The organism is Streptomyces sp. V1I1, from assembly GCF_030817355.1.
Lineage (GTDB): Bacteria > Actinomycetota > Actinomycetes > Streptomycetales > Streptomycetaceae > Streptomyces.
This window is the reverse complement of record NZ_JAUSZH010000001.1, coordinates 2906489-3020890: the sequence shown is the minus strand read 5'-3', so window position 1 is coordinate 3020890 and position 114402 is coordinate 2906489. Positions and strand designations below refer to the sequence as shown.

Sequence of the window (114402 nt, the reverse complement as noted above, 5' to 3'; positions counted from 1 at the left end):
CCAGGCTTATGTGAAGGACATGTAGGAACTGGGGTGGGGTTGTGAGTATTGAGGAAGCCGCCGACACCATTCGGCGTGAGCCGACGTCAGCGGGCTTATGGGGAAGGAACTACCGAGTCGGATACTGGATCGCCTGGCTGGCGGTCCTCGGCTTTCTCATCACGGCGGCCGTAGCGTTCTTCGGTCACTCGGCCGCGTCGGCCGCAGGCACCTGTGGCGGCGGAGGCGAGTCGGACTACAACGGCGACGGCCTGCGGGACACGGCGATCGCCGATCCGGACGCGACGATGGGCGGCAAGGCCGGATCCGGAGCGGTCACGGTGGTCTACGGCGGAACAACGGCCACAAGCGTGCAGATCCAGCAGGACCTGGCGTGGGTGCCGGGTGATGCGGAGGGCAAGGCGCAGTTCGGCCGGTCGCTGGCCCACGGCGACTTCAACGCGGACGGCTGCAGCGACCTGGTGGTCGGCGCACCGTACAAGGACGTCGGCACGGCCCGCGACTCGGGCTCCGTGTATGTGCTGTTCGGTGCTGCGGGCGGCCTGGGCACGGGTCCGGCCTCGGTGACGTACGACCAGACCGGTGTGACGGCATCTCAGGGCCCCGAGGCGGGAGACCTGTTCGGCTTCGCGCTGACCGGCGGTACCACGTCGACCGCCCTGCCGTTCCTGGTGATCGGCTCTCCGGGAGAGGACACCACGGCGGGCGCGGACGCGGGAGTGATCCACTACCTCAGCGGCAAGCCGCTGGCGAACGTTGTCGTCTCCCAGGACAGCACCGGCGTGTGGGAGGCCTCCGAGGCGAACGACCGTTTCGGTGCCTCGCTCGCATCGACGGACCGTTACTTCACGGTGGGATCGCCGGGAGAGTCGATTCCCACCGCCGCCTTCGCGGGCGCCATCCATGTCTTCCGTCCGTCGCTGAACACCAGTGGCATACCCGACCCGGTATTCGGCCTTGGCCAGACCTCTGACGCGCCGGCCGGAACCGACAAGGACCTGTCGGCCGAGCCGTACGACCGCTTCGGCACCTCTCTGGCGATGGCCCCGCACCGGATCTCCTCGGAGGCCTCGGCGCTGGGCGCCGTACTCGCGGTGGGCGTGCCTGGCGAGGACATCGGCACCGTGACCGACGCCGGTCGCGTCGCGTTGTACCGCGTCAACCCGGACAAGACGGTGACCCGGATCCTGGAGAACCTGAACCAGGGCGTCACCGAGGTGGAGGGCGACCCCGCCGCGGGCGACTTCTTCGGGCAGCAGGTGGCCGTGGTCAACACCGCACCGACGCAGGTTGCCACGGCAGCCACGGTGAAGGTGGCCGTGGGCGTCCCCGGCAAGGAGGCCTCGGCCACGGCCGAGCACCTGGACAAGGGCGGAGTGCAGATCCTGCCCTTCGCCGCCGACCCCGGTCCCACCGACGCGTGGCTAGATCCGGGCTGGGGCATCCCGGGTGTTCCCGAGCACCAGATGTACGCCGGCGCCAGCCTGGCCGCGACGCCGCAGGCGCTGCTGGTCGGCGTCGTCAACCCGTCCGGTGACACACCGGGTTCGGTCTACGCCTTCGACTGGACGGTCGTCAGCGGCAGCGCTCCGACGCGTACCTTCGCACCCGGCCAGGACGGCCTGCCGGCCGGCGGCACGGCATTCGGCGCGGTGGTCCGGTGATGGAGAGGAGCAGAGGGAGACGCGAGGGAGTGCCCGTGACCAGGTCAGGCACGCGAGGACGAAGAGGCCGCGCGGCGCTGGTGACCGGCGCGCTGACGGCGATGCTCGCCGCCGGTACGTACGCGCTGCCGGGCACCGCCGAGGACGCGGCCGCCGAAGCGGCCGACGCGTACACGAAGGCCGTCACCGTGGCGGCCGAGACGGGTCACGCGCAGACCGAGCAGGTGGCGCTGGCGGCAGCCAAGCGCACAGGCAAGAGCGTTGAGGTCACGGGCCTGCGCCAGGAGCGGCGCGATGTGTTCGCCAACCCCAAGGGGACGTTCACCGCGCAGGAGTACACCCAGCCGGTCCGTACGCTCAAGCCCGGTGGCTGGGCACCGGTCGACGACACGCTGGTGAAGCGCGCGGACGGCCGCCTTTCACCGAAGGCGGCCACCGTCGGACTGGAGTTCTCGGGCGGCGGCGCAGGCCCGTTCGCCACGATGAGCCGAGCCGGCCGTGAGTACTCGCTGACCTGGCCGGGCGGCAAGCTGCCCGCCCCGAAGGTGGAGGGCAACACCGCCCGCTACGAGGAAGTGCTCCCGGGCGTGGACCTGGCCGTGCGTGCCGAGATCGAAGGATTCGGCCACTACTTCATCGTCAAGAACGCCGAGGCGGCGGCCAATCCGGAGCTGACCCGGATCGAACTCGGTCTGTCCGCCAAGGGCCTGAAGATCGAAAAGGACCCGGGCGGCGGTATGCGCGCCGTGGACGCGGCGGTCGGCGGCACCGTCTTCGAGGCGGCCAAGGCCGTGATGTGGGACTCGGCCCCCAGCCCCTCGGCGAAGACCACCCAGCCGGCCAAGGGCGCGGCCCGCTCGGCCGGTTCCGGCACCCGCGCGACGGGAAGCACGGCTGGACCCGCGGCTGGACCCGCGGCTGGACCCGCGGCTGGACCTGTGGCGCCCAAGGCCGCCCTGTAGGCCGTCGACGGCGGCCGGAAGGCATCCGTGGGCCTCGCCGTCTCCAAGAACCGCCTCACCCTGACCCCGGACACCAAGCTGCTGCGCGGCAAGGACACCGTCTACCCCGTCGTGGTCGACCCCATCCCGCGCACCATCCACCGCTCCGCGTGGACGGGCGTCATGTCCGGCATGCCCAACGAGCAGGACTGGGCGTACTCGGGCAGCGCCGGCATGGGCAAGTGCCCAATCAACTACAACCCGACCACCTGCGCCGGCATCGGCGTACGGCGTCTGCTGTTCACGTTCCCGTTGTCCGCCTATAAGGGCAAGCAGATCCTCAGCGCCCAGTTCTCGGCCCGCGTGGAGCACGTGTACTGGGCCGACGCCAAGGCCGAACCCGTCGATCTCTACCGCATCGGCGGCAAGAACTACACGGTCACCAAGACCAGCAGCTGGGGCAACACCAAGGACGACTGGTCGGACTACCTGGCCACGATGGACACGAAGATCTCGCCCACGACCTGCAGCGGCAGCGCCAACCTCAACATCAAGAACGGCGAGCTGCTCAACGAGGTCAAGGCGGCCACGGCCGACAGCTGGTCCAGCATGTCCCTGGGCCTGCGGGCCAAGGACGAGTCCGACTACCCGGGCTGGAAGCGGATCTGCGGCAACACCTTCCTGAAGATCGAGTACAACACCCCGCCCCGGCAGGTCGACTACAAGCTGATGTCGACCAACCCCGGCGGCCCGTGCAACTGGGACCCCGCGACCCGCAAGTACACCGATGTGCTGCCGCAGCTGCGCGCCGAGGCGCGCGACCCGGACCACGGCTCCGCCTACGCGGACCAGGTGAAGATGCAGTTCCAGGTGTTCTACAACGACGCCAACGGCGTCGAGCAGAACTACCTCGCGGAGACCGGCTACAAGTCGCCCAACGCGGGCACTGTGTTCACCCACACCGTGACCCAGCCCGCCGGCAAACCCACGATCCCCGCGAGCACCCTGATCACCTGGCAGGCCCGGGCCTTCGACGGTGACGCCTGGGGCCCGTGGAGTTCCGACGGCACCCCGCAGCGCTGCGCCGTCATGCGCGACGCGGCCCGGCCCAAGGCGCCCAAGGTCGCCTCGCCCGAGTACCCGGACGACGACATGTGGCACCACGGCATCGGTACGGTCGGCAAGTTCACCTTCGCCGCGTCCGACAAGGACGTGAAGGAGTACCGGTACGTCTTCGACGGCGAGGCCAGGAAGACGGTCACCGTCACTGGGGGCGCACCGGCCACCGTGACCTGGAATCCTCCCCGGGCCGGACGTCACTGGGTGACCGTCGAGGCCTATGACGGCGCCAACAACTCCAGCGTTCCCGCCCACTACGAGTTCCTGGTCACCGACGGCAAGCAGGCCGCGGGCCAGTGGAATCTGGACGATCCGCAGGGCAGCGAACTGGCCCAGGACAGCTCCGACAGCGGAAGCCACCCGGGCCGCCCGGGCACCGGAGTCAGCTTCGGAGCCGAAGGACCGGGCGGGGTGGCCGACGGCGCCGCGCACTTCGACGGCACCAAGAACGCCTACCTCGACTCGTGGGGCACGGTGATGGACACCGGCCGGAGCTTCTCCGTCAGCGCCTGGGTCAAGCCCACGGCCCTGAACAGGGACATGGCCGTCATCAGCCAGGACAGCACCGGTGAGCCGGGCTTCGTCCTCGGTTACGACGCCACGGACAAGGCATGGGCCTTCTCCACGCCCGACATGGACGTCGACGCCATGACCAGCTGGAAGGCAGTCGCGCCGGCAGCCACGTACCCGGTCAAGGCCAATGAGTGGGTGCTGCTCACCGGCGTCTTCGACGCCTACGCAGCAGCCGGTCCCGAACTGCGGCTCTACGTCAATGACAAGGAGGCGGCCAAGACCGCGCGCCACACGGCGTGGTCCTCGATCCGCAGCCTCCAGATCGGCCGTGTGCTGGCCAAGAGCGGCTACCGCGACAACTTCGAGGGCGACCTCGCGGAAGTACGCGCGTACGACCGGGTGCTGCCGCAGACCCAGATCGCTCAGCTGATCACGGTCAAGCCCCAGCGCAAGGGCTACTGGCCGCTGGAGGCCGTCGGCGCCGATGGCAACTCCGCCAATGTCCAGGCCGGCGGCCAGCCGCTGGCGCTGCACGGTGCGACGATCTACAAGCCCGCGAACGAGTTCGACGACGCGGCGCTGGTCGACGGCGGCAGCCTGGCCCTGGACGGCACCGACGACTGGGCCGGCACGGCCAACCCCGTGGTGACCGGCGCGGACAGCTACACCGTCGCCGTACGAGCCAAGCTCACCACCCCGGACGCGGAGAAGTCGCAGACGGTGCTCTCCCTGCCGGGCCGGAACGCGGACCGGATCACGGTGCGCTTCCAGGCCGCCACCAAGCAGTGGGAGCTCGCGCTGACCGATGCGGACAGTGGTACGGCGAAGGTCACCACGGTGACCGACGCCGATGCCCTCCCCGGGGTCTCGCTGTCGGGGACCCACCTTGCGGTGGTCTACGACGCGGTCACCCACCAGGTGGATCTGTACGTCGACGGCCAGCCGGTCGCCACGGCGTCGGAGGACGAAGAGCACTTCTTCGACCACACCACCTGGGCCTCCAGCGGTGGCCTCCAGGTCGGGCGCTCGGCGCTGGGCGGCGGCGGTGAGTACTTCGCAGGCTCGATCGACGAGGTGCGTGTGTACGCGGGTGCGGCGGACGCGACCGCGATCGGCCGGATGAACCAGCTGACCGGCGACCCGGACCTGTAGGGAACGCAGTTGGTGCCCGTAGGCGGCCGTCGATGACGACGGCCGCGTACGGGCAGCTGTCCGGCGGATCTCGTCCTTATCTCTTCCTTCTTCCTCGTGGAGTTGACTGATGTCCTTACGTGGCAGACTGCTGGCCTCGCGCATGCCCCGGCATGTGGTGGCCGCCACTGTCCTGGCCCTGGCCGTGTCATTGTCGGCCGCTACCGCCGAGGCGATACCGGTGAAACCCGAGGGCGCCAAGCGGCCCGGTGTGCCCGGCAGTTCCGACCCGGCCAAGGGCAAGAACGCCAAGACCAAGCCCCGTCCTGCCGACCCGGTCCGCAAGGCTTCGGCAAGGACCCTGGACCCGGCGCTCTGGCCGCAGGCCGGGAGCGCGGTAGTCAAGCTCTCGGCACCACCCGCCGATTCCCGGCGCGCCGCACCGGCAATGGGCGCCGAGGCCGATGCGGGCGGGCTCCCCATCACCGTGGCTCCGGCCGCGGTGTCTGGCAAGTCCCGCGCATCGAGCGCCGCTGCCCCGCCGCCTTCGAAGGTCAAGGTCACGTCGCTGGGCCAGAAGGCAGCGACGAAGTGGGGCAGCGCCGCGCTCCTCACCGTCAAGCGTGCGGACGGTGCCAAGGGAGCGGCTCCGGTCGAACTCTCCCTGGACTACTCGAAGTTCGCACAAGGCATGGGCGGCGGCTACGGCTCCCGGCTTCAGCTGATCGAGCTGCCCGCGTGTGCCGCTACCCAGCTGCCGGGCAGCAAGGGCTGTCCCGCCACTCCCAAGCACATCCCGTTCAAGAACGACCCCGCCACCCGGTCCATGACCGCGCAGGTCTCCGCGGCCCCGTCCGCGGGCGCCGCGAGTGTCTTCGCGGTGGCGGCGGGCGACTCCTCGTCCAAGGGTGACTACAAGGCCACCAGCCTTGCCCCGTCGGCGAGTTGGTCGGTGGCGAACTCCGCGGGCGGGTTCTCCTGGGACTATCCGATCCGCACCGTCCCCACACCGGGTGGTCTGAGCCCGGAAGTAGCTCTGGGCTACTCCTCACAGTCCGCGGACGGTCGTACGGCAGCCACCAACAACCAGGGCTCCTGGATAGGTGAGGGCTTCGGCTGGGAGCCTGGATTCATCGAGCGGCGCTACAAGTCCTGTTCCGAGGACGGCCAGAAGACCTCCGCCGAGCAGTGCTGGGCGTTCGACAATGCCACGATCATGCTCAACGGGATGTCCGGCGAGCTGATCCAGGACGACGTCACCAAGGAATGGCACCTCGCCTCGGAGAACGGTGCGAAGATCGCCAAACTCACGGGTGCCGACAACGGCGACAACAACGGTGAGCACTGGAAGCTCACGACGACGGACGGCACCGAGTACTGGTTCGGCCTGAACAAGCTGCCCGGCTGGACCACCGGCAAGGAGACCACCTCGTCCACCTGGACGGCTCCGGTCTTCGGCAACAACTCCGGTGAGCCCTGCTACAACGCCACGTTCACCAACGCCCACTGCAAGCAGGCCTGGCGCTGGAACCTCGACCACGTCAAGGACACCCACGGCAACGTGATGTCCTACTTCTACGGCGCAGAGACCAACCGTTACGCCCTCAACGGCAAGACGGACGTCAACGGCACCGAATACCACCGCGGTGGCTACCTCAAGCGCATCGACTACGGCCAGCGCGAAAACGCCGTCTACACCACCAAGGCTCCGGCCCGCGTGGTGTTCAGCACGGCCGAGCGCTGCCTGCCGGACGCCGGCTTCGACTGTGCGGAGTCCAAGTTCACTACCGCCAACGCAGCCCGCTGGCCAGACACCCCCGTCGACCGGTTCTGCAAGGCGAACACCAAGTGCACCGCGACGCAGGCCAGCCAGACCTTCTTCACCACCAAGCGGCTGACCGGCGTCACCACCCAGATGAACTCCGGTGCCGCGGCCGACGCCTACGCCGATGTCGACCTGTGGACGTTCACGCACACTTTCACCGACAACGGTGACGACACCAAGACCCTGTGGCTGAACAAGATCGACCACGAGGGCAAGGGCGGTGGCGGCAGCATCAAGATGCCTTCGGTCGAGCTGCAAGGTGTGCACCTCAAGAACCGTGTCGCCGGCGACACGGACAACATCGACGCCATTCACCGCTTCCGCCTGGCCACCGTGCTGAGCGAGACCGGTGCCCAGCTCGATGTCACCTATGCACCCACCGAGTGCACCGCCGCCGCACTGCCCAAGCCGGGGGAGTCGGTCAAGCGCTGCTACCCGGTCGTGTGGGCGCCGCCGGGCAGCATCGACCCGAAGACGGACTGGTTCCACAAGTACGTCGTCAAGGAGATCACCGAAACCGACCGCACCGGGGGCGCCGACGACCTCGTCACGCGGTACGACTACCAGGGCAACGCCGGCTGGCGGAAGGCCGAGCCCGACGGTATGACCGAGGACAAGTTCCTCACCTGGGGCCAGTGGCAGGGCTATGGCAAGGTCTCGGTGACCAGTGGCAACGGCCAGACCATGTCGACCCGCATCGACTACACCTACCTCCAGGGCCTGAACGGCGACAAGCTGCCGGACGGCGGTACGCGCACGGAGGAGGTCACCGACTCCACCGGCACCAAGTACACGGGCCACAAGGAGTACAACGGCTTCGAGGTCGAAGCACAGACCTACGACGGTGCCAAGGTCGCCTCCAAGGCGATCTCCGAGCCATGGAAGCACGACACCGCCACCCAGACCGAGTCCTGGGGCACGACCAAGGCCACCATCGTCAAGACACGGACCACCCGCGGTTACACCGCGCTGTCCGGCGGCGGTTGGCGGAGCACCAAGTCGGTCTCCACGTTCGACACCTCGAACCGCACCGGCCGATTGCTGCAGACCGACGACTCTGCGGACCTGTCCACGGCTGCCGACGACACCTGTACCCGTATGACCTATGCGGACCACCCGGCCGCGAACCTCTACACACTGCCGTCACGCACCGAGGTCGTCTCGGTCGGCTGCGGCGCCGCCACCGACCGCAAGACGCAGGTCATCGGTGACACGCGCACCTACTACGACGGTGGAGCCTTGGGTGCCGCACCCACCAAGGGCGACGAGACCAAGGCCGAGCGGCTGAAGTCCCACGACGGGACCACCGCCACCTATGAGGTGACGGGCACGATCGGTTACGACGCCTTCGGACGCCCGACGTCCGAGACGGACGCCGTCGGCACCTCGGTGAGCACGCAGTACACCGACGCCAACGGCCTGATCTCCAAGGTCAAGGTCACCAACGCGCTCGGTCACGCCATCACGACCGACTACGCACCGGCCTGGGGCCGTTCCATCGGCCAGACCGACGCCAACGGAAGACGTTCCGAGATCGCGCTCGACGCACTCGGCCGCGTCTCGTCGGTGTGGCTCGCGGACCGTGCCAGGACACAGACGCCGAGCATCAAGTACACCTACGACGTCCGCCGCGACAAGCCGGTCGCCATCAAGACCGAGAAGATCGAGAACGGTGGCGGCTACGGCGTCGAGTACCAGCTCTTCGACGCGCTGCTGCGTCCACGACAGCTGCAGAGCGAGGGCCCCAACGGGAGCCGGCTCGTCGGCGACTCGTTCTACGACGGCACCGGCAAGGTCAAACTGGGCAACCAGACCTACAACGCGGTCGGTGCGCCCTCGAACGAGCTGCTGATCGTCGCCAACGGCGAGGTCGGCACCCAGTTCCGCTACGCGTACGACGGAATGGGCCGCAAGACGGCCGACATCTTCCAGGTCGCCGGTGTCGAACAGTGGCGCACCAAGTTCACGTACGACGGCGACCGCACGCACATGGACCCGCCGAAGGGCGGTGTCCCGACCACGGTGATCCGCAACGTGGCGGGCGCGACCACCGAGCTGCGCCACTACAACGGCGACAGCCCGGACCCGGACGGTCCCGCGACCGGATACGACGTCACCAAGTACGCGTACACCCCCAGCGGCGAACTGGCGTCGGTCACCGACGCCAAGAGCAATCTCTGGCGGTACGAGTACGACCAGCAGGGCCGCAAGACCAAGAGCGTCGATCCGGACAGCGGTACCACCACGTTCGAGTACGACGCGGTCGACCGGGCGACTTCCAGCACCGACGGCCGTGGCAAGAAGGTCTCCACGGTCTACGACAAGCTGGGCCGCCCCGTCACCACCTGGGAGGGCGAGCCGACCACCGGCACCAAGCTCACCGAGATCAAGTACGACAAGGCGGGCTGGCTCGGCGAGGCCTGGGCAGCGATGCGCTACACCAGCGCTACCGAGTACTTCTCCACCGTCACGCAGGACATGGACGCGCTGTACCGGCCGCTGAAGACGGCGTATTCGGTGCCCGCGTCGCAGGACAAGCTGGCAGGCACGTACGTCTTCACCACCACGTACAACCCGGACGGCACCGTCAACGGCCAGGGGATGCCGGCCGCCGGTGGCCTTACCGGCGAGGCCATCACCTTCGGCTACGACGACCTGCAGCGTCCGAAGTCGATGACCGGCAAGACCTCATACGTCACCGACACCGTCTACTCGCCCACCAGCCAGATCCAGCAGCTCGAACTGTCCACGGGCAGTGGCAAGAAGAACTGGCAGACGTTCCACCACGAGAAGGGCACCGACCGCCTCAAGCGCTCGGTCGTCGACATCGAGGGCGTCACCGGACCGGCCAAGTCCGCCGACTACGCGTACGACCAGACCGGCAACGTGCTGTCCATCTCGGACAGGGCCGGCGCGTCGCCCGACGTGCAGTGCTTCGCCTACGACAACGGACAACGGCTCTCCGACGCGTGGACTCCCGCCGCGACCGCGACCACGGCGACCGGATCGGGAACCGTCGGCAGCAAGCTCGACGCTTCCTCACCGTCCGCCTGCGCCGCGGCTCCGGGAGCGTCCCCGCTGGGCGGCCCTGCCGCCTACTGGAAGTCCTACGAGACGGACGCGATCGGCAACCGCACCAAGGAGGTCCGTCACGACACCGGCCTGAACGCGGCCAAGGACGTCACCCGCACCTACACCCACGGTGAGGGCGCGGCCGGTCCGCACGCCGTGACCAAGGTCGTCGAGAAGACCCCGACGGGCGAGAGTCAGTCGACCTATGGGTACGACGCCTCCGGCAACACCGACCGGCGTGTCCTGGGCGGTGACACCCAGCGACTCGACTGGAACGCCGAAGGCAAGCTCGCCAAGGCCACGGAGGCCGACAGCAAGACGACGGAGTACCTCTACGACGTCGGCGGCAACAGGGTCCAGCGTCAGGACGCGGGCGGAACCACCATCTATCTGCCGGGCATGGAGCTCCGGCAGGCCAAGGGCAGCAGCACGATCGAAGCGACTCGCTACTACGGCTTCGCCGGCAAATCGCTCGCCATGCGGACGGACAACGGGGACCTCTCCTTCCTCGCATCCGACCATCACGGCACCAGCGAGCTGGCCGTGAACGCTACGACGGGTGCCGTCTCCCAGCGCCGTCTCGACCCCTTCGGCGTCGAGCGCACAGAGCCAACCGGCCCCTGGACCAGTGAGAAGGGCTTCGTCGGCGGCGACATCGACGCACAGACCGGCCTGACGAACATCGGAGCCCGCCAGTACGACCCGGTGCTGGGCAAGTTCATCTCGCCGGACCCGCTCATCGATTTCACCCAGCCGCAGCAGATCAACGGCTACGCGTACGCCAACAACAGCCCGGTCACGCTGTCCGACCCCAGCGGTCTCCGCGTCATCCTGATTCCTGGGATGGTCCTGGGCGGGCTGAACAAACCCGATGCGGCGGTGAACAAGGCCCAGGATGAACTGGACCAGGCCGAGTCGAACTACAGCAAGTCGAAGCAGCGGATGAAGGACGCTGCCCTCGCCCTGACGGCGATCGCCAGCGAGGAACTCGGGGTCGACGCGGCCCTGGACTGCTTCTCCTCCGGCAACCTGTCGGCCTGCGGTGAGACCGCCCTCAATGTGGCGACCTCATTCGTCGGTGGACTCGTCGGCAAGCTGATCACCAAGTACGCCTTCAGGTGGGGCAAGGCCGCCGACCTGGCCAAGAAGATCTGGGGTCATCTCGATGACCTGGTCGGTGCTTTCAAGGCGGCGTGGGACGGTTCGTCCAAGGTCAAGAAGGCCAAGGAGAAACTGGAGAAGGCCAAGGCGGCATTCAAGAAACAAGGCGGAAGCTGCCCCATTTCACACAGCTTCCTCCCAGCAACTCCTGTTCTCCTCGCGGACGGTTCCAGTAAACCGATCGAAGAGATCCAGCTCGGCGACAAGATCATGGCCACCGATCCCGAGACCGGTGAAACCGCGGCTCGCGAGGTCGTCGGCACGATCGTCACCGAGGACGACAAGCAGTTCGTCGACCTCACGATCAAGGGCGAAGCCGAGCAGCCGGCCGCGCTGATTTCCACGACGACCCACCCGTTCTGGGTGGAGTCCGAGGGCGCGTGGATCGAGGCGGGTGACTTGCAGCCCGGCATGGAGCTGCGCAAGCCCGACGGTGAGACGGCGACGGTGGCCGGTGTTCGCCACTTCGAGAAGAGGCAGCGGACCCACGACCTGACGGTCAGCGGCATTCACAGCTTCTATGTGCTGGCTGCCGACACTCCGCTCCTCGTCCACAACCAGAACGCGAATTGTCCGAAGCGACTCTCCGATCAGCTTCCCCAGGGGCTTTCGAACGCCTTCGTCAATGCCTATGAGGAAATCAGGTCGGGGGGAGGAACGAAGCATCTCAACGCTAATACCGGGCAGCATCAGCAATTCCGTGGGGAAGACGGCCACAACGCTTTCTGGGAAGATGCCTGGGAGTACGACGTTCCCGGTGCCTCGAATCCCGGAGAAGCCCGGATTCTGATCAAGACCCTCCGTGACGGCCGAAAGGTCATGGTGGACGATCGATCATTACACGACGATCCACAAGTTTACCGCGCCACACTTCCCTGACGACGGCTGGCCGAAGCCGCCCAAGGTGAAGAAGCGAAGGTAATCGAGCGGATTGAACAGGTCCCCGTCGGTCCGCGGTGCAAGGCAGGGACCGACGGGGACCTGTTATTCTCCGTGGCATGGGAAGTGAAACTGGCGTAAGCCCCCTGTATCGCTTTGTCGATGATGAATCGCAGCGGGTGTTTCTTGCCTCAAACGACATCGAGGGATTTTTCGTCGACTCGTCACAGGAGGAGTCGGGTGCCATCGGCCTGATCGGAACCTCGATGGCACCGGATCAGGTCCCCAGACTCCTTCAGAATGTGCGGCTGCAGGTGATGGACGTGCAGGGCAAAGTGATCGGTACGTACTACATCGGCAGGGTCGACTTGAGGGCGGCCCGCGCGAGTGAACGTGTCAGCGGCGCCACAGATGTGGAAGCATCTTTCTTCGGCTATTCCTTTCCTTATTCATGGGCGGGAAAGTTCTGGCAGCTTTGGGCTGCGGGGCACCCGACCGAGTTGGGTGAGTGGCGAAGATTCCCCTCGGAATCCCATGGCAGTTGGCTGCACGTTGTGCAGACCGTCTGGTTCGGATCCGGTCGGAACGCGAAACGCTACGGCGAGGATGCGACGTGCGTGATTGACGGCAGCGGCCTGGCCGACAAAGCGGGCTTCTATTGCGCTCTCGGGGAGGCTGTGAATGGTCCGGGAGGTTATTTCGGTTCGAATCTCGATGCGCTTGCCGACTGTCTGGCGTCGAGTCGGTCGAATGCCGCTCAGTTTCGACTCGTCTGGCAGAACTTTGCAGAGTCCCAGGAGAATGTCGGCGCGGGCGTTCTCGGATCCGCGATTTCCGTCCTGCGTGAATTTGGGGTCGAGGTCGACCTGAGTTGAGATACCAGAGGGGCCCACCGAAGAAGTCTTCGGTGGGCCCCTCTTGCGTACGGAATTGGTGGCACCCGGTCCGCGCGCCTCCGCGGCCCGCGAACCGGGGCCGTCAGGGGGCGCCGACCAGGCGCAGTTCGGCCAGGGCGGCGGTGTGCGCGTCCATCCGCTCGGCGGAGAGGATCGCGGCGGCGGTGTCGGCGCGGGATGCCGCGACGACGAGGGCGCGGCCCGCGAGGGCGAGTGCGCGTCGGTGCAGGGACGCGGGGTCCGCGCCGCTCAGGCCCGCGTGGCGGACGGGCGGGCTGCCGCGGAGGCGGGCGACCTGGGCCGCGATGCTTTCGGCGGCCACGTCGAGGCCGAGGTCGTCGGTGACGGCGAGCAGCGCGGAGAGATGACCGGCGAGCTGGATGTCCAGCTCCTCCTCGCGGGTGCGGTGCGGGTACTGGGCGTCGTCGGCCATCGCGTGGACGGACCCACGACGTTGCGTGCGGATCGGCTCGTACATGGGGATGGCCTCCTGCTCACTGTCAGGAGACCATCCTAGCTTAGATTCTGTCTAAAGTTGAGCCCGGTCGGGACCCTTCGCTCGGGCCCACGCTCGCGGCCGGCTCAGGGCTGGCTGTAGCCGTCCAGGAACGTCCCGATCCGCGTCACCGCGTCCGCCAGATCCTTCGCCGCCGGCAGCGTCACGATCCGGAAGTGATCCGGCTCCGGCCAGTTGAAGCCCGTACCGTGCACGACCATGATCTTCTCGGCGCGCAGCAGGTCGAGCACCATCTGCCGGTCGTCCTTGATCTTGTAGACCTTGGGGTCGAGCCGCGGGAACAGATACAGCGCGCCCTTCGGTTTGACGCAGGTCACGCCCGGGATCTGGGTGAGCAGGTCGTACGCGACGTCCCGCTGCTCCAGGATCCGCCCGCCCGGCAGGACGAGGTCCTCGATCGACTGCCGGCCGCCGAGCGCCGTGGCCACCGCGTGCTGCGAGGGCATGTTCGCGCACAGCCGCATATTGGCCAGGATGGTCAGGCCCTCGATGTACGAGGAGGCGTGCGCCTTCGGGCCGCAGACCGCCATCCAGCCGGAGCGGTAGCCCGCCACCCGGTAGTTCTTGGAGAGCCCGTTGAAGGTCAGGACCATCAGATCCGGGGCGATCGCGGCGGTCGGAGTGTGCGTGGCGCCGTCGTAGAGGATCTTGTCGTAGATCTCGTCGGAGCAGACGACCAGATTGTGCCGGCGGGCGATCTCCGTGAGAGAGCGGAGCATCTCCGCGGAGTAGACAGCGCCTGTCGGGTTGTTCGGGTTGATGATCACGATCGCCTTCGTGCGATCGGTGATCTTCCGCTCGATGTCGGCGAGGTCGGGCATCCAGTCGGCCTGCTCGTCGCACCGGTAGTGCACGGCCGTGCCGCCCGCGAGGGATACGGACGCGGTCCACAGCGGATAGTCCGGAGCCGGTACGAGCACCTCGTCGCCGTCGTCGAGCAGCGCCTGCATCGACATCTGGATCAGCTCGGAGACGCCGTTGCCGAGGTAGATGTCCTCGACGTCCAGGTCGATGCTCTTGGTCTGGTAGTGCTGCATCACCGCGCGGCGCGCGGACAGCAGCCCCTTCGCGTCGCCATAGCCGTGCGCGCCGCCGAGATTGCGGAGGATGTCCTCGAGGATCTCGGGCGGGCACTCGAAGCCGAAGGCCGCGGGGTTGCCTGTGTTGAGCTTGAGGATGCGATGCCCTGCTGCTTCCAGCCGCATTGCTTCCTCGAGGACCGGGCCCCGGATTTCGTAACAGACGTTTGCGAGCTTCGTCGACTGGATCACCTGCATGTCGCTGAGCTTACGGGCGCGTAAAGCTGATCGCTTCCTGTTTTGGACCTAGCAGCGGCCCGGGAACGGCCACGAGTGCGTGGCTCGAATGTCCGGTTTGGCGCTTCGGCCGGTGAGAGCGGCTCGTTCCCTTCGAAAGGGGCGGCGGGACGGTACGTACACCTGCGGTTTGCGCTGCGGGCGCAGGAAGGGGGCGGATCGGTGTTGCCCTCGTCACCCTGTTGTCAGTGGTGCGGCCTACGGTGGCGACATGACTCTGCTGACTTTTGACCGCTACTGCGCCGAAATCGTCACGCAGACCGACCGGTTGAGATCTCGCATCGACGGCGCGGACCTGACGGCCCCGGTGCCCTCCTGTCCGGGGTGGAATCTCGGCCAGCTGCTGCGGCATCTCGGCGGCGGGCACCGCTGGGTCGAGACGATCGTACGGACCAGGGCTACGACACCTCCCTCCGACGAGCGGCTGCGAGACCTTTCCGGCTACACGGACGAGGACCCGGCCGTGCTCGGCCCGTGGCTCGCCGAGGGCGCCGAGCAACTCGCTCAGACGCTGCGCGCCGCCGGGCCCGACGCGCAGATGTGGACCGCGGTGCCGGGCCGGACGCCGGTGTTCTGGGCCCGCCGCTTCGCGCACGAGACGCTCATCCACCGGGCCGACGCGACGCTGGCCGTCGGCGCGGAGTTCACGGCCGAGGAAGAGGTCGCCGTCGACGCCGTCGACGAGTGGATGGAGCTCGGCTCGCTGCCGCAGATCTTCGAGTACCACCCGGAGCAGCGCGAGCTGCTCGGCCCTGGCCGCACGCTCCATTTCCACGCCACGGACACCGCGCCTCAGTTGGCGGCGGAGTGGCTGATGGACCTCACGGGCGACAAGATCGCCTGGCGCCGCGCGCACGAGAAGGCGGCGGTCGCGGTGCGCGGCCCGCTGACGGAGCTGCTGCTGGTGGTGTACGGGCGGCGGGCCGCGCGGAGCGAGCGCATCGAGATCCTGGGCGATGCGGAGCTGCTCGAATTCTGGCTGGAGCGGGTCGGGTTCGGGTGACCGCCGGTTCTTCCGGTCAAGCGGCGAATCGGCGGACGTAGCGCTTCTGCCAGGGGGTCTCGACGGCGCGGGCGTCGTAGTTATGCCGCACGAACTCCACGGCCCGGTCGGCCGGCACCCCGTCGAGCACGGCGAGACAGGCAAGCGCGGTGCCGGTGCGCCCGCGGCCGCCGCCGCAGGCGATCTCGACGCGCCCGTCGGCGGCGCGGTGCCACGCCTCGCCGAGGACGGCCCGGGCGTCGGCGTCGCTGCTGGGCAGCCAGAAGTCCGGCCAGCGCAGCCAACGGGCTTCCCAGGGGACCTCGGGCGGCCGCTTGCCGAGCAGATGGACGGCGTACGTGGGCGTCGGACCGGGCGGAAGCGGCCGCCGCAGGCCGCGGCCGCGGACGAGGCGCCCGGAGGGGAGGCGCAGGACGCCGGGGACGGTGGGCTGCCAGGTCTCGGTCACGGTCACACCGTAGGGCCTCCCGGCCCCGGGACAGGGCGGCCGGAGCGTACGCGCACCGTGCCGCACACGCCCCGGCCACCGAGGAGGCGGCCGGGACGTCGCGTTCGCTCAGGACTCCTCGCATACCTTCCATGCGAGCCGGTAGATGGTGTTGATCTCACCGTCCGTCGAGTCCATCGTCATGAAGCTCGTCGTCTTCTTCGGATCCGAGGTTCCGGCATTGACCCGGATTTCGGTGTTGATGTTGAAGTTACGCTTCACCCCGCACGGCGCCCATACCAGCTGACCCCATTCCGTGGAGTCGGTCGCCTGCCAGTTGTCGTCGAGCGGGCCCTTGAAGGGGTGATTTCTCGCCGCCGTGTCCGGTGAGCCCTGGAAGTAGTACGACGCTTTCTGGGTGGCAGTGGCGCCGGACTGCAGACTCCCGAAGCCGCGGTAGTCGGCGCTGGCGATCGCGTACGTGAAGCCCTGCGGGACATGCACGACGAGGTTGAGCTGGCAGTTCTTCCGGTAGTCGGTCGGCCCTGCGCCCACGCCGACCTTCGCGAGGTACTCGCTGTACGTCACGGTGAAGGCGGTGTTGTCCTCGGACACGGCCACCGCGGCGGTGCCTGGGCGACACCCCGATCCGTTTACCGTCGCGATGTCGATCGTGATTTTGTCCGGGGGCGCGATGCTGACTGCGGAAGCGTTTTGTGCGGCAAGCAGTGAAGCGAGAAATGCCACTGCCGCGCCGCCCGCAATAAGTGTACGGGACATGATTCTCCCATCGGGAAATGTGAGGGGTTCACCCGGAGGCAAGCCCATAGAAGCGCATGGGCATGCCAACTCTTCAAACAGTTCTGAGTGCTTCTCGAAGAGCCGGATCGATGGGAATGGTAGGGACCAATGCGGGCGTTGAATAGGGCTGTTATCGGCCGCGGTCGAGGGGGCCTGAAGCGTGCGGTAGACCCCGGAGAGCGCTGCGGTGCTCTCCGGGGTCTTGTGCCACTGCGCCCTGTGCGGGCTGCTGGGCTGTCAGGCGTTGCTGCAGACGCCGCCGAAGGCAGGGTTGAGCAGGGCAACCACATTGAGGGTGTTGCCGCAGGCGTTGAGGGGAACGTGAACCGGAACCTGAATCACGTTGCCGGTGAGTACGCCCGGGGAGTCGGTGGCGACACCCTCGGCACCCGCATCGGCCATGGCGGGCGCGGCGCCGCCCAGGGCCATGATGATGCCCGCGGCGACGGTTGCGACCTTCTTGTGCTTCATTTCGATCCTTTCGGCAGCGGTGTCATACGCAAGCGCGACCTTCGCGCTGCGCAGCCAGTTTCCTGTAGTGAACACCTCTGCGCATTTGTAACGATTGGTTTCCCATAAAGAAACCTCAACAAGGCTGCCGGTCCGGAAAGTCACTCGTATGCAGCACGCATAATTTGCCGGACAGTCGAGAGGATTCTCCAGGATTGCGAATCAGTGGCCGCGGGTGCGTATTTTGCATTTGCTGAAACAACTGACGCACCGAACATGAGCACGTTACTGGTTCTGCGTTCCGTTACCCGACAGGACGGGGATGTCGCTGAGGATGTGCGACAGCGGCTCGTCACCCTTGACCTGGCTGGAGTTCTCGGCGCACTGCTGGTTCTGCGGGGCCGAGAGAACCGGGATGTCCTGGACCGCGACCGGAACGACGCCGACGAGGGAGCCGACGTCCGCCTTGGCGGGAAGACCGACACAGGGCTTGTTCAGCGAGCCCTGGACGAGGCCGATCTGCGGGCTCATTGCACCGCTGGTGCTGGAGTTGCCGAAGCTCTGAATGGCGTTGTTGCCGCTGGTCGACATGGTGCCCTCGTCGTCGCCGATGGCCATGGCCTGCGGCGCCATCGCCGCGCCGGCGCCAACCATCGAAGCGGTAACCATCGCGGCAGTCAGAATCTTCTTGATCACTGTTTGTCCCTCTTCGCTTTGAACGACCGATCGTGGATCGGGCTGATCAACCGCGTCCGGGCGAGTTTGGTTCCGTGCGTTCACTCGAATGCCGGTATCGCGCCGGCGCACCCCTGTGCGATATCGGCGGAGGGTCTTCTTGAGGCCCTCCGCCGATGGTGCAGATCGTCGTGCCCGGATGCGCCATGCCAATAGGAAGCATGGCTGCCCCGCGACGCAATGCGCCGCCGGCTGGAGGCGTACACCCGAAGTAGATATCATGCACGGTCTGCACGTTCATTTGACCATGGCTCGATGATCTACAGGGCCCGGTTTCATCCGTTTGCCGAATTGATTTTGGCGGGCATTCGCCATTCTTGATCGAGGCACAGTCGGGCCCCCAGTCCGCTATCAGAACGGTGAAACCATATGACAATTACAGCGACCGGACCGGTGCCCGTCGGTCATGGGAGAAGGCGACGGGATGTCGAGGGAGAAGTCGGCGGCAGTCGTGGCTTCGCGTGGCTTCTGGTGATCACGGGTGCGGCCGGGCTGCTGGCTTCGTGGGTCATCACGATCGACAAGTTCAAGCTGCTTGAGGACCCGTCCTTCACGCCGGGGTGCAGTCTGAATCCGGTGGTGTCCTGCGGGAACATCATGAAGAGCGAGCAGGCGTCGGCGTTCGGGTTCCCGAATCCGATGCTGGGGCTTGTCACGTACGCGATGGTGATCGCCATCGGTGTCGCGCTGTTGGCAGGTGCGCGTTACCGGCGCTGGTACTGGCTCGGTCTCAACGCCGGCACCCTCTTCGGCGTCGGCTTCTGCACCTGGCTCCAGTACCAGTCGCTGTACAGCATCAACGCCCTGTGCCTGTGGTGCTGTCTGGCCTGGGCCGCCACGATCGTGATGTTCTGCTACGTCACCGTGCACAACATCAAGCACCGCGTCATCAGGGTCCCGGAGGGACTGCGCAAGGGGCTGCTGGAGTTCCACTGGATGCCGCCGGTGATCTGGATCGGCATCATCGGGATGCTCGTCCTGACCCGCTGGTGGGACTTCTGGACCAGCTGACCCGGACAGAGGCCGCCGCAGACGCAGCGAAGTCCCCGGCAACTGGCGACGGGGACTTCGGTCTGCCGCTGGGACTCAGCCGTTGCCCTCGCCATTGCCCGACAGGACGGGGATGCTGCTGAGGACGTGCGACAGCGGCTCGTCACCCTTGACCTGGGTGGAGTTCTCGCTGCACTGCTGGGTCTGCGGGGCCGACAGGATCGGGATGTCCTGGGCCGAGACCGGTACGACGCCGACGAGGGAGCCGACGTCGGCCTTGGCGGGAAGACCGACGCAGGGCTTGTTGAGCGAGCCCTGGATGAGGCCGATCTGCGGGCTCATGTCCCCGAAGGTCTCGGAGTTGCCGAACGTCTGCTGGGCGTCGTTTCCGCTCTGCGACGTCGTACCGCCGTCGTCGCCGATGGCCATGGCCTGCGGCGCCCATTGTCGCTCCCGCGGCCGCCACGGAAAGGGTCAGTGCCGCAGTCGTCATAACCTTCTTGAGCATGTTCCGTCCTTCTGTTGCATGATCGCGTGGTCGCGTCGATGCCCGCTACTGGAGCGCCCTGGAGAACTACTCCCTCGGGAGGTTGGTTCCCCGGGTTCACCCAAATGGCCCGTACGACGCGACGCGCCGACAAGCGGATCACGTATTGCGCTGCTAATAGGGGCGTTGGGCCGAACAGGGGGTACCGACGTCTTGGGCCGTGTCATCTGCGGGGGGCAATCCGTTTCGATTCGTGTGAGCCCTACGTCGGGCAAAACATCGAACAGAAGGTGCTATCCATGAATTCTGTCAAGAAGGCCGCCCTGGTTCTCGCCACCGCTGGTCTCGCTGCCGGATCCGCTGCCGGATCCGCCTTCGCCGACGCCGGCACGACTGGCGTTGCCCAGAACTCACCGGGTGCGCTGACCGGCAACCTGGCGGAGGTCCCGCTGCACCTGCCGGTCAACCTGTCGGGCAACAGCGCCAACGTCATCGGCGCCCTCAACCCGGCCTTCGGCAACATCGCGGAAAACGGCTGACCGCGCTTCGCATCGGGGTGGTGTCGCCGGTACTGGCCGGTGGCACCACCCCGGCGTTGTGTCCCTGGCCTGGACGCACGGAACGGCAGGGGGTGCAGCCGCTGACGGCTGCACCCCCTGCTGAACGCGCGGTCATGGAAGGCCGGTTCAGCCACCCAGCTCGACGCCACCCAGCAGCGGGGTGACTTCGGCGGCAGTCTTGAGGGCCTGCCGCGGGGTGGAGCCCTTGACGCTGTTGAGGTCGGTCGCGGTGTCGGCGACCGAGTTCACCGCGGAACGCCCGTCGGTCAGATCCAGAGCCGACGCCGAGCCGAGGGTCTCAAGGCCACCGTTGAGGCTCATGGGAGGCATGGGCGCCGTACTGGCGGCGAAGGCGGGAGAGGCCCCCATCGCCACGACGGAACCGGCAACGATTGCGGCAACCCGCGAGTACTTCATCTTTTCGCATCCCTTTCTCCGGCCGCGTTCGTCGCCGCCGTCGACATGGGTAACGAGTTCTGGCTGCAGCGGAAACCCCTGCATTCCACGGCCTCGGCGGGATCAGACCGGGTGGCGGTCATGGAGCCAGCCCCTGCGCTGAGGCGGCGGACCGGGGCGGCCTTCCGGTTCGCCGCCCGACTGCGCCGGATAGTGGGCGAGCAGGCTCCACTCCATGTCGGGCAGGCCTGGCAGCGTGCGGTCGGCGGCAGCCCACTCCCGTACGAGCTGTTCGTAGATCGGGGTCCCGGTCGGCGAACTCACCGGGTTCGGCACTGTGGCCGTCTGGACGCGCTGCCATCGGGCAGATGCGGTAGTCCTTGCCATAAGTCGGCCAACGCGCGCCCGCGGGGCGAAGTCACTGCCGTGGTACGGAGGTGGAGTACGGCGGGAACGGATTTTCGCCCTCGGCGAGGCACGGTGGGGAATTGCGGAATTGGCGGCTGACGCCTTCGGCCATCCAGGTGAAGGGGTGAGGAGAAGGGCGTTGGCAGGGCACTAGGGTGCCGGACCATGACCACAGCCAGCTCTTCCAAGAACGCTGTTCGGCGCAGCCAGTTGGGCACCCTTTCGGTGCTCGCATGGATCGGTGACCCCGATGAGGGGCATGACATGCCTTATCTGCTCGCCTACTCCCTCGGCGACGGCGCCGACGGTGCGCAGGCGGGGGAGGCGGCCGTGCTGGCGGTGATCGAGGAGGTCGGGCTCTCGGCCGGCGGCGACATGGCCGACAGGACCCGCTCACCCAGTTCCCCGATCAGGTTGCTCGTTGAGGGCGGCCGGGCCGTCCTCAACATGCCCTATCTGAGCGCCCAGTGCCCCGCCCCGCCGGAGTGGCTCCGTGCCGCGGAAGAGCGCGGTCATGCGCACCTCCTGATCGCCAGCCGCCCCTGGCCGGACGCGGTTCCGGGCAGGCCTGTCACCGAGGAAGCGCTCCAGTCCTTCCTCGGCGACGAGCGGACGCTCACCACTGCGGCCCACGTTCTGCTGCCGGTGAGCCAACTACGCGGCTGACAGCCGCAGTTCTCCTTGTGCGACGCAGCGCCTGACCGGAATCCGTCCCTTGTCGACCGCGGCCGATCCCCCAACAATGCACATGACAAACCGAAGGAACCCTTCGGTCAGAAGTCGCAAGAGGGGACCCCCACATGAACAAGCCTCTCGCCGGCGCCCTGCTCGTCCTCGGACTCCTCGGGGCAAGCACGGCACCCGCGGTCGCGGCCGCCGGCCCGGACACGGCGTCGCGCGCCACGGCCACCGCTTCCCAAGTCGACGCCAGAGCAGTCGACTTCGCCGGGACGGTGGCGCTCAGCAACTGTTCCGGATCGGTGGTGCGCATGCCGGCCTCCGAGCCCGACGACCCCGCCCTCGTACTCTCCAACGGGCACTGCATAGAGAGCGGCTTCCCGGCCGCGGGCGAGGTCATCGTCGACCAGCCGTCCAGCCGTTCCTTCAGCCTGCTCAACTCCGCGGGCAGCAGAGTCGCAACACTTCGGGCGAGCAAGATCGCGTACGCGACGATGACGGACACCGACGTCTCGCTGTACCAACTCACCAGCACCTACCAGCAGATACAGAGCCGGTACGGCATCAAGGCGCTCGAACTGGGCGCCGTGCACCCGGTGCAGGGCACCGCCATCAAGGTTGTCTCCGGGTACTGGAAGCGCATCTACAGCTGCAACATCGACGGCTTCGCGTACCGCCTCAAGGAGGGTGAGTGGACCTGGAAGGACTCGGTCCGCTACACCTCCAGCTGCAACACCATCGGCGGCACCTCGGGCTCGCCCGTCGTCGACAGCGCCACCGGCAAGGTCGTCGCCGTCAACAACACGGGCAACGAGGACGGCCAGCGCTGCACCGACAACAACCCGTGCGAGGTCGACGAGAACGGCACGGTCACGGTCCGCCACGGGATCAATTACGGCCAGGAGACATACGGGATAGTCCCCTGCGCCGGCCTCGACAACAAGATCGACCTGGGCCGGCCGGGCTGCGTGCTGCCCAGGCCGTGAGCCGATTCGGCAACATGTTCGATTATCTGGGTACCCTGGAGGTATGGCAGCACATCTCCAGGGTTCGCTCTTCGATCAGACCGACGAGATCCGACTCGGTCCGCTGAGGGACGTACGGCGGACCGTGCTCGGGGACGGGGCGTGGATCGACGTGCTCCCCGGGTGGCTCGGCGGGGCGGACGCCCTCTTCGAGGAGCTCGCCGGCGGCGTGCCGTGGCGTGCCGAGCGGCGGCAGATGTACGAGCACGTGGTGGCAGTGCCGCGGCTGCTCGCCTTCTACGGGGTGCGGGATGCCCTCCCGCACCCCGTCCTGGACGAGGCCCGCGCTGCCCTTTGCGCTTATTACGCCTCCGAGCTCGGCGAGCCGTTCACCACGGCAGGGCTCTGCTACTACCGGGACGGCCGCGACAGCGTGGCCTGGCACGGCGACACCGTGGGGCGCGGCGCCCGGGAGGACACCATGGTCGCCATCCTGTCGGTCGGCGCACCGCGCGATCTGGTGCTGCGGCCCCGCAGGGGCGGCCGCGCCCCACTGCGTCGGCCGCTGGGGCACGGCGATCTGATCGTGATGGGCGGCTCCTGTCAGCGGACCTGGGAGCACGCCGTGCCGAAGACGGCGCGCGCCGTGGGGCCGCGCATCAGCATCCAGTTCCGGCCGCGGGGAGTGAGCTGACTAGGCGGGCGTGCGCTCCGTCCGGCGGACCGAGCGGCCGGCCAGTACGTCCGTACGCGATCCGTCCTCGATCACGAACTTGCCGTCGATCAGCACATGCGGGATGCCGACCGGAAGCGTACGAGGGGCCTCGAAGGTCGAGCCCGCCGCGACCGTGTCCGGGTCGAACAGCACCAGGTCCGCGCGGTAGCCCTCATGGACCAGACCGCGGTCCGGCAGCCGCAGCCGGGCGGCCGGGCGGGAGGTGAGGTGGGCGACCGTCTCCTCCAGGGTGAGGATGCCCAGCTCCCTCGCGTACCGGCCGAGATAGTGCGGGAAGGTGCCGTACGCCCGCGGGTGCGGCTTGTAACCCTGCAGGATGCCGTCGCTGCCGCCGGTGTGGACCCGGTGGCGCATGATCTGCCGGACGTTCTCCTCGTGGCCGACGTGCTGGAGGATCGTCGAGCCGAGACGGTCGTTGATCAGCAGTCGGCGGGCCGTGATCCACGGGGCCTCGCCGCGCTGGGCGGCCGACTGCGCGATCGTCTTGCCGACGCAGCCCGCGAGCCTCGGGTCGCTCACGCCCGAGATCTCGATCGTGTCCCACTCGATGGGCACGCCGTGGCAGCCGTCCGCGCCGATCTCCTCCATGTGGTGGCGGATCTTCTCGGCGGTCTCGTCGTCCTGGAGGCGGGCGAGCACCGCCTCCGGACCGCCTTCGCCCGCCCAGCTCGGCAGCATCGCGACGAGCGTGGTGCAGCCGGGGGTGTACGGGTACGTGTCGAGGCTGATGTCCGCGCCGGCGTCCAGCGCCTGGTCGAGAAGGGCGAGCAGATCCGGAGCCTTGCCCTTGTTCACGCCGAAGTTCATCGTGGCGTGCGCGAGATGGAGGGGGCAGCCGGCGTCGCGGGTGAGGGAGACCATCTCCTCGTACGCCCGCAGGGCACCGGCGCCGTACGAGCGGTGGTGCGGGCAGTAATAGCCGTCGTAGCGGGCCACCACCCGGCACAGCTCGGTCAGTTCGGAATCGCCCGCGTACATGCCGGGGGTGTAGGTCAGGCCGGACGACATGCCGACCGCGCCCTGTTCCAGGCCCTCGGCGACGAGCTGCTTCATGCGGGTGAGCTCTTCGGCGGTCGCGGGGCGGTCGTCCCAGCCCACCGCGTACATCCGGACGGTGCCCTGCGGGATGAGGTACGCGGCGTTGACCGCGATGCCGCGGTCGAGGCGGTCCAGGTACTCGCCGACCGTACGCCAGTCGAAGTCGATGGAGGTGTCCCCGGGCGCACCGCCGTTCCAGCCGGTGATGGCTTTGCGGACCGCGTCGAGGGTGCGGTCGTCGACCGGCGCGTAGGAGAGGCCGTCCTGGCCGAGGACTTCGAGGGTCACGCCCTGCGCGGCTTTCGCCTCGTGCGCGGGGTCGCGGAGCAGCGCGAGGTCGCTGTGCGCGTGCATGTCGATGAAGCCGGGGGACAGGGCGAGGCCGTGCGCGTCCAGCGTGCGGCGGGCGCTGAGGCGGGGGCCGCGGTCTCGCCGGATCTCGGCGATGCGGCCGGAGTCGAGGCCGACGTCTGCGCGGTAGGGGGCGCCGCCGGTGCCGTCGATGACGAGGGCGTCGCGGATGACCAGGTCCATGGGTGTCACCTTTCAGCGGCGGGGCTTCCGTAGCCGGGGATCCGCCCCGGACCCCGCTCCTCAATTGCCGGAGGGGCTTCGTTGCCCGAAGGGCGTACGGGGGTCCGGGGCGGAGCCCCGGTTGAGGGAAGGGGCGGGGTGGGGGAGCAGCCCCGCAGGGGTCAGAAGAACGTGCGGATGTAGTCCGTGACCGTGCCGTCCGCCTCCACCAACGGGATCAACTGCCACTTGTCAAAGCTCGTGCACGGGTGGGACAGACCCATGCCGACCCAGTCGCCCACCTCCAGCTCCGCCTCCTCCGTCGTACGCACCCAGCCGTGCTGGTCGGACAGGCCGCTCACCGTGATGCCGTGCGCCGGCCGGATCTCGCCGGTGCGGGCGTCGCGTACGACCTGGGCCTCGGGGAGATCGAGGTCGTACGCCGCGTCCCGCTTGCCCGCGTTGACGAAGGCCTGCTCCGGCGTGGGGCGGGAGACGACCTGGGCCCAGAGGCGGAAGGCGGGCTGGAGGGCGCCCTCGTCCGGGACGCGGTTGAAGGGCGTGAGGTGGCGGTAGTGGCCGTCGTCGTGCGAGACGTACGCGCCGGAGCGGAGCAATTTCAGTACGGGTAGGGAGAGTTCGGGGATCTCGGCGAAGACGTCCGCGACCGCGTCGAACCAGGCGCTGCCGCCCGCGCTGACGACGATCTCTTCCGTCTGCGACAGAGCAGCGAAGCGGCCGGCCTTGTCGAAGTCCGCGGCGAGGGAGACCAGGCGGTGCAGCCAGGCGCGGACGCGGTCGCCGTCGGCCTGGGGGACCTCGCCCTCGTAACCGGCGACGCCGACGAGGCGGAGGGTACGGGTGGCGGCCACGGCGTCGGCGACGGCCGCGCAGTCGGACTCCGTACGGGCTCCGGTGCGGGCGGCCTCGCCGGCGCCGAGTTCGACGACGACGTCGAGGGGGCGGGTGGTGCCCGCGGACCGGAGAGCCTCGTCCATCAGCTCGACGCCGCGTACGGAGTCGACGTAACAGATGAAGCGGAAGTCGGGGTCGGCCTCCAGCTCGTGCGCGAGCCAGCGGAGGGCGGCGGAGTCGACGACCTCGTTGGCGAGGAAGATCCGCTGGATGCCGTAGGCGCGGTAGACGCGGGCCTGGTGGGGGACGGCGGCGGTGATGCCCCAGGCGCCGTAGGCCAGTTGGCGGGCGAAGAGCTGGGGGGACATGGAGGTCTTGCCGTGTGGGGCGAAGGCGAGGCCGTGGCGCTCGGAGTACGTCTCGAGGAGGGCGAGGTTGTGCTCGACGGACTCGGCGGAGAGGGCGAGGACGGGGGTGGTGAAGCCGCCGGTGAAGAGGTTGCGGCGCTCGGCGGCGAGGGCGCCGACGGTGAGGCCGGCGGTTGCGGCGTCCGGGGGGAGTGCCTTGAAGCGGTGGTCGACCGGTTCGTCGGCGAGTCGTCCGACTGCGTTGTCGGCTGCCATGGGGCCTCCTTGAGGTCGCCTGCCTTGACTGCGTTGCATTATGTGCAACGGTCATTGCGTACTTCGCTTAGCGCTGTCTAACATCCCAGCCAACGCCGGGTCAATGATGTCCGGCGGCCGACCAATGAGGAGCTTGAGCGATCGTGACCGCGACCGTGACCGCGACGGCGACCGGAGCCGTGGACATCGTCTGTCTTGGCGAGTCCATGGTCACGTTTGTGCCCATGGCTCCGGGCCGCCTCGCCGATGTGCCGTCGTTCGTACGCGGCATCGGCGGAGCCGAGTCCAATGTGGCGTGCGGTCTGGCGGCGTCCGGGCACCGCGCGAAGTGGGTGGGCCGGGTGGGTGCGGACGGGTTCGGCGAGCATCTGGTGGCCGCGATCGCGTCGTACGGCGTCGACACGTCGGCGGTCCAGCGCGATCCGGACCGGCCGACGGGGATCTACTTCCGTACGGCGGGCGAGCGGGCGACAGGCACGGCGGGCGAGGAGCCGGACCGCGCGGAAGTCGTCTACTACCGCGCCGGTTCGGCGGCGTCGGCGATGTCACCGTCGACGATGCGGTACGAGGACCTGTGGTCCGGGCGGATCCTGCACCTGTCCGGCATCACGGCGGCGCTCTCGGCGGACTGCCTGTCCCTTATGCGCGCCCTCACGACGCGGAGCCCGAGCCGTCCGCTCGTCTCGTTCGACGTGAACTACCGCGTCAACCTGTGGCAGGACGCGGCGGACCCGCGGGTGCTCCTGGACCTGGCGCGGGGTGCGGACATCGTCTTCGTCGGCGAGGACGAGGCGGAGGCGGCGTGGGGTGTACGGGGCGCGGCGGCGATCCGCGAGGCGCTGCCGGAACCGGAGGTCCTGGTGGTGAAGAGGGGTGCGCGGGGGGCGATGGCGTACGCCCGCTGCGCGGCGCCTGTCCCCTACCCGCCCCATCCCGAACCGGGGGCTCCGCCCCCGGACCCGCCCCCTACGCCCTGCGGGCGTGGGGGGACCCCCAGCGCCTCAGACGCCGGCGGGGCTGGATTTCCCCCCGACACCGTCACGGACGAGCCCGCACCCCGCGTCGACGTCGTCGCACCCGTCGGTGCCGGGGACGCCTTTGCCGCCGGGTTTCTCTCCGCCACCCTCCGAGGCCTCTCCGCCCACCAACGGCTGCGGTACGGGCATCTCATGGCCGCCGCCACCCTCACCGTCGCCGGGGATCTCGCCGTGCCGCCCGCTCGGGCGTATGCCGACCGGCTGGTCGCAGTCGACGCGCGTGACTGGGGGAGACTGCGACTCGGCCCCGGCTGGACCGCGACCGCGGAGCAGCACCCGCAGGGCACGCAGGACCCGCAGGAGGTACGTATCCCATGAGCCAGACCGTCGACCGCGCGCTGAGCATCCTTCCGTTGCTCGCCCAGGGGCCCGCCGACCTCGGGCAGGTCGCCGAGCGCCTCGGTGTGCACAAGTCCACCGCGTTGCGGCTGCTGCGTACGCTCCACGAACACGGACTCGTCTACCGCCAGCAGGACCAGCGCTACCGCCTCGGCGCCCGGCTCTTCGCCCTCGCCCAGGAGGCCGTCGAGAATCTCGACGTGCGCGAGATCGCCCACCCCCACCTCGTCGCGCTCAACGAGCAGATCGGGCACACCATCCACCTCGCCGTGTACGAGGAGAGCGAAGTGCTCTACATCGACAAGGTCGAGAGCCGCTATCCCGTCCGGATGTACTCGCGGATCGGCAAGCCCGTGGCCATTACCGTCGCCGCGGTGGCGAAGCTGCTGCTCGCCGACCTTCCCGAGGCCGAGCGGCGCACCCTCGCAGAGAAGCTCGACTACCCCATGTACACATCCCGTTCGATCCCGAACTCCGCCGCGTTCCTCAAGGAGCTCGCCGTCGTCCGCGAACAGGGATGGGCCACCGACCTCGGCGGCCACGAGGAGTCCATCAACTGCATCGGCGCCCCCGTCCGCGGTGCGGACGGCCGCGTCGTCGCCGCCATGTCGGTCTCCGCGCCGAATGTCGTCGTCACGGCCGAGGAACTCCTCACCCTCCTTCCGGTGGTGCGCCGCACGGCCGATGCCATCAGCCGGGAGTACTCAGGCGCTGTATCCCCTCAGCAAAAGACCGGCCCGCAGAAGGAAGTCTCATGACCGAGAAGACCGCGATCACCCCCGCCACGCACACCGCCCCGCCCGCCCAGTTCTCGCACGGCGTCCGCAAGGGGAACATCCTCCAGGTCGCCGGTCAGGTCGGTTTCCTGCCCGCCGTCGAGGGACAGCCGCCGACGCCCGCCGGGCCGACCCTGCGCGAGCAGACCCTCCAGACCCTCGCCAACGTCAAGGCGGTCCTCGAAGAGGGCGGCGCGGGCTGGGACGACGTGATGATGATGCGCGTCTACCTCACGGACGTGGACCACTTCGCCGAGATGAACGCGATCTACAACGCGTACTTCGAAGAGCAGGGCCTCAAGGCGCCCGCCTCCGCCCGTACGACGGTGTACGTCGGCCTCCCCCAGGGCCTCCTCATCGAGATCGACGCCCTGGCAGTCCTCGGCTGACCTCCGGCTGATCTTGCTCTACCCCGCACTTCACGACGCGGCGCGTTTCCCCGTAGCGCCGCGCCGTGATCCCCCACACCCAAAATCCCCCGAACAACGAGGTCCCCCGCCATGCTCATAGCCGCTGACTCCCCACCACCAGCCCCGCCACACACCGGCGGACTGCTCCTGCTCATCGACGGCACCGCCGGTCTGCTGACCGTCGCCGCCCTCGGCATCGCGCTCCTCCTCTTCCTGATCATCAAGGTCAGGCTGCAGCCGTTCGTCGCGCTGCTCGCCGTCTCCATAGCCGTCGGCCTCGCCGCCGGTCTCTCCGTCACCGAACTCTTCGGCACCGTCCAGAGGTCCGCCGCCGTCTCGGTCATCGAGCAGGGCATGGGCGGCATCCTCGGGCACGTAGCGATCATCATCGGGCTCGGCACCATGCTCGGCGCGATACTCGAAGTGTCCGGCGGCGCCGAGGTGTTGAGCGGCCGTCTGCTCCACCTCTTCGGCGAGAAGCGCGCCCCGCTCGCCATGGGCCTCACCGGACTGATCTTCGGCATCCCGGTCTTCTTCGACGTCGGCATCTTCGTCCTCGCGCCGATCGTGTACGCCGCCGCCAAGCGCTCCGGCAAGTCGATCATCCTCTACGCGATGCCGCTGCTCGCCGGTCTGTCGATGACACACGCCTTCCTGCCGCCGCACCCCGGACCGGTCGCCGCCGCCGGACTGCTCCATGTCTCGCTGGGCTGGGTCATCCTGATGGGCATCGTCGTCGGCCTCCCGGCGGTCCTGGCCGCCTGGGTCTACGCCGCCTGGATCGGCAAGCGCCTGTTCGTCGAGGTCCCGCAGGACATGGTGGAGGCCGCGGAGGACGCGAAGGCCGCCGTCGCCGCCGAGCAGACCGCCGCCGGACGCACCGCGCAGGAGCGTCCGGTCTCCCTCGGCACGGTCCTCACCATCATCGGCACGCCGCTCGTCCTGATCCTCGCCGCGACGTTCTCCTCCATCGCGCTGGACCCCTCGACGCTGCGCTCGGTCATCGAGTTCTTCGGCAGCCCCTTCGTCGCCCTGACGATCGCGCTGCTGATGGCGTACTACCTGCTCGGCTTCCGGCGCGGCTGGTCCCGCAAGTCCCTGGAGACCGTGTCGACCTCATCGCTGAAGCCGGTCGGCAACATCCTGCTCGTGGTCGGCGCGGGCGGCGTCTTCGGCGCCGTACTGAAGGCCAGCGGCGTCGCCCAGGCGCTGTCCGACACCTTCAACGACATCGGTCTGCCGATCATCGTGCTCGCCTATCTGATCTCGCTGGTGCTGCGCGTGGCCCAGGGCTCGGCGACGGTCGCGATCGTCACCACGGCCGGCATCGTGCTGCCGCTGGTCGAGGGCGGTGACCACTCGCAGGCCTTCCTGGCGCTGGTCATCATGGCGATCTCGGCCGGCTCGATCTTCGCCTCGCACGTCAACGACGGCGGCTTCTGGATCGTGGCGAAGTACTTCGGGATTTCGGAGCGGGACACGCTGAAGTCGTGGACGGTCCTGGAGTCGGTGCTGTCGGTCGCGGGCTTCGCGGTCGCGGCGGCGCTGAGTCTGGTGGTCTAGGGCGTGTTTTAGAAGTAGCGCCGTCCGCCCGAAGGGCGGGCCCCGCGGCGTCTGGTGCGTGCAATCGCAAGGCGGAGGATCGCCCTCGTACTGGACGTACTTGGGCGACTCCGACAACATCGCGTGGGGGCACCTCCCAGCGGTAGCTGGGGGAGTGCGTGCCAGGCGTCGCGGGGTGGGGGCACCTCCCAGGCGAAGCTCTGGGGGAGGGACTTCTAAAACACGCCCTAGCGCCAGGGATACGTACGCAGAAGGGCGCCCCGGGACGACACTGTCCCGGGGCGCCCCCTGTCCGTCAGCTCGCGCAGTACTGCTGCTCCTTGCCGATCGAGCGGTACATGCAGTCGGCGTTCTCAACCAGCTGCAGAACCGCGTCCCGGTTGCGGTTCGTCTCGCGCTCGATCACCTCGTCGGGCGGGTAGAAGCCGCCGCCGCCGAAGCCCGTCGGGTACATCTCGAAGGTGTACGCGAAGATCTTCTGGTTACCCCACAGCCAGTCGTCGATCGAACCGTCCGTGATGTAGAGGTCGCTCGACTGCTCGGGGGTGTAGCCGTTGCTCGCGGCCATCTTCTTGCCGACCGCGGCGAAGGCGTCCCGGTCGTCCTGGGTCAGACCGGGGGCGGTGTCGGCGTTCGTGTAGCCGTACGGCCAGAGAACCAGCTCGCTGTAGGTGTGGAAGTCGATGCCCGCCTTGATCTGCTGCTTGCCGCCGACGACCCGGCTGCGCGTGAAGTCGGCGACCACCTTGACCTCGGGCGCGGACTCGGCCCGCGCGCCGCGGAACGTCTCGGAGCTCGGGGAGCCCGAAGAGCCGTTGCAGCAGCCCCACTTGAAGTTCCAGTTGCGGTTGGGGTCCGTGCCGATGGCCGAGGAGCCGGAGTTGGGCTGGCGGTTCTTGCGCCAGCTGCGGTAGGAGCCGGTGGCGATGTCGTACTCGCCGCCGTCCGGATTGACGTCCGGGATGATCCAGATCTCACGGTTGTTCACGGCGTTGGTGACCCGCGAGTCGGTGCCGTAGTCGTCGCCGAGTTCGCGCACCAGATACAGCGCCATCTCGACGGTGAGGTGCTCGCGCGCGTGCTGGTGGTGCGTGAAGAGCACCTCGGGCTCGTTCTCGTCCGTCGCGACGTTGTCGCTGATCTTGATCGCGATGATGTCCCGGCCCTGGTAGCTCTTGCCGATGACGCGCTTGCTGATGATGTTCGGGTGGGCGGCGATCCGCTGGTTGATCTCGGCGTTCATCTCGGCGTAGTTGTGATAGCGCGCGTCTGCCGACGGGAAGTCGAATGGCTCGACGGCCCGTCCGTCGGTCCTGGCCGGCGGCGCGGGCAGCGCTTCGATCTGGTAGCCGAGTGCGCGCAGCCGCTTCGCCTGGGTGGCGGTGGCGCTGACGACGGCCGAGTGGGCGTCCGCCTCGTCCACCGATACGCCGGTGGCGGCGAGTGCGGTACGGGCCGCGGCGTCGGCCGCGCCATGGATCTCGTACTGCCGGATCTGCTCCTCGGCGGGGGCGGCCGGTGAGGGCGCGGCCTTCGGGTCCGGGGACGCGGCCTCGGCCGTGAAGGGGGCGGCTACTGCGAGCGCCAGCAAGGCCGCGAGGGTCACGGTCTTTCTGCCGCGAATGCGAAGTCGCATGCTGTCTCCTGGGTGGGGAGTGTGGGGGGTTGTTCAGGTTGCGACGCCATGTCGTGGTGCGGGTGTTCGGGCTGATGTTCGGTCTGTTCGGTTGTTGGGATCGGTTGTTCGGTTGTTCGCGCACATCGTGGGGCTATGGCATGGCTCGGTCAAGGGGCCACCTTCAGCCATGCCGTCGCCCGCGGAAAATATCGGCATATATGTGGCGGAGCCCAAGCCCGAAGAGCGCGGGGGCCGCTGACCCTCTTGCGCGATCTCTTCCAGCCCGCTTTGGTGACCCCAGTCACATCCTGGGGCGAGTGGGAAGGCGGCCAAGCTCATGGCAGGCACCACCGACAGCAGTACTGACGAGTCCATCTCTCTTCCACGCAAGTCGAGTTGGAAGTACATCGGTCCCGGAATCGTCGTCGCGGCGACCGGGGTCGGAGCGGGTGACCTCGTCGCCACGCTCATCGCCGGCAGCAACTTCGGCTACACACTCCTGTGGGCCGCCGTGATCGGCTGTGTCGTCAAGATCTCCCTCGCCGAGGCGGCCGGCCGCTGGCATCTGTCCACCGGGCGCACGCTCTTCGACGGCTGGGCCAGCCTCGGCCGCTGGACCACCTGGTTCTTCGTCGTCTACGTCGTCGTCTGGGGCTTCGTGTACGGAGCCGCCGCCATGTCGTCCAGCGGCCTGCCCCTCCAGGCGCTCTTCCCCGACGTCATGGGCCTGAAGTGGTGGGCGATGCTGACCGGCGTCGTCGGCCTGGTCTTCGTCTGGTTCAACAAGTACGACGTCTTCGAAAAGGTCATGACGGTCCTGGTCGGCGTGATGTTCGTGGTCACCGTCTATCTGGCGATCCGGGTCACGCCGAACCTCGGCGACGCCTTCGCCGGACTGCTGCCGGTCCTCCCCGACGAGAAGGACTCGATCCTCAACACCCTCGGCCTGATCGGCGGCGTCGGCGGCACAATCACCCTTGCCGCGTACGGATATTGGGTCAACGCCAAGGGCTGGACCAACGCCGGATGGATGAAGGTGATGCGCTTCGACAACCGTGTCGCGTACCTCACCACCGGCATCTTCGTCATCGCGATGCTGTTCGTCGGCGCCGAGCTGCTGCACTCTGCGGGCGTCGCCATCGCCGGCGGCGACAAGGGCCTGATCCAGCTCGGCGACATCCTGGAGAAGGAGTACGGCGACGCGACCGCGAAGCTGTTCCTCATCGGCTTCTTCGCCACGTCCTTCACCTCGCTGATCGGCGTATGGCACGGCGTGAGCCTGATGTTCGCGGACTTCGTCGAGCGCTACCGCAAGGACCGTGCGGGCGCGGGTGAACAGGCCGTCACCGGCGAGGAAGTGGCCTCGGGCGCCCGCGAGAAGTCGGTGCCGTTCCGGGCGTATCTGCTGTGGCTGACCTTCCCGCCGATGATCCTGCTGTTCCAGGGCCAGCCGTTCCGACTGGTGATCATCTACGGAGTGCTGGGCGCCGCTTTCATGCCGTTCCTGGCGCTGACACTGGTCTGGCTGCTCAACTCCGGGCGTACGCCGAGGGAATGGCGCAACGGCATGCTGAGCAACGCGATGCTGGTCATCGCGGGCCTGCTGTTCCTGGTGCTGTGTGTGAAGCAGATCGCCGACCAGCCGTGGGCCGGGTTCTTCTGACCCACCCCGCAATGTGCAATCGGTTCAGCAGCGCCGCCGGGGGAGCGGCGGCGCTGCTGAAATCACTCTCGTACTACGGCGTACTACGGGGCACTACGGGAGGCCGTGCACGTGCGGTCCCACCGCGTTCGACCAGGCGTTGCCCGACTTCGCGTCCCAGTTCGTGGACCACGTCATCGCACCGCGCAGCGACGGGTACGTCTTGGACGGCTTGAACGATCCGCAGTTCGTGCCCCGGGCCAGGCAGTCCAGGGCGTTGTTCACGATCGTGGGGGAGACGTAGCCGCTGCCCGCGCCGCTGGTGGAGGCCGGCAGGCCGAGCCCGACCTGGGACGGCGCGAGACCGCCCTGCAGCTGGATGCAGGCGAGCGCGGTGAGGAAGTCCACCGAGCCCTGCGAGTACACCTTGCCGTCGCAGCCGAGCATCGAACCGCTGTTGTAGTACTGCATGTTGACGACGGTCAGGATGTCCTTGATGTTGAGCGCCGTCTTGAAGTACTCGTTCGACGTCGACTGCATGTCGATGGTCTGCGGCGCCATCGTGATGACGAGATTCGAGCCCGCCTTCGACGAGAGGGACCTGAGCGCCTGCGTCATATAGGTGGCGTTGAGGCCGTTCTCCAGGTCGATGTCGACGCCGTCGAAGCCGTAGGTTTGCATCAGTGAGTAGACGGAGTTGGCGAAGTTGGTGGCGGAGGCCGAGTCGTTGATCGTCACGGTGCCGTTCTGGCCGCCGATCGAGACGATCACGGACTTGCCGGCGGCCTGCTTGGCCTTGATGTCGGCCTTGAACTGGTCGACGGTGTAGCCGCCGAGCCCGGCCGAGTCGAGGTTGAAGGTGACGCCGCCCGGTGTGCCGGTCGCGTCGGCGAAGGAGACCGCGATGATGTCGTAGTTGGCGGGCACGTCGCTGATCTTCTGGACGGTGGCGCCGTTGTTGAAGTTCTGCCAGTAGCCGGTCACCGCGTGCTTGGGCACAGTCCCTCCGCCCCCGCCGCCGGTGCCCGAGGTGGTACCGGTCACCGCCGCGGACTTCGCGGACTCACCGGCCGCGTTGGTCGCGGTCACCTGGAACTGGTACGAGGTGGAGGCGCTCAGCCCGGTCGCGGTGGCCGAGGCCCCGGTCACCGACTGCACCTTGGCGCCGTTCTGGTAGAGGTTGTAGCCCGTCGCGCCCGACACCGGGCTCCAGGACAGGGCCACGGACGACGAGGTCACGGCCCCGGCGCTCAGCCCGGCGGGCGTGGGCGGCACCACCGGGTCGGGGTCACCGCCGCCGCCACCGTCCGGACCGAAGACGCTCACATCGTCGGCGTAGTACGCGGCCTGGCCGTACCAGCCGTGCGTGTACACGGTGACGGAGGTGGTGCTCGCGCCCGTGGTGAAGCGGGTGGTCAGCTGCTTCCAGCCGGAGGAGTCCGGCGTCCAGGTGGAGACGTCGGTGGTGCCGGTGCCGGTGGCGCCGAGGTAGGTGTAGCCGCCCTGCACCCAGGCGCTGAGCGTGTACGTCGAGTTGGGCTTGACGGCCACGGTCTGCGTGCACTTGGCGTTGTCCTGCCCGGCGGGGGTTGCCTTGAGGGCGGAGGCACCGCCGTGCACGGGGGAGGAGATGGTGGCGCCGCTGCCCCCGGAACAGGTCCAGTTGGTGAGCCCGGACTCGAAGCCGGCGTTCTTGGCGACATTGACGTCGGCGGCCTGCGCGGTCCCTGTGGTGCCCATGAGGGTGAGACCGGTCCCGACGGCGAGCGCCAGCGCTCCGCCGAGCCATCTCCGTGAGCGTGTGGTGCGGTCCACTTGCTGCCTCCGGTGGGGGAGTTGGGGGTGTGGAGGGGGAATGGGAACGGTGGCCACCGCTGGGCGTACAAACTGGTCCAGACCAATACGGTTGTCAAGTCCTCTGGCAGTCTTGATACGCAAAACAGCGCCGCCGGCACCCCGAAGGTGCTGACGGCGCTGTAGCGCGGGTCAGTTGCCGCTCTGCAGCCGGTCGGCGCAGAGCCCGATCGTGCAGCCGACGGCAAGCACGGCAACCGACAGGAAGACCGCCAGGGCGGTGAGGCTGATCCAGGGAGTCGTCAAGGCGAGGGCGTACGTCACGAGCTGGGCGGTGACAGGCACCAGGAGGGCGGCAATGAGGTGCCGTGCCCGCGAATCCCGGTAGGGCTTGGGGTGGATTCGGGCCGCGGCCCAGACCGCGAGCGCGATGGCCACGGCGTTCGGCAGATGACTGAGCAGCAGTTCGCCGCCAAAACTCTCCGGCTCGTCGGTTGAAGCGAAGGCGCCTTGGATGTAAGTGACATGCAGGTACGAGGTCACGGCCAGCACGATGATCCCGGCGGCCCAGGACCGCATCATGGCGAACAGGCCGGCGCTACTGCCCTCGTCCCGGCCGGCGGGTGCGCCCGGATAGCCGTAGCGCGTCATCACTGACCTCCGAAGACGTTGAAGAGAAGAACCGTGGTGAATCCGATCGTCGCCATACCGCACCCGGCCATCAGTGCTGTGCACTGCAGAACCGGCGACCAGCTGCCACGGCCCGCGATGGTCGCGGTCTTCCGGGGGTTCTCCGGGTCGTAGGTGACCGTGACGGGACTCCCGGTCTTCATGCCCCAGCCCGCGAGGTCCTCGAACTCCACCTCAGTGCCGTCGGCCGTGCGGAAGGCGAAGAAGTGGCGCTTGGCGTCCGAGCGGTTGTACGGCTCGGTCTCGACTCGTACGCACTCGCCCGCCGTCCGCGCACCACGGCGCAGCGTCCGGGCCAGCGTTGCCAGTCGGCGGACGTACTTCACCGTCAGGCTGCCGAAGAGAACGGTCAGAAGACCGAAGACGAGGTACTCGCCGCCGGGGACCTGCATGCCTAGCGCACCTCGACCGAGTCGATGATCTTCTTCAGGTCGGCGTCGTCGAGCTTGCCTTTCTGGGCGTCGATGCGGACCGCGAAGGTCTTGTCCTTGGAGTCCAGGCCGGTCACGATGACGCCGCCGATCCGCGTGCCCTTGGGCGGGGTGTTGGCCTCCCCCGTCGAGCTGAACTCGAAGTCGATGCGCTTGGCATCGTCGGTGCCGGCGATCTTGACGTCCTGCTGCCCCTTGAGCGTGGAGCCGAGCTGGACACCGGCCTTGGCGCCGATGGCTGCCTCTTCAGCGGAGTCCGCATTGGTGAAGTCGAGCTGCACGGTGATCATGCCGACGGCCTTGCCGGCCTCGGTGAGGGTGGCCGCCGCCGCGTTGAACCTGCTGCGCTCGGCGTCGCCCTGCTCGGTGAAGCCTCGGGGATAGGAAACGCTGACGCTCGAGGTCTTCAGCGTCTTCCAGCCCTCGGGAACGGTGCTCGCTGCGGAGTCTTCACTACCGCAGCCCGTGAGGATCGCGCTCGCGAAGATCCCCGCGCCCAGCGCAGCGGCGGCGCGCCTGACAGTGGTCGTCATCATCTGTGCATACTCCTGTCGCCGGGTTACTTCGCACAGTAGCTGTACGGAACATAGGAACGCTGATCGTTCCTGGGGGCACCCAGGAACTGAGCGTCGTTGAGCATCTCCTCCTTCTTCTCGGTGCTCACCGAGAAGCCGAGGCTGAGCCCCAGGTTCAGCTCGAATCCGTACTCCGCCGCGTCGGTCTGCCCCGTGTAGACCGTCTTGCTGGACTTGCCCTTGTCGAAGAGGAGCTGACCGAACGGGTCGTCGGCGCCCGGGCGCTTGGTCGGCGCGTGGTCGTCGAACATGTAGGTGAACGGGGCTGCATTGTCGCCGTAGCCGTCCAGCCACTTCTCCGCGACAGCGCGGTCGGCGTCGCCCTTGGCGCCGGGATCGAAGGTGACCGAGTTGGTCACGACTTCGATGCCCGTTTCGTCGTCGGTGCCCTTGACCCCGCCGCTGCCCCCGCGCTTGTCGTCGTCCTTCTTGCCGTTGTCGCCGCCGACCTTGACACCGTCCTTGGTCGCACCCTTCTCGACCGTCCGCGTCATGTCGATCCGGATCAGCTTGCCGGTCTTCTTGTCGTGGGTGACGGTGATCGTGCCGGTCTGGGTGGTGGACGCAGAGGACTCGCCGCTGATCGGGCCCGCCTCGTAGCCGACCTTGGTGCCGTACTCGATGGACGAGGAGTATGTGTACGACTCGGTGCCCTTGTACTTGTTGTCGGTCCAGGTCACATCGGGAGTGAACTTGAAGTTGCCACCGAGCGTGGCGCTCAGCTTCTTCTCGTCCCCGGCCGAGAGTTTCAGTCCGCCCGCGGCCGAGGCCTCCAGGCCCAGCTTCCCGTAGGTGATCTGCCGGTCCCCGCCGAGGCCCTTCTTGACGCGGTCGTACGTCTCCTCCTCGTCCTTGAGCGGGCCCTTCCCGAACAGGTACAGCACGCTGTCGCCGACACTCGCCTCTGCCCCGCCCGGCGACTTGCGGCGCATGTCGTACATCTTGAGCTTCTCGATGTCGTCGCGGAACCGCTTGGCCTCGTCGTCGCTCTCGAACACCCAGGTGTCACCGTTGGTCACCTTGATTCCCACGCCGAGCTCGACCTTGTCGGCACCGAACTTGCCGACCTTGGCTCCGGGCTTCCAGTCCTTCTTGGCGGCGATGGAAGCGGCGTCGGTGAAGGTCACATAGACGAGCTCGTCCTTGTCGTCGACCTTGCCGTCCTTGTTGACATCCGTGTTGGCCTTGAACCTCTGCTCTTGGAACCCGTACTCCTGGCCCCACTCGATGAAGAGGATCTTCGCCTTGGCGCCGGCCTTGTCGGTGATCGAGGAGATCTGGCAAAGCGGCGGCTCGTAGTCGGCATCGGTGGCCAGGTCCCCGGACCCCGGCGCGCCGGGGTCACAGTTGCTGCCGCCCATCAGCCGGCAGATCTGAGCACTGATCCCGCCGGCGAGTTGTTGCCCGATGCCGGTCCCTCCCAGGGCAACAACGATCGCGGTGACGACAACGATCGAGCCCAGATACTCGGTTGCGGTCGCGCCCCGGTCATTCCGCCTGAATGCCGGCAGTATGCCACCCCCCTGAAACATGCGACGCCCCTCTGCTCTGCCCTGGTTTGCAACGTGCCTTCTCCGGCGCGAAGTTGCACGATCGGCCACTGGCCGCGAGCAGCATAGGGAGGGAGGGGTAGCCCCGGCGTGGGCCCCAGGACCCAATTCCGGTCCCAGACGATTGCCCGCGAACAGGCCCCGGCGGGCCCAGGGCGCGGGTGTACTGCGGGATCCGGCAACCGGTGCTGTACGCGCCGCCGCCGCAGTCCGCCATCCCCATCGCCTCCCCGAACTGCACGCGTACGCCGTCGGTGAACTCGAAGACGTGGGTCCACTCGCCGGGGTATTGCTCAGAAGGAAGCCGACGACTTCGGGAACAAAATCGAACAGTTGGAGCAGCAATGTCGCCCTGAACTGCTGCTCTCGACCGGCGCTTCAGTGGTCCATTTGATCTGCCGGCAGGAGCGCCAGGAGCGAGAACCATGAATTCGCCTCAGTTACAGTAAGTTACCCACCGGTTCGTCGGACCGCTTCTTCCTGAGTTTGTCGAGCATTCAATTTCCTCAGCGGTCACGGAGGTCTGCGCCACAGGACCTTCACGAGTACTTGTCCGGGTTTGGCCGCTAAGGGCGCTTGTTGGCTGCCCTGGTGGCGGGAAGAGTGTTCTCTCGTGCCATAAGGGGTGGATAAAGTGCTGGTGCAGTACGGCAGAGCAGTGATGATCTGTCGTACTGCGAGACCACGGCAGCCGGAGTGAACGGGGAACTCGACGTGCCGACAGCGATTGCGGTGACCAGCGCTGACCTCGTGCTGCCACCGACTGATCAACAAACGCCCACTGCAGCTGTGTTACAGGCACCCGAGGCGCAGCCGCTGGAATCTGCGCTCATGGACATGCGGGTCCTGCTGGACCAGCACGGATACGTCATCGCGGTCTATCCGTCCTCGGTTCCGATCGCCCTCCAGCAGCGTCTGCACACCATCCGCTCCGTGATGGAGAGTGACCGCATCGCCCTTCTCAAGCTGGACCTGCCGCCGCTCGCCGTCGCCGTGCTGGTCCGTCAACTGCGCCAGCTCTCCATCTGCGACTTCAGTCCGGGAGTGATCGCATCCGCCGCGCGGCTGCTGTCCCACTACATCTACGCAGGCGCGCTGCTCAATTCGGTCGCCAAGCTCGACCGGGTCCCGGTCAGCCTCAAGTCGCACGCCAAGTCCTGGGTGCCGGGAGCCCAGTTCGGCGTACTGGCCAACCCGAACCCGCAGCTGATCAAAATCGGAACGGGCTCCCTGGCCGGACCGGAGTTCGGGACCCAACTCCTGGTGGCCAAGGGCCAGCTGCAGTCCGACTGGCCAATTGCGAGCCTTGCGCCTGCCTGGCAGGTGCAAGGTGTACAGGAGGCCGCCCTCCCTTCCGACTCCCCGCGCTGGTGGGGGACCAGCAAGCTGATCGAGTTCGCCGCTTATCTGCCGGACATCTCCGTGATCTATCAGTTGGTGTCGTCTGTGCGGAGGGAGGAGTGCCACTGGTGCGGAATGGAGCTCATTGGTGACCGCTGCGGCTTCTGCACTGCCCCACTGCCCTCTCACGAGAACCAAACCGACGCGCCAGGTGTCCTGAACCAAGGGGCGCCCCTGCATCGGGGGGCGTAGGAGTCGACCAGATCCACAACGGACGCGAGAACCGTTCGACTCGCAACACCCGCAACGGACCGGCTACCGCAGACCACGACAGCACCAAGCGCGCACGACTGAGTCGTACCATGCCCGATTCGTCTACGTCCCTAACGAGGTTGTTCGTTCCATGAATTCCCGCCAGCGCCGCGGCGTCATACTCCTGCTCCTGTCGGTCCTCTGCGCTTTCGGTGCATTCGCCGGCGTGCTCTCGGTGATCAGTGATGTGAACTCGAAGGTGGGGCCCGAGGCATCGGCGTACCGGGTGAAGTCCGATGTTGCTCCGTATACGCAGCTGAACTCCGGGCAGTTCGAGAAGATCTCGATGCCGAAGCGCTGGCTCTCGGACAACGCGGTGACCGATCTCGCCGAGTTGGACGGGAAGATCGCGGTCACCCAGCTCCGCAAAGGCTCCCTGCTACAGACCGACATGATTGTGAAGCGCCCTGCTCTCCAGCCCGGTGAGCAGGAGATCGCCATCATGATCGACGCTGCGACCGGCGTTGCGGGCAAGATCACCCCGGGTGCCGCGGTGAACATCTTTGCCACCTTCGCGGGGGCGAGGGAGGGTGAGCCGGCCATGTCTAAGATCATCGTGGCAAACGCCCACGTCATCGACGTCGGCAGGCTGACGGCCCTTGAGCCCAAGAACGACGACCAGCGTCAGGCCTCCGAGGCTGTGCCGATCACGTTCGCGTTGAGTACCAGGGACGCGCAACGCGTGGCATACGCGGAGTCATTCGCCGACCACGTACGCCTCGCCCTCATCGCGCCGGGCAGCGACACCACGATCCGTCCGGGCGAGCGCAACTACACCCTCGACGGGGACAAGTGAGGCTTGGATGACCACCAGAATCCTCCCGGTCGTCAACGACGCAGACGCCGCCCGTTCCATCACGACGCTGCTCAGCCAGCTCCCCGATGCGGAACCCGCCGCACCGGTAGGTGACTCGACCTCGCTGCTCGACACCCTCGCCCGCCTGGCGGGGGAGTCACTCGACGAGCTGCCCGAGGTTGTACTGGTACATGAGCGGATCGGGCCGGTGCCGGCGCTGGAGTTGATCCGGGAGGTCGCCCTCCGCTTTCCCGCGGTCGGCGTCGTACTGATCACCGCGGACGCCAGTCCTGGACTGTTTTCGGCGGCGATGGACTCCGGCGCGCGAGGCCTGATAGGGCTGCCGCTGTCGTACGAGGAACTGACGGCCCGGGTCCAGGCAGCGGCCCAGTGGTCGATCGGAGTGCGGCGCCACCTGGGAGCAAGCGGGGACGTCTTCACCGGACCCGGTGGCACCGTGGTCGCGGTCACCGGCGCGAAGGGGGGTGTCGGCACAACGGTCACGGCTGTCCAACTGGCGCTCGCGGCACAGGCCTCAGGCAAGAGTGCCGCGCTTGTCGACATGGATCTGCAGACAGGGGACATCGCGTCGTACCTCGACGTCCAGTTCCGCAGGTCGATCGCCGACCTGGCCGCGATCACCGACATCTCGCCCCGCGTGCTGCAGGACGCCGTCTTCAGCCACCAGACCGGTATGGCCCTGCTGCTCGCCCCTGGTGAGGGCGAGCGGGGCGAAGAGGTCAGTGACAGGGCAGCGCGACAGATCGTCAGTGCCCTGCGCAATCGTTACGAGGTAGTCGTCGTCGACTGCGGCACCCAGATGAACGGTGCCAACGCCGCAGCCATTGAGATGGCGGACGTAGCGCTGCTGATCACCACCCCGGACGTGGTGGCGGTGCGTGCCGCCAAGCGCACCGTGCGGCTGTGGGAGCGGCTGCAGATCCGCAAGGCGGAGGAGACCACGACCGTGGTCAACCGCTACTCCCGGAGCACCGAGATCCAGCCCCCGTTGATTGAGCGCATCACCGGAACTCGCGTCGCGCGCGTCGCGGTGCCTGCGAACTTCAAGGAGTTGCAGGCCGTGGTGGACGCCGGCCGCATGCAGGACCTGGAGAGCAAGAGTGTCGTCAAGCAGGCTCTGTGGGGGCTGGCGGGAGAGCTGGGAATCGTGAAGGCCCCCGAGGGGGCCGAGAAAGCCGGTAAGTTCCGCAACGATCGTGGATCCGTGGGTCCGCGCCGCCGTCGCGGGACGCTGGGCGCCGAAAACGCGCACAACACGTCACGGAAGGGCGAGGGGGAGGGCTGAACAATGCTGCGTCCGGAAGCACGAACGGGCAACACCCGAACGGGCTGCGGACAGGATCGCGGTCAGGTGTCCATCGAGTTTCTGGGCATGGTGCCGGTCATCCTGTTGACCTTGGTTCTGCTGTGGCAGTTCGTTCTGGTCGGCTATACCTACACGCTCGCCGGGAACGCCGCGGACGAGGCCGCTCGGACGGCGGCCGTGACTCAACTTGAGTATCGCCAGGCGGAGTGCGAGAGAGCCGCGCGCGCCAGGCTCGACGGTGCCTGGATGACAGGTGACGTGGCCGACTGTGACACGCATGCGGAAGAGGGCATGGTGACGGCCAAGGTGACGCTTCAGGTCCCGGTGCTGTTCCCCGGAAGCATCGACTTCCCGTTCCCGGTGGTGGCCGACGCCGGTGCCGTTCTGGAAGAGAGGTACTGACACATGTTCGGGGGAACAGAGGCAAGGAGGCGCGGCAAGGACCGCGGCCAGGTTGCGATCGAATACCTTGGGTTCCTCCCCATCCTCCTGTTGTTGGCGGTCGCGGGCGCCCAGTTGGGCCTGGCGGCGTACACGGCACAGCAGGCCGGTACCGCGGCACGCGCTGCCGCGCGTGCCGCGGCGGACGACAATGCCCGCTCGACTCCGCAGCAGGCGGGCAGAGCGGCCATGAGTGACTGGCTGGCCAATGACCGACGCACCCACATCGACCCCGCCCTGTTCGATGACGAGGCCGAGGCGACGGTGAGAGTGCACATCCCGTCGGTCGTCCCCGGCTGGGACTTCGGTGACGTGGTGAAGTCCGCCACCATGCCCGTCGGCTGAAGCACCCGAAGTACGAAACTGAGGAGCACGGATCCATGAGCCTGCGGGCACGCATCAGCGCCCCTGAGGAGAACGGCGGGGGGCGGGAGGACGGCCATTTGGTCGCCACGTACCGCTCCAAGCTGCTCGAGGAGATCGACCTCGCCGAGATGTCCGCGCTCGCCGCCACCGAGCGCCGGGCCAGGCTGGAGCGCGTGCTCGGGCACATCATCAGCCGGGAGGGCCCGGTCCTCTCCACGGTGGAGCGTGCCCAGCTGATCCGCCGGGTCGTCGACGAAGCCCTCGGGCTCGGGGTCCTCGAGCCTCTCCTCGAAGACGCCTCCATCACCGAGATCATGGTCAACGGTCCCGATCAGATCTTCGTCGAGCGGGCCGGCCGGGTTGAACAGCTCCCGCTTCGCTTCGCCTCCAACGAGCAGCTGATGCAGACGATCGAGCGCATCGTGTCAACCGTCAACAGGCGCGTGGACGAGTCGAATCCGATGGTCGACGCCCGTCTGCCGTCCGGCGAGCGTGTGAACGTCATCATCCCGCCGCTGTCGCTGACAGGCGCGACGCTTACCATTCGGCGCTTCCCGCGGGCCTACACTCTGCGCGAGTTGATCGGCCTCGGCTCGCTGGACGAGCCCATGCTGCTCCTGCTCTCCAGCCTCGTACAGGCCAAGTTCAATGTGATCGTCTCGGGTGCGACCGGTACGGGCAAGACCACTCTGCTCAACGCGCTCTCAGGGCTGATCCCCGAGGGTGAGCGTGTCATCACAATCGAGGACTCCGCGGAGCTCCAGCTCCAGCAATCCCATGTCATCCGGCTGGAGACCCGCCCCCCGAACGTCGAGGGCAAGGGGCAGGTCACCATCCGCGACCTGGTCCGCAACTCACTGCGTATGCGGCCCGACCGCATCATCGTCGGTGAGGTCCGCGGCGGCGAGACCCTCGACATGCTCCAGGCGATGTCCACCGGTCACGACGGCTCGCTTGCGACGGTCCACGCCAACACGGCCGAGGACGCGCTGATGCGCTTGCAGACGCTGGCGTCCATGTCCGAGGTGAAGGTCCCCTTCGAGGCGCTCCAGGACCAGATCAACAGTGCTCTTGATGCCATTGTCCAGCTGGCCCGTAATGCCGATGGCTCCCGCAAGATCACCGAGATCGCCATTCTGGCCTCGAACGGACGTGAGCAGTTCAAGATCGCCACCGTCTGCCGGTTCAACGCCCAGCCCTTGGCCGCAGACGGAAGGGTCTACGGCCAATTCGAGTACTACCCGCTCCCACGACGCGTTGCCGAACGCATGTACATGGCGGGCCAGCCGATACCCCAGGCCTTCGGTGTGGCCTCGTCCGACGAACAGCTCGCCACCCGAGAGGCCAAGTAGGTAGCCGGACATGAACAATCTCGCTCTGCTGACGATCGGTGTCACGCTGATCTGCTGCACGCTCGGCGTCATGGGTGTGCATGCCTACTCTTCCGGCAAGGACCAGCAGGCTGCTCTTGTCGAACGCCTCTCCCAGACCGGGCAGATACCCGTGGTCGGTCGCCGACGACGATTCCGCGGTGTGGACCGGAGGGTTCGGCGTACCAAGCTCGGCAAGAAGCTCGAACTGCGCATCGGCGTCACTGGCCTCGACATCACACCGGGCGAATTCTTCATCTACATGACGGCGACGGTGGTGGGTCTGTGGTTGATCGGCCAGGCCATGCTCGCCTCGTTCTTCGGTCCGATCTGTGGACTCCTCGGTATCTACGTCGCGGTCGCTTTCCTCAACTGGCAGCGGCAGAAGCGTATTGAGAAGTTCATCAACCAACTGCCCGACTTGTCACGCATCCTCGCCAACGCCACCCAGGCCGGCCTCGCGCTGCGGATGGCGCTCAGTATGGCGGCGGACGAACTCGAGGCTCCGGCCGGCGAAGAACTGGAGAAGGTGGCCAACCAGCTGGCGGTCGGTCACTCCATCGACGACGCGCTGGGTGAACTCGCCGACCGGCTGCCCTCACGCGAACTCGTGGTTCTGGTCACCACTCTTGTGCTCTCCAACAAGGCGGGAGGTACGGTCGTCGGCTCACTGCGCAACCTCACCGAGACGCTGGAGGAGCGCAAGGAAACCCGTCGGGAAGTCCGTACTCAGCTGTCGCAGGTGAGCATGACCGCCTACGCCGTCCCTGTGATCGGCGTGGGCTCACTGCTCCTCATCGACAACATGCAACCGGGTGCGCTCGACAAGATGACGGGATCAGGCATCGGCCAGATTTGCGTCATCGTTGCGTTCGCTCTCTACGCCGTGGGCTTCGCCATCATTCGCCGCTTTTCCAAGATCGACGTCTGACAGGGGGCACCATGGACCTGCTGCTTGCACTGATATTCGGACTCTCTGTGGCCGGAGTGTTCTACAGCATCCGGATGTACCGGGCCGAGACCAAACTCCCTGGCGACCTTGCCGTTGCCCTGGAAGTGGGCTCGACCCGCACCGGTGCCATGGACTCGGCCGTGGACCGGCTCGGCATGCGCTACTCCCCGGCGGTGCTGCGCATGATGGGACCCAAGCGAGTCAGCATCGTCCGGCGAAAGATCGACCTCGCCGGTAACCCCGGCGGTCTCACGATCGACCGGTACGGTGCCCGTCGCGCGGTCTACGGATTCCTCGGCGGCCTCGGTGGTCTGGTCATGCTGTCGAAGGGCAGCGTGTTCGTTGCCCTGCTGCTCTTCGCCTTCGGCGCCTTCTGGACCGAAGTCGGTATCTGGTCCGCAATCAGGGTCCGCAAGGACCAGATCGAACGCACCCTGCCTGACTTCCTCGACGTGCTTGCCGTCGTCGTCAGCGCCGGTCTCGGGTTCCGGCAAGCACTCGACCGCGTGGCGGAAAAGTACGAAGGCCCTTGGTCCGACGAACTCCGCATCACCCTGCGGCAGATGGACATGGGTGTCAGCCGTCGTCAGGCCTTCGAGGAGCTGCGCAAGCGCAATGACTCGGAGCAGGTCGCCCAATTCGTCACCGCCCTCCAGCAGGGCGAGGAGCTCGGTGCCCCGATCGTCGACACTCTGATCCAGATCGCCAATGACATGCGCAGGACGGATGCGCAGAACGCCCGCCGCAAGGCCGCGAAGGCGGTGCCGAAGGCCACCATGGTGATCACCTCGCTGATGGTCCCGGCAACCATGATCCTGCTGGGCGCCGGCCTCTTCCTCGGCAGCGGCACCAACTTCGGTGCCATTACGGGGGAGTGAGCAGGTCGTGACGTTACGCGTGCCCCGGTCGCTGCGGATGCGGCGCAACTTCGCGAACGGCGGATCTCAGGACGGCATTTCAGCCGCTGCTGCCCGCTCGTGGCCCGTCCGCACCCGGGACTTGGGCACCGGCGACACTACGCAGCCGACATCCATGCCTGCACCCGCGCTCAACATTCAGATCAGCGCGCTCCAGGCCATGTGCCGTCAGGTCTTCGGGTTCCGCCTCGCGATGATCGCGCTGTCGGCGCCGACGGCACTGGTGAATGCCGCACCCGGCCTCGCCAGTCAACTGGTCGGTGCCGCGGTGCTGGTCACCTTCATGGGCTCCTACGTTCTGTTCCGGGACTGGGAGCGCTTCGGCCCGCTGCTGCTGAAGTATCCGGTGCTACTCGCCGCGGACACCCTTTTCGGATCGCTGCTGCTGGTGGCGGCCGGCCCGCAGAGCACACTCGCCTATGTCGGAGTCTGCACCCCGCTCCTCGCCGGAATTGTCTACAGCTGGCGGGGTGCGGCGTTCTTCGCGGTGCTGCAGTCCTTGATCCTCTTCGCGGCGTACGCCGCCGACCCGCGCCTCGACGCGAGCCTCGCCGAATCCACCATGCTGCCCGGGCTCTGCATCGTGGCCGGCGCGGTGGGTGTGACCCTGCGTAATCTGCTCCTGCGCTTCGGGACTGCCACACAAGCCCTCACCGAAGTACGGGCGCGGCTCGCCGTCACGCAAGCAGTCGACGGTGAACGGACCCGACTGGCACGCGAGATGCACGACTCGGTCGCCAAGACCCTGCACGGCCTGGCCCTCGCCGCCGACGGACTCGCCTCCTCCGTGGACCGGATGGATCCGCTCACGGTGAAGCACCAAGCCGAGATTGTCGCCCGCTCTGCCCGCCGCGCCGCGTCCGAGTCGCGGGAGCTGCTCGCGGATCTGCGTCGTGAGGGCGATATCGACACAACGGGCGTGCTGCTCGTCGATGAACTGTCCGCCAGGGTCTCCGACTTCGCCCGCCGGACGGGGATCTCCGCCGACTTCCGGGCGATCGGCTCCCAGGTTGTCCCGGCCATTCCCCATGCGGTGGCCCGGCAATTGCTGACAGTGGCCTCGGAAGCCCTGGAGAACACCCACCGCCACGCCCACGCTGCGCATGTGACCGTCGAGACCGGCATAGTGGCGGGCCTGCTGCGGGTCAGCGTGCAGGACGACGGGCGCGGTCTGCCGCCAGGTACCACCCTCGATGAACTGCGCCGGTCTGGTCATTTCGGGCTCGTCGGCATGGTCGAGCGGGCGGCCGGCATCGGCGCCCGTATCCGCATCGGGAAGGGCCGTGCCACCTCCGGCACCGAAGTCCGCCTCGATTTCCCGGTCGAGGCCCTGCCGGCGCCCGGTGCAGTACCGCCACCACTACCGCTTACGCACTGACCTCGTCCCCCACGCCTTCCGAGAGGAGGCCGCACCATGCCGGATGAATCGTCCCGCACCTCAGGTCAGCACTCGGTGTCGTCGCACGTGTCTCAGCACACGTCCTCACACACCGCTCCGCTCCGCTCCGAGCACACCCCTGCGCAGGTTCCCCTTCCCCCGCCGGCCGCTGCGTTCCCCGATCCTTCCCAGGCCCCCTTCACCACGGCTGCCCTCAGAGTCGTGGTTGCCGACGACAATCCGGTGGTACGGGCGGGACTCTCCGTTCTGCTCACCGGCCGCGCCGACATCGAGGTCGTCGCCGAGGCCGCCGACGGCCGCCAGGCCTACGAGATGGCACAACACCACCAGCCGGATGTTGTTCTGCTCGATGTCCGAATGCCCGGGGTGGACGGCATTTCCGTACTGCCGTACCTGGTTCAGGTCGCGCCGGTGGTGATGCTGACCTACAGCCGGGAGAGCGAGATCGTCCGCGAGGCACTGCGTCTCGGTGCGGGCGGGTACCTGGTGCATGGGGAGTTCACAGCGGAGCAACTCGTGGGCGCGATACGGGATATAAAGGAGGGTCGCGCCCCCTTCACCGCGACGGCCGCGAGCGCGCTCCTCGCCCAGGTGCGGGACGGAGTGCAGGAGCAGTCGCTCCCGGAAGGCCTGGGGCAGTCCTATGCCTCAACGCTGCCGCATTCAGGCGGCGACCAGGCGCTGGCCGCTCCGTACCAACAGGTTCCTACTGCGCATGGCGTACCGCCCCAACCGCCACAGTCCTGGCCCTCTGGATCGCCTCAGCAGGCTGTACCCGATGTGTCAGGTCCACCAAATCCTGGCCAGTCCTCTTCGCAAAAGCAACGAGCTGTGGCAGGGTGGTCCGGGCAGCTTCGCAACAGGGCGGAGTTCGGGCTCAGTTCGAGGGAGGCGGAGGTGATGGACCTGATCGCGTCGGGTATGAGCAATCAGCAGATCGCCGCCACCTGCTTCATCAGTGAGAAGACCGTCAAGAACCACATCAATCGTATCTTCGCGAAGCTGCACAGTACGAGTCGCAGCGAAGCGGTGGCGGTGTGGCTCGGCACGGTCCGTGGCACGGGCAACGGGGGAAACGGGAAGGGGCTCGGCGGTCATGACTGAGCGGGGGAAGCGGGGCATGGGCCGAAGGACCCACGCCGGAACGGGAAGGGCCCAATCCTCGTTTTGGGCCCTGGAGTGGGCCCTGGGACCCTGTAGTGGGCCGGTTGCTCCGGCGTACGTTTCTCGTGTCGAAAGCGCCACCGGCCAGGAGGAAGCCGGAGTTGCGGGAGACACCACAGAGACTTACGCGTCGGCGGGCCAGCGGTCGGCCGAACCTGGAGGGGAACACCATGGGCAACGTGATGCTGAAGTCCGCGATCAACACCAAGGTGTACGTCGGCAGCTGGGCGAACACGGCCGTCACGCGGGTCAAGGAGCGCCAGCAGGCGAACGACCGGGGCCAGACCGCGGTCGAGTACCTGGGCATCATCGTGGTGGTCGTGGCGATCGTAGTGGCGGTATCGGGCACGACGATCGGCCAGTCGATCGCGGGCGCCATCGGAACCAAGATCACCGAGCTTACGGGTGGTGCTCCGAAGAAGCCTTGATGCTTCGTCGCAGGAGCGATTCAGGGCAGGCCTTCCCCATCTACATCACGGTGGTGGCGGGCCTGCTCTTTCTCGCGTTCGCTTACTTTGCAGTGGGGCAGGCGGCTGCAACGCGTAACGGCGCCCAGACGGCAGCGGATGCGGCGGCATTGGCGGCTGCCCAGGATGCGAGGGAGCAGCTCCGGGCAGGGTGGCTCAAGGTCATCCTCAATCCTCTCGAGTGGGCTCATTACCTCGACGGGCGGAGGTTCCTCGAGGGCGCGGCGTGCAGGAAGGCCGAGGACTTCGCGGCCAGGAATGGCGCAGAGATAGTGGAGTTGAATGACTGCGGGCGCCTCGTCAACGGTGAGGAAGGGTTCACGGTCAAGGTGCGGACCATTGGGACGGTTGGCGAGTCTGTGATCCCGGGGACCGAAGGCCGGCATGCCATAGCGAGAGCTACTGCCGTGATCAAGCCCCGCTGTAGCTTCGAAGCGCCCAAGCCCAAGCCCGAACCAACGCCGGAGGAGACCGGCAAGCCGGATCCGAAGGAGAACGACGATGCCGAGGACGAGAAGCCGATCCTCGGCCTCTCGTGCGACGGAGTTCCCTGGACGATCGATCCGAAGAACCCCAAACTCCCCAGCGCTGCGGATCTCTTCATTGTCCGCCTCGCCGACTGACAAGCGAACGACGAACAAAGGACGCACTGTTCATGAGCATTCGATACACGACGAAGGCACGGAGGAGGACGGCCGCAGCCGCGATCGCGGCCTGCTTGGCCCTTGCCGTGGCCGGTTGCGGTGGGGATGAGAAGCCGAAAAAGGAGGCCTCCGGGACGACACCTGCCGCCTCCGAGAGCAGCGGAACCGACAAGGGGAAGCAGTCGGGTGAACCCCAGGAGACTCTGGCTTTGCTCAAGGGGCAATCCGGGCTGGAACTCACCCTGAACTCCGCCGAGCGCGACGCTGGCGGCTTCCTCACCGTCAACGGCCAGCTCAAGAACACATCGGACAAGGCCGTCTTCCTCCCGCCCCAGCTCAGCGGCAATGAGACCGAGATTGTTAAGCACGGCACCTCGCTGGGCGGCGCCACTCTCGTGGATCCAGTCGGCAAGAAGCGGTACTACGTGTTGCGTGACACCGAGGGTCGTCCGCTGGCTACGAGCGGGCTGTCGAGCCTCCAAGCCGACGCCAGCGAAGAGGTCTTCGTTCAGTTTCCCGCGCCTCCGGCAAACACGGCGGAGGTTTCCTTTTCACTGCCGACGTTCGGGCCAGCGATCATCAAGCTGACCAAGTGAGTGCCACCATGACGACAACTCATCTCGTCCTCAAGTCCCGCCGCCGCTCCGTGGCCATCCTGACGGCTGCGCTCATCGGAGCATCGACGCTCACCGCCGCGACTGCGGGCACCGCGTTCGCCGACGACCCGCCCGGCTCCACAACGGGCGCTGCGCCACCCGTGGAAGTCGACGGGAGCTCCCCGGGGCTCAAGATGGTCGACGGCGCGACCTTGGCGCCAGCCAAGGTCCTCGACATCAAGTCGGTTGTCGAAGACTTGGGCGGCGAGGAACGCCGCGAGGACACCAACATTGACATCACGTTCGCGCTCCAAGCCGAGGTCCTCTTCGGCAAGGACAGCGCTGAGCTGAACGCCAAGGCGAACGCCCGTATCAAGGCCATCGCCGACGAGATCAACAAGCAGGGGGCGAAGAAGATCCGGGTCTTCGGCTTCACCGACAACCTCGGCTCGTACGAGCACGGCAAGGCGCTGTCCAAGCAGCGCGCCGATGCCGTACAGCAGCAGCTGGCCACGACTCTCGATCCGGGTATGACGTTCGAGATCCGTGGATACAGCGAGGACTACCCCATCGCCAGCAACAGCACTGAAGAGGGCCGCAAGAAGAACCGCCGGGTCGAGATTTCCTTCCCGCGCGGAGCCGGCAACTGAGAGTCGGTCCTGGTCCCGACGGAGTGACCCGTGGAAGACTGCGGGCCGCTCTCTTCATTGTGGCGACAGAGGGCGGAACCCCGCCGTCAAGCCGGAGGAGCTGAGCGATGGCAAGGAGCGGCGCCGGTGTCGTCGCCATGACAGCCCTGTGTGTACTCATGCTGGTTCCCAGCGTCGCGGGGGCGGCCTCCCAGGACCCATCCGGCGACGTCCCCGAGTACAGAATGGGCGAGGATTCCAGACCGGTCCACGGTACGGGCTCAAGCACCGACGGGCCGGTACTTGACCCGGGTACCTACACCGATACCCTCACTGCGGGCGACAAGAAGTACTACAGGGTGAAACTGGACGCGAAATCCAATGCCTTCGTCTCGACGGTGCTCGCGCCGCCCCCTGAGGTCAAGGTCGGCCTTATGGACGGAATCCGCGTTTCTTTGGAGTCCCCAGACGGCACGGAATGCAGTTCCGGGGATCTCGTCGTGTTCGCAAGCAACACGGCCCGTCCGATTGCGGGGTATGGCACTCGCCGCATCCAAGCGAACGGGCCTTGCCAGAGTGCAGGGGAATACCTTTACACGGTGGAGCGGGTCGGCTCGGCCAACTCCGACTCCCAAGCGTGGCCGATTGAGCTGAAGTACATGTCAGAGCCGGGCCTCAAGGCGGATGCGGTGGCGCCGGAGGCACCGACGAAGTGGAGCTCGCAGGCACCGGTGCCGCCGAAGTCAGCGGCAAAGCCTGTCACTGGGGGCACCGGCTTCAACGATGCGGCACCAGTGGGGGACGGTGCCTGGAAGGACGAGGTCCGCCCTGGCGAGAGCCGCTTCTACAAGGTTCCTGTCGGCTGGGGACAGCAACTCTTCGTCGATGCGGAGATGGCCAATGCCGGGACTGGCCAGCAGCCCTTTGTTGTCGACGGCGTCAGGATGGAGCTCTACAACACCGCCCGAGGGTTGGCGGACAGTGTGCAGACCCAGTATTCCGGCAAGCCGTCGGCACTCGAACTCGGCACGGCCCCAGTAGCCTTCTCCAATCGATTCGCGGCGAAGCCCGAGGCGGTGAGTGCCCTGCGCTTCTCCGGCTGGTACTACGTGCAGCTCACCCTTGACCGCCAAGTCGCCCAAAGCGTGCCCATGACGTTGAGCGTGTCTGTCGAGGGTGATGAGCAGTCGGGACCCGAGTACGACGGGGATGCGGTCAAGGCCGGATTCGGCATCTCGGACGCAGACAAGGAAGCGGTTCGGGGAGGCGATGAGAGCCTGGCAATGCGGACGATCGGTTTCACCGGGATCGGTATCGGGACATTCCTGCTGCTGAGCCTCGGTATGTGGACGCTCGTCGCGCACCGCAGGGCCGCCACGGCCAGGACAACGCCTTGGCGGGTTCCGGGAAGCGGCTGACTCCGCGCCTGAGTGGCTCGCCCGTCGCAAGGAAGTTGACCCTGTCCTGCCTCGCTGAAGCCCGCAGGTATGCGGGCTTGACCATCGGTGGGGCACTCACTGCTCGCCAGACCCCGCCCTCAGCGTTACTGCGACCTCACCGGCGCGCGTCAAGGACGGGACTTGGGTCCGGGTTTGGGCCCTGAGGCCCATGGCGCGTCCGTTCGCTCCCCGTACGATTCATCGCCGGGGTGGGGCGCCGTGCGCCACCAGGAACGGCCGTTTCCGTTCCGGGGGTTGAGGCCAGTCATGTCATTCTCTGATGGCGTCCCATGGTCTGGTGGCTTGTGGCAGGTCCATGATACTCCTCGCCGGTCCATGCCTCAGCCGCTCATGGTGGCCCGCTGAAGGGCGCCCGCAAGGCAGGCGGAGCGCGGCACGACGGGCGGCTGCTCGGGCTGTTTCCCGGCGGACCGGAGATCTACCACGGGACGGAGCTCGACTTCCCCGGCATCGACCTCGGCGAGTTCGGCGCGGCGGAGACGGTGGAGACGGGCGGACTCCGGCTCATCGGGAAGCAGGAGGCGGAGGAGGTGGGCCTGCTGGACGGCACATACCGGCAGGCCTGGATGAGCGAGTACCTGCAGGAACTGCTCGCGGACGGCATGCTGCCGGGGCCGGGTCGGTTCATCACAGCAGTGAGAGGCCCGCTGCCGTAGGGGAGTTGAGCCCGGTGTTGGGCCCGGGGGCCCATGACGGGTGCCCCGATCACACCTAGCGTGGCGTCATGTCTGTTCTGGGGGATGTACGCCGAGAGGGCCGCCGGTTACTGCGGGCCCTCACTCCGCGGACCGATGCGCGCTTGCTCGGACTGCGCAAGCGCCACCGGTGCGATCGGGGCCAGACCGCGATCGAGTACGTCGGCCTGGTGGTTGTTGTGGCGGCGATCGTCGGCGCTCTCGTGGGTACCGGCGTCGGGCCGACGCTGGCGGAGGGGATCAGCAACCAGGTCTGCCGCGTCACCGGCGGGGGCGAATGCGGCGGAGGCGGGCAGCCCGAGGCGCAGGACGACCGGGCGACCGGTGACGACGATCCCGGCGGCGACCAGCCGGTCAACGACAACACGGGAACACCGAAGTCACCGGAACAGATCGCGTACGAGAAAGCCCTGAAGGACCTTCAGGATGCGCAGGACGCGGAAAAGGCGGACCGGGACAAGGCGATCGAGGCAGCCAAGGAGCTGGCGAAGATCCTGGCCGATGAGCTCGGCATCACGGACGCCCTCGACTGTGTCACCAAGGGCGACATGGGGGCGTGCACCGAAACGCTCGTCAATGTGCTGCTGAGTCTGGTCGGTGGCGCGGTCGGCAAGCTGGCCGCGAAGTACGGGGCGCCGTGGAAGTGGAAAAAGGCCGTGGAGCTCGTCAAGAAGCTCAAGAAGCACGGCGGCGACCTGTACGACGGCCTCAAGGGGCTGATCAAGAACCGCAAGAAAGTCAAGGACGCCGAGAAGGCGCTCGAGGACGCGAAGAAGAAGTACGACCCCAACCAGAAGAAACCGGATGAGAAGAAACCGGACGACAAGCCGACGACCTGCCCCGTCCGGCACAGCTTCCTGCCGGGCACGCTCGTCCTCCTCGCTGACGGGCGCCGGGTCCCGATCGAGACCGTACGCGAGGGTATGCGGGTGGAGGCGGCCGACCCTGGGACAGGGGTGGCCGGCGGGCGACAGGTCACGCGGACGTTCACGACGTACGACGACAAGGAGTTCACCCGGCTGACGGTGCGGACTCCGTCCGGTACGGCGCTCGTCACGGCCACGGACACGCACCCCTTCTGGCTCACCGACGAGCGCCGCTGGGCGGACGCCGGCGATATCCGGCGCGGCGCGCGACTGCGTACGGACATTGGCAGCAGCCTGCAGGTCCTGACCGCCCGCCACTATGTGCAGCGGCAGACGACGCACGACCTCGCCGTCGAAGGAGTGCACACCTACTTCGTCGGCGTGGGCGGGGCCAATGCCCTCGTGCACAACAACGACTGCGACATGTCGGACGGTGAGGTCGAGGCGGCGAGGAAGCCGGATGTCGGTGAAGGCGACGCCAAGAAGTTCAAGGACCACTTCCTGCGCCACAAGAAGCTCGTCGAGGACGCGCTGGGCACCAAGTACAAGAAGCTCAAGGAGGACGGCCCGCGGTTCCGGGAGGACATCGCGAACGCGATCAAGGACGGCACGTTCGAACTTGTCGGCAAGGGCACGCTGAAGAAGGGCGAGCCGGAGGGCCTGATCTATCGTGGCAAGGGCGTGACGGTCGTCCTGAGGGAGAACGGTGACTTCTGGACTGCCCTCAAGTCCGGCGAGGGCATGGACACCGGGATCGAGATCACCAAAAAGGTGCCGAAGAAGAAGGGCTGACCCATGAGCAGCGTGGCGCGGCAGGTCGCTGAGATGCTCACGGGGCGCCGTGTCCGTGACGTCCTCGTCCCGGGGTGGATCGACCGGGACGACGACGTCCCTGAATTCCGCCCGCAGCCACTGGTCCTCTGGCTGCGACTGGACCAGGGCCTGATTCGGCTCGCGTCCGAAGGGCAGTTCGGCCACTTGGCCGCCCGCCCGGTCACGGCCGCCGGGTGGGCCGATGTCGACCTGCTCGCCGAGGCGGAGGACGAGGTCGTCCTGGCCTCGTGCGGTGAGCAGCTGTTCGGCGACGGACGGGACGAGCTGAGCTGCACGGAACTGCGCGGGTACGGGGGAGACGCCGGAACCACCATTGGCCTCGCACTCGACTTCGAGGGCGGACACACCCTCTTCCTCGACCCGGCGTGGACGTTCGGCATCCGCATGGGCAACAGGGCGGACGAGGCCCGCTGGGTGGAGGAGTACGGCAGTGACACCGTGCGGGAAACGCTGGTTCCGGGCGCGCCGAACGGCGCGTGAGGAATGGGCCCGTGGACCCATGCGCCGCCGGGAGCACCGTTGCTAGCGTGCGACGCACAAACGCGATCAGATGGGAACGGGATGAGCACGGGGACCCGGAGTACCACGCGGCGCGTCGTGACGGCCGTTGCCGCCGCCGCGCTCGCGATCGTAACGGCTACCGCCTGCGAGGGCGACGACAAGGGCAAGGGCGACGGCAAGCCCGCCAAGACGTCCGCGGCCCCGTCCGACCCCGCGACGGACGCCTCGCCGCCGTCCGAGTCCACCGCGCCGCCCGTCCCCGAGAAGCCGAGCAGCGGCAAGACCCTGACCAAGGCCGAACTGACGAAGGCGGCGCTGGTCAGCGGAGAAGTGGCAGGCTTCGACGTCACCCCGATGCAGGGCGGCGAGGGACCCGGCACGGAAAAGTCGGACAAGCCTGCCTGTGAGCCGCTCGCCGCCGTGATCAACGGAGCGCCTGAGCCCGCTGCCGCCGCCACCGTGTACCGCACGGCGGTCGACTCGACAGAGGAGGGCGAGGAGACCCAGACCGTGGTCACCCTGATTCTCACCTCCCACGCGGACGGGGGAGCACAGCAGGTCATCACGTCCCTACGAGCTGCCGTGGACGCCTGCGCCGGTGGATTCACCACTCACGGCGGGGACGGGGTGTCGACCTACTCCGAGGCGAAGAAGCTCCCCACCCCGAAGGCCGGCGACGAGTCGATCGCCTACCAGGTGACGGGCGCGGTCGAAGGTGACAAGGTGCCGCTCGTGTTCTATGTCGTACGACGGGGAGCGAGCCTCGTCACGTTCTACACGGCCAACTTCATCGACGAGACCACGCCCGAGGTCCCGTCTGAGCTCATCCGGAGGCAGTCGGGGAAGCTTCCCTAAGGCCGCCAATACTGCAACCACACTCCGGGAATCGCCGCAGGTCAGGGTAGGTCGGACACCCGCCCTTGCATGACGGGGCGTAGTGCTCCGTTGGTGCGGCGCCGGCGAGGCGGTTCGCGTCTCTTGGCCGGACACCGCGGAGTCGCCGACGGAGCCCGAAGGGCGAGTCCGGTTGCAGTACTAATCCGCGTGCGACGCAGCCTCGATCGCCACCCGGACACCTGGCCGCAGCCCCCACTCCGCCATGGCGCCGGCCTCCGCCTCCAGCACATGACGCCCCCGGAAGCGGACCATCCCGAGCCGCCCCGGCTCCATCGTCCGCACGTCCACGACCTTCAACTCCTTGTCCAGATAGGCCACATCGATCGTGAACCGCATCCGGAAGGTGTGAACGCTATTGCACGGCGTGAGCATGATCGCGCCGTCGATCCCGTCCCGCCCCAGCAGGCCGCGCCGCCTCGCCTTGTACGACGCGGCGATTTCCACCTTCACTGCCGTGTCCGTGTCCGTGTCCGCGGCGTCGACCTGTCCCGGGACGGTCATCGTGCCCACCCCATTGCGCCATTTCCTCATGGACGAAGACGGTAGCGGTAGTTGGCCGGCCGCTACGGTTCTGGGCCCCTGGTGCCCGAAAGTGGGCCCCCGGGCCCATGACCGTGCCCCAGGCGCCGCTTACGCTCGCTGCCGTGTACGCCACGCTGATCGCCGTCGCCGCCCTCTGGGGCGCCGCCACGGGGCTGCTCGTCCCGCGCGCCGTGTACCGGCTCTCCGTCGAGCCTGAGCAGGCGTGGCGCGAGAGCTGCCCCGCCGGGCACGCGTTCACGGGGCCCGCGCGGGGCTGGCTGGGCGGCGCGCGTTGTGCGGACTGCGCCGCGGCCGTTCCGGTCCGCAAGACGGCCCGGAAGACGGCCCGGACCGCGGCACCCCGCGACACCGAAGCGCCCACACCGCGTCCCGCCCCCCTTGTCCCCCTCGTCACCGCCCTCAGCTGCGCCGCCCTCGCCGCCGCCACCGGACCGCGCCCCGAGCTCGCCGTCTGGCTGCTCCTCACGCCCTTCGCCGTACTGCTCGCCCTCGTCGACCGCAATGTCCACCGGCTGCCCGACCAGCTGACCCTCCCGCTCGCTGCCGCGGCCGCCGCGCTCCTCGGGCTCGCCGCGCTGCTTCCCGGCGCCGCGGGCTCCTGGCCCACGGCGCTGCTCGGCGGACTCGTCCTCGGCGCCGCCTACTTCGTGCTCTTCCTCATCCACCCCAACGGCATGGGCTTCGGCGACGTCAAACTCGCCCTCTCGCTGGGCGTCGTCCTCGGTTGGTACGGCTGGGCGGTGCTCTTCACCGGTGCCTTCGCCGGCTTTCTGCTCGGCTCGGTCTACGGGCTCGGGCTCATCGTCCTGCGTCGCGCCGGCCGAAAGACCGCGATCCCGTTCGGGCCTTTCATGATCGTGGGGGCGCTTGCGGGACTGCTGCTCGGCGGCCTTGTGGTGTCTGGTTTCTGATGTCCCCTTCCATGTGTTGTGGCCCCTGTCTGGCCCAGGGGACAGGGAAGTTGGACGTGCAGGTGTGCCGGCGTCGCCTGTTCTGTGATCTACGAGTAGCGGCTCGAGCTGACACGACTGCTCTATGCGGAATTTGCCCGCGAGGTGACGGGCATCTTCGCGCAGCCGGTCCTCCTCAGCGCCGATGTGTCGCGCAAGACGTGCCGGCACATCCCTGACTTGCTGATCCTGCGGGACGGCGATGTCCCGCCAGTGGTGGACGTCAAGCCCATGGTCCGCGCCGCATACGACCGCTTCTTCGTCCTATGCGGAAATGTAATGTGCCGCGCCACAACCCCACCCGCCTCCAGCGTGTCAGTTCTGTGCGCGGATAACGGAATCCGCGCCTCAGGTCTCGTGGGGGGACCCTTTGGAAACGCAGGACACACAGGCGCTGGAGCCCGTGCCGCAGCCCGCGCAGGAGCTCGCGGCGTTGCCGGTGCCGACAGCGGTCCCGGTCCCGGCCCCGGCCCCGGAGGCGGAGGGCGAGCCCGTGAGCCGACCCGCCCGCCGCCGTGGCCGCACCGCGCTGATCGTCGCCGCTGCCGCGGTCATCGGCCTCGTCGGCGGTACGGCCGTCGGCTACGGAGTGCAGGCCGACCGCGAGCCCACGCCGCTGCCCGCGCTGAGCCAGGCGGATCTGGCGTACCCGGTGAAGCCGCTCCCGGAGAACAAGCGCCCGGCTCCGCTGTCCGCCGGCGAGGACCGCAAGGTCAAGACGGACGGCGATCTGCGCAAGCTGCTGCTCGACAAGCCGTCGGGTGCCCGCAAGGCCGACATGTGGTGGGTGAACGACGGCTGGGTGGACACGGCGAGCTACGCCCTCGACTTCGAGAGCGAGGCCTACATGTTCGAGACTCTCGTGAAGTCGGACATCCGCCGAGTCGCTGCGGCCGCCTGGCAGCAGGGCGAGTTCAAGAACACGAACGTCAGGCTCGTCCAGTTCCGCTCGGGCGAGGGCGCCAGGGACCACGCAGAGGGCCAGCACGGCTACATGCCGGAGGCCGAGGACGGCGCGGGCAACGAGGGCGACGCGCTGAAGGGCAGCGGGAACGGCCGGTACTACCTCTACAAGGTCCATGAGAAAGCGGGTTATCTGCCGCTTTACCGGGCCCGTGCCATCTTCCAGCGCGGCGACATCACGGTCGACATCAACATCTTCGACACCAAGCGCATCAGCAAAAACGACATCCGCACCCTGGCCGAGCGACAGCTGGAGCGCCTGTGAACGAGGACCGGACACCCCAAGACCAGCTCGCCGAGCCGGTCGCGGAGCGCGAGGCCCAGTCCGTGCCGGAGCCCCAGGCCCAGTCCGTGCCGGACCCCCAGGCCCATCCGGTCGCGGCAGCTGACGCCCGGCCGGTCGCGGCAGCCGATGCCCCGCAGTCCGTGCCGGAGCCGGAGCCGGTGGCCCAGCCCGTCGCGGAGTCCGAGGTCGCGCCCGTACGCAAGCCCGCCCGCGTGCGCCGCCTCCTCGCCACCGTGCTTCCCTCCGTGCTCGTCCTCGGCGCCGTCGCCGGCGGACTCACCTACACCGGGCTCGCCGTCGACCGCGCCGACCGCACCGCCCCGACCACCACATGGGGCCCGGCCGATGACGACCCGGCCGAGGACCCGGCGAGCAACGCCGGGCGCGGCCGGGCAGCGACGCCGCTCAGCAAGCTGCTGCTGCCGGTGCCGCTCGGCTACCGCCTCGGCCCGGACATCGAGTCGTACGGAAACGACGGCGAGATCGGGGACAAGGAGGCGGTCGCCCTCATCAAGGAGGGAGGCCGCGGTCTGTCCGGCAAGAAGCGCCGCGACTTCGAGAAGCGGATCGACAAGCTGGGCGTCAAGGGCATCGCCCTGCGCTCGTTCGCCTCGGACGCGAACGACCTCGTCGTCGAGGTGCAGATCACGCAGATGAAGGACAAGAAGCGGATCCACGATCTGTTCGAGCTCAGGACGGAGCTGGCCGAGCTGCTCGAGTTCCGCAAGGGCCCGAAGATCAAGGACCACAAGAAGTCCGCCTGCTTCCTCTTGCCTCAGGGCAAGGCGTACGGGGAGGACAAGGGCAAGTCCGACCTGGAGGCGATGGCCTGCTCGGCATTCGACTCCGAGCTGTTCGTGAGCGTCACCGCGTACGGCACCAAGCCGTTCGACAAGTCCGCCGTCGCCGAGCTGGTGAAGAAGCAGCTCGACCACATCGCGTCCCCTGGGGAGTACGTATGACCGAGCCGACCACGGAAACGGCACCCGTGCCCCCGATGCCGGAGGCGCCACCCGCCGTTCCCGCTGAGCCCGCCGGCCCGGAAGCCCCCGCAGCCCCCGCTGCCCCCGTCCCCGTACGCGACCGCCGGGTCCTGCGGGCTGTGATCCGCTGGACCGTCGCGGTGCTCGTCTGCGGCAGCCTCGGCGCAGGGACCGCCGCGGGCATCACGTCGACGGAGCGCAGGGACGTCCCGGGACTCGCCACCGAGAGCGACGGCCGCTGGGACTATCCGAAGCTGTCGCTGCCCGCGCTCCCGAAGGACACCCCGCGCCCCTTCACCGAAGGGAACAGGGAAGAGATCCATTACGCCGACGAGCGGAAACTCCTGCTGCCCGCGCCGGCGACGGCGACCGTCGACAAGAAGCTCAACGGCGGTTGGGTGACGTCGAAGCAGTTCACCGCCGAGTACGAGGAGGGGAAGCGGGCCGACCTTGAGCTCGCGCTCAAGGACTACGCGGTCCGGCACATCGCGGCCCGCGGCTGGACCATGCCCGACGGCACGGCTTCCCGGGTGTATCTACTTCAGTTCGACTCGGCCGCTTCTGCGGACTCGTTCAAGGACGATGAGATCGGTATCGGCGCGACGCCCGGAGCCACGCTGGCCGGCACGGCCGAGTTCAAGCTCGACCCCGACTGGGACACCTCGGGCAGCGACCTGCCGACCGCGACGTACGTCTACCTGGAGAACCCGCCCGCAGGCGCGGAAGAGACCCGCCAGGCCTATGTCGTCGCGGGCGACACCCTCGCCCTGATCGTCCAGTCCCGGAAGGGCAAGGCCCACGCGGTCCCCTTCCACCAGACGGTCGTGCTGCAGAACCAACTGCTGAGCTGACCTCGCAGAGAGGGCCGGGCCACCGCCCACCAAGCTCAGGTCCGGACCGTTCTGCCGCCACGTCGCGTCTTGATCTTCAGTCCTGTCCGCCGTCTGAAAAACGCGACGGGCGGTCAGAGGGTGCTCGGTGACGCAGTGCGCTTGGCGACATCGGGGCGGTCAAGCCCGTCCAGCACCGGCAGGCCCGTCTAGCATCTGGACACATGCGGACATTTTCTGACAATGCGGCGACTCGGCGTGGACTGCTGCGCTCCCTCGTTCCCGCCCCCTTCCCGGAGCCCGGATACCGCCCCACTGCCCGCTTCCCCGCCGCCCTGCTCCCCTGGAGCTGGGCGGCGGCGTTCTTTCTGCTCTACGCCACCGTCTCCGTACGCCGTCATACGCTGCTCCGCACCACCGGCTTCGACCTCGGCATCTTCGACCAGGCCGTCCGCTCCTACTCCCAACTGCGTCCGCCCGTCGTCCCGTTGCGCGGCGAGCAGTTCAATCTGCTCGGCGACCACTTCCACCCCGCGCTCGCCGTCCTCGCCCCCCTTTACCGCGTCTGGCCGTCCCCCGTCTGTCTTCTTGTCGCCCAGTCCGCGCTCCTCGCCCTCGCCGCCGTGCCGCTCGTGCGCTGGGCCCTGCGGGTGCTCGGCCGGCGCTCTGCGCATGCCGTCGCCCTCGGCTACGGCCTGAGCTGGGGCATCGCATCGGCCGCCGCCTTCGACTTCCACGAGGTCGCGTTTGCCGTGCCGCTGCTCGCCTTCGCCCTGGAGGCGCTTGGCCGGCGGCGCTGGGGGCCGGCCGTCGCCTGGGCCGCCCCACTGGTCCTGGTCAAGGAGGACCTCGGGCTGACCCTCGCCGCCCTTGGCTGTTACGTCGCCTGGAAGGGCCCGCGCCGCCTCGGCATCGTCACCGCGGTGGCCGGTCTGCTCGCATCGGCCGTCGAGATCAAGCTGCTGCTGCCCGCCTTCAATTCCGCGGGCGGGTACGCACACGGCGGTCTCCTCGCCGAGGGCGCGCACAGCTCACTGCTCAGCACCCTCGCCTTCGCACCGCTCGACGCGCTGCGCCCCGACATCAAGGCCATGACCGTGATCCTGGTCTTCGCCCCGTCCGCGCTGCTCGCGCTGCGCTCGCCGCTCGCGCTCCTGGCCCTGCCCACGCTCGCCTGGCGCATGCTGTCGCAGAACGGTTTCCACTGGGGCACCTCCTTCCACTACAGCGCCGTACTGATGCCGATCGTCTTCGCCGGCCTCATCGACTCCCTGCGACAGTGGCGCGGCTCCGACCATCCGCTGGCCACCCGCCAGATCCGTGCCTCGCTCGCCACCGTCCTGGCCGTCACCGCCGTCATGCTGCCGTCGTTCCCGCTCGCCCAGCTGGCCCAGCGCGCCACCTGGCGCACGACGCCACACATCGAGGCGGCCCGTTCGCTGCTCGACCGGATCCCCGACGGCGCGACCGTCGCCGCCTCCAACCGGCTCGCTCCGCAGCTCACTTCGCGCTGCGAGGTCGTCCTCTTCCCGACCTTCCCGGTCGACTCGCGGCTCTATGAGTACGACAGGAAGCAGCTGCCCCGCCCGACCGCCGAGTGGATCATCCATGACAGCAGGGCGCCCGAGGCCTGGCCGTACAAGACGGGCCACTGGCCCTACCCGCCCGAACAGCAGGCTGCCGAACTGGAAGCCGCGCAGCGGAAGTACGGGTACGAGCGCATCGCCCGGCGCGACGGCGTCACCCTGCTACGCCTCAGGCATGCGCCCCGACCGTGACCTTCCCCACCGTCAACTCGGCCCGCTCTTCGAGGACTTCGCCGACCCGCTCCACCTGCTCTTCGAGCTCTCGGCGCGGCGCGGCGCGGAGCGTCTTCCCGATCGGCTCCACCGTCACCGCGATCCGCCGTCCGGAGCGCCGCTGGTGCCACACCCCGGCGACGGTCCCGTCGACGAGCACCACGGGGTAGTTCCCCGCCCTCCGCCTGCCAGCGCCCGCTCGTACGCGGCGCCGGGGAAGAGCAGCTCGCGCGGCTGCGAGGCGATGGCGTACGCGTCGAAGTACGGCAGTAGCCGCACACCCCGCGCGGGCGCGTCGGGGAAGCCGGTGTCACCGGCCGCCACCCAGGCCGGGTCGCCCTCGAACGCCACTTCCTCGATCGCTCCATCGCCCGCCAGCGTTGTGAACAGCTCGATGGCCCAACTTCTGGGCGCAGCTAGCCAGGTGGCGAAGTGCTGCGGTGTTGCGGGCCCGTAGGCGTGATAGCGTCGTACGAGATCCGAGAGCGCGGCGGCTGACTCCATGGGGGTCACGCCGGGGCTGGTGTACGTCACTTTGCGGCCGCGGTTGGGTCCGAAGGCAAGCACCCCGCGGTGCGCGGCCGTGTGCGTCACCTGCCGCCAGCGCGGCCACTTGTCCTGGAAGGCGTCCATCACCCTGTCCCCGGCCCAGGGCCCGGTGCGCGCCACGATCGCGTCCGTCAGCTCGTCGATCGTCAGCTCGGCACCGGCGAGTGCGTCCCCGATGGCCGCGACGACCTTGTCGGTCTGCTCGGCCGTCATCCGTACGTCTGCGGGCATCGGACTCCCCCCGGCCGGGATCGCGGACAGCGCCCCGGTCCACAGCGGCAGATCGACCGCGGCCAGCAGATGGACGGTGCCGCGGGGTCCGTATGTCTTCACCAGGCTGCCGTCCGTCCACAGCGCCTCGCGAACATCGGCCCGTGTCCGGCCGCCGTCCAGCCGCAGCGCGAGGGACAGCTCGGCGGCGGACAGCACCTGCGCATGCGCGCCGAGCATGGCGGCGGCGATCCCGGCGGGGGAGCTCCCCGCGGGGGCGGCCAGTCCCTGGCGCACCAGCCGGCGGGCGTTTGCTTCGGTCCACGTCACACTGCGCGTCGTCATGCGAACGACTCCAGGATTCATCTAGGACAGTTCTTGTCCTCATCGTGACTCCCGTAGAGTGATGTACTGGCGAAAAGGTAAGTGTTGGACGCATCCGAGGAGTTGCGGTGGCCAAGGTCAAGCCTTCCTACACCTGCGGTCTCGACGCCGCCGTCGACGTCGTCGGCGGGAAGTGGAAGCCGCTCATTCTCTGGGCGCTGCATGACGGGACGTACCGCTTCGGGGAACTGAAGCGCCATGTGAGCGGCGTCAGCGAGAAGATGCTCATCCAGCAGTTGCGCGAGCTGGAGGCGGACGGCGTCGTGCACCGCGAGGTGTACCGGGAGGTGCCGCCGCGCGTGGAGTACTCCCTCACCGAGCTCGGGCAGGCGCTCAACACCGCTCTGCTGCCGCTCGGCGAGTGGGGCGACATCTTCATGGAGCGGATTGTCGCCAACAAGACCGCCAACAAGACCAAGGAACCAGTGGCCTGACGAGTTGCCGGAACGGCCCCCTGCGTCAATCCGGCGCCCGCGCTCGGGGGTCACCCTTGAGGGGTACGGCTCCAGGCCGCTGCGAGGCCGGCACCAGGCACTTTCCGCCCCGGGTCACCGGCAGCCCCGCCGTCTGCCGCATTCGGAGCGTAGTTACGGCATGGCGTGGCACTCGGCACCACTGACGAAGGGTTATGGTGGAAACCCCCCCTCGGGCCGGTCCGTATCCCCCCCACGGACCGGCCCGTTTTCTGTTCTCCGGCCTTGTGTCAGCTCCGCCCGGCCCAGATGTTGGTGCCCTCGGTGTCCACGGCGAAGGCGTCGATCTCCTTCAACTCATCCGCGCTCAGCGGCTGTCCCGCCAGCGCCGCGACGTTCTCCTCAAGCTGCTGCACGCTGGAGGCGCCGATCAGCGCGGAGGTCATCCGCGGGTCCCGCAGCACCCAGGAGATCGCCAGCTGGGCGAGTGACTGGCCGCGCCGGGCGGCGATGTCGTTCAGCCCGTTCAGCCGCCGTACGACCTCGTCGGAGAGCAGATCCGGGTCCAGGGACTTGCCCTGTGTGGCCCGCGAGCCCTCCGGGATGCCCTTGAGGTACTTGCCGGTGAGCAGGCCCTGCGCGAGCGGCACGAAGGAGATGCAGCCCATACTGGCGCTCTCCAGCGTGTCGAGCAGTCCGTCGTCCTCGATCCAGCGGTTGATCATCGAGTACGAGGGCTGGTGGATGAGGGCCGGGACACCCATCTCCTTCAGCAGCCTGGCCGCCTCGGCGGTCTGCTCCGCGTTGTACGACGACACACCCACGTAAAGCGCCTTGCCCTGCTGCACGGCGGAGGCCAGCGCGCCCATCGTCTCCTCGAGCGGAGTGTCCGGGTCGAAGCGGTGGGAGTAGAAGATGTCGACGTAATCCAGCCCCATCCGCTTCAGGGACGCGTCGAGCGAGGACAGCAGATACTTCCGCGAGCCCCACTCGCCGTAGGGGCCGGGGTGCATGAGATAGCCCGCTTTGGTCGAAATGACCAGTTCATCACGGTACGGCGTGAAGTCCTGGGCAAAGATCTTGCCGAAATTGAGCTCGGCCGAACCGGGCGGAGGGCCGTAGTTGTTTGCCAGGTCGAAGTGCGTCACGCCCAGGTCAAAAGCGCGGCGCAGGATCGCGCGCTGCGAGTCGAGCGTGCGGTCGTCGCCGAAGTTGTGCCAGAGGCCGAGCGAAAGGGCGGGGAGCTTGAGCCCGGAGCGGCCGGTACGCCGGTACTCCATCGACTCGTAACGGCTCGCGGCGGCACGGTAGGGGGAGGAATCAGTCACGCATCCCTCCCTATCACGGACTTGTGACAGGCCGGGTTGGGCCGCTGTGGCCCGTGCGCAGTACTGTGGCGGCTTCGGGGACTGCCGCACGGAGGGTACAAGAACAGTGAACCTGCGCGACCTGGTGTACGGGCTCTACGCACGCCGGGTGGAAGGCCGACTCGACCACGCCCAGGTGCCCAAGCACATCGGCGTCATCCTCGACGGCAACCGGCGCTGGGCCAAGGCGTCGGGCGGCACGGCCGAGCAGGGGCACAAGGCCGGCGCGAGCAAGATCCAGGAGCTCCTCGGCTGGTGCGCCGAGACCGATGTCGAGGTCGTCACCCTCTGGCTGCTGTCCACGGACAACCTGGACCGCCCCGAGGAGGAGCTCATCCCGCTCCTCGGCATCATCGAGAACGCGGTCCGCGACCTCGCCGCCGACGGCCGCTGGCGTGTGCACCACGTCGGCACGCTGGACCTGCTGCCCGACCGCACCCAGTCGGTACTGAAGGAAGCCGAGCAGACGACCGTAGGGCGTGACGGCATACTCGTGAATGTCGCCGTGGGCTACGGCGGCCGCCAGGAGATCGCGGACGCCGTGCGCTCCCTTCTCCTGGAGCACGCCGACAAGGGCACGAGCTTCGAGGAGCTCGCCGAGATCGTCGACGTCGAACACATCTCCGAGCACCTCTACACCCGTGGCCAGCCCGACCCGGACCTGGTCATCCGCACCAGCGGTGAGCAGCGTCTGTCCGGATTCATGCTCTGGCAGAGCGCCCACTCGGAGTACTACTTCTGCGAAGTTTTCTGGCCGGCCTTCCGCAAGGTCGACTTCCTCCGCGCGCTGCGCGACTACGCCGCACGCCACCGCCGCTACGGCAATTGAGGCACCACAGCCCCTCCCTTCCGTAGCCCCCCAGCAGAGGCAATCGCCCTCTGTTCATCTACGCGTCGTCATATGCCATGGCATGGCTGCGCATGTTCGAGGGAATATCCCTTCCAGGTCGACGTCCGATCCACGAACGTCGTATCTCAGTGAGCGGCCCAGACCGTTCACCCGGGAGGCCCTTTGCACACGAAGGACCGCACCTCTTGTGCGGACTACGGGCCGGGCCGGAGCTCGGCCCGTGCATCGTGGCCGGAGCCCGGTCCCATCGCCCGCGACGCCGTCGCACCCCGACCTCATCCGAGGGGGTACGTCCTTCCGTGGTGAACAGCACGAAGCGCCGCATGCCCGACAGGCGCACCTACGTTCTCGACACCAGCGTCCTGCTGGCCGATCCGAATGCCCTGACCCGCTTCGACGAGCACGAAGTCGTGCTCCCGATCGTGGTGATCACGGAGCTGGAGGCCAAGAGGCACCACCCGGAGCTCGGTTACTTCGCCCGGCAGGCGCTGCGCCTGCTGGACGACTTCCGGATCCGGTACGGACGCCTCGACGCCCCCATCCCCATGGGCGACCTCGGCGGCACGCTCCGTGTCGAGCTCAACCACTCCGATCCCGGCGTCCTTCCGGCCGGCTTCCGATTGGGGGACAACGACTCACGGATTCTGGCGGTAGCGCGCAATCTGCAGGCCGAGGGGTACGACGTCACGGTCGTCTCCAAGGATCTGCCCCTCCGTATCAAGGCCTCGTCCGTCGGCCTGCTGGCCGAGGAGTACCGCGCCGAGCTGGCCATCACCGACTCCGGCTGGACCGGTATGGCCGAACTGCCCCTCTCCGCCGAACAGGTGGATCTGCTGTACGGAGAGGAGACGCTGTACGTCCCCGAAGCGACCGACCTTCCCGTCCACACCGGTCTCGTCCTGCAGTCCGAGCGCGGCAAGGCGCTGGGCAGGATCACGGCCGAGGGCAATGTCCAGCTGGTGCGCGGCGACCGGGAGGCCTTCGGCATCCACGGCCGCAGTGCCGAGCAGCGCATCGCCCTCGATCTGCTCCTCGACCCGGACGTCGGCATCGTCTCGCTCGGCGGCCGGGCCGGCACCGGAAAGTCGGCGCTGGCGCTGTGCGCAGGCCTCGAGGCGGTCCTGGAGCGCAGGCAGCATCAGAAGGTGATGGTCTTCCGGCCGCTGTACGCGGTGGGCGGGCAGGAGCTCGGCTATCTGCCCGGCACCGAGGCCGAGAAGATGAGCCCCTGGGCACAGGCGGTCTTCGACACTCTCTCGGCCGTGGCGGGCCGTGAAGTGATCGAGGAGGTGCTGGGGCGCGGCATGCTCGAGGTCCTGCCGCTCACCCACATCCGGGGCCGCTCGCTGCATGACGCGTTCGTCATCGTCGATGAGGCCCAGTCCCTGGAACGGAACGTCCTGTTGACTGTTCTGTCCCGAATCGGGGCGAATTCCCGGGTCGTTCTGACTCATGACGTGGCGCAACGGGACAATCTGCGCGTCGGCCGATATGACGGAGTCGTCGCCGTTGTCGAGAAGTTGAAGGGCCATCCGCTTTTCGCCCATGTCACCCTCACTCGCTCCGAGCGCTCGCAGATCGCCGCGCTCGTGACCGAAATGCTGGAGGAAGGCCATATCTAGTACGGAATAAGGCAGTTGACGCCGCCCGGCGGGAGCGCAAGAGCGTAGCCGGGCGGCGTCTTGCTGTCCGCCGGTTTCCGTAAAACTCCTGGCCCAAACGGGGTGTGAGCTTTCACACGCAACGAAGAATTGCCTTGCGGCGTCGGCTTCCGGCAGAGTCTTGCTTCCGTCAGGCCCCGCATACGGCACACCAGCACCAACAGAGGTGCACAGCACCACACAACTCAAGATCTGCCGTCGTATGCCGCCCGTGAAGCATCATGCGGCTACTCTCGCAAGGGAGTTGCCCACCGGGCCCGCGCCTCCCGTGACCCAGGAAATGGGGAGGCCAGCGTCAGGGGCACGATTGCGCCCGCGAGGTCACCTATGCGGGCGTTGCTGGAAGGACACCGTGTGAGCCGGATCTCGGTCCGGGGATTCGCCGTGGCATCTGCCACTGCGGTCACCACCGTCGGCGCCGTAGTGGGCGTTGCGTCGGGCAATACCCAGCCCTCGGGGGACAACCTCGAGGCAGCGGCAGCCGACGGGACGCTCCTCGCAGACATACCCGTGGGCCAGCAGGCCCAGGTTCAGGTCTCGTCCCTGACGCAGCAGGCCGACGCACAGGCCGCTGCGGCCGACGCGGCCGCGAAGAAGTCCGCCGAGGAAGCCGCCCGCATCCAGGCCGCCAAGACCGCCAAGGCGAAGAAGGAAGCCGCCGAGGACGAGGCCGAGCGCGAGCGGGAGGCCGCGGAAGCGCGCGCCAACCGTGACGCGGTGCGCGACGCTTCGAGCTTCTCCGCGCAGAGTTCCTACACTGTCGCCGAGGTCAAGGCGATCGCACGACAGATGGTCCCCGCCGACCAGTTCCAGTGCTTCAGCAACATCGTGAACCACGAGTCCACCTGGAACTACCGCGCGCAGAACCCGTCTTCCGGCGCGTACGGTCTCGTCCAGGCACTGCCGGGCTCGAAGATGTCTTCGGCCGGCGCCGACTGGCAGACCAACCCGGCGACCCAGATCAAGTGGGGCCTCAACTACATGAACAGCCGCTACGACAGCCCCTGTGGCGCGTGGTCGTTCTGGCAGGCCAACCACTGGTACTAGGATCTGCCGGCACTCAACTTCGCGGAGCCCCCCACCGTCCTACGGTGGGGGGCTCCGTGCGTGTACGGTCGGTCCCGAACAACTCCCGGGGGAGTGGTGGGGGGAAGAGGAAAGATCATGTCGACACTGCCAGGATGGCTCGCCGGGCTGGGCGCCGGTCTGACCCGGATCTCGGAGCGCCTGGACGAGCGCCGTGAGGCCGCGGCGGACGAGTTGGCCGATGTGCCCGATGACGTCATGCCCGCCCGGGACAGCGTCCCGCCACCGCCCGCGTACGCGCCCACGGTCGCGGCCAGGCCAGACCCGGTCGTCGCGATCCCCTGGGGCATCCGCGTCGCGGCCGAGGCCGGCTGGAGGCTGCTCGTACTGGCAGGCACGCTCTGGGTGTTGATGCGCATCATCAGTGCCGTACAGCTGGTGGTCCTCGCCTTCGTCGCCGCGCTGCTCGTCACCGCGATGCTTCAGCCCACCGTGGCCCGGCTGAAGAACCTCGGCCTGCCGCGCGGGCTCGCCACCGCGGTGACCGCGATCGCCGGCTTCGTCATCATGGGCCTGGTCGGCTGGTTTGTGGTCTGGCAGGTCATGGACAACCTCGACAATCTCTCCGACCGGGTCAGGGACGGCATCGAGGAGCTCAAGCGCTGGCTGCTCGACAGTCCCTTCCATGTCACCGAGTCCCAGATCAACGACATAGCGAAGAACCTCAGCGACACCATCGGGACCAACACCGAGGAGATCACCTCGGCCGGTCTGCAGGGCGTGACGGTGATGGTCGAGATACTCACCGGGATTCTGCTGGCGATGTTCTCCACGCTCTTCCTGCTGTATGACGGGAAGCGCATCTGGGAGTGGGTGCTCAAGCTGGTCCCGGCGCAGGCGCGTGAGGGAGTCGCCGGAGCCGGGCCGCGTGCCTGGCGCACGCTGACGGCCTATGTGCGCGGCACGGTGATAGTGGCTCTCATCGACGCGATCTTCATCGGCCTCGGCATCTACTTCCTCGATGTCCCGATGGCCGTACCGCTCGCCGTCTTCATCTTCCTGTTCGCCTTCATCCCGCTGGTCGGCGCGGTCGTCTCGGGCGCGCTCGCGGTCGTCGTCGCGCTGGTCACGCAGGGCGTGTTCACCGCTCTGATGGTGCTGATCGTCGTCCTGGCCGTACAGCAGCTCGAGGGCCATGTGCTGCAGCCCTTCATCCTGGGCCGCGCGGTGCGGGTGCATCCCCTCGCCGTTGTCCTCGCCGTCGCGGCGGGCGGGCTGACCGCCGGGATCGGCGGCGCGGTGGTGGCGGTGCCGCTGGTGGCGGTGACCAATACGGTCGTCGGCTATCTGCGCGCGTACGGCAAGGAGCAGGCCCTGCGGAGCACGCCGCCGCCCAGCGCGCCGGCGGTCGAGGTCGCGCCTACTCCGGCGCCGGCGAGTCAGCCGGAGTAGCTGCCCGGGCTTTGCGCTCGCCGGCCTGTAGAAGTGCCGTGACGTCGAGGGTGACCTTGGCGCCGATGGAGTCGGGCAGGGTGACCTGGTGGCCCCGCGCGTGGAGCGTGTGGTTCTCGTACGTGGACTCGCCGGGGACAGGGTCCGTCAGCAGGTGAACACGGTCATTCTTGCGGTCGACGATCATGTAGACCGGGATGGCTGCCTCGGCGTATGCGGCGACCTTGTTCTTGAGGTCGTTGTTGTAGTTGCTGGAGGTGACTTCCAGCGCGATGCGGAAGCAGGCCGGGTCGTAGCAGTTGTTCTCGATGAGGTGCTCGTCGAGATCGGCGTCCACCACGACGAGGTCGGGGATCGCGTAGTCCTCCGGTCCGGTCGGCAGCCAGAGACCGATGGCCTGAAGCACCCTGGTCTCCTCGCCGTGCAGGCCTGCCGCAAGGAAGGGGATCATAAGGGTGGTCAGTGCGTTGGCGTGACGGCCGTCTGCTGGTGGGGCCACAGTGACGACGCCTCCGATGATCTCGACGCGGTAGCCGGGGTTCTGCTCCATGAGCTGGTTGGCTGTTTCGAGCAGGGTCGGCGGCTCGTCGTCGTCGCAAGGCATGTGGTGCTCGACTGCTGCGGCAGACATGGCGCCTCCTGATGGCTGGTGTCGAGAGAAATCATCGTAGGCCGGTACGCCGCTCCGTGTCCGGTGCGCAACTGTCCGCCCGAACGGGTGAACGCAAAGGGGCCCCGCCGACGATCACGTCGGCGGGGCCCTTCGTACTCCTGGGTACGTGGACTACTCGGCCAGCGCGGCTTCCGCGTCCAGGGTCGTACCGACCGCCTGGATCACCGCGGCGATCTTGAAGGCTTCCTGGATCGTCTCGCGGTCCACGCCTGCCTTGCGGAGCACCTGCTCGTGCGAGTCGAGGCACTGGCCGCAGCCGTTGATGGCGGAGACGGCGAGCGACCACAGCTCGAAGTCGACCTTCTCCACGCCCGGGTTGCCGATGACGTTCATCCGCAGACCGGCGCGCAGCGTCCCGTACTCCGGGTCCGACAGCAGGTGCCGGGTCCGGTAGAAGACGTTGTTCATCGCCATGACGGCGGCGGCCGACTTGGCGGCGGTGTACGCCTCGGGGGAGAGGTTGGCCTTGGCCTCGGGCTCCAGCTCGCGCAGCACCTTCGGCGAGCGCGAGGCGATCGCGCAGGCCAGGACGGTGCCCCAGAGCTGCTGCTGCGGCAGCTCGCTGTTGCCGATCACCGAACCGAGGTTCAGCTTCAGGTCCTTGGCGAAGTCCGGTACCGCGGACTTGAGTTCATCGAGAGACATTCCGGATCACTCGCCCGACAGGAGCGCGACCGGGTCCAGGGTGTTCTCGCCCTTGTTCCAGTTGCACGGGCACAGCTCGTCGGTCTGCAGGGCGTCGAGCACCCGCAGGACCTCCTTGGGGTTACGGCCGACGGAGCCGGCGGTCACCATGGTGAACTGGATCTCGTTGTTCGGGTCGACGATGAAGACGGCGCGCTGAGCGAAGCCGTCCTCGCCCTCGATGCCGAGGTCGCGCATCAGCTCGTGCTTGGAGTCGGCCAACATCGGGAAGGGCAGGTCACGCAGGTCGGCGTGGTCCTTGCGCCAGGCGTGGTGCACGAACTCGGAGTCGCCCGAGAAGCCGAGGATCTGGGCGTCACGGTCGGCGAACTCTTCGTTCAGCTTGCCGAAGGCGGCTATCTCGGTGGGGCAGACGAAGGTGAAGTCCTTGGGCCACGCGAAGACGACCTTCCACTTGCCCTCGTAGGACTTGTGGGTGATCTCCGCGAACTCCTTGCCGCTCTCCATCGAGACGCAGGCAGTCAGTTCGAACGTGGGGAACTGGTCACCGACAGTGAGCACGCGCTCTCCTTGCATACAGGAAGTCCCTTTTGGGGTCTTCCGGGGATTGGACGGATCTTGATACTGGCACAGAGTGCATTGATCACGGAAATAGCTAGACTCGGTCATCGTGATCGGAGGTACTTATCAGTGTCCCAGCCAAACAGGGGTAAACAGCCCAGCCTCGCTCAGCTGCGCGCCTTCGCCGCCGTCGCCGAGCATCTGCACTTCCGGGACGCGGCCACCGCAATCGGGATGAGTCAGCCCGCGCTCTCCGGTGCCGTATCGGCGCTGGAGGAGACACTCGGTGTCCAGCTGCTGGAGCGTACGACCCGCAAGGTGCTGCTCTCCCCGGCCGGCGAGCGGCTCGCGGTGCGTGCCAAGGCGGTGCTGGACGCGGTCGGCGAACTGCTGGAAGAGGCCGACGCGGTACGGGCCCCCTTCACCGGGGTCCTGCGGCTCGGCGTGATCCCGACCGTCGCGCCCTATCTGCTGCCGACCGTGCTGCGGCTGGTGCACGACACGTACCCCGACCTCGACCTCCAGGTCCACGAGGAGCAGACGTCGTCGCTGCTGGACGGGCTGGCAGGCGGGCGTCTTGACCTGCTGCTGCTCGCCGTGCCGCTCGGAGTCCCGGGCGTCACCGAGCTGCCGCTCTTCGACGAGGACTTCGTCCTGGTCACGCCGGACGACCACTGGCTGGGCGGCCGCCACGACATCCCCCGCGAGGCACTGCGCGAGCTGCATCTGCTGCTGCTCGACGAGGGCCACTGCCTGCGTGACCAGGCACTGGACATCTGCCGGGAGGCGGGCCGTACCGAAGGCGCCCCGGTGACCACCACCGCCGCCGGTCTGTCGACCCTGGTGCAGCTGGTCGCGGGCGGGCTCGGCGTGACGCTGCTGCCGCGTACCGCGGTCGAGGTGGAGACCGGCCGGGGCGGGCGGCTGCAGACCGGGTACTTCGCCGAGCCGGCCCCCGCTCGCCGGATCGCTCTGGCGATGCGCGCGGGTGCCGCACGCCAGGGCGAGTTCGAGGAGTTCGCACGGGCCCTGCGGGACGCGATGCGAGCACTGCCCGTACGAGTGGTGCGCTGACCGACGGCGCTGCGCCGACTACTCCGTACGCAGCCCGTCCGGGCGCATCATGCGCCACAGCGGCGGCAGGCTGAGCACCGTCACCAGCAGGATCAGCGCGGCCCCGACCCCGGTGATCGGCAGGAAGGCCCACCAGTCGGCGACCTGCTTGTCGACCAGCTTCAGCAGGACAAGGCCGAGCCCGATGCCGCCCGTGACCGCGAGGGCGAGACCCAGCACGATCGGCACGGCCGTCTGCCACAGCACCGACCAGCTCAGAGTGGCGCGCCGGGTGCCGAAGGCGACCAGCACCGACAGCAGCCGCTTGCGGTCGCGGAGCTGCTCCAGAGTGGAGACGAGCATCGACGCGGCGATCAGCAGCATCGTCGCGGTCGCGCCGACGAACAGGCCGGTGCGCACGCTGGAGAACTGGCTGTCACGCTCGAAATTCTGGAGCGTGAAGACGCTGGTCAGCGGATCGATGGCGGCCGCGCTGTTACGGGCGTACTCGGCCGCATCCGGCACGTCCGGGTCGAGCCGGATCATCGCCTTGGCCGTCGGGCCCACCAGCTTCGACACATCGATGGTGGACGGCGTCGCCATGACGCCGAAGGAGACCTGCCCCACCGGGTCGGTACGCGAGTCCACCGTCCTGGTGGATGCGGGGATACGCCACAGCACCGGCTTGGTCGTCTTCGCCTCGCCTCCCGGGCCGAACTGCTCCGAGCTGAGGTTGACCTGGGCGCCGGGCCGGGCGGTCTCGGCGAGAAATTCGTCCGGTGGTCCCTGATTGCCGTGCGTACGGGCGATGAAGACGTCGCCGTCCTTGCAGGAGGGCAGCTTCGCCAGCTCCCGCAGCGACGGGCAGTCGGCGACAGTGATCTGGGTGGTGGGGATGAAGCCCTCGCCCTTGCGTATCGGACCCGGCCGGTCGACGGACGCCTGGATCATCCCGATCACGCTGGAGACGCCCTTGGTCGCCGAGTACTTCTCGATCATCCTGCCCGCCACGGAGCCGTCCGTGGCCTTCGCGCTGGTCTCGAGCTGGGCGCGGGCCGCGTCCATACCGGTCGGCTTCATGAAGTCGCTCTGCACGGAGCTGAAGAGCATCTGCAGCGCGATGGCGCCGGCCGCCGCGACGACGATGCCGCTCACCGCACGGGCCGCGGTTCCGCTGCTCAGCTGGAGCCGCCGTACGGCCAGTTGCCAGGGCACGGGCCCGCCGCACAGCCGGCCGACCACTGCCTCCACCAGCCACGGCAGCAGCGCGGTGACCCCGGTCAGCACCAGCAGCGCGCCGCCGGCGATCTGATAGGTGGCGATCTCGGTGTCCGCCAGGCCGACCCGGCCGGACTGGGGCAGCAGCAGGGCGAGACCGGCAGCCGGCATCAGCAGCCGCCACCACAGCCGCCGGCGCCGCGGAACGGTGTTCCGTACAACACCGAGCGGCTCGATCGTCACACCACGCAGCGTGAAGAGGGTGACTCCGATCGCGGAGGCCGGTACGGCGACGGCGATCAACGCGGTCAGCGCCGGGCTCGGCACGATGTCGGAGGGGAAAGCGTTGACGTTCCAGATGGTCACCGAGCCGATGAACTGCCGTATCAGCGAGAGGAATCCGGCGCCCGCGACCAGCCCGAGCAGCGCGCCGCACAGTGACTCACCGGCCGCGATCCGCCGTGTCATCGCCTGGTCGGAGCCGACCAGCCGGAGCGCGGCGAGCCGCCGGTCGCGCTGCTCGCCGCCGAACCGCACGGCGGCGGCGATGAACACGGCCACCGGCAGGAGCAGGGCCACACAGGCCATCACGATAATGAGCAGGAGTACCGCGCTCATCGGGTCGCCCTTGCCCTGGTTGCCGCCGTAGCTGTCCGCGCGCCAGTTGGCCGCCGCCGGGGAGAGGGTGGAACTGCCTGCGTAGTAGAACAACTCACGGGGGCCGATCAGGCCGCGGTCCCCGATGGTGGCGGTGACCCGGTACGGCAGCCGGTCCTTCAGCAGCGCCCCTTCGGGGGAGCTGAGCAGGTCGGCGAGGGCGGGGGAGACAGCCATCTCGCCGGGGCCCGGCAGTTTCGCGAGGCCGGGCGGCGCCGGGGCGTCGCTGCCGTCGGGCCGGAAGACGGCGCCGTTGACGGTGTCTTTGCGGTAGAGCGTGCTGGTCTGGGCGAAGAGGAACGAGCGCTCGGAACGCTTCACCTCGTCGTTGAAGGTGACCGTACGGTCCGCTTCGCGGGTGTCGCGGCTCTCGATGAGATTCGGCACGGACGCGGCGACCAGCAGCAGGGAGACGCCCAGGCCGACGCCGATGGCGGTGAGGATCGTACGGGTCCAACCGCGCCGGCCGCCGGTGACGGCGAACCGGGCGCCCAGGGTGAGATCCCTTATCCAGGTGGCGCCGCCGCTCATGCCACGCCCGCCATGTCGCGCACCTTGCCGTCGCGGACGATGACTTCGCGGTCGGAGTACGCGGCCACCCGGGCCTCGTGCGTCACCAGGACGACCGCGGCATTGGTGTCCCGGGACGACTCGGTGAGCAGTTCCATCACTCGCTCGCCGTTGAGGGAGTCCAGCGCGCCGGTCGGCTCGTCCGCGAAGATCACCCGCGGCGATGTGACCAGCGCCCGGGCGACGGCGACGCGCTGGCCCTGTCCGCCGGAGACCTCGCCGGGCCGCTTTCGGCCGACGTCGGCGACCTCGAGCCGCTCCATCCACTCCTGGGCGGCGCGCTCGGCGAACTTGCGCTTCACGCCGGTGAGCCGGAGGGGCAGCGCCACGTTCTCCGTACAGGTCAACTCCGGTACGAGCTGCCCGAACTGGAACACGAACCCGAACTCGGTACGGCGCAGGGTGCTGCGCTCGGCGTCCGACATCCCGGTGAGCTCGCGCCCGCCGTACCGGATGGATCCGGAGTCGGGCCGGACGATCCCGGCGAGGCAGTGGAGGAGGGTCGACTTGCCGGAGCCGGACGGCCCCATGACCGCGACGACCTCGCCGGGGTGGATGGAGAACGATGCGCCGTCGAGTGCGGGGGTCGGACCGTACGCCTTGTGCAGATCGCCTGCGACGAGGAGGGAGCCTGCGGGGGTCATCCGCGCACCGCCTTGGCGAGCTGGTCGAGGCGGGCGGCGGTCAGCTCCAGCCAGCGCAGATCAGCTTCGAGATGGAACAGGGCGTGGTCGCAGATGAGCTGGTCGGCGAGGTCGCCGCGGCGCTTGCGGTCGGTGAGGATGCGCATGAGCCGCAGATGCTCGGCCCGCTGCGAATCGAGCAGATCGGCGGCACTGCGGCCCGTGAGCAGAGCGAGGACGACCTTGGTGTAGAGGGTCGACTGAAGATACGGCTCGGGTTTTTCGGGCTGCGCGAGCCACTGCGACACGTCGGTGATCCCGGCGTCGGTGATGGCGTACCGCTTGCGCTCGGGCCCGCCGCCGGCCTCGATGCCGTCGACCTCGACGAGGCCGTTCTTGAGGAGGCGGGACATGGTCGAGTAGACCTGCCCGTAGTGGAGGGGCCGGTCGTGGCCGAACTTTTCGTCGAAGGCGCGCTTGAGGTCGTAGCCGTGGCGTGGGCCGGATTCGAGGAGCCCGAGGAGGGTGTGACCGATGGACATGAGCGCACTCTACACCGTGCGTATACTCGCCGTGTATACCGGTGCTCCGCCCCGGACCCCGCGTACGGGGGTCCTGGGGCGAAGCCCCAGGAACTACCCCTCCTCCGGTGGCTTCGGGGGGCGGCCCCGTCGCGGGATCGGGGTGACGCCGCCCGGCAAGCGGCCCGCGTCCGACAGGGCGCGGCGGAGGATGAATTCGATCTGCGCGTTCGCGCTGCGCAGCTCGTCGGACGCCCAGCGCGCCAGCGCCTCGTACACCGCAGGGTCCAGCCGCAGCAGCACCTGCTTCCGCTCGGGGCGCGTCACTGGTAGAGCGTGCCCGTATTGAGGACCGGCTGCGCCGCGCGGTCACCGCACAGCACCACCATCAGGTTCGACACCATCGCCGCCTTCCGCTCCGCGTCCAGTTCCACGATGTCCTGCTCCTGGATCCGGACGAGCGCCGCCTCGACCATTCCCACCGCGCCGTCCACGATCTGCCGCCGTGCCGCGACCACCGCGCCCGCCTGCTGGCGCTGAAGCATCGCGGAGGCGATCTCCGGTGCGTACGCGAGATGCGTGAAGCGGGACTCGATGATGTGGACGCCCGCCGCCTCGACCCGCGCGTGCAGCTCCACCGCCAGCTTCTCGGTGATCTCCTCTGCGTTGCCGCGCAGCGACAGGCCGTCCTCGTCGTGCGCGTCGTACGGGTACTCGATGGCGATGTGCCGTACGGCCGCCTCCGTCTGCGTGGAGACGAACTCCAGGAAGTCGTCCACCTCGAACATCGCCTGCGCGGTGTCCTCCACCTTCCAAACCACCACCGCCGCCAGCTCGATCGGGTTGCCGTAGGCGTCGTTCACCTTGAGTACCGCGGTCTCGTGGTTCCGCACCCGCGTCGAGATCTTGACCCGCGAGGTGAGCGGGTTGACCCAGCGCAGTCCGTCCGTACGGATCGTGCCCCGGTAGCGGCCGAAGAGCTGGACCACCCGCGCCTCGCCCGGCGCGACCATGTTCAGCCCGCACATCGCGAAGAACGCCGCGATCGCGGCCAGGATGCCGATCACGATGAGCGCGGCCTTCGCACCGGTCGAGGCGGTCGCCGCCCCGGCGATGACGAGCACCACCCCGGCGGCGAGGCCGAGCAGGCCCAGCAGTAGCGCGAGGCCCCCGCCGATGCTGTGTGCCGGAATTTCACGGACCTGCGGCGCGGGCATCTCCGGCAGGTCGTCCGTGGTTGTCGTGCTGGTGGCAGGCATGATCGCTCCCCGTTTTCGGCAGTCCGGCAGCAGTCGGCGACCTCGCCGACGCTGCCATCATTCTGCTATCACTTTAACTTCCGTCGCAACCCTGTGTGCCTCTCGTGAGTCGGTTCCTTGAGACGGGGTGCTCATTGTCACGTCCGGAAAAGACCGGATGAGTGGGCCTTTGTCTGTACTAGCGGTGTTAGCTTTCTGAGCTGATCTGAGACCGAGCAGACCGAGTAGTGAGAGCGGAGCAACGAAGCGATGGGCCGAGCGGAAGCACGACGGGCCCGGCAGAGTGGGGCGCGCCGGGCGAAGAAAGCGGGGCCCACGGGCATACGGCGGTTCTTCACCTGGAGGAAGCTGCTGGGCGCCTTCTTCGGCTTCTGCCTGCTGGCGATGGGCGCGTTCTTCGTGATCTATCTGATCGTGCCGGTGCCCACGGCCAACGCCCAGGCCGAGATGCAGAGCAACGTCTACAAGTACAGCGACGGCAAGATCCTCACCCGGACCGGCACCGTCAACCGCGAGATCGTCGGGCTCGAGCAGATCCCGAAGGACGTCCAGTACACCTTCGTCGCCGCCGAGAACAAGACCTTCTTCAAGGACTCCGGAGTCGACTTCAAGGGCACCGCCCGCGGCCTGATGAACACCCTCACCGGCAAGGGCAAGCAGGGCGGCTCGACGATCACGCAGCAGTACGTCAAGAACTACTACCTCGACCAGGACCAGACGGTCACCCGCAAGCTCAAAGAGCTGGTGATCTCGCTCAAGGTGGACCAGAAGAAGGAAAAGAGCGAGATCCTCGCCGGGTACATGAACACCAGTTACTACGGGCGCGGTGCGTACGGAATCCAGGCCGCGGCCCAGGCGTACTACCGCGTCGACGCGTCCGAACTGACCGTCGCCCAGGGCGCGTACCTCGCCTCCCTCCTCCAGGCCCCCAGCCAGTACGACTGGGCGGTCGCCTCCGACACCGGCAAGAAGCTGGTCACCGAGCGCTGGAACTACGTACTCGACAACATGGTCGAGGAGAACTGGCTCGACTCCGGCAAGCGCGGCGCCCTGAAGTTCCCCTTCCCCAAGACCCCGAAGGCGGCCCCCGGCATGGGCGGCCAGACCGGCTACCTCGTCGATGCGGCCAACGCCGAGCTGGAACGCCAGGGCATCAGCGAGGACGAGATCGAGGCCGGCGGCTGGACGATCACCCTCAACATCGACGAGAAGCGCCAGAAGCAGCTGGTCAAGGCGGTCGACAAGCAGCTCGAGGAGAGGCTCGAGCGCAAGAGCGACAAGGCCGACGCGACCGTCCAGGCGGGTGCGACCTCCGTCAACCCGAAGACCGGCCATGTCGTCGCGCTGTACGGCGGCATCGGCGCCACCGAGCACTGGCTGTCCAACGCCACCCGCCGCGACTACCAGCCCGCCTCGACCTTCAAGCCCGTCGTCCTCGCCTCCGCCCTGGAGAACGGGTCCAAGACCCAGGACGGCGAACCGATCGGCCTGAAGACCACATACGACGGCACGAGCAAGCGGCCCGTCGAGGGCAGCGACACCCCCTTCGCGCCGGAGAACGAGGACGACCGGGACTACGGCCCGGTCACCGTCCAGAGGGCCACGAACAGCTCGATCAACTCCGTCTTCGCGCAGATGATCGTGGATGTGAGCCCGGAGAAGGCGAAGAAGACCGCACTCGACCTCGGCATGAAGGACGGCAAGGGCTGGCCGGAGAGGCCCGCGATGTCGCTCGGCACGATGGGCGCCTCCACCTGGGACATGGCCGCGGTGTACGCGACTCTCGACAACCACGGCAAGAAGGTCACGCCGACGATCGTGAAGTCCGCCGAGCACCAGGTCCGCGAGGCCGACCTGGCGGACCCGATCGGCGACCAGGTCATCAGCCGCGAGGCGGCGGACACCACCACCGCGGCCATGACGGGCGTCGTGAAGAGCGGCTCGGGCCAGAACGCGGCCGGCGAGTACGAGGCGGCGGGCAAGACCGGTACCTCGGAGAACAACCGCTCGGCGTGGTTCGTGGGCTACACCCCCGAACTCGTCACCGCCGTCGCCCTGTTCGGCGAGGACCCCAAGGGCGGGCAGGTCACGCTGACCGACACCGTCAACGCGGGCCGCGCCAACGGCGGTGGCGTGCCGGCCAAGATCTGGAAGCAGTACACGACGGGCGCGCTGGACGGCGGCTCGGACGCCGAGTTCGAGCTGGAGGTCGACGAGACGGCGACCGCGGACCCGGATCCGAAGCCGTCGGACACCCCGACCCAGACGCCCTCTCCGACGGCGACCCGGGAGCCGGAGGAGACTCCGACACCGACCCCGACGAAGACGCCCACCGAGACGCCGACGGACGATCCGACGCAGACACCGACCAAGACGCCGACGGGTGAGCCGACCTTCACGCCGCCGACCGATCCGACCGACCCGGGCGGGCCGGACGGCGACAAGGGCGTCCTCAGGCCGTAATGCCATAACTGCATGCCATGGCGTCATGCGTGGCCGTCATGACATGACTTTGCCCGCGGACCCGGCTTCCGGATCCGCGGGCACAGTCGTATCCGCTGTCAGCCGCCGTTCACGTTGTTGGCGATACGGTCGCCCAGCTGCTTGTCGATGTTGCGCCAGTACTGCAGCGCCCGGTCCACGATCGGCCGGGTCACCCCCTGCAACAGGTGCCCGCTGACGTTCGACACCAGCCGGTCGCGCGCGGCGTCGTCGAGGACCTGGCGGACCATGGTGCCCGGCTGGCCCCAGTCGTCGTCCTCGCGGTGCAGCCTGTAGGCCTCGCGCACCATCTCGCCAGCGGCCGCCCAGCCCGCCGGGTCGCCGAAGTTCGCCACGTCGGCCGCCGGGCCGCCGTAGGAGTTCGGGGCGTAGGGCCGTGCCGTGTTCGCCAGCTCGTACCGCATCGGGCCGTCCTTCGCGTACGAATTCACCTGCGAGCGCGCCCTGTTGGGCGGCAGCTGGGCGTAGTTCGGACCGATCCGGTAGCGGTGGGTGTCCGGATACGAGAAGAGCCGGCCGAGCAGCATCTTGTCCGGCGACGGGCCGATGCCCGGCACCAGGTTCGAGGGCTCGAAGGCGGCCTGCTCGATATGGATGAAGTAGTTCTCCGGGTTCTTGTTGAGCGTCATCCGGCCGACCTCGATCAACGGGTAGTCGCCGTGCGGCCACACCTTGGTCAGGTCGAACGGGTTGAAGCGGTAGTCCAGGGCGTCTTCGAACGGCATGACCTGGACGTTCATGGTCCAGGACGGGGCATTGCCGCTCGCGATCGAGTCGAACAGGTCGCGCCGGTGGACGTCGCCGTCCCGGCCCGCAAGGTCGTCGGCGTCGGCCTGGGTGAGGAAGTCGATGCCCTGGTCGGTCTTGATGTGGTACTTCACCCAGAACCGCTCGCCGCCGCCGTTCACCCACATATAGGTGTGTGAGCTGTAGCCGTTCATGTGGCGGTAGTTCTTGGGGATGCCCCGGTCGCCCATCAGCCATGTCACCATGTGCGCGGACTCGGGCGAGAGGGTCCAGAAGTCCCACTGCATGTCGTTGTCGCGCATCCCGTTGTCGGAACGGCGCTTCTGGGAGCGGATGAAGTCCTGGAACTTCTGCGGGTCGCGTACGAAGAAGACCGGCGTGTTGTTGCCGACCAGATCGTAATTGCCGTGCTCCGTATAGAACTTGAGCGCGAAGCCGCGGGGGTCGCGCCAGGTGTCGGGGGAGCCCTGCTCGCCCGCGACCGTGGAGAATCGGGCCAGCATCTCGGTGCGCTTGCCCGGCTGGAACAGGTCGGCCTTGGTGAACTGGCTGACGTCATTGATGACTTCGAAGGTTCCGTACGCACCGGCTCCCTTGGCGTGCACCACCCGCTCGGGGACCCGCTCACGGTTGAACTGGGCCATCTTCTCGATGAGGTAGTGGTCCTGGAGCAGGATCGGACCGTCGGAGCTGATGGTGAGCGAGTGCTCGTCGCTCTCCACCGGGATGCCGGCGTTGTTGGTCGTGTACGGAGTGTTCGGGGATGACTCGGTCACGAGCGTCCTCCCGTCGATAGGTCGATTCAGGGATGTGGTCGCTTCGGCCGCGCGCCCCAGTCAACTCCGCAGATACGATGGCGGCAACACTTGGACGGGGTCCAGATATGGGCTATGTACGGGTGGGCAGCTCGAACCAGACCACCTTGCCGGTCGAGAGCCGGGTCGCTCCCCACCGTCTGGCCAGCCGGTTCACCAGAAACAGACCGCGTCCGCCCTCGTCCGTATCCCTTGCCCGCCGCTGCCTCGGCAGCTGCGGGGAGTCGTCGCCGACCTCGCAGCGCAGCACGTCCGTACGCAGCAGCCGCAGGGTCACCGGACGCTCGGCATACCGCACGGCATTGGTCACGACCTCGCTGACCAGCAGCTCCACCGAGTCGCTCAGCTCCTCCAGGCCCCAGCGGCTGAGCGCCCGGCGGGCCAGTCGGCGGGCCCGGCCGGGGGCCGCGTCCTCCGGCTCCAGGTACCAGTACGCGACGTCACTCGGCGCGATCCCGTCGAAGCGGGCCGCGAGCAGCGCGATGTCGTCGTCCCGGTCGCCCGGTCCGAGCATGTCCAGCACGTCGTCGCAGAGCGCCTCCAGCGGCGGCGAGTGATCGGGACCGGTCAGCTGGGCGGTGGCGGCCAGGCGCTCCCGCAGCTGCTCGATGCCGGTCCACACGTCCCGCAGCCGGGACTCGACCAGGCCGTCGGTGTACAGCAGCAGGGTGGCGCCTGCCGGGGCGTCCAGCTCGACCGCCTCGAAGTCCACGCCGCCGACCCCGATGGGTGCGCCGGGCGGTACGCGCAGCACCTCCGCCCGGCCGCCCAGGTGCAGCAGGATGGGCGGCGGGTGGCCCGCGTTGGCGATGGTGATCCGGTGCGCGACGGGGTCGTACACGGCGTACATGCAGGTCGCCATCCGGTCGGTGCCGAGCCGCTGGGCCTGCTCGTCCAGATGGTGCAGGACCTCCTGCGGCGGCAGATCCAGCCCGGCGAGGGTCTGCGCGGTCGTCCGCAGCTGGCCCATGATCGCGGCGGAGGTCATGGAGTGCCCCATGACGTCGCCGACGACGAGCGCCACGCGGCTGCCCGGCAGCGGGATCGCGTCGTACCAGTCGCCGCCGACGCGGGCGGTCTCGGCGGCCGGGAGGTACCGGCTGGCGAGCCGTACGCCGGTCGGCTGGGGCAGCGAGTCCGGCAGCATGGTGCGCTGCAGCTCGTCGGCGATGTACGCCTCGCGGCCGTACAGCACGGCCTTGTCGATGCCGAGCGCGGTGTGCGTCGCCAACTGGGCTGCCACCAGCAGGTCGTTGGGCTCGAACGCGGGCCGGTCGGGCCGGCGCAGGAAGACCGCGGCACCGATCACCCGCCGCCTGCCGCGGAGCGGGGCCAGTATCGCGCGATGGCCGCCCGGCACGGTCCGGCCGTCACCGAGCAGCTCGGGCAGCGCGGCCCGGGCGGCGGCGGAGTCGCCGAAGACGGGCCGCACGCCGCGCAGGACCTCGGAGAGCGCACCGCCGGAACGCACCTCGCGCAGCTCGGCGGCCGGCGTGAGGTCGTTCTGCGGGTCGATGACCGGGATCGGGACGGCGGCACCGAAGTCGGCGTCCTCACCGGCTAAACGCAGCCGGTCGGTGCGGCGCAGCCGCAGCACGAACGGCGAGACCGGACGTTCGTCGCCCACCGGCAGCGGGTCACGCAGATAGACGAGGATCGCGTCGGAGAAGGTCGGCACGGTGGCCCGGCACAGCCCCAGCACGATCTCGTCCAGATCTATCCCGCGCGCGATCCGCCGCGTCGCGGCCCCCACGAACCGCAGCCGGTCCCCCTCCCGCCGCGCGGTCCCCGCCAACTCCTGCGTGGGCCCGGACGGCGCGGGCACGGCCGAGGGCCCGGGCAGGCCCGAGGGCCCGGGCACGGCCGAGGGCCCGGGCACGGCCGAGGGCCCGGTCGCCTCCGCGCGCGGCCGGGTGCGTTCCTGCGGCCGGGCAACCAGGGGCTGCCGGCCTTCGTGGGAGGTGGGCTGCTCCGTCACGCGTGGGATTCCGTCCGTCCGGGCCGGTTGTGCGATGCAATCGCCTCGTGAGGCGGTATACCCGCTCTGCGGGCGGCGTCGACAGGGTGGCAGGCATCCGGCACGGCTCCACCCCCTAGCGGTGACTTCGAGATGACTTACGGTCAGGTCGTGCGCTGCGCTCAATGGTTGCTCAAACGGCGCAGCCTTGCGGACGACGATCCTACGTTTGCCCCCAGGGGGCGCATCAAGAGTCTCACGAGGTCGTATGCGCCGGAGCGGGATCCCGGGCCGGAATCAGTCACTTCGCTCACCGCCCACGCCGGGCGCTCACGAGGCCAGCTCCGCAGCCGTCCGCCCCCAGTCCGCCGGCAGCTCGGGCACGTGCCACGAGGGGTCCGGCCGCCAGCGCTCCCAGCCGTCACAGAACGGGGCACCCCAGGCCCGGATCGCCTCGATGGCCGCCTCGCCCGCCTCACGTACCCCGCGCGCCTTCTCCGCGTCCATCAGGCCGACCCGCTGGGCCTGGTCGAACTCGTCCTCGTCCAGCCAGCTCCAGCTGCGGTCGGGCCGGACCGCGATGTCCAGGAAGTGGTCCTCGGAGTCGACGCCGCCCGCCCAGCGCGTATGCGGCTCCTCGAGGTTCACGTACCAGTTCTTGAACCGCCAGCCGCGCTCCCAGAACAGCCAGACCGACCACGGCTCGCCGGGCCGTGCCAGCTTCAGGACGCCCGTGCCGAACCAGCGGGAGAGGGCGGTGGTGCGCGGGGCCGTGTAGCGGGTCGCGAGCGGCTCCTGGTGGACCGGCGTGCCGTCCGCGAGCACCGGTCTCACGCACTCGGTGCCCGGCGCCATCCACACCGCGAGCAGCTCTTCGGTGTCCTGTACGACGGTCACGGGGCGGCAGATGTGGACGGTGGCGCCCGACAGGTCCGGGGCATGGCCGCGATAGCGCCAGAGGATGTGGTCCCCGCGCGTCCAGCGTGCGATGCGTTCTGTGCCTGTCATGAGCAGATCTTAGGAGTACGGCCGGGGCCCTGCTGCGACGCAGATCACGGACGTCGCGTCACGGATGCGTCATACGCAGCACGTCGAGCGCCTCGTCGAGCTGCTCCAGGGTCAGCGCTCCACGCTCCACATAGCCGGACTCGAGGACGACCTCGCGGATCGTCTTCCGTTCGGCCAGCGATTTCTTGACGACCTTCGCCGCTTCCTCGTAGCCGATGTACTTGTTCAGCGGCGTGACCACGGACGGCGAGGACTCGGCGTACTCCCGGGCCCGCTCGGCGTTCGCCGTGATGCCGTCGACGGTACGGTCCGCCAGCAGACGCGAGGCGTTGGCGAGGAGCCTGACCGACTCCAGCAGGTTCTTGGCCATGACCGGGAGCATGACGTTCAGCTCGAAGTTCCCCGCGGCGCCCGCGGTCGCGACCGTGGCGTCGTTGCCGGTCACCTGGGCCGCGACCATCAGCACGGCCTCCGGGATCACCGGGTTGACCTTGCCGGGCATGATCGAGGAGCCGGGCTGGAGATCGGGGAGGTTGATCTCCGCGAGACCGGTACGCGGGCCCGATGCCATCCAGCGCAGGTCATTGGAGATCTTGGTGAGCGAGACCGCGATGGTGCGGAGCTGACCGCTCGTCTCCACCAGACCGTCCCGCGCGCCCTGCGCCTCGAAGTGGTCGCGTGCCTCGGTCAGCGGCAGCCCGGTCGCGCGCGCGACCTCGGCGATGACCGCGGCCGAGAAACCGGGCGGGGTGTTGATGCCGGTGCCCACCGCCGTACCGCCCAGGGGGAGTTCCGCGAGCCGGGGCAGCGAGGCCGTCAGCCGCTCCACGCCGTACCGGATCTGCGCGGCATAGCCGCCGAACTCCTGGCCCAGCGTGACGGGAGTCGCGTCCATCAGATGCGTACGACCGGACTTCACGACGTCCGCGAACTCGGCGGACTTGCGCTCCAGCGAGGCCGCCAGATGCTCCAGCGCCGGGATCAGATCGCCCGTCACGGCCGCCGTCGCCGCGATGTGGATGGAGGAGGGGAAGACGTCGTTGGACGACTGGGAGGCATTCACATGGTCGTTGGGGTGCACCTCGCGGCCGAGGCGCTCGGTGGCCAGCGTCGCGATGACCTCGTTGGTGTTCATGTTCGACGAGGTGCCGGAGCCTGTCTGGAAAACGTCCACCGGGAAGTGTTCGTCCCAGCGGCCGTCGGCGACCTCCGCGGCGGCGTCGGCGATCGCGCCCGCGATGTCCTTGTCGAGCACCCCCAGTTCGGCGTTGACCTGGGCGGAAGCCGCCTTGATCCGGGCCAGGGCCTCGATGTGGGACCGCTCGAGACGCTGCCCCGAGATGGGGAAGTTCTCCACGGCCCGCTGCGTCTGGGCCCGCCACTTCGCGTGTGCGGGCACCCGCACCTCACCCATGGAGTCGTGCTCGATCCGGTACTCGCTCGCGTCGGTCATCGTCCTCGTACCTCCCAGAAAAGGTGAGCACTTGTCTTGTTCTGTCTATTCCCAAGTGCGCTACCCGCCAGTAAATACCGGTGACAACCACAAACCGGGGAGGCGCAATGAGGCGCACCAGACGCAGACTTCGCAGTACGGTCGCGGCCGCCGCCGCACTGGCGGCAGGACTTGGCGGGGTGGCGGCCACGACCACGACCGCCGAGGCCGACGGGACCCGCACCGTCGCATCTGTACCGCTCCCTCCCGAACTGGAGTCCATTCGCGCGGCCGAGGCCGTCAAGCTCTACGGCAGACCCGCCGAGCGCCCGCTCGCGGACCGCAAGTCCGGCCTGATCTCGCTCGGCGACAGCGAGATTTCGGGCGAGGGCGTCGGCACGTACGAGCCCGGCACCAACGGCCCCGACAACTGGTGCCACCGCTCGCCCGACGCCGCCATCCACCGCACGGGCATCGCGGCGGACGTCACCTACAACGTCTCCTGCTCCGGCGCCTACTCCGGAAACATCCGGATCGGCGGCTCGAAGCAGTACGCCGACGAGCTCGTCCAGAGCGACAACCTGGCCATCAAGGCGCGCAACACCCGCATCAAGATGGTGCTGTTGGTGGCCGGCGCCAACGACGATCTGCGGTTCGGGCCGGTGATGACCGACTGCGTCACGCGCTTTCTGCTGATTCAGGGACCGTGCGAGCCCAAGTACGCACCGGGCTGGCAGGCCCGCATCGACGGCCTCGTCCCCAAGGTCGAGCAGACCGTACGGGACCTGCGCACCGTGATGCGCGACGCCGGGTACGCGGACGGCGACTACAGACTGGTCGTGATGGGCTACCCGAGCCCCATCGGCCCGGACTTCCGCGACAACCCCGGCTTCCCCGGCAAGCTGATCTGCGGCGGCATGGGCTATGACTCCGACACCGTCTGGGGCCGCAACACCGCCGTTCCCGCCTTCCAGCGCGGCATGCGCAAGGCGGCGCAGTCCACCGGAGCCGTCTACCTCGACAACTCGCGCCTCTTCCACGGCCATGAGGTCTGCATGGAGAACACCTGGGCGCGCGGACTGTACGTGGACATCACCAACCCCTTCCCGCCGGACTCCAATTCGGTCCGCCAGTCCTTCCACCCCAATGTGCGCGGACACGCGGCGTTCGCCTCGTGCCTCACGCAGCTCTACAACTCAGGGCTGCGCGAGGCGAGTTGCGCGGACGTGGCGTCAGGCGGGAAGCCCGAGCTGTACGCGGGAGCGTGGGACGACGCGTACAAGCCGCTGAGGAACGAGGCGACGGGCTCCTGTGTGGACGTGTCGGGTGCTGTCACCCGCAACGGCACCGGAGTCGTCGGGTGGGACTGCCACGGCGGCCGCAACCAGGGCTGGTGGTACGACGCGGCGCGGAGGTCGCTGCACACGGAGCTGACGCAGGACCGGTGCGTCGACGTGCCGGGTGGCCGCTATGCCGCGGGCGCGGCGCTGATCGTGTGGGACTGCCACGGCGGCGCGAACCAGCAGTTCGTCCGCACCGGCGGCACGATCCGCCCGGCGGCGGCGCAAGGGCTGTGCGTGACGCTGGCGGCGGCGAGGGATGCGGTGCGGTTGCGGGCGTGCACGGGCGGACCGAACCAGCGCTTCGCCTGAACGAACCGGGGGCTCCGCCCCGGACCCTGTACCGCCCTTCGGGCGGTGTCCTCAATCTCCCCCCGGACTTCGTCCGGGGGGACCCCCAACGGGCTCCAATGGAGCCCGTTGGGCGATTGAGGCGCGGGGTCTGGGGCGGAGCCCCAGTTCGGTTACGCCAGCCCCGGTCCCCGCACCGGGATCGACGTGAACGTCGGCGCCGGCGCCGGCTCCGTGAAGAAGTCGTTGCCCTTGTCGTCCACGACGATGAACGCGGGGAAGTCCTCGACCTCGATCCTCCACACCGCCTCCATCCCGAGCTCCTCGTACTCGACGACCTCGACCTTCTTGATGCAGTCCTGCGCGAGCCGCGCCGCCGGACCGCCGATCGAGCCCAGGTAGAACCCGCCGTGCGAGCCGCACGCGTCGGTGACCTGCTTGCTCCGGTTGCCCTTGGCGAGCATGACCTTGGAGCCGCCCGCCGCCTGGAACTGCTCGACGTACGAGTCCATCCGGCCTGCCGTGGTCGGACCGAACGAGCCCGACGCGTAACCCTCCGGCGTCTTCGCCGGGCCCGCGTAGTAGACCGGGTGGTCCTTCAGGTACTGCGGCATCTCCTCGCCCGCGTCGAGCCGCTCCTTGATCTTGGCGTGCGCGATGTCACGGGCGACGACGAGCGGGCCGGTGAGCGAGAGGCGCGTCTTGACGGGGTACTTGGCCAGCTCGGCGAGCACGTCGTCCATCGGCCGGTTGAGGTCGATGCGTACGACGTCCCCCGCCTCGTCCAGGTGCTCGTCGGTCGTGTCCGGCAGGAAGCGCGCCGGGTCGGTCTCCAGCTGCTCCAGGAACACGCCCTCCGCGGTGATCTTCGCGGTCGCCTGGCGGTCGGCCGAGCAGGACACTGCGATCGCGACGGGCAGCGAGGCACCGTGCCGCGGCAGCCGGACCACGCGGACGTCGTGGCAGAAGTACTTGCCGCCGAACTGCGCGCCGATGCCGATCTTCTGGGTGAGCTCGAAGACCTTCTCCTCAAGCTCCTTGTCGCGGAAGCCGTGGCCGGTCGGGGAGCCCTCGGCCGGCAGCTCGTCGAGGTAGTGCGCGGAGGCGTACTTCGCGGTCTTCAGCGCGAACTCGGCGGACGTGCCGCCGACGACGATCGCGAGGTGGTACGGCGGGCACGCCGCCGTACCGAGCGAGCGGATCTTCTCTTCCAGGAACTTCATCATGGAGGCCTCGTTCAGGACCGCCTTGGTCTCCTGGTAGAGGAACGACTTGTTGGCCGAACCACCGCCCTTGGCCATGAACAGGAACTTGTACGCGCCGCCGTCGGTGGCATAAAGCTCGATCTGGGCGGGGAGGTTGGAGCCGGTGTTCTTCTCCTCCCACATGGTGAGCGGAGCCATCTGCGAGTAGCGCAGGTTGAGCTTGGTGTACGCGTCGTAGATGCCGCGGGAGAGGGCTTCCTCGTCGCCGCCCGCCGTGAGCACATTCTGGCCGCGCTTGCCCATCACGATCGCCGTGCCGGTGTCCTGGCACATGGGGAGGACGCCGGCGGCGGCGATGTTCGCGTTCTTGAGCAGGTCGAGCGCGACGAACTTGTCGTTGGAGGAGGCCTCGGGGTCGTCGACGATACGGCGCAGCTGCGCGAGGTGGGCGGGCCGCAGGTAGTGCGAGATGTCGTGCATGGCCTCGGCGGCGAGCGTGCGCAGCGCCTCCGGCTCGACCTTGAGGAACGTACGCCCGTCGGCTTCGAAGGTGGAGACTCCCTCGGCGGTCACCAGCCGATACGGCGTGGTGTCCTCTCCCAGCGGGAGCAGATCGGAGTACGCAAACTCTGGCATTACGGCCATTCCTCACTCGGCAGACGGCGACGCGGCCTCCATTGGCAACGCGCACCCCAGCGTAGAACGCCGCGCGGGAGCCGGGCTTGTGAGGTAGGGCTCACTGAAATCAAGCCCTTGGGGGTCTCCCTCGGACGAAGTCCCGAGGAGTTTGGGGACAAGCGGCGTGGGCCACTAGTCGCGATCTATCGCGTTTCGCTACGCTGAATCCGTGGACCTCGACAAGCACCCCCAGAAACCGGTCGCCCACGCGGAACCCGGCGCTGCCATCCGTGCCTCCGATGCCGACCGTGACCGGATCGCGGACATCCTCAGGGACGCCCTGGCCGAGGGCCGGCTGGACGCCGAGGAGCACTCCGAGCGGATCGAGGCCGTCTACCGCGCCAAGACCGTCGGCGAGCTCGAACCGATCGTCCAGGACCTGCCGGCGACCCGCAGGCGCCCCGACGCCACCTCGTACGCGTACGGGCCCGAAGAAGTCCCCGGACCCGGCGGACCCGCCGACAACCTGATCGCCGTCTTCTCCAGCTCCACCCGCAAGGGCCGCTGGCGCGTCGGCCGCCGCACCAACGCCTTCTCGCTGTTCGGCAACATCGAGATCGACCTCACCGAGGCGCTCTTCGGGCAGCGGCTGACCGTGATCAACGCGACCTCCATCTTCGGCAATGTCGAGGTCCGGGTCCCGGAGAACATCTCGCTGCGCGGCAGCGGCACCGGCTTCTTCGGCAACTTCGACGTCCTCACGCTGGAGGCCGAAGATCCCGAGGCCCCGGTCGTCGTCGTCAACGGGTACTCGGTTTTCGGCAATGTCGAGGCCAAGCCCAAGCGCGGCCGCCGCATCTCCGATCTCCATGACCGCCTGCGCAAACACTTCGGCTGACGACTGCGCTCCGGAGCGCTTTTCGGCCGCGAGCGCCGGTGCGCAATTCCGTGCGTCGGAACTGAGTGCCACTCAGTGAATAGGAGTGCGTACAGCGGGTAGGGAGTGCTGCATCGTCTCTCGCTCGCGAAGCCGTCGTCAGGAGTAGACCGTGCTGCAACTGCCGCATCAGTCCTTGCAGGTCGCCGCCGTTCCGCCCCAGCGAATTCCCGCTCGGGAAGATCAGGCCGGACCCTGGCATGCGGAGGCGGTGTGCCGCCGGGACGAAGCGGGACTGTTCTTCGCCCCGTCCAAGGAACCAACGGCAGCGCGGCTGTCACGCGAGGAGGCAGCCAAACGTGTCTGCGCCCGCTGCCCCGTGATGGTCGAGTGCCGGGAACATGCCTTGCTCCAGCCCGAGCCGTACGGCGTGTGGGGCGGACTCACCGCGGCCGAGCGCCGCGTGGTGCTGGCCCGGCGCAGGCGGCGCGACGTCGAGCTCAAGAAGTCGGCCTCGGCGGCCTGACGGTCGACGAGGCGTCGGACGCGTACACACGAGAAGGGGCGCCCCCACCGCACATGGGAGCGCCCCTTCCCGTACCTACTGCTGGTGCCTACTTCGCGCGGTCGAAGTCGATGGCGCTGTACGCACGCAGCTTCGACAGCCGGTGGGTCGAGTCGATCTGGCGGATCGTGCCGGACTTGGAGCGCATCACCAGCGACTGGGTGGTCGCGGTCTCCGCGCGGTAACGCACTCCGCGCAGCAGCTCGCCGTCCGTGATTCCGGTGGCGACGAAGAACACGTTGTCGCCGCTGACCAGGTCGTTCGTGTGCAGCACCCGGTCCAGGTCATGCCCGGCGTCGAGCGCGCGCTGCCGCTCGGCGTCGTCCTTCGGCCAGAGCTTGCCCTGGATCGTGCCGCCGAGGCACTTGATCGCGCAGGCGGAGATGATGCCCTCGGGCGTGCCACCGATGCCCATGAGCATGTCGACGCCGGTGCCTTCGCGTACGGCCATGACCGAGCCCGCGACATCGCCGTCCGAGATGAACTTGATCCGTGCGCCGGTCTCGCGGATCTCCTTGACGATGCCCTCGTGGCGCGGGCGGTCCAGGATGACGACCGTGACGTCCTCGGGCGTGGAGTGCTTGGCCTTGGCGACCCGGCGGATGTTGACCGAGACGGGGGCGTTGATGTCCACGAAGTCCGCGGCCTCGGGGCCGGTGACCAGCTTGTCCATGTAGAAGACCGCGGAGGGGTCGAACATGGTGCCGCGGTCGGCGGCGGCGAGCACGGCGATGGCGTTCGGCATGCCCTTGGCGTTGAGCGTGGTGCCGTCGATCGGGTCCACGGCGATGTCGACCTCGGGGCCGGTCCCGTCGCCGACCCGCTCGCCGTTGAACAGCATGGGGGCTTCGTCCTTCTCGCCCTCGCCGATGACGACGACGCCGTTCATCGAGACGGTGGAGACCAGGGTCCGCATGGCCTTGACGGCCGCTCCGTCCGCGCCGATCTTGTCGCCGCGGCCGACCCACCGGCCCGCGGCCATGGCGGCGGCCTCGGTGACCCGGACGAGCTCCAGGGCCAGGTTGCGGTCGGGGGCCTCGGGGGAGACCTCGAGCTGGGACGGCAGATTGTGCTCGGTCATCGGAGCGCACCTTTCTGTACGACGACGGCCGGAAAAGAGGGTGATCCGACTCTATCTGTACGTCGACAAATTGAGCAGAGGGGGCCACGTTTGAGCACGCCACCATGATGCGACGATGGGGGCGTGGCAAGTATGCGAGGCAGACAGACGGTGCGCGACATGGTGCTGTCGATGGCGGTCATCGGGGCCGTCGTCGCGGTGATCTATGTGTTCATTCCGCACGATGACAAGGCCGACCCGATCAAGGCGGTCGACTACCGGGTGGAATTGCTGACGGCACGGCGTGCGGCGCCGTACCCGGTGGCGGCGCCGGAGGGCCTTGCGAAGGGGTGGAAGCCGACGTCCGTCTCGTACAAGGGGACCGACGGCAACGCCTGGCACCTCGGCTTCCTGGACCCGGACGGTGAGTACGTCGCGGTCGAGCAGTCCACGGCGCCGGCCCGCAAGTACATCCCGCAGGTCAGCCAGCAGGCCACGAAGACGGACCGCACGCAGCAGATCGCGGGCGCGGCCTGGGAGCGCTGGGAGGGGCCGAAGTACGACGCCCTGGTGCGCCACGACAAGGGTGGGACGACGGTCGTCACGGGCACGGCGTCGGCGCAGCGGCTCGCGGAGATGGCGGCCGCGCTGCGTACGTCATGACGAATGGCGAAGGCCGCCGCACCCGCTTCGGGTGCGGCGGCCTCCGCGTGATGACTGCGTGACGGCTGCTTGATGGCTCAGACGGTGGTGATGACCTCGTCGTACGCCAGTCGCGGGGAGCGCGGGAACGAGGCGTCCTCGCCCGGCTTGCCGATGTTGACGACCATCAGCGGGGTGTGGTCGTCGTCCAGGAACTCCTTCTGGACGCCCGCGAAGTCGAAGCCGGTCATCGGGCCCGCGGCCAGACCGGCGGCGCGGACGCCGACGATGAAGTACGCGGCCTGCAGCGCGGCGTTGAGGCCGGCGGCCTGCTCGCGGACCGGGCGCTCGGCGAAGAACATGTCCTTGGCCTGCGGGAAGTGCGGGAACAGGGTCGGAAGCTCCTCGTGGAACTCGTTGTCGGCGGCGAGGATCGCGACCAGCGGCGCGGACGCGGTCTTCGCCTGATTGCCCTCGGCCATGTGGCTGACCAGGCGCTCGCGGGCCTCGTCGGAGCGGACGAGGACGACGCGAAGGGGGCTCTGGTTGAAGGCGGTGGGTCCGAACTTGACGAGGTCGTAGATCGCCTGGACCTGCTCCTCGGTCACCGGCTCGTCGGTGAACGTGTTGGCGGTGCGGGCCTCACGGAAGAGGAGGTCCTGAGCGGCGGAGTCAAGGGCGAGGGTCATTGCTGACATACCTTCCGGTCCGGGGCATGCGGTGGATCATTACGGCGGGTGTAACCGCACCCCGGTAGATTAAATTTCAACTACACGCCCAGAGTGACCCGAGTCACAGGGGAAGGGGCCCCTGCCTGCTCAGTCCTCGGCGGTCCCAGCGCCACCGGCTTCGCGCTCGCCCTCGGACAGCGCCGCGTCCAGCCTGGCGCGGGCGCCCTCCAGCCAGCGGCGGCAGACCTTCGCCAGCTCCTCGCCGCGTTCCCACAGGGCCAGCGACTCCTCGAGCGTCGTGCCGCCCGCCTCCAGGCGGCGTACGACCTCGATCAGCTCGTCCCGCGCCTGCTCGTAGCCGAGCGCAGCCTCGTCCGTGTTGGCAGCCATGCGATCCACCCTATGTGTGAGGTACGACAACGACGTTCAGCTCGCCCTCCGAGACCCGCGCGCGCAGCTCGTCGCCCGCCGCGACCTCCTCCGGCGAGCGGACGACTGCCCCGTCCGCCCGCTGAAGCACGGCGTACCCCCGCTCCAGGGTCGCCGCCGGCGACAGCGAGACCACCCGGGCCCGGGTGTGCGCCAGCTCCGAGTCGGCGCGGTCAAGGAGGTGGCCGAGCACCCGCCGGCTGCGGGCCACCAGCGCGTCCGTCTCCGCCTCGCGCTCATCCACCATCCGGTGCGGATGCTCCATCGACGGGCGGGCCAGCGCATGGGCAAGGCCCCGCTCCTCGCGGTCGAGCAGCCCCTGGACAGTGCGCAGCGCACGGTCGCGCAACTGCCGCACCCGGTCCAGCTCCTCGCCGACGTCCGGCACGACCTTCTTCGCCGCGTCCGTCGGCGTCGACGCCCGCAGATCCGCCACCAGGTCGAGCAGTGGCGAGTCCGGCTCGTGCCCGATCGCCGACACCACAGGCGTACGGCACTCGGACACGGCGCGGATCAGCTGTTCGTCCGAGAACGGCAGCAGATCCTCCACGCTGCCGCCGCCCCTCGCCACGATGATCACGTCCACATCCGTGAGCTCGTCCAGCTCCTTGACCGCCTGGACGACCTGGGTCACCGCGTGCACCCCCTGCACGGCGACATTGCGCACCTCGAAGCGGACGGCCGGCCACCGGCGCCGCGCGTTCTCCAGGACGTCGCGCTCGGCTGCCGATGCCCGCCCGCAGACCAGCCCCACCCGGTGCGGCAGGAACGGCAGCGCCTTCTTGCGCTCGACGGCGAACAGCCCCTCCGCGCCCAGGGTCCGCTTCAGTTGCTCCAGGCGCGCGAGCAGTTCACCGATCCCCACCGGCCTTATCTCCACGGCCCGCAGCGACAGCTGCCCCCGCGGTGCGTACCACTCCGGCTTGGCGTGCACCACCACGCGCGCGCCCTCCGCCACGACGTCCGCGACCGCGTCGAAGACCTGCCGGAAGCAGGTGACGCTCACGGAGATGTCGTACGAGGGATCGCGCAGGGTCATGAAGACGACCCCGGCGCCCGGCCGCCGCGACAGCTGGGTGATCTGCCCCTCCACCCAGACGGCGCCGAGCCGGTCGATCCACCCTCCGATGAGCCGTGACACCTCGCCGACCGGCAGAGGAGCTTCCGCGGACGTATTGAGAGCCATACGGGCGAGCGTATCGGCCGGGTGCGACAACGCGGCTCATACCGACTTTGGTACGAGTCTTCCCGTGGCGGGCGGCTCTCTCGCCCCTTCTGGGCGGCCTTACGATGGGGGGCATGACTGCTACGACTCCTGCCCGACGCGTCCTGCTCGCCGCTCCCCGTGGCTACTGCGCGGGCGTGGACCGTGCCGTGATCGCCGTGGAGAAGGCCCTGGAGCAGTACGGGTCGCCGATCTATGTCCGCCACGAGATCGTCCACAACAAGTACGTCGTACAGACCCTGGAGAAGAAGGGCGCGATCTTCGTCGACGAGACGGCGGAGGTCCCCGAGGGGTCGATCGTCATGTTCTCCGCGCACGGTGTGGCGCCGGTCGTCCACGAGGAGGCGGCGCAGCGCAAGCTCGCGACGATCGATGCGACGTGCCCACTGGTCACCAAGGTCCACAAGGAAGCCGTCCGCTTCGCGGACGAGGACTACGACATCCTGCTGATCGGCCACGACGGCCACGAGGAAGTCATCGGCACGTCCGGCGAGGCCCCCGACCACATCACGCTCGTGGATGGCCCCGAAGACGTCGCAAATGTGTCTGTACGGGACGAGTCGAAGGTCGTCTGGCTCTCGCAGACCACGTTGTCGGTCGACGAGACGATGGAGACGGTGGACAAACTGAAGGAGAAGTTCCCGCAGCTGATCTCGCCGCCGAGCGACGACATCTGCTACGCCACGCAGAACCGCCAGATCGCGGTGAAGCAGATGGGCGTGGAGGCGGACCTGGTCATCGTGGTCGGCTCCAAGAACTCCTCGAACTCGGTGCGGCTGGTCGAGGTGGCGCTGGGCGCGGGAGCGGGCGACGCCCATCTGGTGGACTTCGCGGACGAGATCGACGAGGCGTGGCTGGACGGCGTCTCGACGGTCGGCGTGACGTCGGGCGCGTCCGTGCCTGAGGTGCTGGTCGAGGGCGTACTGGAGTGGCTTTCGCAGCGCGGCTTCGAGGACGTCGAGATCGTGAAGGCGGCGGAGGAGTCGATCACCTTCTCGCTGCCGAAGGAGCTCCGGCGCGATCTGCGCGCGGAGGCGGCGGAGCTGTCCGGGAAGTAACGGAGCTGTCCGGGAAGTAACTGTCGGACGCTGCCCGTAACGTTGGGTCCATGAACGTGTTCGGAGTGGACATCGGCGGATCCGGCATCAAGGGCGCACCTGTGGACCTTGAGCGCGGCGAACTGGCGCAGGAGCGCTACAAAGTCCTGACCCCGCACCCGGCGACGCCCGACGCGGTGGCGGACGGCGTGGCCGAGGTGGTCGGCAGTTTCGGCTGGTCGGGCCCGGTCGGCATCACCTTTCCCGGCGTCGTCATGGACGGCGTTACGCGTACGGCGGCGAATGTCGACAAGCGCTGGGTCGACATGGACGCCGCGAAGCTGCTGGGCGACCGCCTCGGGGGCCTGCCGGTGACGGTCCTGAACGACGCGGACGCGGCGGGCATCGCGGAGATGACGTTCGGCGCGGGCCACGGCCGCAAGGGCACGGTGATACTGCTGACACTCGGCACGGGCATCGGCAGCGCGGTCTTCATCGACGGCCGCCTGGTGCCGAACACCGAGCTCGGCCACCTCGAACTGCACGGCCACGACGCGGAGAAGCGCGCGTCGACGAAGGTCAAGGAGGACGAGGGCCTGAGCTGGCAGCAGTGGGCGCACCGGGTGCAGAAGTATCTGGCGCACGTGGAGATGCTGTTCTCGCCCGAACTGTTCATCATCGGCGGCGGGGTGAGCCGCAAGGCGGACAAGTTCGTGCCGCTGATCGAGGGAATCAGGGCGGAGATCATCCCGGCGGAGCTCCGGAACAACGCCGGAATCGTGGGCGCGGCGATGGCGGCGGCGGGGAGGTAGGGGGCGAGCGGGCGGCGCCGGGTGCGCGGTACGAGCGGGGGCTGAGCCCGCCCCGGGCCGGTCCGCCCCTGGCCGGTCCCGTGCCGCCGGACTGCGTCGGCCGTGGCCTGGCGAACGCCGACGTTGGTCTGGCGGACGCCGGCCGTGGTCTAGCCGCGGCGCGGCGGGGGACCGCCGCGGGTGCGGCGCTGGCGGCGGGTCATCATGCGGATCTTCCGGACGCACGTGATGAGCCCCGCGATCAGCGTGCCGCCGTACAGCCAGCCGGCGTGCACCGCGAGTGCGGTGATCACCGCCATCGTCTGGCCGCCGAAGCCACCCGTGCCGCCGGAGATCGGCACGATCCCGACAGCGAACGCGATCGGCACGCTGATCGGCGCGGTGACCAGGTCCGCCTCCCGCACCCACAGCGCCGTCAGCGCGCTCACGGGCAGGAACAGCAGCCCGTACACCACGGCGGAGCCGCCGAACAGCAGCCAGTCCAGGCAGCCGAGCGCGAACATGGTCGCGGCTCCGAACAGTCCGCCGCCGAGGCCGGTCAGCCGGGGCTTGGGCAGTCTGCGCAGCGCGAGCACCACAGGCGGCACGGTGCGCGCGGGCCGGGCAGCCACCCGGTACACGGGGGTGCCTTCCGCGAGCGTGCCGTCGGCGAGCGCGCTCTGCGGAGTAAGGGGGACTTTCGGGGAGAGAGGGGGCTGCGGCCGCTGTCGGCGCTGAGATTGACTTGTCCTGGGCTGCTCCACCCGAACAAAGTAGGTCGCGAGTGGGGAGGAATCAGGCATGGGACACGCCCTTTGGCTGACCTTGGCGTTGAGTTCGACTCCCGGCTCCCCGTCGATGCCCGGCTTGACCCGCCCGTAAACTGGGGGATCGGCCCACCTCCGGGCCGTACGGCCATCAGCCAGTCCTCACTCCAGGAAGTCGCCAACGTGTCGCTCACGATCGGAATCGTCGGCCTGCCGAATGTCGGCAAGTCGACCCTGTTCAACGCCCTGACCAAGAACGACGTGCTGGCGGCCAACTACCCGTTCGCCACCATCGAGCCGAACGTCGGCGTCGTCGGCGTCCCCGACGCCCGCCTCGCCGCGCTCGCCGAGATCTTCGGGTCGCAGCGGATCCTCCCGGCGACGGTCGACTTCGTCGACATCGCGGGCATTGTGCGCGGCGCGAGTGAGGGCGAGGGCCTGGGCAACAAGTTCCTGGCGAACATCCGTGAGTCCGACGCCATCTGCCAAGTCATCCGCGCCTTCCAGGACGAGAACGTCGTCCATGTCGACGGCAAGGTCTCGCCGAAGGACGACATCGAGACGATCAACACCGAGCTGATCCTCGCCGACCTCCAGTCGATCGAGAAGGCGGTCCCGCGCCTGACGAAGGAGTCCCGCCTCCAGAAGGACAAGGTCGCGGTCCTGGCGGCGGTCGAGGAGGCGCAGAAGATCCTCGAGGCCGGTACGACCCTCTTCGCCGCGGGCATCACCGCCGGCACGGAGAAGGGCCGACTGCTGCACGAGCTGCACCTGCTCACCACCAAGCCCTTCCTCTACGTCTTCAACGTGGACGAGGACGAACTGGTCGACGAGGACTTCAAGAACGAGCAGCGCGCGCTGGTCGCCCCGGCCGAGGCGATCTTCCTGAACGCGAAGATCGAGTCCGAGCTGATCGAGCTCGACGACGACGAGGCGCTGGAGCTCCTCCAGGCGATGGGCCAGGAGGAGCCGGGCCTGGCGACGCTGGGCCGCGTCGGCTTCGACACGCTCGGCCTGCAGACGTACCTGACGGCGGGCCCGAAGGAGACCCGCGCCTGGACCATCAAGAAGGGCGCGACGGCCCCCGAGGCGGCCGGTGTGATCCACACCGACTTCCAGAAGGGCTTCATCAAGGCCGAGGTCATCTCCTTCGCCGACCTGGTGGAGACGGGCTCGGTCGCGGAGGCCCGCGCGAAGGGCAAGGCGCGCATGGAGGGCAAGGACTACGTGATGCAGGACGGCGACGTGGTGGAGTTCCGTTTCAACGTCTGAGCGGATGAAATAGCACCACGTTGGCGGCCTGGCAAACATGCAGCTCAGATGGGGTCCGACTCTTCGGAGTCGGGCCCCTAGTTTTTTCCGTGCTGGGCTGGTGCTGGGAAACCTGATCCCTCGTCACCCATCATCACCCCTGCTCACCTCTACCGTGCTGGGTTTTCGATAGGGCTTGTGCGCTAAATGGCCGCAGCTCCACAGGTGGCTTCTGATCAGCCGCGATGCTTGTTGCATGTGAGGTTCGTCCGCGTGGCTGGTAGGAGTGAGAACCGCGTCCGTGCGCCCACCCCTCCCCCTCCCTGGCGAGCAGAACGCTGGCTCCAACCCACTATCTCGACCTCCCGCACCCGCCCTTGTGCGCGATCCACTAGGCCGCACGAAATGAAGTAAGATTCAATCTACGTAATAATCTATCTACGTTACTGCCTGGAGTGCGTCATGGAGTTCCAAGGTCGGGCCGGGGATCTTGAACTGCTGGCCGAGCAGTACCGGACAGTGGCAGAGGGTGCTGGAGCCACTCGGGGGCGCGCTGTGATCATGACTGGCCGGCGCCGAGTAGGGAAGTCGCGACTGGTCCAGGAGTTCTGCGACCGCTCGGGAGCGCCGTACGTGGTGTTCCAGGCCACCCGGGGGCGCAACCCTGTGACGGAGCGCGCCGACTTTGCCGCGACCCTCGCGCAGTCGCCAATGCCGGGGGCGGAGCTGGTCGCCGGCTTCCAGGCGCAGGACTGGAACCAGGCCCTGCGCTCGCTGGCGCTCGCGGTACCCGATGACTCACCCAGCATCGCGGTGATCGACGAGGTGCCCTGGCTCGTCGAACAGGATCAGGAATTCGAGGGCGCACTCCAAACAATCTGGGACCGTCACCTCTCTTCCAAGCCCGTGCTTCTGCTGCTGGTCGGCAGCGATACATCGGTGATGGAGGCACTGCAGTCGTACGGACGCCCGTTCTTCGGGCGGGCAGCGAAAATGACCGTTCACCCTCTGAACCTGGCCGATGTGCAAGCCATGACCGAGCTCGATGCCGCAGGGGCCGTCGACGCCCAGTTGATCACCGGCGGATTCCCCGAGATCGTGCAGTCGTGGCGGCCGGGAATGGGGCGTACGGACTTCCTGCAGGCTTCGGTCGCAAATCCTCTCGCGCCCCTGCTGGTGGCCGGCGAGCTGTCGCTGCTGGGTGAATTCCCCGAGGCTTCGCACTCACGGGCTGTACTGGAAGCGGTTGGCGGCGGTGAGCGCACGTTCAGCGCGATCGCAGCCCAGGCCGGCGGCGCCAGCGCGCTGCCGTCCGGCACGCTCTCCCCGCTACTGGCCATGCTGCAGGCCAAGCGAGTCTTGGCCGCTGATCTCCCCCTCTCCGTCAAGCCGGACAGCAAGAACAAGCGCTACCGGATCGCCGACCCGTATCTGCGGTTCTGGCTGGCGTTCCTGGCACGCGCGATCCCACTCATCGAGCGTGGCCGCGGTGACTTGGCGCTGGAACGCATCGAGCGATCATGGACCACTTGGCGTGGGCGAGCGGTCGAGCCACTGATCCGCGAGTCCCTGTTGCGTCTGATGCCCAATGACGAGTGGCCCGAGACCGAAGCCATCGGCGGTTGGTGGAACCGTCAGAACAACCCAGAGATCGACCTCATTGGTGCAGACCGCGAGCCGGTGGCTCGGCAGGTGCACTTTGTCGGGTCGGTCAAGTGGCTGGAGACCCAGCCCTTCGGCCGCCATGAGTACGACGCCTTGGTACGTGACATGCTCGCCGTCCCCGGCACCGCCCCGGATACTCCACTGGTCGCGGTCTCCCGCTGTGGGGTGGCAGATGATCTGCCGCTCACCGCGCACTGGGGACCCGAGGACCTCGTAGGGGCGTGGCAGCCCCGATAACCGCGGAGCAGCGATGTGCTCTTCTCGTACCGTGCGAGATGAGCACACCGGCGAGGTCCGCCTCGGTTGGATCGGTCCCACTGCATCAACACCCGTACCTCAAGGATCATCGGCACCCGGCAGGCGCCCTCCGTGCGCCCTGCGCTCCAGTAATGGGCGAGCGCGGTAAAGGGCTTATGAGCACGTCGCCGAGCTGGGATGAAGCGGCCCGTGCTGGGACCGTGCTGGGATGGGCCCCGGAAAATCCATATCTTCGCAGGTGGGAGCTCTGCCGCAGACGTTCCGCTTCAACGTGTGACGGGTCTCATGGCACGACACTGCCGACCTGACAAACATGAAGGTCAGCTGGGGTCCACCTCCTCCGAGGTGGGCCCCTAGTCTTTTCTCGTGCTGACGTGGTGCTGCCTTCGGGCGACAGCACACGCGAGCCCCTGGTCTGTGATGAGACCAGGGGCTCGCGTGCTGCTCGGGTTGGAGCGGGCGAAACAAGGAGACCAAGACGGCGGGGACGCGGTCTCGTTGGAGTCAGCTCTTCTCGTGTCGGCGCTCTCGTCGGCCTGTTGCGTGCCGTACCTCGATGCTGCTGAGGCCGCGGATGTCCTGCAGTACGCAGACCGAGACCCCTTTCGCCGACCCGGCGGCGCCGCCCTCGAAGCACGGGTCGTGACCGTCGTCGGCCGCGATGCGGCGCCGAGGCCGACGGTGGCGCGAACATCGGCGAGCCCAGAGTTCAGATAGATGGACGGCATATGGAGTGCTTACACAAAGGAGAATTCATCTCTAATCTTGACTTACTCCAGAACAGTCATACGCTGGCTATAACAAGCCCAAATCACGCAAAACGGGCTTTCGGTCCAGTGGAGGTGCACGAACATGGGTCCCCTGCAAGACCCGGGCGATCAGCGCAGCGAGCAGGCACGCACCTGGCGGGAGCCGTCGGGCGGCGTGGCCGGTGCGGCGCTGTTGGACCAGGAGCCTGCCTGTCCGCCGTCTCCCTGGCAGGAGGGCGCGGGCGTGTCCTCGTGGCCGCTGCCCTGGACGCCGACCGCGGTCGCTCAGGCGCGCCGCGACATCCGCGGCGACCTGATGGCCGCATGGGTCCCCGACACGCTGGTCGAGACGGCGGAACTGCTCGTCAGTGAGCTGGTCGGGAACGCCCTGCGCCACGCGGTGGGGCCGCTGCATCTCTCCCTGGTGCTGGCCGACATGATCCTCTGCTCGGTCGAGGACGGCAGCAGCGTGCTGCCGCGACTGCGGTGTGCCGCGCCCGACGACGAGTGGGGACGCGGTCTGGCGCTTGTCGAGGCGCTGTCCCGAAGGTGGGGCTGCTACCCGACCGCCCATGGGAAGATCACTTGGTTCGAGCTGGGCCCCTCCGGCGACCGCACCTGCTCCCCGGTGTGATGTGCCGCGAGACAGCGGGAAGGCGGCGGCCATGAGCGAGGCCGGGCAGGAACCGATGGCGCGCGCGGCGTCCCGGCTGCGTGAGGCGGGCCTGCGGGTGACCGCACAGCGCATGGCCGTACTGACGGCCGTCGAGGCGCTGCCGGAGCACCCCGACGCCGACTCGGTCCGGTCCCGGGCGCGCGAGGTGACCGGCCGGCTCTCCCTCCAGGCGACGTACGACGTGCTGCGCGCGCTGACCGAGGCGGGCCTGACCCGCTGCACCCAGCTCGCCGGCCATCCCGCCCGCTACGAGATCGAACGGGGCGACAACCACCACCATTTCGTCTGCCGGGAGTGCGGCGACGTAGCGGACGTGGAGTGTGTGATCGGGGTCGCCCCGTGCCTGGAAGCCCGCCTGCCCGCCACGTACAGCGTGGACGAGGCGGCGGTGACGTTCTGGGGCCGCTGCCCGGCGTGCGCGGACGGCCCGTCCGAATGAGCGCCCTGCCCGCGGCCCGGGGTCCCGGCTCCGGGCCACCGCCGCCTTCTGGGGATCGGCAAGCCCGAGCCCCTGAAGTACCACTTGCCTGGAGCTTGGTCGCGACGGATCGATGACGAGCACCGCCCCGTCTACCTGGTCACGGACAAAGAGATCATCATCCGCGCCGCTCGCTATCAGTACTGATCGCTGGGTGAGTCCGAGAGCAGGAGAGGGTGCTGGGTTGTGTTCCCCGTGCGTACCGCGTCAGCGGGCCTTCGCTGTGCGCGGCCCGTCCGCGTCCGCCAGTTCCGCTAGCACCTCCGCGTGGCAGCGCTGCGGGACGCACCAGCAGCCGAGCCGGCGGCCGCGCAGGGACGGGAGGTGGGCGAGGAGGTCAGGGCGGGCCAGCAGATACGCGCGGTACTTCTCGACGACCTCTTCGCGGGTGCCGTCGGGGCCCGGGCGGAATGGGCTGGCCAGCGGGGAGCCGTCGAGGTGCCAGCCGCCGCGGTGCATGGCGCGGCCCACGTAGACGACGTCCGCGTACTCGGGGTCGTCGCGATGGCCTTTGAGGTTGACGACTGTCGTCCTTTCCATGTGCTGGATCCTCCGGCCTCAGGCCGCGCCCGGCAACGTGAAGACCGGCGCGGGTCGTCGTGGCGTGCGCGTACGGCTTGGTCCCGCGGGCCGCAGCTCGCGGCCCGCGGGACCTCGTCCTCGAAAAACGGTCAGGGAAGCTTGACCGCCAGGAGGTCCACAGGGCGGATGTCAGGGGCGGAGCTCAGCATCGTCTCCGCCGCCTCCATCAGCGCCGCGGCGATCCGGCCCTGCAGATGACCGGTCCGTCCCTGCTCGTCCTCGAACGTGTCGAAGACGCCGAAGGCCGTGGCGCTCTCCCGGAACGCGAACCAGGTGACCGTGTGCTCCTCCTCGCGGGCGAGCTGGAGCGCGTCGCGCAGCATCGCCTCCACCTTGTCGGCGTACTCGGGCTTGGCCTCTATGCGGGCCAGCAGACCGATGTTCATGGTGAGTCACTCCGTAGGTCGGCGTCGGTTTCCCCCGTCCCCGTCGTTGGGGACATCAGCAAACCTAGGGTGGTGATCAGCACCTTCCCAGTGTCGTAAACGACGCTTCAGATATCGTTTCCGACATGGACGTGGCGGTGCTGGTCTACGACGGCGTGTTCGACTCCGGACTCTCGGCGATCCTCGACGTGCTCGACGCGGCGAACGCCATGCGCGCTGAGCTTCCACAGCCGCCGCCCGCCTGGCAGGTCACCACCGTCGGTTTCCGCCGCCGCGTCCGCACCGGCGCAGGACACGTCGTCACCACCCAGCCGACCGCTGAGGCCCGGCGAGCGGGTCTGCTGCTGGTGCCGGCGCTCGCCGAGCGGCGGCCGGACGCGTTGCTCGACCATGTCTCCGGCCCCGCATCCACGGCGGTACGGACGCTGGTGGCCGACACCCGTGAGCGGGGCACACCCGTCGCCTCGGCCTGTACGGGCACCTTCCTGCTGGCCGAGTCGGGGGTGCTCGACGGACGGAAGGCGACGACGAGTTGGTGGCTGGCACCCGTTTTCCGTCAGCGCTACCCGGCTGTCACGATCGACGAGACCAGGATGGTCACCACGTCGGACGGTGTGATGACGGCCGGAGCGGCCTTCGGGCATGTCGATCTGGCGCTCGCCATCGTCCGGATGAGCAGTCCGGCCGTGGCCGACCTCGTCGCCCGCTACCTGGTCGTGGACGAGCGCCCTTCGCAGTCCTCGTACACCATTCCGAGCGCGCTCGCGCAGAGCGATCCGCTCGTTGCCGCCTTCGAGCGCTGGGCGAGGCTGCACCTGGAGGAGCCGATCAGCGTCGTCGACGCGGCGCGCTCACTGGGCGTCAGCGAACGCACCCTTCAGCGGACCGTACGCCGCGTGCTCGGCATGTCTCCCGTGCGATTCGTCCAGGACCTGCGGGTCGAGCAGGCCTCGCACCTGCTGCGGACCACCGGCCTCTCCCTGGACTCGATCGCCCGCAAGGTCGGCTACGAGCACGCGAACACTCTGCGGGTCCTGCTGCGCGAGCGCACGGGCAGTACGACGGGCGCACTACGCGCCCGTTGACGACCGCCCGTTGACGACCCGCGGCCGCTGACGGCATGGGCCCGTTGACGACCCGCGCCCGCTGCGCCGAGACCGTCAGGCTGTCCTCACCGGCAGTCGGCCGTGGCCCCGCTGCACAAGCTGGTTGCGGAAGGTCGGCGGTTCCGCAAGCGTCAATTCAGGCAATCGGCGAAGCAGTTGCGGCACCACCGTCTCCGCGGACATCCGGGCCAGCGCGGCGCCCAGGCAGTAGTGCGCACCCGCGCTGAAGGTCAGCGGCTGGTTGTCCGGGCGCTCCGGGTCGAAGACGCCGGGGTCGGAGAACCGGCGCGGGTCGCGGTTGCCCGCCCCGATGATCAGGGTCACCGGGGTGCCCTCGGCCACGCGCACGCCGAAGTACCACATGTCCCGTGCCGCCACGCGGTTCAGCGCCTGCACCGCCGGTTCGAAGCGCAGGGTCTCGTCGACGAAGCCCGCCGCCGACCGCGGGTTCGCGCGGAGCCGGTCCGCGTGCTCGGGGTGTTCGAGGGCGAGGCGCACCATATTGCTCAGCAGGTCCTGGGGCGCCTCGGCGGCGGCGACGAGGAGCAGCATGAGGTTGGCGACGAGGTCTTCCTCGGTCAGCTCGCCGCCGGTGTCGCGGGCGCGGACGAAGGCGCTCGTCAGGTCCGGGCCCGGAGCCGTGCGGCGCTGGGCGACCAACTCGTAGAAGTACTCGGCCAGTTGCTCCATGGCGGCGTCCCCCGGCTCCAGTTCGGCGAGATCGCCGATGGGGTCGAGGGCGGTGGTGATGTCCCCGATGATCCCGCGCATGCCCGCCTGGTCCTTCTCCGGGATGCCGAGCAGTTCGCCGATGACGGCGGTCGCGAAGCGGAAGGAGAATTCGGGGACCAGGTCCACGGGCCTGCCGCCCGCGCCGAGTTCGGCGACATGCTGTACGGCGTCCTCGGCCAGCCGGTCCACCATCGGCCGCCAGTTCGCGACGCTGCGGGCGGAGAACGCGCCGCTGAAGAAGCGGCGCAGCCGCTCATGGTCGGGGTCGTTGGAGAACAGCATGTTCTTGGTGAGCCAGCGCCACGACGCGTGCTCGCGCCAGCCCGGCATCTTGCCGTCCTGGACCGCGCCGTCCGTGGACAGCAGATCCGGCTCGCGCAGGGCGCGGGCGCATTCGGCGTAGCCGGTGGCGAAGAGATGGGCGCCGCCGATGTCGACCAGCGACCCGTGGGCGCGCATCTCCTCGTACAGCGGATACGGGTTCTGTTTGCCCTCGGGGGTCAGTAAGCGGCCCATGATGTCCAGGGGGTCGGCCAGGGTGTCGGTCTGACTCACTCTCGCTCCCGGTTCTGTGCGGTCGAGGAGGTGGTGGCCTGGTGGGTTGGAGTACCCAACTTTCTGGCGGCGACGACGATAACAACCTTAAGTTGGAATTGACAACCCTCTCCGAGGGGTTGGCGGGGTTGAGTCAGTAGGTTTGAAGTTCAAACTGATTCCGCCCGTCGTGCTCACCCTGAACGTTTGGATTCGCAACCGACCGACCTAGAATGAAACGCATGTCCAAGCGCATCCAGCCCCGAGAGTGCTCCATCGCCGACGCGCTCGACCTGGTCGGCGAGCGGTGGACGCTGCTCGCGGTGCGCGAACTGAGCCACGGGGTGCGGCGCTTCGACCAGATCGTCCGTAACACCGGGGCGTCCCGCGACATCCTCACGGCGCGACTGCGCAAGCTGGAGGCGGCGGGGGCGGTCCGCCGTGAGCAGTACAACGAGCATCCACCGCGCTACGAATACCATCTGACGCCGGCCGGCCAGGAGCTCGGAGACGTACTGCTCACGCTGATGAAGTGGGGCGACCGTCACCTCAACTCCGATGATCCGCCGCTGAAGTGGCAGCACAGCTGCGGTGAGACGCTGGAGCCGAAGCTGATCTGCGCGCACTGTGGCGAGCCGGCGCGCAAGGGTGTGCACTCGCCGACGGGGCGCGGGGCGCTGCCCGCCGGCTGACACGGTTACGCGTTCATACGGCCGCAAGTCCCGGAACCGGCCCGGCCGCCTTGCGCGTCCGGGGCGCGTATGGGGATTGAACGCACGCGTGGGTGGGCCGGATGTCTGGCTGTGGTGGCCGGGTTCTGCACCGGGTACTTCGTCTGGGAGTCGGGCGCCGGGCCCGGGGCGCGCGGCGGCTTCGAAGGGGAGCGGTACTGGAGCCTGCTCTATGTCGAGGGGCCGCTGATGGTGTTCGGGGTGCCTGCCCTTGCGCTCGCGGCCTGGGCGCTGGTGGGCGGGATGCTGCGAGCGCGGGACTCGGTGGCCGCGGTGGTGGTTGTGCTCGTGCCGGCCGGAGCGGGGTGGGGATGCCTGGAGTGGCCGGAGGTGCGGACCGAGCCCTTCACCAAGAGCTGAGGCTACGGCCCAGGCGCCAGGCCTGTCTTCAGCCCCGCCCCGCACAGCGGGACCACGGCGGCGCGGTCGGTCCACCTGCCCGCTGCCGCCCAGCACGCGACTCCCGTGGACTCGACGAACAGCCCTCGCGCGGCCAGATCCAGCTGGGCGGCCCGGATCTGATCTTCCGTCACTGTGAGGAAGGTGCCGCCGGATTCGCGTACGGCCCGCAGGATCTGCCGGGCGCGCGGAGGACGGGGGATCGCGATGCCCTCGGCGAGCGTCGGCCGCGGCGGTGCGCCGTCGGCGAGCAACTCCTCGGCCCCGGCGTGGAAAGCGGCCGCGAGCGGGGAGACCCTCTCGGCCTGGACCGCGATCAGCGCGGGACGCTCGGCGATCAGGCCGTGGGCGTGCAGCTCGCCGATGCCGAGGGCCGCGCCGAGGAGCAGGGTGCCGTTGCCGACAGGGACGACGATCGCCTCGGGGAGCGTGCCGCCGAGGTCCTCCCACAGTTCGTAGACGTACGTCTTCGTGCCGTGCAGGAAGTACGGGTTGTAGACGTGGCTCGCATAGAACGTGCCGGGAAGGTCGGCGGCGGTGCGGGCGGCCTCAGCGGCGGCCTCGCGGTCGCCGGGGACGAGTTCGAGGTGCGCCCCGTGTGCCCGGATTTGCTCCACTTTCTTGGCGGAGGTGGCCTCGGGGACGTACACCGTGCAGTCGAGACCGGCGCGTGCGCAGTACGCGGCGATCGCCGTGCCCGCGTTGCCACTGCTGTCGGCGATCACCCGCCGCGGCGCGAGCCGGCGGGCCAGCTCCGAAAGCACCACCGCGCCGCGGTCCTTGAAGGAGAGCGTCGGCATCAGGAAGTCGAGCTTGACGGAGACGGTCTCGGTGAGCGGTACGAGCGGGGTCCGGCCCTCGCCGAGGGAGACGGCGGGTGCGGAGACCGGCAGCGCCTCCTCGTAACGCCACAGTGAATTGACCCTGGTGGAAAGGGACTTGAGGCCGACTGGAGCGGCGGTGAAGTCCAGATCCCAGGGGCCGCGGCAGTTCGGGCAGCACCAGGACGCCGACTCGACGGGGGCGCGGGTGGCGCACTCCGGACAGTGGTACGAGCTCATGGGTCGCCAGCATGGCAGTTGTGTGGCGCATGTGTTACACCACTCTCCGGACCCTTGTGTGATTCCTATGGATCCGCCAATCTTTCGCTCGGCAGGCAAGGCGAGGACACGACAGATTCAACTGTTAGGCATTGTCATGGGCCTGCCGGTATCCCCCACAGAAGCGCACCACCAATGAGGAGGACCCCTCACATGTCAGTGATGCGTAATTCGCGTCGAAGACTTGCCGCGGCCAGCGCGATAGCCGCCACCGCGCTCTCGCTCGGCGCGGCTTCCGCCCTCACGGCCACCGCGGCCGAGACGGCCCGTGAAGGCGTCATTCAGAACGCCGGCGCACCCGGAGTCATCAAGGGCAGCTACATAGTCACCCTCGACGAGTCGGCGCCCGAAGCGGACTCCAAGGCAGGCAAGGCGCTCGCGGCCGAGTACGGTGCGAAGATCAAGAAGACGTACGAAGCCGCGCTGAACGGCTACGCCGTCGAGCTCTCCGAGGCGCAGGCGAAGAAGTTCGCCGCGGACCCGGACGTAGCGTCCGTCGTGCAGAACCGTGTCTTCAAAGCGACCGGCACCCAGCCGAACCCGCCGTCCTGGGGCCTGGACCGGATCGACCAGAGGACCCTCCCGCTGAACCAGAGTTACACCTACCCGGACACCGCGGGTGAGGGTGTGACCGCGTACATCATCGACACCGGTGTACGGATCACCCACAGCAACTTCGGCGGCCGGGCGTCGTACGGCTATGACGCCATCGACAACGACAACACCGCGCAGGACGGCAACGGCCACGGCACGCATGTGGCCGGCACCGTCGCCGGTTCGTCCTACGGCGTGGCCAAGAAGGCCAAGATCGTCGGCGTCCGGGTGCTCAACAACCAGGGCTCGGGCACGACCGCGCAGGTCGTCGCCGGCATCGACTGGGTGACGCAGAACGCCGTCAAGCCGGCGGTCGCCAACATGAGCCTGGGCGGCGGCATCGACACCGCCCTCGACACGGCGGTGCGCAACTCCATCGCCTCCGGCGTCACCTACGCGGTCGCGGCGGGCAACGACAGCTCCAACGCCTCCAACTACTCGCCCGCGCGCGTCGCGGAGGCCATCACCGTCGGCTCCACGACCAGCACCGACGCCCGCTCCAGCTTCTCCAACTTCGGCACCGTGCTGGACATCTTCGCCCCGGGCTCGTCGATCACCTCGTCCTGGAACACCAGCGACTCGGCGACGAACACGATCTCCGGCACGTCTATGGCGACCCCGCACGTCGCGGGCGCGGCGGCGCTCTACCTCGCGGCCAACAAGACCGCCTCCCCGGCCCAGGTCTCCACGGCCCTGACCACCGCCGCGACGAGCGGCGCGGTGAGCAACCCGGGCACCGGCTCGCCGAACCGCCTGCTGTTCGTCGGCAGCGGTGACACCCAGCCGCCCGGCAAGAAGTTCGAGAACACCGCGGACTTCACGATCAGCGACTTCGCCACCGCCGAGTCGCCGATCACCGCCAGCGGAGTCACCGGGAACGCTCCGGCCGCCCTGCAGGTGCCCGTTGCCATCCAGCACACGTACATCGGTGACCTCCAGGTCCAGCTGATCGCGCCGGACGGTACCGCGTACACGCTGAAGGCGTATGGCGCCGGCGGCAGCACGGACAACATCAACACCACGTACACGGTCAACGCCTCGTCCGAGGTCGCGAACGGCACGTGGAAGCTGCGGGTCAGCGACAACGCGGCACAGGACGTCGGCAAGATCGACTCCTGGGCGCTTCAGTTCTGAGCTAGCGCAGTTCTGAACTCTGAGTGAGACGGAGGGGGCGGTCGCCACGGCGGCCGCCCCCTCCCATCTGGGTGGGCGTATGATCCGCGCGCCTGTTCGTACGATCTCGATGAGGAGCGCCGTAGTCGTGGACCCATCCACCCAGGGCTGGCAGCCATATCCGCAGTACGCCCCCAGGCCGTCCGTGAACGGCCTCTCCATCGCCTCCCTCGTCGTCGGGATCGTCTGCTGTGTGCCGCCGCTCGGCCTGGTCCTCGGACTGATAGCCCTCTCTCAGATCAAGAAGAGGGGAGAGCGGGGGAAGGGCATGGCGATCGCGGGCATCGCTCTCTCCTCGATCAGTACGGCGCTGCTGCTCGTCGCGGTTGCCAACGGCGGGATCGGCGAGGCCTGGGACGGGTTCCGCAAGGGCATGGACGAGGCGTCCCGCTCGCGCAGCACCCTGGATCTGCGCAAGGGCGACTGCTTCAACCTCCCCGGCAGCGGCGTCCAGGAGCAGGAGACCGCGGACGTCGCTGTGGTGGACTGCGCGGGCAAGCACGAGGCGGAGGTCTCCGGCGGCTTCCAGGTCCGCGGCTACGACTCCTATCCCGGCGAGAGCCGCCTCGACGAGCTCGCCTACGAGCGCTGTCAGGAGATCAACGACGCGTACGCACTGGACCCGTGGGCGGTGCCGAAGGGGACCGAGACGTATTACTACCTGCCGACCAAGCGGAGCTGGCGGCTCGGTGACGATGCCGTGACCTGTGCCTTCGCCACCGACGGTGCCAAGATCCAAGGGTCGGTACGGCGCGATGCCACCACACTCGACCCGCACCAACTCGCCTTTTTGAAGGCAGAGTCGGCTGTCCATGTGGCCGACCCGGAGGGGGGATTCACCGACGACCCCGTGGGGTACCGGGGCTGGGCCCAGAAGACCTCCCTCGCACTCGCCGCACAGGCGAAGAACCTGCGCGAGCACCGCTGGCCGGCAGCCGCGGCGGGAGGGGCGAAGGCGCGGGCGAAGGAGTACGACCGGGCACGCGCCCACTGGGACAAGGCCGCCCTCGCGCAGGACGAGGACACCTTCTGGGACCACGGCTATGAGGGCGAGGACGCGCTCACGGGGAGCACCGAGATCTCCGTCCGCCGCACGCTCGGCCTGGAAGCGGCCCCGCCGGCCGAAGAGTCCACGCAGGAGTCCACCGAGAAGCCCGCGGACGAGTCCACGACAGCGTCCGGCGCCTGAGCCACCGACAGCCCAGGCACCGGACTCGTCCGGCTACCGCCCCGCCCGACAGCTAGCGGCGCGAGAGCCCGCGGTCGACGGCGGTCATCAGCTCGCCGTCCGCGGTGTCCCCGTCCAGGGACCAGAACATCGCGCCGCCGAGACCCCGTTCACGGATGTACGAGGTCTTGGCGCGCAGCACCTGCGGATCGTCGTACGTCCACAGGGTGGTGCCGTCGAAGAGCCAGGCGTGGCCGCCGCGCCGGTCCCGGTGGAGTGTGTACGTCCCCGAGTCCGCCAGCTTCTTGAGAGCCTTGTAGTCCTCGTAACCGGCCGCCCAGGTCGCGGGCGCCGGCGCTGTCGCCGGCCGGCCCAGGCCGTCGCCGCCACCGGTCACGCCGGTCCAGCCCTGTCCGTAGAAGGGCATGCCCATCACCAGCTTGCGGGCGGGCGCCCCGCGGCGCTGCCAGTCGCGGACGGTCTGGTCGACGCTGAAGTCGCCGCGTGCGTACAGCGCGGACTGCTGGGCGGTGGTCTTCTCGCCCGAGACATGGAAGTCGTAGCCCTGGAGGTTGACGAAGTCGAGGTCGCGCATGATCTTGCGGACCTCGAAGCCCGCGTCGATCTTGGCTGGGGCGGTCGGGACGAAGGCGGTCAGCTCGTAGTGCTTGCGCCCCTTCTTCCCGAGCGCGTCGAGCTGCGTCCTGAACTCCCGTACCAGCGCGGTGAAGTTCTGCTTGTCCTCGGGCCGGTACACGGTGTCCGTGTCGCCCGCCGAGCCCGGCCACTCCCAGTCGAGGTCGACGCCGTCGAAGAGCCCGGCTGCCGCGCCCGCGCCGCCGCGGGCTCCGTCGACGGGCAGGTTGCCCTTGATGTAGAGGTCGATGCAGGAGGAGACGAACGCCTTGCGGGACACGGGGGTGCGGGCCGCGTCCGAGAAGTGGGTGGACCAGCTCCAGCCGCCCAGGGAGATCAGCACCTTGAGGCCTGGGTGCTTGGCCTTGAGCTCGCGCAGCTGGTTGAAGTTGCCCGCGAGCGGCTGCTCGGCGGTGTCGGCCACACCGTCCACCGAGTCGGCGGCGTCCAGCGGGCGGGCGTAGTCGGCCCAGGCGTCCGCCTCGCCGGGGACGCTGCCGGTGAAGCACTTGCCGTCGGAACTCACGTTCCCGAAGGCGTAGTTGATGTGGGTGAGCCTGGCCGCCTGGCCGCTGGTGTCCATGTCCTTGACCTGGAAGTCCCGGCCGTAGACGCCCCACTGGGTGAAGTATCCGACGCGCTTGTACGAGGGCTTTTGGTGCTGGACGTGCCCGGGGGTGGCGGTGGCGGCGGGCGCGAGGGTGGCGAGGAGGGAGAGGGAGAAGGCGGCAACGGCCGCCCTGGCAAGGGATCTTCGGCAGTTTCGACGCATGGCCAGCAACGTATTGGTCTGGACCATTATGGGTCAATGGTTCGACTCGGATTGATGGCCGTACCTGCGGTAAGAGCCTGCTTAAACGTAAGTCATCACTTCGAGTGAAACTCTGGCCCACGCTTGCGGTCAACAACCCACGGTTGCCAGTCTGTTGCTGTCTGTCAACCTGTTGGGAGTGGCCAGTGACATTCGGTGAGCAGCCCGCCTATCTGCGCGTTGCGAGCGATCTCCGACAGCAGATCGTCAACGGCTCGCTGCCGCCGCACACCCGACTTCCCTCGCAGGC

104 protein-coding genes and 3 pseudogenes (1 of these 107 running past the window's edge) are annotated in these 114402 nt (G+C 68.3%); 64 read left to right on the top strand and 43 right to left on the bottom strand.

From position 1 onward, the window contains the following. Window positions 1-41 precede the first annotated feature (41 nt). The 5 genes from QFZ67_RS14065 (at window position 42) to QFZ67_RS14045 (ending at window position 13180) form a co-directional block, all read left to right on the top strand. On the top strand, window positions 42-1664 hold the full coding sequence (locus QFZ67_RS14065) for an integrin alpha (RefSeq protein ID WP_307661441.1): 1623 nt from the start codon (window positions 42-44) through the stop codon (window positions 1662-1664). 35 nt (window positions 1665-1699) lie between these two features. Further along, complete coding sequence (locus QFZ67_RS14060) at window positions 1700-2626, top strand: hypothetical protein (protein WP_307661440.1); 927 nt, start codon at window positions 1700-1702, stop codon at window positions 2624-2626. A gap of 27 nt (window positions 2627-2653) precedes the next feature. Next, the gene (locus QFZ67_RS14055; RefSeq protein WP_307661439.1) at window positions 2654-5389 is read left to right on the top strand and encodes a LamG domain-containing protein; all 2736 of its coding nucleotides are present in this window, start codon (window positions 2654-2656) and stop codon (window positions 5387-5389) included. 109 nt (window positions 5390-5498) lie between these two features. Further along, window positions 5499-12305, top strand: coding sequence for a polymorphic toxin-type HINT domain-containing protein (locus QFZ67_RS14050; RefSeq protein ID WP_307661438.1), 6807 nt, complete (start codon window positions 5499-5501; stop codon window positions 12303-12305). Between the two features lie 119 nt (window positions 12306-12424). Then, the gene (locus tag QFZ67_RS14045; protein WP_307661437.1) at window positions 12425-13180 is read left to right on the top strand and encodes a barstar family protein; all 756 of its coding nucleotides are present in this window, start codon (window positions 12425-12427) and stop codon (window positions 13178-13180) included. 103 nt (window positions 13181-13283) lie between these two features. On the opposite strand, the gene QFZ67_RS14040 is transcribed toward QFZ67_RS14045, so the two are convergent. Continuing rightward, a complete protein-coding gene (locus QFZ67_RS14040) occupies window positions 13284-13679 on the bottom strand; it encodes a hypothetical protein (protein WP_307661436.1) in 396 nt (131 codons plus the stop codon). Window positions 13680-13783: 104 nt separating this feature from the next. Next, on the bottom strand, window positions 13784-14995 hold the full coding sequence (locus QFZ67_RS14035) for a pyridoxal phosphate-dependent aminotransferase (protein ID WP_307661435.1): 1212 nt from the start codon (window positions 14993-14995) through the stop codon (window positions 13784-13786). A gap of 250 nt (window positions 14996-15245) precedes the next feature. On the opposite strand from QFZ67_RS14035, the gene QFZ67_RS14030 reads away from it, so the two are divergent. Continuing rightward, window positions 15246-16037 carry a maleylpyruvate isomerase family mycothiol-dependent enzyme gene (locus tag QFZ67_RS14030; protein ID WP_307661434.1) on the top strand — a complete coding sequence of 264 codons (792 nt, stop codon included), beginning with the start codon at window positions 15246-15248 and terminating at the stop codon, window positions 16035-16037. Window positions 16038-16053: 16 nt separating this feature from the next. Here the strand turns inward: QFZ67_RS14030 and QFZ67_RS14025 are convergent, their stop codons facing one another. From QFZ67_RS14025 to QFZ67_RS14010, 4 genes are all read right to left on the bottom strand, one after another. Then, window positions 16054-16485, bottom strand: coding sequence for a protein phosphatase (locus tag QFZ67_RS14025; RefSeq protein ID WP_307661433.1), 432 nt, complete (start codon window positions 16483-16485; stop codon window positions 16054-16056). A gap of 108 nt (window positions 16486-16593) precedes the next feature. After that, window positions 16594-17244 carry a DUF4360 domain-containing protein gene (locus QFZ67_RS14020; RefSeq protein ID WP_307661432.1) on the bottom strand — a complete coding sequence of 217 codons (651 nt, stop codon included), beginning with the start codon at window positions 17242-17244 and terminating at the stop codon, window positions 16594-16596. Window positions 17245-17502: 258 nt separating this feature from the next. Then, window positions 17503-17736, bottom strand: a complete 234-nt coding sequence (locus tag QFZ67_RS14015; protein ID WP_307665837.1) for a chaplin — start codon at window positions 17734-17736, stop codon at window positions 17503-17505. Window positions 17737-18000: 264 nt separating this feature from the next. Then, window positions 18001-18411 (bottom strand): rodlin, encoded by a 411-nt coding sequence (locus QFZ67_RS14010; protein ID WP_307661431.1) that lies wholly within the window; start codon window positions 18409-18411, stop codon window positions 18001-18003. Between the two features lie 408 nt (window positions 18412-18819). Here QFZ67_RS14010 and QFZ67_RS14005 point away from each other — a divergent pair, with 408 nt between their 5' ends. Next, window positions 18820-19461 (top strand): vitamin K epoxide reductase family protein, encoded by a 642-nt coding sequence (locus tag QFZ67_RS14005; RefSeq protein WP_307661430.1) that lies wholly within the window; start codon window positions 18820-18822, stop codon window positions 19459-19461. Between the two features lie 75 nt (window positions 19462-19536). Here QFZ67_RS14005 and QFZ67_RS14000 read toward each other — a convergent pair. After that, window positions 19537-19948 (bottom strand): annotated as a pseudogene (locus tag QFZ67_RS14000) (rodlin). A 278-nt stretch (window positions 19949-20226) separates the two neighbouring features. Between QFZ67_RS14000 and QFZ67_RS13995 the strand changes: the two are divergent. Continuing rightward, window positions 20227-20466, top strand: coding sequence for a chaplin (locus tag QFZ67_RS13995; RefSeq protein WP_307661429.1), 240 nt, complete (start codon window positions 20227-20229; stop codon window positions 20464-20466). A 147-nt stretch (window positions 20467-20613) separates the two neighbouring features. On the opposite strand, the gene QFZ67_RS13990 is transcribed toward QFZ67_RS13995, so the two are convergent. Together QFZ67_RS13990 and QFZ67_RS13985 are read right to left on the bottom strand one after the other, a co-directional pair. Next, entirely contained in the window at window positions 20614-20808 is a 195-nt protein-coding gene (locus QFZ67_RS13990; RefSeq protein ID WP_307661428.1) for a hypothetical protein, read from the bottom strand. A gap of 198 nt (window positions 20809-21006) precedes the next feature. Next, on the bottom strand, window positions 21007-21207 hold the full coding sequence (locus tag QFZ67_RS13985) for a hypothetical protein (protein WP_307661427.1): 201 nt from the start codon (window positions 21205-21207) through the stop codon (window positions 21007-21009). 249 nt (window positions 21208-21456) lie between these two features. Between QFZ67_RS13985 and QFZ67_RS13980 the strand changes: the two genes are divergently transcribed. The 3 genes from QFZ67_RS13980 to QFZ67_RS13970 all read left to right on the top strand — a co-directional run bounded on the left by QFZ67_RS13980 (window position 21457) and on the right by QFZ67_RS13970 (window position 23628). After that, complete coding sequence (locus QFZ67_RS13980) at window positions 21457-21957, top strand: DUF5949 family protein (RefSeq protein ID WP_307661426.1); 501 nt, start codon at window positions 21457-21459, stop codon at window positions 21955-21957. 134 nt (window positions 21958-22091) lie between these two features. After that, a complete protein-coding gene (locus tag QFZ67_RS13975; protein WP_307661425.1) occupies window positions 22092-22955 on the top strand; it encodes a serine protease in 864 nt (287 codons plus the stop codon). 43 nt (window positions 22956-22998) lie between these two features. After that, window positions 22999-23628 carry an alpha-ketoglutarate-dependent dioxygenase AlkB gene (locus tag QFZ67_RS13970; protein ID WP_307661424.1) on the top strand — a complete coding sequence of 210 codons (630 nt, stop codon included), beginning with the start codon at window positions 22999-23001 and terminating at the stop codon, window positions 23626-23628. On the opposite strand, the gene QFZ67_RS13965 is transcribed toward QFZ67_RS13970, so the two are convergent. Next, the gene (locus tag QFZ67_RS13965; protein ID WP_307661423.1) at window positions 23629-25242 is read right to left on the bottom strand and encodes an amidohydrolase family protein; all 1614 of its coding nucleotides are present in this window, start codon (window positions 25240-25242) and stop codon (window positions 23629-23631) included. Between the two features lie 161 nt (window positions 25243-25403). Then, window positions 25404-26699: an amino acid deaminase gene (locus QFZ67_RS13960; RefSeq protein WP_307661422.1), complete on the bottom strand. Its 1296-nt coding sequence runs from the start codon at window positions 26697-26699 to the stop codon at window positions 25404-25406. 206 nt (window positions 26700-26905) lie between these two features. Here QFZ67_RS13960 and QFZ67_RS13955 point away from each other — a divergent pair, with 206 nt between their 5' ends. The 4 genes from QFZ67_RS13955 to QFZ67_RS13940 all read left to right on the top strand — a co-directional run bounded on the left by QFZ67_RS13955 (window position 26906) and on the right by QFZ67_RS13940 (window position 30824). Continuing rightward, window positions 26906-28054: a sugar kinase gene (locus tag QFZ67_RS13955; RefSeq protein ID WP_373430220.1), complete on the top strand. Its 1149-nt coding sequence runs from the start codon at window positions 26906-26908 to the stop codon at window positions 28052-28054. Further along, window positions 28051-28833, top strand: a complete 783-nt coding sequence (locus QFZ67_RS13950; protein ID WP_307661420.1) for an IclR family transcriptional regulator — start codon at window positions 28051-28053, stop codon at window positions 28831-28833. Before QFZ67_RS13955 ends, QFZ67_RS13950 begins: the two co-directional genes overlap by 4 nt. Continuing rightward, window positions 28830-29240, top strand: a complete 411-nt coding sequence (locus QFZ67_RS13945; protein WP_307661419.1) for a RidA family protein — start codon at window positions 28830-28832, stop codon at window positions 29238-29240. The genes QFZ67_RS13950 and QFZ67_RS13945 overlap by 4 nt, the downstream gene beginning before the upstream one ends. 111 nt (window positions 29241-29351) lie before the next feature. Further along, complete coding sequence (locus tag QFZ67_RS13940; protein WP_307661418.1) at window positions 29352-30824, top strand: GntP family permease; 1473 nt, start codon at window positions 29352-29354, stop codon at window positions 30822-30824. Window positions 30825-31119: 295 nt separating this feature from the next. Here QFZ67_RS13940 and QFZ67_RS13935 read toward each other — a convergent pair whose 3' ends face one another. Further along, entirely contained in the window at window positions 31120-32460 is a 1341-nt protein-coding gene (locus QFZ67_RS13935; RefSeq protein ID WP_307661417.1) for a M14 family metallopeptidase, read from the bottom strand. A gap of 319 nt (window positions 32461-32779) precedes the next feature. Between QFZ67_RS13935 and QFZ67_RS13930 the strand changes: the two genes are divergently transcribed. Continuing rightward, entirely contained in the window at window positions 32780-34105 is a 1326-nt protein-coding gene (locus QFZ67_RS13930) for an Nramp family divalent metal transporter (protein ID WP_307661416.1), read from the top strand. A gap of 93 nt (window positions 34106-34198) precedes the next feature. Here QFZ67_RS13930 and QFZ67_RS13925 read toward each other — a convergent pair whose 3' ends face one another. The 5 genes from QFZ67_RS13925 to QFZ67_RS13905 form a co-directional block, all read right to left on the bottom strand. Beyond that, window positions 34199-35899: a chitinase gene (locus QFZ67_RS13925; RefSeq protein WP_373430031.1), complete on the bottom strand. Its 1701-nt coding sequence runs from the start codon at window positions 35897-35899 to the stop codon at window positions 34199-34201. 171 nt (window positions 35900-36070) lie between these two features. Beyond that, window positions 36071-36529 (bottom strand): hypothetical protein, encoded by a 459-nt coding sequence (locus tag QFZ67_RS13920; RefSeq protein ID WP_307661415.1) that lies wholly within the window; start codon window positions 36527-36529, stop codon window positions 36071-36073. After that, window positions 36529-36960 carry a DUF3592 domain-containing protein gene (locus tag QFZ67_RS13915; RefSeq protein WP_307661414.1) on the bottom strand — a complete coding sequence of 144 codons (432 nt, stop codon included), beginning with the start codon at window positions 36958-36960 and terminating at the stop codon, window positions 36529-36531. Before QFZ67_RS13915 ends, QFZ67_RS13920 begins: the two co-directional genes overlap by 1 nt. Before the next feature lie 2 nt (window positions 36961-36962). After that, the gene (locus QFZ67_RS13910; protein WP_307661413.1) at window positions 36963-37535 is read right to left on the bottom strand and encodes a hypothetical protein; all 573 of its coding nucleotides are present in this window, start codon (window positions 37533-37535) and stop codon (window positions 36963-36965) included. Between the two features lie 23 nt (window positions 37536-37558). After that, window positions 37559-39106, bottom strand: a complete 1548-nt coding sequence (locus QFZ67_RS13905) for a hypothetical protein (protein WP_307661412.1) — start codon at window positions 39104-39106, stop codon at window positions 37559-37561. A gap of 750 nt (window positions 39107-39856) precedes the next feature. Between QFZ67_RS13905 and QFZ67_RS13900 the strand changes: the two genes are divergently transcribed. The 19 genes from QFZ67_RS13900 to QFZ67_RS13810 all read left to right on the top strand — a co-directional run bounded on the left by QFZ67_RS13900 (window position 39857) and on the right by QFZ67_RS13810 (window position 57056). Continuing rightward, window positions 39857-40717 carry a hypothetical protein gene (locus tag QFZ67_RS13900; protein ID WP_307665835.1) on the top strand — a complete coding sequence of 287 codons (861 nt, stop codon included), beginning with the start codon at window positions 39857-39859 and terminating at the stop codon, window positions 40715-40717. Window positions 40718-40868: 151 nt separating this feature from the next. Continuing rightward, the gene (gene cpaB / locus QFZ67_RS13895; RefSeq protein WP_307661411.1) at window positions 40869-41573 is read left to right on the top strand and encodes a Flp pilus assembly protein CpaB; all 705 of its coding nucleotides are present in this window, start codon (window positions 40869-40871) and stop codon (window positions 41571-41573) included. Window positions 41574-41580: 7 nt separating this feature from the next. Beyond that, window positions 41581-42879 (top strand): AAA family ATPase, encoded by a 1299-nt coding sequence (locus QFZ67_RS13890; protein WP_307661410.1) that lies wholly within the window; start codon window positions 41581-41583, stop codon window positions 42877-42879. A 3-nt stretch (window positions 42880-42882) separates the two neighbouring features. Next, window positions 42883-43302: a TadE/TadG family type IV pilus assembly protein gene (locus QFZ67_RS13885; protein WP_356226657.1), complete on the top strand. Its 420-nt coding sequence runs from the start codon at window positions 42883-42885 to the stop codon at window positions 43300-43302. Between the two features lie 3 nt (window positions 43303-43305). Then, the gene (locus QFZ67_RS13880; protein ID WP_307661408.1) at window positions 43306-43686 is read left to right on the top strand and encodes a TadE/TadG family type IV pilus assembly protein; all 381 of its coding nucleotides are present in this window, start codon (window positions 43306-43308) and stop codon (window positions 43684-43686) included. Window positions 43687-43721: 35 nt separating this feature from the next. Next, a complete protein-coding gene (locus tag QFZ67_RS13875) occupies window positions 43722-45059 on the top strand; it encodes a CpaF family protein (RefSeq protein ID WP_307661407.1) in 1338 nt (445 codons plus the stop codon). A 10-nt stretch (window positions 45060-45069) separates the two neighbouring features. After that, on the top strand, window positions 45070-46008 hold the full coding sequence (locus QFZ67_RS13870; RefSeq protein ID WP_307661406.1) for a type II secretion system F family protein: 939 nt from the start codon (window positions 45070-45072) through the stop codon (window positions 46006-46008). 11 nt (window positions 46009-46019) lie between these two features. Further along, a complete protein-coding gene (locus tag QFZ67_RS13865) occupies window positions 46020-46907 on the top strand; it encodes a DUF5936 domain-containing protein (RefSeq protein ID WP_307661405.1) in 888 nt (295 codons plus the stop codon). A gap of 154 nt (window positions 46908-47061) precedes the next feature. Further along, window positions 47062-48324: a sensor histidine kinase gene (locus tag QFZ67_RS13860; protein WP_307661404.1), complete on the top strand. Its 1263-nt coding sequence runs from the start codon at window positions 47062-47064 to the stop codon at window positions 48322-48324. A 36-nt stretch (window positions 48325-48360) separates the two neighbouring features. After that, a complete protein-coding gene (locus QFZ67_RS13855; RefSeq protein WP_307661403.1) occupies window positions 48361-49449 on the top strand; it encodes a response regulator transcription factor in 1089 nt (362 codons plus the stop codon). Window positions 49450-49679: 230 nt separating this feature from the next. Beyond that, window positions 49680-49937: a Flp family type IVb pilin gene (locus QFZ67_RS13850; RefSeq protein WP_307661402.1), complete on the top strand. Its 258-nt coding sequence runs from the start codon at window positions 49680-49682 to the stop codon at window positions 49935-49937. Further along, window positions 49937-50599: a pilus assembly protein TadG-related protein gene (locus QFZ67_RS13845; protein WP_307661401.1), complete on the top strand. Its 663-nt coding sequence runs from the start codon at window positions 49937-49939 to the stop codon at window positions 50597-50599. Before QFZ67_RS13850 ends, QFZ67_RS13845 begins: the two co-directional genes overlap by 1 nt. Window positions 50600-50631: 32 nt before the next feature. Further along, entirely contained in the window at window positions 50632-51216 is a 585-nt protein-coding gene (locus QFZ67_RS13840; protein WP_307661400.1) for a hypothetical protein, read from the top strand. Window positions 51217-51224: 8 nt separating this feature from the next. Further along, complete coding sequence (locus tag QFZ67_RS13835; protein WP_307661399.1) at window positions 51225-51866, top strand: OmpA family protein; 642 nt, start codon at window positions 51225-51227, stop codon at window positions 51864-51866. Between the two features lie 107 nt (window positions 51867-51973). Next, on the top strand, window positions 51974-53263 hold the full coding sequence (locus QFZ67_RS13830; RefSeq protein WP_307661398.1) for a hypothetical protein: 1290 nt from the start codon (window positions 51974-51976) through the stop codon (window positions 53261-53263). A 524-nt stretch (window positions 53264-53787) separates the two neighbouring features. After that, window positions 53788-53961: a hypothetical protein gene (locus tag QFZ67_RS13825; protein ID WP_307661397.1), complete on the top strand. Its 174-nt coding sequence runs from the start codon at window positions 53788-53790 to the stop codon at window positions 53959-53961. A 68-nt stretch (window positions 53962-54029) separates the two neighbouring features. After that, complete coding sequence (locus tag QFZ67_RS13820) at window positions 54030-55658, top strand: Hint domain-containing protein (RefSeq protein WP_307661396.1); 1629 nt, start codon at window positions 54030-54032, stop codon at window positions 55656-55658. A gap of 3 nt (window positions 55659-55661) precedes the next feature. Then, the gene (locus QFZ67_RS13815) at window positions 55662-56180 is read left to right on the top strand and encodes a hypothetical protein (RefSeq protein WP_307661395.1); all 519 of its coding nucleotides are present in this window, start codon (window positions 55662-55664) and stop codon (window positions 56178-56180) included. Between the two features lie 117 nt (window positions 56181-56297). Next, window positions 56298-57056 carry a hypothetical protein gene (locus QFZ67_RS13810; protein ID WP_307661394.1) on the top strand — a complete coding sequence of 253 codons (759 nt, stop codon included), beginning with the start codon at window positions 56298-56300 and terminating at the stop codon, window positions 57054-57056. A gap of 180 nt (window positions 57057-57236) precedes the next feature. Here QFZ67_RS13810 and QFZ67_RS13805 read toward each other — a convergent pair whose 3' ends face one another. Next, window positions 57237-57629: a DUF192 domain-containing protein gene (locus QFZ67_RS13805; RefSeq protein WP_307661393.1), complete on the bottom strand. Its 393-nt coding sequence runs from the start codon at window positions 57627-57629 to the stop codon at window positions 57237-57239. Window positions 57630-57706: 77 nt separating this feature from the next. Between QFZ67_RS13805 and QFZ67_RS13800 the strand changes: the two genes are divergently transcribed. The 5 genes from QFZ67_RS13800 (at window position 57707) to QFZ67_RS13780 (ending at window position 63431) form a co-directional block, all read left to right on the top strand. Beyond that, window positions 57707-58552 carry an A24 family peptidase gene (locus QFZ67_RS13800; protein WP_373430028.1) on the top strand — a complete coding sequence of 282 codons (846 nt, stop codon included), beginning with the start codon at window positions 57707-57709 and terminating at the stop codon, window positions 58550-58552. Between the two features lie 409 nt (window positions 58553-58961). After that, entirely contained in the window at window positions 58962-59819 is an 858-nt protein-coding gene (locus QFZ67_RS13795; protein ID WP_307661391.1) for a hypothetical protein, read from the top strand. Continuing rightward, window positions 59816-60802: a hypothetical protein gene (locus QFZ67_RS13790; RefSeq protein WP_307661390.1), complete on the top strand. Its 987-nt coding sequence runs from the start codon at window positions 59816-59818 to the stop codon at window positions 60800-60802. Before QFZ67_RS13795 ends, QFZ67_RS13790 begins: the two co-directional genes overlap by 4 nt. Next, the gene (locus tag QFZ67_RS13785; protein ID WP_307661389.1) at window positions 60799-61674 is read left to right on the top strand and encodes a hypothetical protein; all 876 of its coding nucleotides are present in this window, start codon (window positions 60799-60801) and stop codon (window positions 61672-61674) included. Before QFZ67_RS13790 ends, QFZ67_RS13785 begins: the two co-directional genes overlap by 4 nt. A gap of 203 nt (window positions 61675-61877) precedes the next feature. Beyond that, the gene (locus QFZ67_RS13780; protein WP_307661388.1) at window positions 61878-63431 is read left to right on the top strand and encodes a DUF2079 domain-containing protein; all 1554 of its coding nucleotides are present in this window, start codon (window positions 61878-61880) and stop codon (window positions 63429-63431) included. On the opposite strand, the pseudogene QFZ67_RS13775 reads toward QFZ67_RS13780, so the two are convergent. After that, window positions 63409-64451, bottom strand: a pseudogene (locus QFZ67_RS13775) (winged helix DNA-binding domain-containing protein). The gene QFZ67_RS13780 and the pseudogene QFZ67_RS13775 sit on opposite strands and share 23 nt — an antisense overlap. A 212-nt stretch (window positions 64452-64663) precedes the next feature. Between QFZ67_RS13775 and QFZ67_RS13770 the strand changes: the two are divergent. Next, window positions 64664-65029 (top strand): helix-turn-helix domain-containing protein, encoded by a 366-nt coding sequence (locus QFZ67_RS13770; RefSeq protein WP_307661387.1) that lies wholly within the window; start codon window positions 64664-64666, stop codon window positions 65027-65029. A 269-nt stretch (window positions 65030-65298) separates the two neighbouring features. Here the strand turns inward: QFZ67_RS13770 and mgrA are convergent, their stop codons facing one another. Continuing rightward, on the bottom strand, window positions 65299-66336 hold the full coding sequence (gene mgrA / locus QFZ67_RS13765; protein WP_307661386.1) for an L-glyceraldehyde 3-phosphate reductase: 1038 nt from the start codon (window positions 66334-66336) through the stop codon (window positions 65299-65301). Between the two features lie 106 nt (window positions 66337-66442). Here mgrA and QFZ67_RS13760 point away from each other — a divergent pair, with 106 nt between their 5' ends. The 4 genes from QFZ67_RS13760 to QFZ67_RS13745 all read left to right on the top strand — a co-directional run bounded on the left by QFZ67_RS13760 (window position 66443) and on the right by QFZ67_RS13745 (window position 71364). Next, the gene (locus QFZ67_RS13760) at window positions 66443-67204 is read left to right on the top strand and encodes an isoprenyl transferase (protein ID WP_307661385.1); all 762 of its coding nucleotides are present in this window, start codon (window positions 66443-66445) and stop codon (window positions 67202-67204) included. A 320-nt stretch (window positions 67205-67524) separates the two neighbouring features. Continuing rightward, window positions 67525-68847 carry a PhoH family protein gene (locus QFZ67_RS13755; protein ID WP_307661384.1) on the top strand — a complete coding sequence of 441 codons (1323 nt, stop codon included), beginning with the start codon at window positions 67525-67527 and terminating at the stop codon, window positions 68845-68847. Window positions 68848-69240: 393 nt separating this feature from the next. Then, complete coding sequence (locus QFZ67_RS13750; protein ID WP_307661383.1) at window positions 69241-69933, top strand: transglycosylase SLT domain-containing protein; 693 nt, start codon at window positions 69241-69243, stop codon at window positions 69931-69933. A 117-nt stretch (window positions 69934-70050) separates the two neighbouring features. Continuing rightward, on the top strand, window positions 70051-71364 hold the full coding sequence (locus tag QFZ67_RS13745; RefSeq protein ID WP_307661382.1) for an AI-2E family transporter: 1314 nt from the start codon (window positions 70051-70053) through the stop codon (window positions 71362-71364). On the opposite strand, the gene QFZ67_RS13740 is transcribed toward QFZ67_RS13745, so the two are convergent. The 3 genes from QFZ67_RS13740 to QFZ67_RS13730 all read right to left on the bottom strand — a co-directional run bounded on the left by QFZ67_RS13740 (window position 71333) and on the right by QFZ67_RS13730 (window position 73243). Beyond that, complete coding sequence (locus QFZ67_RS13740) at window positions 71333-71995, bottom strand: Uma2 family endonuclease (RefSeq protein WP_307661381.1); 663 nt, start codon at window positions 71993-71995, stop codon at window positions 71333-71335. The two genes, QFZ67_RS13745 and QFZ67_RS13740, sit on opposite strands and share 32 nt — an antisense overlap. Window positions 71996-72148: 153 nt before the next feature. Next, window positions 72149-72682, bottom strand: coding sequence for an alkyl hydroperoxide reductase (locus tag QFZ67_RS13735; RefSeq protein WP_307661380.1), 534 nt, complete (start codon window positions 72680-72682; stop codon window positions 72149-72151). Window positions 72683-72688: 6 nt separating this feature from the next. After that, the gene (locus QFZ67_RS13730; protein ID WP_307661379.1) at window positions 72689-73243 is read right to left on the bottom strand and encodes a peroxiredoxin; all 555 of its coding nucleotides are present in this window, start codon (window positions 73241-73243) and stop codon (window positions 72689-72691) included. A 129-nt stretch (window positions 73244-73372) separates the two neighbouring features. Here QFZ67_RS13730 and QFZ67_RS13725 point away from each other — a divergent pair, with 129 nt between their 5' ends. Next, the gene (locus QFZ67_RS13725; RefSeq protein ID WP_307661378.1) at window positions 73373-74317 is read left to right on the top strand and encodes a LysR substrate-binding domain-containing protein; all 945 of its coding nucleotides are present in this window, start codon (window positions 73373-73375) and stop codon (window positions 74315-74317) included. 18 nt (window positions 74318-74335) lie between these two features. Here QFZ67_RS13725 and QFZ67_RS13720 read toward each other — a convergent pair whose 3' ends face one another. The 5 genes from QFZ67_RS13720 to QFZ67_RS13700 form a co-directional block, all read right to left on the bottom strand. After that, window positions 74336-76702: an FtsX-like permease family protein gene (locus tag QFZ67_RS13720; RefSeq protein ID WP_307661377.1), complete on the bottom strand. Its 2367-nt coding sequence runs from the start codon at window positions 76700-76702 to the stop codon at window positions 74336-74338. After that, window positions 76699-77385: an ABC transporter ATP-binding protein gene (locus QFZ67_RS13715; RefSeq protein WP_307661376.1), complete on the bottom strand. Its 687-nt coding sequence runs from the start codon at window positions 77383-77385 to the stop codon at window positions 76699-76701. The genes QFZ67_RS13720 and QFZ67_RS13715 overlap by 4 nt, the downstream gene beginning before the upstream one ends. After that, complete coding sequence (locus tag QFZ67_RS13710) at window positions 77382-77906, bottom strand: PadR family transcriptional regulator (protein WP_307661375.1); 525 nt, start codon at window positions 77904-77906, stop codon at window positions 77382-77384. Before QFZ67_RS13710 ends, QFZ67_RS13715 begins: the two co-directional genes overlap by 4 nt. 93 nt (window positions 77907-77999) lie before the next feature. Continuing rightward, entirely contained in the window at window positions 78000-78212 is a 213-nt protein-coding gene (locus QFZ67_RS13705; protein ID WP_307661374.1) for a hypothetical protein, read from the bottom strand. Continuing rightward, window positions 78209-79144 carry an SPFH domain-containing protein gene (locus QFZ67_RS13700; protein ID WP_307661373.1) on the bottom strand — a complete coding sequence of 312 codons (936 nt, stop codon included), beginning with the start codon at window positions 79142-79144 and terminating at the stop codon, window positions 78209-78211. Before QFZ67_RS13700 ends, QFZ67_RS13705 begins: the two co-directional genes overlap by 4 nt. A gap of 249 nt (window positions 79145-79393) precedes the next feature. Here QFZ67_RS13700 and QFZ67_RS13695 point away from each other — a divergent pair, with 249 nt between their 5' ends. Beyond that, window positions 79394-81607, top strand: coding sequence for a transglycosylase domain-containing protein (locus QFZ67_RS13695; protein WP_307661372.1), 2214 nt, complete (start codon window positions 79394-79396; stop codon window positions 81605-81607). A 98-nt stretch (window positions 81608-81705) separates the two neighbouring features. On the opposite strand, the gene QFZ67_RS13690 is transcribed toward QFZ67_RS13695, so the two are convergent. The 4 genes from QFZ67_RS13690 to QFZ67_RS13675 form a co-directional block, all read right to left on the bottom strand. Further along, window positions 81706-83169 carry a catalase gene (locus QFZ67_RS13690; protein ID WP_307661371.1) on the bottom strand — a complete coding sequence of 488 codons (1464 nt, stop codon included), beginning with the start codon at window positions 83167-83169 and terminating at the stop codon, window positions 81706-81708. Between the two features lie 112 nt (window positions 83170-83281). Further along, a complete protein-coding gene (locus QFZ67_RS13685; protein WP_307661370.1) occupies window positions 83282-85186 on the bottom strand; it encodes a SpoIIE family protein phosphatase in 1905 nt (634 codons plus the stop codon). A gap of 309 nt (window positions 85187-85495) precedes the next feature. Beyond that, entirely contained in the window at window positions 85496-86173 is a 678-nt protein-coding gene (locus QFZ67_RS13680) for a DUF402 domain-containing protein (RefSeq protein ID WP_307661369.1), read from the bottom strand. Window positions 86174-86231: 58 nt separating this feature from the next. Beyond that, on the bottom strand, window positions 86232-87626 hold the full coding sequence (locus tag QFZ67_RS13675; protein WP_307661368.1) for an aspartate ammonia-lyase: 1395 nt from the start codon (window positions 87624-87626) through the stop codon (window positions 86232-86234). Window positions 87627-87733: 107 nt separating this feature from the next. Here QFZ67_RS13675 and QFZ67_RS13670 point away from each other — a divergent pair, with 107 nt between their 5' ends. Continuing rightward, complete coding sequence (locus QFZ67_RS13670) at window positions 87734-89257, top strand: ricin-type beta-trefoil lectin domain protein (protein WP_307661367.1); 1524 nt, start codon at window positions 87734-87736, stop codon at window positions 89255-89257. A gap of 152 nt (window positions 89258-89409) precedes the next feature. On the opposite strand, the gene QFZ67_RS13665 is transcribed toward QFZ67_RS13670, so the two are convergent. Further along, window positions 89410-91086, bottom strand: a complete 1677-nt coding sequence (locus tag QFZ67_RS13665) for a fumarate hydratase (protein WP_307661366.1) — start codon at window positions 91084-91086, stop codon at window positions 89410-89412. Window positions 91087-91288: 202 nt separating this feature from the next. Here QFZ67_RS13665 and QFZ67_RS13660 point away from each other — a divergent pair, with 202 nt between their 5' ends. Together QFZ67_RS13660 and QFZ67_RS13655 are read left to right on the top strand one after the other, a co-directional pair. Continuing rightward, on the top strand, window positions 91289-91957 hold the full coding sequence (locus QFZ67_RS13660) for a DUF1707 domain-containing protein (RefSeq protein ID WP_307661365.1): 669 nt from the start codon (window positions 91289-91291) through the stop codon (window positions 91955-91957). Between the two features lie 151 nt (window positions 91958-92108). Next, on the top strand, window positions 92109-92462 hold the full coding sequence (locus QFZ67_RS13655; protein ID WP_307661364.1) for a WhiB family transcriptional regulator: 354 nt from the start codon (window positions 92109-92111) through the stop codon (window positions 92460-92462). Window positions 92463-92550: 88 nt separating this feature from the next. Here QFZ67_RS13655 and glpX read toward each other — a convergent pair whose 3' ends face one another. Further along, window positions 92551-93582 (bottom strand): class II fructose-bisphosphatase, encoded by a 1032-nt coding sequence (glpX, locus tag QFZ67_RS13650; RefSeq protein WP_307661363.1) that lies wholly within the window; start codon window positions 93580-93582, stop codon window positions 92551-92553. Window positions 93583-93705: 123 nt separating this feature from the next. Between glpX and QFZ67_RS13645 the strand changes: the two genes are divergently transcribed. Then, window positions 93706-94224 (top strand): DUF4245 domain-containing protein, encoded by a 519-nt coding sequence (locus tag QFZ67_RS13645; RefSeq protein ID WP_307661362.1) that lies wholly within the window; start codon window positions 93706-93708, stop codon window positions 94222-94224. 77 nt (window positions 94225-94301) lie between these two features. Here QFZ67_RS13645 and QFZ67_RS13640 read toward each other — a convergent pair whose 3' ends face one another. The 3 genes from QFZ67_RS13640 to xseA form a co-directional block, all read right to left on the bottom strand. Beyond that, entirely contained in the window at window positions 94302-94892 is a 591-nt protein-coding gene (locus QFZ67_RS13640) for a malonic semialdehyde reductase (RefSeq protein ID WP_307661361.1), read from the bottom strand. 129 nt (window positions 94893-95021) lie between these two features. Then, the gene (locus tag QFZ67_RS13635) at window positions 95022-95264 is read right to left on the bottom strand and encodes an exodeoxyribonuclease VII small subunit (RefSeq protein ID WP_307661360.1); all 243 of its coding nucleotides are present in this window, start codon (window positions 95262-95264) and stop codon (window positions 95022-95024) included. 10 nt (window positions 95265-95274) lie between these two features. After that, the gene (xseA, locus tag QFZ67_RS13630; RefSeq protein WP_307661359.1) at window positions 95275-96489 is read right to left on the bottom strand and encodes an exodeoxyribonuclease VII large subunit; all 1215 of its coding nucleotides are present in this window, start codon (window positions 96487-96489) and stop codon (window positions 95275-95277) included. Window positions 96490-96593: 104 nt separating this feature from the next. On the opposite strand from xseA, the gene QFZ67_RS13625 reads away from it, so the two are divergent. Together QFZ67_RS13625 and ppgK are read left to right on the top strand one after the other, a co-directional pair. Next, a complete protein-coding gene (locus tag QFZ67_RS13625; RefSeq protein ID WP_307661358.1) occupies window positions 96594-97586 on the top strand; it encodes a 4-hydroxy-3-methylbut-2-enyl diphosphate reductase in 993 nt (330 codons plus the stop codon). Window positions 97587-97636: 50 nt separating this feature from the next. Further along, window positions 97637-98377: a polyphosphate--glucose phosphotransferase gene (gene ppgK, locus QFZ67_RS13620; RefSeq protein ID WP_307661357.1), complete on the top strand. Its 741-nt coding sequence runs from the start codon at window positions 97637-97639 to the stop codon at window positions 98375-98377. A gap of 149 nt (window positions 98378-98526) precedes the next feature. Here ppgK and QFZ67_RS13615 read toward each other — a convergent pair whose 3' ends face one another. Beyond that, on the bottom strand, window positions 98527-99120 hold the full coding sequence (locus QFZ67_RS13615; RefSeq protein WP_307661356.1) for a DUF6542 domain-containing protein: 594 nt from the start codon (window positions 99118-99120) through the stop codon (window positions 98527-98529). A 186-nt stretch (window positions 99121-99306) separates the two neighbouring features. On the opposite strand from QFZ67_RS13615, the gene ychF reads away from it, so the two are divergent. The 5 genes and pseudogenes from ychF to QFZ67_RS13590 all read left to right on the top strand — a co-directional run. Beyond that, window positions 99307-100395, top strand: a complete 1089-nt coding sequence (gene ychF, locus QFZ67_RS13610; protein ID WP_307661355.1) for a redox-regulated ATPase YchF — start codon at window positions 99307-99309, stop codon at window positions 100393-100395. 441 nt (window positions 100396-100836) lie between these two features. After that, on the top strand, window positions 100837-102276 hold the full coding sequence (locus QFZ67_RS13605; protein ID WP_307661354.1) for an ATP-binding protein: 1440 nt from the start codon (window positions 100837-100839) through the stop codon (window positions 102274-102276). A gap of 873 nt (window positions 102277-103149) precedes the next feature. After that, on the top strand, window positions 103150-103680 hold the full coding sequence (locus QFZ67_RS13600; protein ID WP_307661353.1) for an ATP-binding protein: 531 nt from the start codon (window positions 103150-103152) through the stop codon (window positions 103678-103680). 31 nt (window positions 103681-103711) lie between these two features. Continuing rightward, window positions 103712-104161, top strand: a complete 450-nt coding sequence (locus QFZ67_RS13595) for a Fur family transcriptional regulator (RefSeq protein WP_307661352.1) — start codon at window positions 103712-103714, stop codon at window positions 104159-104161. Window positions 104162-104212: 51 nt separating this feature from the next. Continuing rightward, window positions 104213-104347 (top strand): annotated as a pseudogene (locus QFZ67_RS13590) (Txe/YoeB family addiction module toxin); the annotation flags it as partial. A 60-nt stretch (window positions 104348-104407) separates the two neighbouring features. On the opposite strand, the gene QFZ67_RS13585 reads toward QFZ67_RS13590, so the two are convergent. Together QFZ67_RS13585 and QFZ67_RS13580 are read right to left on the bottom strand one after the other, a co-directional pair. Further along, window positions 104408-104740: a DUF4326 domain-containing protein gene (locus tag QFZ67_RS13585; RefSeq protein ID WP_307661351.1), complete on the bottom strand. Its 333-nt coding sequence runs from the start codon at window positions 104738-104740 to the stop codon at window positions 104408-104410. A gap of 131 nt (window positions 104741-104871) precedes the next feature. After that, the gene (locus QFZ67_RS13580) at window positions 104872-105168 is read right to left on the bottom strand and encodes a putative quinol monooxygenase (RefSeq protein WP_307661350.1); all 297 of its coding nucleotides are present in this window, start codon (window positions 105166-105168) and stop codon (window positions 104872-104874) included. A gap of 125 nt (window positions 105169-105293) precedes the next feature. Between QFZ67_RS13580 and QFZ67_RS13575 the strand changes: the two genes are divergently transcribed. Further along, window positions 105294-106253 (top strand): GlxA family transcriptional regulator, encoded by a 960-nt coding sequence (locus tag QFZ67_RS13575; RefSeq protein WP_307661349.1) that lies wholly within the window; start codon window positions 105294-105296, stop codon window positions 106251-106253. A gap of 75 nt (window positions 106254-106328) precedes the next feature. Here the strand turns inward: QFZ67_RS13575 and QFZ67_RS13570 are convergent, their stop codons facing one another. Beyond that, window positions 106329-107561, bottom strand: coding sequence for a cytochrome P450 (locus QFZ67_RS13570; RefSeq protein WP_307661348.1), 1233 nt, complete (start codon window positions 107559-107561; stop codon window positions 106329-106331). 221 nt (window positions 107562-107782) lie between these two features. Here QFZ67_RS13570 and QFZ67_RS13565 point away from each other — a divergent pair, with 221 nt between their 5' ends. Together QFZ67_RS13565 and QFZ67_RS13560 are read left to right on the top strand one after the other, a co-directional pair. Next, window positions 107783-108232, top strand: a complete 450-nt coding sequence (locus QFZ67_RS13565) for a helix-turn-helix domain-containing protein (protein WP_307661347.1) — start codon at window positions 107783-107785, stop codon at window positions 108230-108232. Between the two features lie 69 nt (window positions 108233-108301). After that, the gene (locus QFZ67_RS13560) at window positions 108302-108631 is read left to right on the top strand and encodes a hypothetical protein (protein ID WP_307661346.1); all 330 of its coding nucleotides are present in this window, start codon (window positions 108302-108304) and stop codon (window positions 108629-108631) included. Window positions 108632-108633: 2 nt separating this feature from the next. On the opposite strand, the gene QFZ67_RS13555 is transcribed toward QFZ67_RS13560, so the two are convergent. Then, entirely contained in the window at window positions 108634-109731 is a 1098-nt protein-coding gene (locus tag QFZ67_RS13555; RefSeq protein ID WP_307661345.1) for a threonine synthase, read from the bottom strand. Window positions 109732-109923: 192 nt separating this feature from the next. On the opposite strand from QFZ67_RS13555, the gene QFZ67_RS13550 reads away from it, so the two are divergent. Then, window positions 109924-111498 (top strand): S8 family peptidase, encoded by a 1575-nt coding sequence (locus tag QFZ67_RS13550; protein WP_307661344.1) that lies wholly within the window; start codon window positions 109924-109926, stop codon window positions 111496-111498. 127 nt (window positions 111499-111625) lie between these two features. Next, window positions 111626-112726 (top strand): DUF4190 domain-containing protein, encoded by a 1101-nt coding sequence (locus QFZ67_RS13545; protein WP_307661343.1) that lies wholly within the window; start codon window positions 111626-111628, stop codon window positions 112724-112726. A 52-nt stretch (window positions 112727-112778) separates the two neighbouring features. Here the strand turns inward: QFZ67_RS13545 and QFZ67_RS13540 are convergent, their stop codons facing one another. After that, entirely contained in the window at window positions 112779-114113 is a 1335-nt protein-coding gene (locus QFZ67_RS13540; RefSeq protein ID WP_307661342.1) for a glycoside hydrolase family 18 protein, read from the bottom strand. 185 nt (window positions 114114-114298) lie between these two features. Here QFZ67_RS13540 and QFZ67_RS13535 point away from each other — a divergent pair, with 185 nt between their 5' ends. After that, window positions 114299-114402, top strand: partial view of a GntR family transcriptional regulator gene (locus QFZ67_RS13535; RefSeq protein ID WP_307661341.1) — the beginning only. The gene runs 649 nt beyond the window's last position; the window shows 104 of its 753 coding nt (coding positions 1-104); the start codon lies at window positions 114299-114301; its stop codon lies beyond the right edge, outside the window.

Coding starts and splice junctions, on each gene's coding strand:
- QFZ67_RS14050 (WP_307661438.1), top strand. CDS start 5,499: ATGTCCTTACGTGGCAGACTGCTGGCCTCGCGCATGCCCCGGCATGTG.
- QFZ67_RS14045 (WP_307661437.1), top strand. CDS start 12,425: ATGGGAAGTGAAACTGGCGTAAGCCCCCTGTATCGCTTTGTCGATGAT.
- QFZ67_RS14040 (WP_307661436.1), bottom strand. CDS start 13,679: ATGTACGAGCCGATCCGCACGCAACGTCGTGGGTCCGTCCACGCGATG.
- QFZ67_RS14035 (WP_307661435.1), bottom strand. CDS start 14,995: ATGCAGGTGATCCAGTCGACGAAGCTCGCAAACGTCTGTTACGAAATC.
- QFZ67_RS14030 (WP_307661434.1), top strand. CDS start 15,246: ATGACTCTGCTGACTTTTGACCGCTACTGCGCCGAAATCGTCACGCAG.
- QFZ67_RS14020 (WP_307661432.1), bottom strand. CDS start 17,244: ATGTCCCGTACACTTATTGCGGGCGGCGCGGCAGTGGCATTTCTCGCT.
- QFZ67_RS14015 (WP_307665837.1), bottom strand. CDS start 17,736: ATGAAGCACAAGAAGGTCGCAACCGTCGCCGCGGGCATCATCATGGCC.
- QFZ67_RS14005 (WP_307661430.1), top strand. CDS start 18,820: ATGACAATTACAGCGACCGGACCGGTGCCCGTCGGTCATGGGAGAAGG.
- QFZ67_RS13995 (WP_307661429.1), top strand. CDS start 20,227: ATGAATTCTGTCAAGAAGGCCGCCCTGGTTCTCGCCACCGCTGGTCTC.
- QFZ67_RS13990 (WP_307661428.1), bottom strand. CDS start 20,808: ATGAGCCTCAACGGTGGCCTTGAGACCCTCGGCTCGGCGTCGGCTCTG.
- QFZ67_RS13980 (WP_307661426.1), top strand. CDS start 21,457: ATGACCACAGCCAGCTCTTCCAAGAACGCTGTTCGGCGCAGCCAGTTG.
- QFZ67_RS13975 (WP_307661425.1), top strand. CDS start 22,092: ATGAACAAGCCTCTCGCCGGCGCCCTGCTCGTCCTCGGACTCCTCGGG.
- QFZ67_RS13970 (WP_307661424.1), top strand. CDS start 22,999: ATGGCAGCACATCTCCAGGGTTCGCTCTTCGATCAGACCGACGAGATC.
- QFZ67_RS13965 (WP_307661423.1), bottom strand. CDS start 25,242: ATGGACCTGGTCATCCGCGACGCCCTCGTCATCGACGGCACCGGCGGC.
- QFZ67_RS13960 (WP_307661422.1), bottom strand. CDS start 26,699: ATGGCAGCCGACAACGCAGTCGGACGACTCGCCGACGAACCGGTCGAC.
- QFZ67_RS13955 (WP_373430220.1), top strand. CDS start 26,906: ATGGTCACGTTTGTGCCCATGGCTCCGGGCCGCCTCGCCGATGTGCCG.
- QFZ67_RS13950 (WP_307661420.1), top strand. CDS start 28,051: ATGAGCCAGACCGTCGACCGCGCGCTGAGCATCCTTCCGTTGCTCGCC.
- QFZ67_RS13945 (WP_307661419.1), top strand. CDS start 28,830: ATGACCGAGAAGACCGCGATCACCCCCGCCACGCACACCGCCCCGCCC.
- QFZ67_RS13940 (WP_307661418.1), top strand. CDS start 29,352: ATGCTCATAGCCGCTGACTCCCCACCACCAGCCCCGCCACACACCGGC.
- QFZ67_RS13935 (WP_307661417.1), bottom strand. CDS start 32,460: ATGCGACTTCGCATTCGCGGCAGAAAGACCGTGACCCTCGCGGCCTTG.
- QFZ67_RS13930 (WP_307661416.1), top strand. CDS start 32,780: ATGGCAGGCACCACCGACAGCAGTACTGACGAGTCCATCTCTCTTCCA.
- QFZ67_RS13920 (WP_307661415.1), bottom strand. CDS start 36,529: ATGACGCGCTACGGCTATCCGGGCGCACCCGCCGGCCGGGACGAGGGC.
- QFZ67_RS13915 (WP_307661414.1), bottom strand. CDS start 36,960: ATGCAGGTCCCCGGCGGCGAGTACCTCGTCTTCGGTCTTCTGACCGTT.
- QFZ67_RS13910 (WP_307661413.1), bottom strand. CDS start 37,535: ATGATGACGACCACTGTCAGGCGCGCCGCCGCTGCGCTGGGCGCGGGG.
- QFZ67_RS13905 (WP_307661412.1), bottom strand. CDS start 39,106: ATGTTTCAGGGGGGTGGCATACTGCCGGCATTCAGGCGGAATGACCGG.
- cpaB (WP_307661411.1), top strand. CDS start 40,869: ATGAATTCCCGCCAGCGCCGCGGCGTCATACTCCTGCTCCTGTCGGTC.
- QFZ67_RS13890 (WP_307661410.1), top strand. CDS start 41,581: ATGACCACCAGAATCCTCCCGGTCGTCAACGACGCAGACGCCGCCCGT.
- QFZ67_RS13885 (WP_356226657.1), top strand. CDS start 42,883: ATGCTGCGTCCGGAAGCACGAACGGGCAACACCCGAACGGGCTGCGGA.
- QFZ67_RS13880 (WP_307661408.1), top strand. CDS start 43,306: ATGTTCGGGGGAACAGAGGCAAGGAGGCGCGGCAAGGACCGCGGCCAG.
- QFZ67_RS13875 (WP_307661407.1), top strand. CDS start 43,722: ATGAGCCTGCGGGCACGCATCAGCGCCCCTGAGGAGAACGGCGGGGGG.
- QFZ67_RS13870 (WP_307661406.1), top strand. CDS start 45,070: ATGAACAATCTCGCTCTGCTGACGATCGGTGTCACGCTGATCTGCTGC.
- QFZ67_RS13865 (WP_307661405.1), top strand. CDS start 46,020: ATGGACCTGCTGCTTGCACTGATATTCGGACTCTCTGTGGCCGGAGTG.
- QFZ67_RS13860 (WP_307661404.1), top strand. CDS start 47,062: ATGCCTGCACCCGCGCTCAACATTCAGATCAGCGCGCTCCAGGCCATG.
- QFZ67_RS13855 (WP_307661403.1), top strand. CDS start 48,361: ATGCCGGATGAATCGTCCCGCACCTCAGGTCAGCACTCGGTGTCGTCG.
- QFZ67_RS13850 (WP_307661402.1), top strand. CDS start 49,680: ATGGGCAACGTGATGCTGAAGTCCGCGATCAACACCAAGGTGTACGTC.
- QFZ67_RS13845 (WP_307661401.1), top strand. CDS start 49,937: ATGCTTCGTCGCAGGAGCGATTCAGGGCAGGCCTTCCCCATCTACATC.
- QFZ67_RS13840 (WP_307661400.1), top strand. CDS start 50,632: ATGAGCATTCGATACACGACGAAGGCACGGAGGAGGACGGCCGCAGCC.
- QFZ67_RS13835 (WP_307661399.1), top strand. CDS start 51,225: ATGACGACAACTCATCTCGTCCTCAAGTCCCGCCGCCGCTCCGTGGCC.
- QFZ67_RS13830 (WP_307661398.1), top strand. CDS start 51,974: ATGGCAAGGAGCGGCGCCGGTGTCGTCGCCATGACAGCCCTGTGTGTA.
- QFZ67_RS13820 (WP_307661396.1), top strand. CDS start 54,030: ATGTCTGTTCTGGGGGATGTACGCCGAGAGGGCCGCCGGTTACTGCGG.
- QFZ67_RS13815 (WP_307661395.1), top strand. CDS start 55,662: ATGAGCAGCGTGGCGCGGCAGGTCGCTGAGATGCTCACGGGGCGCCGT.
- QFZ67_RS13805 (WP_307661393.1), bottom strand. CDS start 57,629: ATGAGGAAATGGCGCAATGGGGTGGGCACGATGACCGTCCCGGGACAG.
- QFZ67_RS13800 (WP_373430028.1), top strand. CDS start 57,707: ATGACCGTGCCCCAGGCGCCGCTTACGCTCGCTGCCGTGTACGCCACG.
- QFZ67_RS13785 (WP_307661389.1), top strand. CDS start 60,799: ATGACCGAGCCGACCACGGAAACGGCACCCGTGCCCCCGATGCCGGAG.
- QFZ67_RS13780 (WP_307661388.1), top strand. CDS start 61,878: ATGCGGACATTTTCTGACAATGCGGCGACTCGGCGTGGACTGCTGCGC.
- QFZ67_RS13745 (WP_307661382.1), top strand. CDS start 70,051: ATGTCGACACTGCCAGGATGGCTCGCCGGGCTGGGCGCCGGTCTGACC.
- QFZ67_RS13740 (WP_307661381.1), bottom strand. CDS start 71,995: ATGTCTGCCGCAGCAGTCGAGCACCACATGCCTTGCGACGACGACGAG.
- QFZ67_RS13735 (WP_307661380.1), bottom strand. CDS start 72,682: ATGTCTCTCGATGAACTCAAGTCCGCGGTACCGGACTTCGCCAAGGAC.
- QFZ67_RS13720 (WP_307661377.1), bottom strand. CDS start 76,702: ATGAGCGGCGGCGCCACCTGGATAAGGGATCTCACCCTGGGCGCCCGG.
- QFZ67_RS13715 (WP_307661376.1), bottom strand. CDS start 77,385: ATGACCCCCGCAGGCTCCCTCCTCGTCGCAGGCGATCTGCACAAGGCG.
- QFZ67_RS13710 (WP_307661375.1), bottom strand. CDS start 77,906: ATGTCCATCGGTCACACCCTCCTCGGGCTCCTCGAATCCGGCCCACGC.
- QFZ67_RS13700 (WP_307661373.1), bottom strand. CDS start 79,144: ATGCCTGCCACCAGCACGACAACCACGGACGACCTGCCGGAGATGCCC.
- QFZ67_RS13695 (WP_307661372.1), top strand. CDS start 79,394: ATGGGCCGAGCGGAAGCACGACGGGCCCGGCAGAGTGGGGCGCGCCGG.
- QFZ67_RS13680 (WP_307661369.1), bottom strand. CDS start 86,173: ATGACAGGCACAGAACGCATCGCACGCTGGACGCGCGGGGACCACATC.
- QFZ67_RS13675 (WP_307661368.1), bottom strand. CDS start 87,626: ATGACCGACGCGAGCGAGTACCGGATCGAGCACGACTCCATGGGTGAG.
- QFZ67_RS13670 (WP_307661367.1), top strand. CDS start 87,734: ATGAGGCGCACCAGACGCAGACTTCGCAGTACGGTCGCGGCCGCCGCC.
- QFZ67_RS13665 (WP_307661366.1), bottom strand. CDS start 91,086: ATGGCCGTAATGCCAGAGTTTGCGTACTCCGATCTGCTCCCGCTGGGA.
- glpX (WP_307661363.1), bottom strand. CDS start 93,582: ATGACCGAGCACAATCTGCCGTCCCAGCTCGAGGTCTCCCCCGAGGCC.
- QFZ67_RS13640 (WP_307661361.1), bottom strand. CDS start 94,892: ATGACCCTCGCCCTTGACTCCGCCGCTCAGGACCTCCTCTTCCGTGAG.
- QFZ67_RS13635 (WP_307661360.1), bottom strand. CDS start 95,264: ATGGCTGCCAACACGGACGAGGCTGCGCTCGGCTACGAGCAGGCGCGG.
- xseA (WP_307661359.1), bottom strand. CDS start 96,489: ATGGCTCTCAATACGTCCGCGGAAGCTCCTCTGCCGGTCGGCGAGGTG.
- QFZ67_RS13625 (WP_307661358.1), top strand. CDS start 96,594: ATGGGGGGCATGACTGCTACGACTCCTGCCCGACGCGTCCTGCTCGCC.
- ppgK (WP_307661357.1), top strand. CDS start 97,637: ATGAACGTGTTCGGAGTGGACATCGGCGGATCCGGCATCAAGGGCGCA.
- QFZ67_RS13605 (WP_307661354.1), top strand. CDS start 100,837: ATGGAGTTCCAAGGTCGGGCCGGGGATCTTGAACTGCTGGCCGAGCAG.
- QFZ67_RS13600 (WP_307661353.1), top strand. CDS start 103,150: ATGGGTCCCCTGCAAGACCCGGGCGATCAGCGCAGCGAGCAGGCACGC.
- QFZ67_RS13595 (WP_307661352.1), top strand. CDS start 103,712: ATGAGCGAGGCCGGGCAGGAACCGATGGCGCGCGCGGCGTCCCGGCTG.
- QFZ67_RS13585 (WP_307661351.1), bottom strand. CDS start 104,740: ATGGAAAGGACGACAGTCGTCAACCTCAAAGGCCATCGCGACGACCCC.
- QFZ67_RS13580 (WP_307661350.1), bottom strand. CDS start 105,168: ATGAACATCGGTCTGCTGGCCCGCATAGAGGCCAAGCCCGAGTACGCC.
- QFZ67_RS13575 (WP_307661349.1), top strand. CDS start 105,294: ATGGACGTGGCGGTGCTGGTCTACGACGGCGTGTTCGACTCCGGACTC.
- QFZ67_RS13565 (WP_307661347.1), top strand. CDS start 107,783: ATGTCCAAGCGCATCCAGCCCCGAGAGTGCTCCATCGCCGACGCGCTC.
- QFZ67_RS13560 (WP_307661346.1), top strand. CDS start 108,302: ATGGGGATTGAACGCACGCGTGGGTGGGCCGGATGTCTGGCTGTGGTG.
- QFZ67_RS13555 (WP_307661345.1), bottom strand. CDS start 109,731: ATGAGCTCGTACCACTGTCCGGAGTGCGCCACCCGCGCCCCCGTCGAG.
- QFZ67_RS13550 (WP_307661344.1), top strand. CDS start 109,924: ATGTCAGTGATGCGTAATTCGCGTCGAAGACTTGCCGCGGCCAGCGCG.
- QFZ67_RS13540 (WP_307661342.1), bottom strand. CDS start 114,113: ATGCGTCGAAACTGCCGAAGATCCCTTGCCAGGGCGGCCGTTGCCGCC.